The organism is Ascidiaceihabitans donghaensis (genome assembly GCF_900302465.1).
Taxonomy (GTDB): domain Bacteria; phylum Pseudomonadota; class Alphaproteobacteria; order Rhodobacterales; family Rhodobacteraceae; genus Ascidiaceihabitans; species Ascidiaceihabitans donghaensis.
This window is the reverse complement of sequence record NZ_OMOR01000001.1, coordinates 400,038-515,380: the sequence shown is the minus strand read 5'-3', so window position 1 is coordinate 515,380 and position 115,343 is coordinate 400,038. Positions and strand designations below refer to the sequence as shown.

Genomic DNA, 115,343 nt, shown 5'->3' with positions numbered 1-115,343 from the left:
ATGACCTACTCTCCCACGCCTTAAGACGCAGTACCATCGGCGCTACAGTGCTTAACTGCCGGGTTCGGGATGGGACCGGGTGTTTCACTTGCGCTATGATCACCAAACCAAAAAAGAACCATTCAAGTTGCTGCTTTGAACAGCAACGATACAAAATATAGTGTTGTCCAAGTCAGCGTACGCTGAACTTAACTTATGTGCTCCGTGCTGTGCACATAAGGTGATGTGTATGCTTTTGATTTACCGTTCATCGCTAAACTTCCTAAGAAGTCTTGCTTTTACTGGATCAAATCAAGCCTATCGAGCAATTAGTACCAGTCAACTGAATGCGTTACCGCACTTACATCTCTGGCCTATCGACGAGGTGGTCTACCTCGGCTCTCAGGGATATCTTGTTTTGAGGGGGGCTTCCCGCTTAGATGCCTTCAGCGGTTATCCTGTCCGATCATAGCTACCCTGCACTGCTGCTGGCGCAACAACAGGTCCACCAGTGGATCGTTCACCCCGGTCCTCTCGTACTAGGGGCAACTCCTCTCAAATATCCTACACCCACGGAAGATAGGGACCGAACTGTCTCACGACGTTCTAAACCCAGCTCACGTACCTCTTTAAACGGCGAACAGCCGTACCCTTGGGACCTGCTCCAGCCCCAGGATGAGATGAGCCGACATCGAGGTGCCAAACACTGCCGTCGATATGGACTCTTGGGCAGTATCAGCCTGTTATCCCCGGCGTACCTTTTATCCGTTGAGCGATGGCCCTCCCACTTGGGACCACCGGATCACTATGGCCGTCTTTCGACTCTGCTCGACTTGTCAGTCTCGCAGTCAGGCTGGCTTCTGCCATTGCACTCAACGAGCGATTTCCGACCGCTCTGAGCCAACCTTCGCGCGCCTCCGTTACGCTTTAGGAGGCGACCGCCCCAGTCAAACTACCCGCCACACAGGGTCCCGGATCCGGATAACGGACCGCGGTTAGACATCAAGCGAGCGAAGGGTGGTATCTCAAAGATGACTCCACAGAAACTGGCGTTCCTGCTTCAAAGTCTACCACCTATTCTGCACATCGCTAGCCTAATGCCAGTGTGAAGCTGTAGTAAAGGTGCACGGGGTCTTTCCGTCTAACCGCGGGAAACCTGCATCTTGACAGGTAATTCAATTTCGCTGAGTCTATGTTGGAGACAGCGGGGAAGTCGTTACGCCATTCGTGCAGGTCGGAACTTACCCGACAAGGAATTTCGCTACCTTAGGACCGTTATAGTTACGGCCGCCGTTTACCTGGGCTTCAATTCAGAGCTCTCACCCCTCCTTTTAACCTTCAGGCACCGGGCAGGCGTCAGACCCTATACGTCGTCTTGCGACTTCGCAGAGCCCTGTGTTTTTAATAAACAGTCGCCACCCCCTGGTTTGTGCCCCCAGCCCCTAGTTGCCTAGGAACCGGGCCTCCTTCTCGCGAACTTACGGAGGTATTTTGCCGAGTTCCTTCAACATAGTTCTCTCAAGCGCCTTGGTATTCTCTACCAGTCCACCTGTGTCGGTTTAGGGTACGATCTTATAGGAGGGCTATTTCCAGGAACCTCTAAGCAGCCCATTCAATCCGATAAGGATGAACTACCTTCGAGATCCGTCACCACTCCATGGCCCAGGAATATTAACCTGGTTCCCATCGACTACGCCTTTCGGCCTCGCCTTAGGGGTCGGCTTACCCTGCTCAGATTAGCTTTAAGCAGGAACCCTTGGACTTTCGGCGAGAGTGTCTCTCACACTCTTTGTCGCTACTCATGTCATCATTCTCACTAGTGATCTCTCCACCGGATCGCTCACGCGCCGGCTTCACAGAAAGCTCCTTGTGTCCAATTCCACCCGAAGGAGGATAAGGACACATGGAACTATGTCACACTACGCTCTGCTACCATGCAATAAATTGCATCCTAAGCTTCGGCTCATGGCTTGAGCCCCGTTACATCTTCGCCGCAGGACAACTTAATTAGACCAGTGAGCTGTTACGCTATCTTTAAAGGATGGCTGCTTCTAAGCCAACCTCCTGGTTGTTTTGGTCGTCCCACCTGCTTTCCCACTTAGCCATGAATTGGGGGCCTTAGCTGTAGGTCAGGGTTGTTTCCCTCTCCACAACGGACGTTAGCATTCGCTGTGTGTCTGCCGACTAGTACTCCCGGGTATTCGGAGTTTGGTTAGGATCAGTAAGCCTGTGGGGCCCCATTACCCATCCAGTGCTCTACCCCCCGGGGTATTCGGTCGACGCTCTACCTAAATAGATTTCGCAGAGAACCAGCTATCTCCGAGTTTGATTGGCCTTTCACCCCTAGGCACAGCTCATCCCGATCTTTTTCAACAGATGTGGGTTCGGTCCTCCAGTAAGTGTTACCTTACCTTCAACCTGGCCATGCCTAGATCACTCGGTTTCGGGTCTGATCCACCTAACTCATTCGCCCTATTAAGACTCGCTTTCGCTGCGCCTACACCTAACGGCTTAAGCTTGCTAGATAGACCAAGTCGATGACCCATTATACAAAAGGTACGCTGTCAGGCCGCAAGGGCCCTCCAACTGTTTGTAGGCGTTCGGTTTCAGGTACTGTTTCACTCCCCTCGTCGGGGTGCTTTTCACCTTTCCCTCACGGTACTGGTTCACTATCGGTCAGTAAGGAGTACTTAGCCTTCGAAGGTGGTCCTCCGATCTTCGAACAGGATTTCACGTGTCCCGCCCTACTTAATACGTCTGATCATGCTTCGCATACGGGACTGTCACCCACTATGGTCAACCTTTCCAGGTTGTTCTGCTCGCAATTACAGCTCGGCTGGTCCCCGTTCGCTCGCCGCTACTAGGGGAGTATCAATTGATTTCCTTTCCTCCGGGTACTTAGATGTTTCAGTTCCCCGGGTTTGCTCTTATAAACCTATGTATTCAGTCTATAAGTACCTGTTTCAGCCCGTTATTAATTACCAAGGTAATAATAACAAACTGTCAGGTGGGTTGCCCCATTCAGAAATTCATGGATCAAAGCTTATTCTCAGCTCCCCATGACTTATCGCAGAGTATCACGTCTTTCATCGCCTCTTACTGCCAAGGCATTCACCAAACGCCCTTCTCGCGCTTGATTTGATCCAGAAAAAGAAAGACTTGCGTCTAACGCGGAGCGAGAAGCTGGTAAGAAACTCACTCCATTCTTCTGGTCAAAAGTATACTTTTCCCGCCAGCATGTTTGTATCATGCTGACTAGTTGAATGCTTCGTGCGAAGCATTCGTGGTTAGTGTACTTGACTTGGACAACTCTGTTCGTTTCAGATGGCAGACGCTTGAGAGGCCGAGGAAACAGCCTATGTCAAACGCTCGCGTCGGGCCGAAGCCGTCAGCACCAAACTGAGATCATCCACTTACTTATGGCGATCAAACAGTGTTGATATTTTGTATCTCTATAAACGATGTCAAAGTCTGTAGAACAGACTGTCAAACCTTTCCGTAGAAAGGCTTGATGATGTGTTCTATCTTTCAAAATGGTGGGTCGAGGAGGACTTGAACCTCCGACCTCACGCTTATCAGGCGTGCGCTCTAACCACCTGAGCTACCGACCCATTTTGATTGGGTCCGTTTCAGGACCGCGCATCCTGGCAAATGCCGGAATGTTTGGTGGAGCCTAGCGGGGTCGAACCGCTGACCTCCTGAATGCAAATCAGGCGCTCTACCAACTGAGCTAAGGCCCCAGCTGATCTTGCGGATGCAAAATCGGCGTTCGTTGGTGCATGTCGCACCTTCTTCCCTTCTCGGGATATTGGCTACGCCAATACCCTGACAGGGCTACGCGCCTTGCTGCGCAAGACGCTTGCTGAAGAGATATGAGGACGGCTCGGTCCGAAGGTCATCTTGCGATGCCTTTGATGTTGAACAGCTTTGTTTGCTGTTCTTGCTAAGTGTTCCACGAGTATGAACAAGTTCATGCTGCTAGGAACATCCTTAGAAAGGAGGTGATCCAGCCGCAGGTTCCCCTACGGCTACCTTGTTACGACTTCACCCCAGTCGCTGATCCTACCGTGGTCCGCTGCCTCCTAAAAGGTTAGCGCACGGCCGTCGGGTAGAACCAACTCCCATGGTGTGACGGGCGGTGTGTACAAGGCCCGGGAACGTATTCACCGCGTCATGCTGTTACGCGATTACTAGCGATTCCGACTTCATGGGGTCGAGTTGCAGACCCCAATCCGAACTGAGACAGCTTTTTGGGATTAACCCATTGTCACTGCCATTGTAGCACGTGTGTAGCCCAACCCGTAAGGGCCATGAGGACTTGACGTCATCCACACCTTCCTCCCGCTTATCACGGGCAGTTTCTTTAGAGTGCCCAGCCGAACTGCTGGCAACTAAAGATGTGGGTTGCGCTCGTTGCCGGACTTAACCGAACATCTCACGACACGAGCTGACGACAGCCATGCAGCACCTGTATCTCGTCCAGCCTAGCTGAAAGCTCCATCTCTGGAGCGACGACGAGTATGTCAAGGGTTGGTAAGGTTCTGCGCGTTGCTTCGAATTAAACCACATGCTCCACCGCTTGTGCGGGCCCCCGTCAATTCCTTTGAGTTTTAATCTTGCGACCGTACTCCCCAGGCGGAATGCTTAATCCGTTAGGTGTGACACCGAACAGTATACTGCCCGACGTCTGGCATTCATCGTTTACGGTGTGGACTACCAGGGTATCTAATCCTGTTTGCTCCCCACACTTTCGCACCTCAGCGTCAGTATCGAGCCAGTGAGCCGCCTTCGCCACTGGTGTTCCTCCAAATATCTACGAATTTCACCTCTACACTTGGAATTCCACTCACCTCTCTCGAACTCAAGACCAGGAGTTTAAGAGGCAGTTCCAGGGTTGAGCCCTGGGATTTCACCCCTTACTTTCTGATCCGCCTACGTGCGCTTTACGCCCAGTAATTCCGAACAACGCTAACCCCCTCCGTATTACCGCGGCTGCTGGCACGGAGTTAGCCGGGGTTTCTTTACCAGGTACTGTCATTATCATCCCTGGCGAAAGAGCTTTACGACCCTAAGGCCTTCATCACTCACGCGGCATGGCTAGATCAGGCTTGCGCCCATTGTCTAAGATTCCCCACTGCTGCCTCCCGTAGGAGTCTGGGCCGTGTCTCAGTCCCAGTGTTGCTGATCATCCTCTAAAACCAGCTATAGATCGTAGACTTGGCAGGCCATTACCCCACCAACTATCTAATCTAACGCGGGCTGATCCTTCTCCGATAAATCTTTCCCCCGAAGGGCGTATATGGTATTACTCATCGTTTCCAATGGCTATTCCATAGAGAAGGGTACATTCCCACGCGTTACTAACCCGTCCGCCGCTCCACCCGAAGGTAGCGCTCGACTTGCATGTGTTAGGCCTGCCGCCAGCGTTCGTTCTGAGCCAGGATCAAACTCTCAAGTTGAAAAGCTGTTACCAGCTTATCCTTGACGTTCGAACCTCTGCACATCGTTAGCCTTACTAAATGCATCCTGTGACAGACACAAAGTTCAGACCAACATCTCTGTTTGTCTGTGCTTCAGTTACCAAAGTAACCGAAGAACCGTACAAACAGTGAAGCTGACACCGGTCATCGATCAACACATAAATGCGTCTCTCTACCGGCGTTGATATACAGAAGGTTGATCCATCGAATGAACCAAACCGCCCACATATCTCTTCAGATATTCAATTTTCAAACAACGTGGAAGCTGTGCTTCCGAATTCTCTTGCGTCTCGTTTCCGTCCGTCTGCGTCTCCGCTTCAGTGTGGCCCGTCTGGCGCCCCGTTGTGCATCTCTGCGTCTCCGGTGAGGTGGGTTCTACGGTTAGTGCCCCAGACCCGCAACCCCTTTTTTACAAAAACATCATCTTTTTTGAAGAAACCTGATTTTTCTATAAAAATCAGCGCCCTACGTAAGATAATTGCTATGACTTACCCTAGCTTTTGCCTAAAATTGCGCGACACTGTTACCGCTAATTTTAGGCGTGTCTCAACATATAGACTTATCCACAGACATATCCCCAAGACTGGCCATTTTGGGCGCCAAATCGCTTCGGAATCAGCCCGTTTGATTCAGTGAATCGCGCCCAATGCCATTTCCATTGATGTGAATCACGGCAATGCGCAGGAATCGACGGGTCTTGTGTGTAAAAAGCCCCGTCATGTGGCTGGCCTCTTTCGCGGTTTGTAGAAACGCAGCCCGATCAAAGCCAGAATCGTGGCCATATACAGCAACGGCTCAAGTTGAATGCCCCGTGACACCATCAGGAAGTGGGCCCCGCCCAAAACTGCTGCAAGATAAGTCGCTTTGTGAAGCGTGCGCCACTTTGGCCCCAATGTGCGGACAGACCGGTTGTTGGATGTCACGGCCAACGGCACCATCACTAAGAATCCGAACATACCGATAGTAATGTAGGGACGCTTTAGGATGTCCTGCCAGATCTGGCTTAGGATTTGCACGTCCAGCACCAGCCAGACCAACAAATGTAGCGCGACATAGGTGAAGGCCAGCAACCCGATGGCGCGACGGAACTTCAGAAGGTTCAATCCGATGAAGCGGCGCATCGGTGTAATACACAGTCCAATAATCAAAAGCTGCAACGCGATTTCGCCCAACTCGTGTTCCAACGCCTTGATCGGTTCACGACCCAAACCACCCGTCATACCCATATACAAAAGAACAGGCACAGGGATCAGGTACAACACCCACACCAACCAAACCGGAATTTTGCGGAAGATGGTATTGAGTGTGTCGATCATGGGAATGCGTCCAGCTTTCAGGCAAGGCACATCGCGACTGGGAGGGCGATGGCGCATCGGATGGTAAAGGCGCCCCTACAAACGCCTCTACTATATAGAACAAATGTCATGTCATCGGGCGAAGCAAGTCATGACGCCCGGGTCGGTCAAAAGTTCTTGGAAAGATCCATGCCTTCGTACAGGCTGGCAACGTCGTTTTCATACCCGTTGAACATCAACGTGGGCACACGTTTGGAAAACAGACCGCCCCCCACAACACGTTCACTGGCTTGGGACCAACGGGGGTGGGACACGTCGGGGTTCACATTACTATAGAACCCGTATTCCCGCGCGTTGGCTTTGTTCCAGGACGTGGGCGGCTCTTTGTCGGTCAAGGTGATCTTCACGATAGATTTGATGGATTTGAATCCGTACTTCCAAGGCACCACCAAACGCATCGGTGCGCCGTTCTGGTTTGGAATGGGTTTGCCGTAGATGCCCGTGGCCATCATTGTCAGGGGATGCATCGCTTCGTCCAGACGCAGACCTTCTACATATGGCCAATCCAAAGACCGGAACCGTTGCCCCTGCATTTCCTCGGGACGGTAGAGCGTTTCAAAGGCCACATATTTCGCGCCCTCTTGCACACCTGCCAAATTCAACAAATCCGCCAACTCAAAACCGTTCCAGGGGATGACCATGGACCACGCTTCAACACAGCGAAAACGGTAGATGCGTTCTTCGATGGTCATTGCGTCCATGATGTCCTGCATGGCGTAGTCGCCCGGATTGTCGACAAGGCCGCCGATCTCAACGGTCCAAGGGTCCGTGGTCAGGGCTTTGGCATACAAAGCGGGGTCAGTCTTGCCGGTGCCAAATTCATAAAAGTTGTTGTATTGGGTGATGTCTTCCCAAGAATTTGGCACCAACTCTTCCGTGGCCGCCGCAGATGCGCCTGCGACACCGGCCAAACCAAAGCCAGCCGCAGCGCCCGCAATCAATTGGCGGCGATTCATAAATGCCGCCTCGGGGGTGACGTCTGCGTGGGTCAAAGTGTTTGTCCAGCGATATGCCATTGGGGTCGTGCTCCTTATCCGTTTGGAACGTTATGGAGCAAACTTGGGGTCAATTCATGAAAAACCCATGCACATCACACGAAGTTTGGATGTTGTAACAATCGACACAAGGTTTCGATGTGCAGAAAACCGCCACTGCAAACTAGGTGTGCAAATTTTACACATCCAAAATCCAACAGGCTGCGTATCCTTTTTGACTGCACCACTGATGGGGCAGAAATTATGACAACGAGAGGAAAAACCTATGCTTCGCAAGACACTTCTGACAGCCGTTGCCGCCGTCGCCATCGCAGGCTCTGCCATGGCCGGATCGAAAAAAGACATCGTCGACACCGCAGCAGGTGCAGGCACATTTGAAACATTGTTGGCCGCAGCCACGGCCGCAGGTCTTGTTGATACTCTAAAAGGCGACGGGCCGCTGACAGTCTTCGCACCCACAGACGCCGCGTTCGCAGCCCTGCCGGAAGGCACCGTGGAAACACTGCTGCTGCCTGAAAACAAAGACCAGCTGACGGCGATCCTGACATACCACGTTGTCGCCGGTAAAGTGATGTCGACAGACCTGGTGGACGACATGAAAGCGGCCACAGTAAACGGGGCTGACCTGACAATCGATCTGGACAACGGCGTGATGATCAACGACGCGACAGTGACGACCGCAGATATTGAAACGTCAAACGGCGTGATCCACGTAATCGACAAAGTGATTTTGCCTGCATCCTAAATCCGGGCGAAAGCAAAAACAAAGGCGGCTCCAAGCGGGGCCGCCTTTTTGCATGGCAATCACCCACACACCGACGCTTGTTTTCTTTTCGCCAAAAATATCCCGGGGGAGTCCGCAAGGACGGGGGCAGAGCCCCCCTGACTACTCCGCAGCTGGCAGCACACTTGGGTAAATCTGGTTCATTGGGACAGACACCCCACTGTCTTGCATAATGCGCACATGGCGTCGGCGCATCAGACGGGGCTCTGCCACGCCAACCGAATGGGCAATCGTTTCGACCTCTTTTATGATCTCTTTGGCGTACAACGCGACACGCTTGTATTTGTCCTGCACAACAAGACCTTTCTGAAAGCGCGGATCATGGGTGGTGATGCCCGTGGGGCAAGTGTTCTTGTTGCACTTCAAGGCCTGAATACAGCCCAGCGAAAACATGAAACCGCGCGCCGAAGTTACAAAATCAGCACCTGCAGCCAACGCCCAGGCAATATCACCGGGATTGACCAGTTTGCCCGAGGCAACCAAGCGCACACGTTCTTTCAGACCTGCGGCATCGCGCATGTTGGCCAACAAAGGCAGCGCCTCGCGGACAGACATCCCCACCAGATCAATCAAGGGCATCGGGGCAGCACCTGTACCACCTTCGCCGCCGTCGATTGTGATAAAGTCTGGGGCGGTGTCGGCACCGCGGCGCACGATCGTGTCAAAAAACCCTTGCATGCCATCCTCTGATCCCATGACCGTTTTGATGCCGACAGGCTTGCCCGTGACCTCGCGGATATGACCAATCAAATCCAGCAGATCATCCCAATCATCGACCTCGGCATGGCGGTTTGGTGATATGCCATCCTGTCCGACGTTCAATCCGCGGATGGCAGCGATTTCAGCACTTACCTTTTCGCCGGGCAAAATGCCCCCCTTGCCGGGTTTTGCACCCTGCGCCAACTTCAATTCGAACATGCGCACAGTGTCATGCGCCGCAACCTCGCGCAGCTTGTCGTCTGACAATGCGCCATCCGTGTCACGGACCCCGAATTTGGCAGTTCCGATTTGGAAGACCACATCACAGCCCCCTTCCAGATGAAACGGACTTAGCCCGCCCTCGCCCGTGTTCAGCCAGACACCGGCATCTTTAGCGCCACGACTAAGCGCCTGGACCGCTGGTTTGGAAATGGCGCCGTAACTCATGCCCGAGATATTGAAAAATGACGGCGCCATAAATGGCGTACGCACCCCCGCCCCGATGACCATGGGTTCGGTACACGCAAACTGGTTGTCTAAAGGCGGAAAGGGATCATTGGCAAAGATAGGCGTCCCAACAACGCTTAAATTGCGCGTCGATCCAAAGGCAACCGTGTTTCCATGCCCCTCACCTGCCCGTTTCACCCATTCCCGTTGTGCGCGATTGAACGGCAGCTCTTCGCGGTCCATTGCAAAGAAATATTGACGGAAAAATTCCCCCAAGGTCGAAAACAGATGCCGAAAGCGGCCAATGACGGGATAGTTTCGCCGAATAGCGTCCCCGGTCTGGAAACGGTCCACCACGAAAAACACAAGGGCGACCGCAACGGCCAACCCGACCACTCCAACAAACAAAAAGGCCATCGCCTCTAGCACATTCATGGCAAAGCCCATCGACCTACTCCCGTTCCACTGCGTTGAAGGCACTGTGTTGCCGCCACGACCAAGACGCAAGAGACAGATGTTCACGCCTGCAAGAGGACACTGAAACACAAGGCCATTTGCAAAATTGATTCTATCGCTGCGGCGCGCCTTCGCGCCAATCATGGTGCAAACGCAGGACTGTCACCAAGTATCGCACAATTCTTCGCGCCATACGGGAGACGTGCCTATATTTTGCCACAAAGTGAACATTTTGCAGACGCAATCGGCGAAGTGCGTGTTAACATTCATGAATTCGACCATCGGCCACTTTTCGGCCAACCGGGGCCGCCACCCCGATGCATACTGGGGACAACATAAATGCCTACAACTTACACCGAAGCACAATTAACCTTTGGGCCCATTGGCGACGAAGACTTTGGACCAACTGCACCTTATACTTTGGCCGCAGGTGATCAGATCATGGGTGCTCTGGGTCAGGACATCGACGATCCTGCAGATGGCACGGACGGGTTCACATTCAGTGGCATCGCCGGACTGGTCTATACCTTTCATGTGGCCGCAACCCCCAGCGATCCGAACCCTGCGTTTTTGGGCATTGCCTTCGGCAGCCAGTCTGCAGGCGGTTTGATCGGTGACGGGGCTTACACCTTGAGCTTCCTTGTGACCGAAAGCGGCCCCACCACGCTCGTGATGTTTGGTGACACCGACTATACTGTTACCTTCCAAGGCACTGTTGGCGATCCGCTTGACGCAACGCCAACGGAAGGGGCTGACGACCTGATGGGAAGCGCCACATCCGACACAATCAACTTGCTGGGCGGCGACGATACACTGGCTGCCGACGGCGGGTCGGACAAAGTGATTGCAGGCGCTGGCAACGACAACGTTGATGGCGGCAGCGGTCACGACAACATCTCGGGCGACGACGGCAACGACACCCTGATCGGCGGTAACGGGCGTGATACACTTGATGGCGGTGCAGATGACGACACGTTGGATGGCGGCAATAACGACGACACCTTAACGGGTGGCGCGGGCAACGATCTGTTGTTGGGTGGCGCAAAAGAAGACCTGCTGGACGGCGGCGCAGGCGAAGACACGCTAAACGGCGGCAAACACAATGACACGCTGACGGGTGGCTCAGACGCGGACGTCTTCGTTTTCTCAACAAACGCAGGTCAGGACCTGATCACAGATTTCACCGCAGGTGAGGACAAGATCGATCTAAGCGGTCTTGGGATCTGGACCCTGACACAAGCCAATCCGACACAAATGGGTGCGAACGTGCGGCTGACGCTGGGCGACGGCACATGGGTTGAACTTGAAAACACACTGGTGGAAGACCTTGATGCGGGCGACTTCATCTTGGCACCGGAACCGGACAATTCCCCGACCTCGGGCGGAGACCGCTTTAACGGTACAGACGCAGCAGACGAATATGCGGCAGGCGACGGCAGCGACATTCTGCGTGGCGGCTTGGGCGACGACACGCTGAGCGGCGGGTCCGGGAAAGACAAGATCAATGGCGGGAAAGACAACGATGTCATTTCTGGTGGCTCTGGCGCAGACAAGCTGATCGGCGCGGGTGGCAACGACTTCATCACAGGGGACGCCGACAACGATCTGATCATTGCAGGATTTGGCGCAGACACCGTGGACGGTGGCAACAAGAACGACCGCATCTATGGTGACGGCGGCGAAGACCTATTGATGGGCGGCAACGGCAACGACAAGATTTGGGGTGGGCTTGGCAGCGACATCATTCTGGGTGGCGCGGGCAAAGACACCATTGAGGGCGAAAACGGATCAGACACAATCGACGGCGGTCAAGGGGACGACCTGATGACCGGCGGCTTTGGACGTGACGTGTTTGTATTTGATGACCGGTCGCGGGCGGACACGATCACGGACTTCCAAAACGGTATCGACCGCCTGGACTTTACATCCTTTGGGCCGGGTTTCGACATGAGCGATATGACAATAACGCAAATCGGGACCGATTTGGAAATCCGCACAAGTGTGCGCGATGCCGTCACTTTGGAAAACTTCGATCTGGCAGATTTGGACAACAGTGACTTCATCTTCGACACGATATTTGTTGTGGGTTAACGTCGAATTTCATTGTTTCGGAAGGGGTCGCTGCAAGGCGGCCCCTTTTTTGTTTGTGCTTTCGAAAGTCGATTGTTTCTTTGTTGCCGATCAAAAAACAATGCGTTTCCTGAAATTGCCTTATTCGCGTCTGATTGCTGCCAAAGATTTTAATCAAATCCTACTCATCACCCACCGGGCCACCCCGGCATATTTAAACGAGCAAAGAACGAGACTATTCAAATGGCAACAATTATTGAAACATCCGATACATCCATCAACGCACACGCCTCTGGCAGCCTCCCCATTTCCGTAGGTGACAGTTTTTCCGGCACCATGAGTCCCTCAGACACGTCTGACGGGATCAACCTGACCGGTATGACAATCGGTGAAACATACACTGTATCCGTCGATTTGGGCGATCTGTCAGGAACGTCCTTTGTGACTGTCATCAACCATGCTGATTTCCATTCGATCAACTACTATGTCACCGACGGCGTTTTGATCGGTGTGGATGAGTGGACACGATCATTTCTGACATCAGCCAACGCCCGCGTCGAAGGCACGTCAATTGTGTTTGATTTCACACCGCTTACTTCAACCAGCTTTGCCCTTCAGATCAACGGCAACGGTACAAACCTTGCGTATGATGTGACGTTTGAAGTCGCCGCGGACCCCATCAACGAAATCACAGGCACCGCAGACAAAGACACTTTGACAGGCACCGATGGCGCGGACCTTGCCAATCTGGATGACGGCGACGACCGCTTTTTGGCGGGTGAAGGCAATGACATTGTCAACGGCGGTGACGGCAAAGACCGTCTGGCGGGCAACGCAGGCGACGACACCATGCACGGTGGTGCAGGCGACGACCAGATGCATGGCGGGTCTGGCGCAGATGAATTGATTGGTGGCGCAGGTCGCGACAAACTGATCGGCGGCGGCGGCAATGACGTCATCACCGGCGGCGCTGGCAATGACCACCTGCGCGGCAACTCGGGCGAGGACACCATGGACGGCGGCAACAACAACGATCGGTTGTTTGGTGGCGACGGCAACGACGTCATGACGGCGGGCCAAGGCAACGACAAAATGTGGGGCGAGGACGGCAACGACAATATGTCGGGCGGTGTCGGCCACGACGTCGTGAAAGGCGGGGCTGGCAATGACACAATCGACGGTGGGGCTGGTCGCGACAAGCTGGAAGGTGGCGCAGACGCAGATGTGTTTGTGTTCGGGCCCGGTGCCGGCCGCGACATCATTGTGGATTTCGAAGATGGCGTGGATCAGATTGATCTGTCTGCCTACGGCTTCACCGATATCACCGACCTGACGTTCGTGAGCATGGGAGATGCGGTGCGCGTTTACACAGACGGCGCAGACAGTTTCTTGATGCGCGACACAGACGTGGCCGATCTGGGCAACGACGACTTTATCTGGGCCTGAACAGTCAACGGTTTCTAATCAAAACAACGCCCGCACCCGAAATGTGCGGGCGTTGTAAAGACAGCGGAAGCGGCGGGAAACTGTGTTCAAATTCGCAACACACTATTTCCCCAAATGGCCCAAATCACGCCCAGAGAATGACGAATACAGCAGTTAAAACAGTACTATAGGCGACCTGCGCCAAAAGGATGGGACCATAAGGTCAACACATGCGCAGGTTATCAAAGCAGAAACGAGGACAACATGGCTACGATTTTTGAGACAGGCGATTCAGACGTTTTGGACTTTCCCGGTCAAACAATGACCGTCGGAGACACCTTTGAAGGCATTTCTACCATCAACGACACAAACGACGCAGTTTTTGTAAGTTTGGTAGAAGGACAAAGCTATACGGTGACATTGGCAGGCCTGCCTGCAAACAGCACTGCATTTTCGCTGTTCTATAGCAACTTCACGACCCACGCCGGTGATGTCAGCGAAGAAGGCAAAGGTCAGGATACAGGTGAACTTATTAAGGACCTGGTCATTTCCGAAGACGGTTACAGTTTTTCCTTCACAGCACCCAACACAGGCAACTTCGCTTTCGGACAAGAGCGCGACAATTGGGACGATGGCGATGTCACGTACCAGCTGACTGTTGAAGATTTCACACCCACGGCCACGACAGACGGCGACGATCGCCTTTGGGGATCAGACATCGCAGAAGATCTGGACCTTGGGCTTGGCCACGACTGGTTCGCGGGCGGCGACGGCAACGATGTGATCGTCGGCAACACCGGGAACGACCGGATTTATGGCAATCAGGGCAATGACACGTTGCGCGGCGGCGGTGACAATGATCACCTCAACGGCGGTGACGGCGATGATATTCTAAACGGCGGCAGCGGCCGCGACAAATTGCGCGGCGGCGACGGCGAAGACCGTTTGCGCGGGCACACAGGCAACGACCACATGCAAGGCGGCAACGGAAACGATTCCCTTGATGGCGGCGACAACAATGACCGCGTACACGGCGGCAATGGCAACGACACAGTCAACGGCGACAATGGAAACGACAAGCTCTATGGCAACCAAGGCGACGATCTGTTGTCTGGTGGCTTGGGCAAGGACGTCATGATGGGCGGCGACGGTGCCGATACCTTGGATGGCGGAGCAGGTCGCGATGTTCTGACTGGCGGATCAGGCGCTGACGTCTTTGTCTTTGGCACAGACATGCAAAAAGACTTCATCATGGACTTCGAAGACGGCGTCGACATGCTTGATTTTTCGGCCCACGGGTTAACCGACATCACCGATTTGCGGATCGTACAGTCAGGCGACAATGCCCGCCTGTTCATTGACGCGGGCAACTTTGTGACCATCCGTGACACGGATATCGCAGACATCACCGCAGATGACTTGATCTTTGCCTAGAGCTTGGGCCTAGAACTTGGGCCTAAACCCCAAGCAAATCCGGCAAATCTGACATCCGCGCAAAAAGCGCGTCGCAATGCGGCGTTAGCTTTTTGCGCGGTGTGTCTGCGTGAAATCCAAAGCAGCGCATTTTGGCCGCCACAGCGGCGCGCGCACCTGATGCGCTATCCTCGACAACCACACAATCCGTCGGGGCCACACCTGCGTCTTGCGCCGCTTTCAGGTAAACATCCGGTGCGGGTTTTGGTGCTGCCACATCTTCGCGTGAGTAAATCCGCCCTTCAAATCGCGCTTTGATCGCAGTTTTTGTCAGGGTGATGTCCATCTTGGCATGTGGCCCATTTGACCCGATTGCATAGGGTATCCCCGCCGCGTCCAACCGGTCCAGAACAGTGTCCACCCCCGCAACAAGCTCCACATCGCGGCTTAGGGCTGCAAACATCTCGCCGTAAATCTCATCCAACCAGGTCTCTGGCAATTTCGCCCCCATGTCGCGCGCCAGTTCCATGACGCCTTGCATGGTGCCACCCACGAACAAATCCATGATCTGCGTGATGCTTAGGGTCAGACCATATCCCGCTAGATTGTCGCGCATCACCGCATTGGTGACTTTTTCACTGTCCACGATGACACCGTCACAATCGAAAATAACCAGTTTGGGTCGCATGGAAACCTCATAAGAAAAGGCCGGGATTGCCCCGGCCTTTTCCGTTTCTCATATCTTAGGCATGTGCGCACATGACAACATGTTGCGCATCGTTTCAGTGGTCAGTGCACCGTAGCTTCGTCCGGCTTGGCGCGATTTGACGACCCGATGCGATCACCAATGACCAACCCTTCAACGCCCGCACTGACGGCAAGCGTATCGCCATCCTTCAAATCCCCCGCCAACAGCATTTCAGCCAACGGATTTTGCAAGGCATTCTGAATGACCCGCTTCAAAGGACGGGCCCCGAACACCGGATCATAGCCTTCGTCCGCAAGCCATGTACGTGCGCCATCATCCAGATCCAGCGTGATTTTACGCGCCGCCAACCGGCGCAGCAAGCGCGCCATCTGAATGTCCACGATCCCGTCCATGTCCTTGCGGTTCAGACGGTCAAAGATGATGGTTTCATCAAGACGGTTCAGGAACTCTGGACGGAAATGCGCCCGCACCGCGTCCATCACATCGCGCTTCGCATCGCTGGCATCCGCCCCGTCCGGCAACTGGCTTAACGCCTGCGCCCCAAGGTTGGATGTCAGAATGATCAGCGTTTGCTTGAAATCCACCGTGCGCCCCTGACCATCAGTCAGAACCCCATCGTCCAGCACCTGCAAAAGCACGTTGAACACATCGGGGTGCGCCTTTTCGACCTCGTCAAACAGCACAACCTGATACGGTCTGCGCCGCACGGCTTCAGTCAAAACACCGCCTTCGTCGTACCCAACATAACCCGGAGGCGCACCGATCAGACGTGACACCGCGTGTTTTTCCATGAACTCCGACATGTCGATGCGCACCATTGCGCTGTCATCATCAAACAAAAACTCTGCTACGGCTTTGGTCAGCTCGGTTTTCCCGACACCCGTAGGCCCAAGGAACAGAAATGATCCCAGCGGTCTGTCTTCATCATTCAAACCCGCACGCGAACGACGCACGGCGTTGGACAAAGCCTGAACTGCCTTGTGTTGACCGATGACACGGGAATGCAATTGATCTTCCATGCGCAACAGCTTTTCACGGTCACCCTCAAGCATCTTGGCCGTTGGAATACCCGTCCAGCGTTCGACAACCGACGCGATCTGTTCGGGGCGCACGGCCTCGGCCACCATGGCTTCGGTTTCGGCCCCTTCCGCTTCACCCAGCTTGCGTTCCAGTTCAGGGATCACGCCATACGAAAGCTCCCCTGCTTTTCCAAGGTTGCCTTCACGTTTGGCGATGTCCAGCTCTGCGCGGGCACGGTCGATCTGTTCCTTCAGATCACGTGCGCCCGCCATCTTGTCGCGCTCGGACTGCCATTTCGCTGTCATTTCGGCACTGCGATCCTGCAAATCGGCAAGGTCTTTTTCCAATGTCTCCAGACGGTCCACCGATGCGGCGTCATCTTCCAACCGCAGGGCTTCCGCTTCGATCTGCTTTTGCAGGATTTCTCGGTCCAGCGCGTCCAGCTCTTCGGGTTTGCTGTCGACTTCCATACGCAAGCGGCTTGCCGCCTCATCCACCAAATCAATGGCTTTGTCCGGCAAGAAACGGTCCGTGATATAACGGTGGCTCAACGTGGCCGCCGTCACCAAAGCACTGTCGGAAATGCGCACCCCGTGGTGCAATTCGTATTTTTCCTTGATGCCACGCAAGATGGACACCGTGTCCTCGACCGTCGGCTCTGCAATCACAACCGGCTGGAAACGTCGTGCCAACGCCGCATCTTTTTCGACGTATTTGCGGTATTCATCCAAGGTGGTCGCCCCGATGCAGTGCAATTCGCCCCGCGCCAAGGCAGGCTTGATCAGGTTGGCCGCATCCATTGCGCCATCTGCTTTGCCTGCGCCCACAAGCGTGTGCATTTCGTCGATGAACAAGACGATTTCGCCTGCAGCTTCGGTGACTTCGGTCAAGACCGCCTTAAGGCGTTCTTCAAATTCGCCACGGTATTTCGCACCCGCAATCAACGCCCCCATGTCCAACGACAACAGGCGTTTGTTGCGCAACGATTCCGGCACATCGCCGTTTACGATGCGCAAGGCCATGCCTTCGGCGATCGCTGTCTTACCAACGCCCGGCTCACCGATCAACACAGGGTTGTTTTTGGTGCGGCGCGACAAGACCTGCATTGCGCGGCGGATTTCCTCGTCGCGGCCGATGATCGGGTCAATCTTGCCTTCCTCGGCGCGAGACGTCAGGTCCTGAGCGTATTTTTTCAACGCATCATACCCGTCTTCGGCACTGGCGCTGTCCGCGGTGCGGCCCTTGCGAATGTCATTGATGGCCGCGTTCAAAGCCTGCGCGTTTACTTTGCCAGCTTCCAAAGCAGTTTTTGCGCCTGACTTCACCATGCAAAGCGCCATCAAAATACGCTCAACAGGAACGAAACTGTCGCCTGCTTTCTTGGCGATGGCCTCGGCTTCGGCCAAAACCTTGTTGGTGGCTTGATCCAGATAGACTTGCGCTGCGTCACCCGACACCTTGGGCAATTTGTTCAAACCGACGTCAACAGCCGTTAAAACAGCTTTGGGATCACCACCGGCGCTGGCAATCAAATTGCTTGCCAGACCTTGGTCATCGTCCATCAGTGCTTTTAGTATGTGATCAGGCACCAGACGTTGGTGGCTGTCGCGTGTGGCGATCGTTTGGGCGGCTTGAATGAAACCGCGCGACCGCTCCGTGAACTTGCTTAAGTCCATGGCTATTCTCCTTTTTAAAGCGCCCGTTGTCATGTTTCACGCCCGCCAGGCAGCACGTGAATTGTTGGGCCTCGTGCTTGATTTGGGCAAAAAGCTGCGCAATTCAAGGGGCTGAAAATGGTTAAAATTCCCTTAATAATATGGAATCACACGGCGATTCACAAAAAGTTCACTAAATTCCCCCTACACAGACGGAACAAAATCCCCACATCTATTGTTAGTTAACGAAGAGCAAACAAGATACAGGTGTAAAAGATGATCACGGCAAAAGTTGAACTGAGCAACGTTTTCTACAACGCAGCCAACCAAAGCTTCGAGGCATTGGCTACAGTTTCCGACGGCACAGCATCGCGCAAAATCGCATGCGCCATCGACGCCCCCATCGACATGAGCTTTGAAGACGCCGCCGCTGGCCTGACCACACACGCGCTGCGCAGATATGCGGGCAAACCCGGCCTGGCATCCCACCGCATTGCGGGCCCAATCGCACCACAACGCGCAGGACGCACCGTGCCAAAGCCGGCCTTTGACGCAATCGCAATGCTGCGCCAACTTGCGGCCTAACCCGAATTCTCGTCCGCAGGCCCCTGCCAACGCGCGATCTGTCCTCGCGCATCAACGGGCCTGCCTCCAGAGACAAGCTGCCTGCCTGCAACGTCTCTGATACCTGCCCGGTCACCTTTGGTGTACCGGGCCTTTTTATGCGCGAACCACGGCCAGACATGGACTTGGCCCCGCCCATCCGGTAGCACCCGCCAAAGCATAAATTGAAGGGACACGCATATGGCAGATGATAGACTAATCGTGGCACTTGATGTGCCCAATGCCCATGCAGGCTTGGAACTGGCGGCAAAAATCGGTGATGCCGTCAGCTTTTACAAGATCGGTCTTGGCATGCTGACAGGCGGCGGGCTGGCCTTGGCCCATGAGTTGAAACAAGAACACGGCAAGCGCATCTTCTTGGACATGAAACTGTTCGATATCTCGGCCACAGTCGAAACCGCCGTGCGTGGACTTGCACAGTTCGATCTGGATTTTCTGACAGTGCACGGAGACCCCCATGTGGTCAAAGCCGCCAAAGAAGGGGCCGCCGGTTCAGATATGAAAATCCTGGGCGTCACAATTCTGACGTCGCTCGATCGCAATGATCTGGATGCCTGTATGATCCAACCCGGAGACATCCCCGATCTGGTGACAACCCGCGCAGCGCGCGCCCTTGAGGCAGGGGCAGACGGTGTTATTGCGTCCCCACAGGAAGCGGCTTTGATCCGCGCGTTGCCCGAGGCAAAGGGCAAGCTGATCGTGACCCCTGGCGTCCGTCCGGCGGGTGCCGCCCTTGGGGATCAAAAACGTGTCGCAACACCCGAGCAAGCCATAAAAGACGGTGCAAACCACATCGTTGTGGGGCGACCCGTTTGGCAGGCGGACAACCCGGCCACCGCGGCACGGGCCATCATCGACAGCTTGAAGTAATACTATAGTCTGTGTGATTTGCACCACACGCCACCGTATCTTGTTTGGGTCAGGATATCCTGACTAGGTGATTTCGCCCTTTGGTGGTAGCTTTGTGTCAGGTGATACTCCCCGACGAACCGCATCTTCCTGAGGTTCGTCAACTCCCCCCGCCAATCAGCGGGGGGGTTTTTCGTAGAAATCCCCCGCGACACCAGACAGATAAAGCCGCAGGCGTGCCGCAAAGTTTGGCACGGCTTTGGGATGTGCCACAAAGACATCCGGCGCCATCAACGCCCAACGCTGGCCTTCGTCACCAAACACGACGCCATCCGCCAAACCAGCAGGCAAATGCGCCACAAACAACCAAACCTCGCCCTGACCACCGTCAAATCGTTTGCCCCAAGACACGTCTTCGGGCGCGATCGTCAGCCCCAACTCTTCATAGGTTTCGCGCAAAGCACATCCCAACGGCACCTCGTTCCCTTCCCGTCCGCCACCGGGCAGATCCCAATGGTCCGGAAACGGGATATGATCAAAATCATCGCGCAACAACACAGCCAGATCATCACCCAGAAACAACGCCAGCTTTGCGCCGTGAAACGGCATGTTCATCTGTGTATCCCTTCGTTAAACTGGCGCCATCACAGCCAAAGACCTATCCAAATGCCAGCCCTTTGTCGCGATTGCCTGCACGAATTTGACACCGGACGGCGCTGCCCGGCCTGTTCCAGTCCGCGCACGGTACATCACGACGAACTCACAACGCTGTCCATTGCCCATATGGATTGTGACGCCTTTTATGCGTCGGTGGAAAAGCGCGACGATCCAAGCCTGACCGACAAACCGGTGATCATCGGCGGTGGGCGTCGCGGTGTCGTGTCCACGGCCTGCTACGTGGCGCGTATTCGCGGTGTGCGCTCTGCAATGCCCATGTTTCAGGCTCTGAAACTGTGCCCCGACGCCGTCATTATCAAACCCCGCATGCAAGCCTATGTCGATGCCTCCAAGGCAATCCGCGCCATGATGGAAGAATTGACCCCTGATATCGAACCATTGTCGCTGGACGAGGCTTTCATGGACCTATCGGGGACCGCTCGGCTGCATGGCGCCCCGCCTGCCGTTATGCTGGCGCGTTTGATCAAACGAATGCGGACCGAATTGGGCCTGACAGGATCTATTGGCCTCAGTCACAACAAATTCCTCGCAAAGGTCGCTTCGGATCTGAACAAACCGCACGGGTTCTCGGTGATCGGAAAGGCCGAAACCGATGACTTTTTGCGGGACAAACCCGTCAGCATGATCTGGGGGGTCGGGGCCGTCACACGCGCATCGTTGGACAAGGCAGGTATTCGCACCTTTTCAGACCTTTTGCGCTGGGACCGCAGCGACCTGATTGCACGATTTGGCGGGATGGGCGACAGGCTTTGGCATCTGGCGCGGGGGGAAGACAAACGACGGGTTTCGGCGCATGAGCCTGTGAAATCCATCTCCAAGGAAACTACCTTCAACGAAGACACCGCCAGCACCGACATCCTTGATGGGCACATCTGGCGGCTGGCTGAACAAGTATCAGATCGGGCCAAAGCCAAAGGCATAGCTGGCAAAGTGGTCACGCTGAAACTGAAACGGGCCAACCACAGTTCGCTCACGCGCAGGCTTACCCTGAATGGGGCCAGCAACATGGCGGACACAATCTACCGCACGGCGCGGGCCTTGTTCGATCAGGTGGGCGACGAAGGCCCCTACCGGCTGATCGGTTGCGGCATCTCGCACCTTGTCGATGCCGGCACAGCAGACCTTTCAGGCGACCTCCTCGACCCCCAAGCCGGAAAACGCAACGCGGCCGAACAAGCCACCGACAAAATCAGAAAGAAGTTCGGGCAAGACGCAATCCTCAAAGGACGGGCACTTAGATAACCCTGTCTTTTTCCCAAAAAATCCCGGGAGAGTCCGCAAAGACGGGGGCTAAGCCCCCTAAAGCGGCCCTGTCTGGAACAAGTTCACACGTAAACCGCCGTGGGCCACTGGTGCGCCTGGCTTGGCGAAGGGCAAACCGGACGCACGAGCCAACCCCGGCTCTGATGTGACCATTCCGACACGCCACCCTTTGAAACGCGTCTTCAATGCATCACCAAGGCCCGCATAGACAGAATACAGCACTTTTTTGTTTCCGATGCGTGCTCCGTAAGGTGGATTGACCATGACCAAACCCGTTGGACCATCCAAAGGTGACGCTTCCGCAAACGGCATCATGGAAAAGGATGCACACCCGGCGACGCCAGCCCGTTCTGCATTGGCGCTTGCCATACGCACGGCACCTGCGTCACGATCAGATCCGGCGAACTGGACCTGAACGTCATTAAGTTGGGTGTGATGTGCCTTGATCTCAGTCCAAGCTGCCGCATCAAACGACGCCAACTGTTCAAACCCGAACGATCGCGCACGACCCGCAGCAAGCCCCATCGCCATTTCGGCGGCTTCGATGACAAACGTCCCCGACCCGCACATCGGATCATAGACCGGCACGGTGCCGTCAAACCCCATCTGGCGCAAAAACAGGCTGGCCAGTGTTTCGCGCATCGGCGCCTTGCCAACAGCTTCTTTGTGGCCACGTTTGTGTAAAAGTTCACCCGATGTGTCCAAGCTGATTGTACACAGATCGTCTTCGATACGCACCATAACCCGCAGTTCCGCGTCCTTGGACACGGTGGCCCCCAGTTCTTCAACCAAAGCCTTTTCAATGCGTTGGGTCGCGGCACCCGCGTGATAAACACGTGACTTTTTGCAAACGACATCAACTTTTACCGGCACATCCGGGCGCAGAACGTCGGCCCATGGAAACTTGCGTGCACGTTTGTCCAACTGCGCCAAATGCATGACGCGAAAAGACCCCAGACGCACCAACACACGGTTTGCCCCGCGCAACAGCAAATTGGCACGCCAGACGTCATGCCAACTGCCACGAATGTTCACGCCGCCGGGCACGGCCTCTGACACGGCAAACCCCAAGCTTTCTGCTTCGGCCTGCAAAACTGGTTCCAAGCCCGGCGCTGTGGCCAGAAAAATTTCAAATTCGGTATCCATGCACGCCTTTACCGCGACACAGCGCACAAAGCGAGACTACTCTGCCGCCAAAGGCACACGGTCCTGACCAATCGACGCGACCTCTGCTACGACGGTCCGCAAAGCCTTGCGCACGTCATCGAAGGACCCGTTGGGCCGAATAAGCTGTTCGTTCATGTAAATGGAACGGTCGATCTCGACCTGCACAGCATGTTGCGCACGTGACGGGCGCCCGTAGGCTTGGGTGATATAGGCCCCGGCAAACGGCGCATTTCGCGTCACAATAAAGCCCGCCGATGCAAAAGCCGCTTCGATACGGTCGACAATTTCGCCTCCTGCTGCCGCTCCAAAACGGTCACCCAACACGACATCCGGCCTGCGCATACCACCACGTGCAACACCGTCCATGGCTTCATGCGGCATGGAATGGCAATCAATCAAAACTGTTTGCCCGTGCCGTTGATGCGCCGCATCCAGCATCTTTTGCAGCTGCGTGTGATAAGGGCGCCAATATCGGTCGATGCGTTGATGCGCTTCGGCCAAGGGAATTTTGCCCCGGTAGATAGACCGCCCGTTGGCCACCACACGCGGCACAACCCCAAGCCCAGACGCGATGCGCGGGTTGTGCCCAGATTTACGCACCCCTTCAATCAAGGCCGGATCAAGCTCATCAGCGCTGCGATTCAAATCGATGAACGCGCGCGGCGCACCGGCTTTCAGGAAAGACGCCCCGTACTTGGGGGCGCAGTCAAACAGTTGATCTACAAAGGCATCTTCGGAAGACCGGATGGTGTGTTCGTCCAACACTGTCTTGCGCAAAAAGCTCCACGGATAATCGCGCCCGGAATGGGGCGATGCAAAAACCACACAGGACGTATGGTGGTCGGGATGCAGAACTTCATAAGCAAACTTGGGCATTTTGGCTCCTGATCTCGACTTTAACATAGACTGAAAGATACATTGTCCAAAAGCCCTTGATCCTGCTTGCGACTCCTTTTATACGCCCCCGTACCGGCGCGTGAATTCGCGCCCCATTTTATTTGGGGCATGGCTTTCGCAAGGGTAAAAGTGGGCGATTAGCTCAGCGGTAGAGCACTTCGTTGACATCGAAGGGGTCACAAGTTCGATCCTTGTATCGCCCACCATTCTTTCTTGTCAGGCTTCGGTCTGACATCCGACACACCGCCAGACCGCAGGGTTTGGCATAAAAATTAACCCGGCGCTGGTTCTCGCGCCCAGACAGACAGGAAGGATTCGTACCATGAAGGTTCGCAACTCGCTCCGCTCGCTCAAGAACCGGCACCGTGATTGCCGCGTTGTGCGTCGCAAAGGCCGTGTTTATGTGATCAACAAAACACAGCGCCGGTTCAAAGCGCGCCAAGGTTAAGCCCTTAGCGCTGAACACCACGCTTCAGTATTTTAGAAAAAACCGTTCCTTTTGGGGCGGTTTTTTCGTTTCCGGCCCCCGTCCGGTCAGTGTCCGGTCTGCGCTTAGTCCAAAGCAAATCCCCGGGCCTTCACAAACTGCGCAAAATCAGCACGTTCCGGCTGGCTGTATTGGCGCACTTTGTCTTGAGACCACCCATAAGTATCGCTGTGGCCGAACGCCCCCACAAATCGCTGTTGCGCATATGGTTGGCGCTGGGTCCTGTCGCGGTCATATATTTCCACTGCTTCCTTCACATCATCTTCACAATAGCGGTCTTTGTGCACCGTAACCGCCATCGGCAGGCGTGGTGAAATCTGACAAGGGACGGACGGAAACCCAATGGCAAGCCCCGCGAAAGGAAACACATGCTGCGGCAAGTCCAACATATCAGACACCCCCTGCGCCTGATTGCGCACAGCACTTATAGGGCAACATCCAAGGCCAAGCGCCTCTGCGGCTGTAACGAAAGCACCAAGCGCGATAGCCGCGTCTGTGGCGGCATTGAAAAACGCATCAAGATGATCATTGGCAAACGGCACATCCTGCCATTCATGCAACAGTCTTTGGCGGCGATTGTTGCCGCAAAAGACTGCAATCAGCGGGGCCTGCGCCACCCACGCCTGCCCCGCCACAAGCTGTGCCAAAGCGGCACGCTTGGTCTGATCCTGAACCAGAACAATGTCGCGCTGTTGCAAGTCGCTTTTGGTGGGTGCCGCCAAAGCTGTCGCACACAGCACCTGCACCATCGCATCTGGCACCGGTGCATCTACAAAGCTGCGACACGAACCGCGCCCTGCGATGCCACGCAAAGCCGGAATATCATATGCCGCATCTACAGCGGGCGCATCACTATACCTGCTTTCCAAAAGCTGCTGCAATGTTGGGGCCGGTCCTGTCGGAGCCTGTGATGATGACATAATCACCTCTTGATGTGCTGTTTTTTGTTAGGGCGACTAACGAAAATAGAAAGAAATTGTCGCGTTTATAAAGCGTAACTTTAGTCTACACTGTGCCACAAAACGAACATCTGTTGAAAGACAAAGCCGCCTATGCCCACCGATCCGCCCTTTGATCATCTAAAAGTCACCATTGACCGCGGGCCAGATGCAAATGGCGCACAGACCGAATTTGAGGTCCCCGCCTACGACAATCAAACCGTGCTGGACGTGGTATCCTGGATCCAGCAAAACGCCGACCCAACCCTAAGCTACCGCTTTGCCTGTCGTGTGGGCATGTGTGGCAGCTGCGCGATGATGGTGGGCGGCGTGCCGCGCTGGACGTGTCGCACCCATATTTCAAAGGTTCTGGATGGCAACGCCGTCACAATCGGCCCTCTGCGCAATCTGCCGGTTATCAAGGATCTGGCTGTGGACATGGACCCGTTTTTCGACAAATGGGTCGCCGCAGAAGGGGTACATCACGGCGCATTGACCCGTGACGACCCCATCGCCCCCATCAATGAAACGGCCCCTGCACGGGTTGAGGCGAACGCAGGTATTGAGTGCATCAACTGCTCAGTGTGTTACGCGGCCTGCGACACGGTGTCGGGCAACCCCGACTACCTTGGCCCTGCCGCTTTGCAGCGCGCGTGGACGCTTTTGAACGACGCAAAAGACGACGGTCGCGTGGCCATTCTGGACGCCATTTCAGGAACGGGCGGCTGCCACAACTGTCATTCAATGGGGTCCTGCACCATCTATTGCCCCAATGATCTGGATCCGATGTCCGCCATCGCGGGGCTGAAACGCGAAACGGCGAAATCCTTTTTCAACACCTCCTTTTTCAAAAAGGACCGTTAGATGCTGACCCTGCGCCTTTACATGCTGCAACGGATCACCGCCCTGTTGATGGCGCCGCTGGTTCTGGGCCATCTGGCTGTAATGATCTACGCCATCCAAGGCGGCGTGTCGGCCGCAGAAATTCTGGGACGCACCCAAGGGTCACTGGCATGGTTCCTGTTCTACGGCACCTTCGTGATCGCCGTGTCCGTGCATGGCGCAATCGGGCTGCGAACTGTGGCGCATGAATGGGGCGGGCTGAAAGGTCCTGTGCTTGAAGGGTTCATGTGGGGCTTTGGTCTTATCCTGTTGATACTGGGCGGACGCGCCGTTTGGGCCGTGACTTTCGCCACAGGTGTCAACGCATGAGCAAACCCAGCATCACATCGCGTGCCCACCCATTGTGGTTGGCTTATGTCTTGCACCGTCTGTCCGGTATCGGGCTGGCGCTGTTTCTGCCCCTGCACTTTCTGCTTCTGGGTCAAGCCCTGCACGGGGCCGCCGCGATGGATGCAGGTTTGCAGTTTTCGGAGATGTTTGTCTTCAAACTGGCAGAATTCGGGCTGGTGTTCCTGCTGGCGGTGCACTTGTTCGGTGGCCTGCGCCTGATGGCGATGGAATGGGTGCCCTGGACCCCACCCCAAAAAACATTGGCCGCTTTGGCAACTGCGACGTCTTTCGCCGTGGCCTGCCTGTTTTTCATGAAAGCGATCTGACCCATGCGCGTCTCTGATATTGAACGGCACGACACCGACATCCTGATCCTTGGCACGGGCGGCGCGGGCCTGTTCGCGGCCCTTCACGCTGGGCAAACGGCACCGGAAGGCACCAAAATCACCATCGCCGTCAAAGGATTGATCGGAAAATGCGGCTGCACGCGGATGGTACAAGGCGGCTACAACGTGGCGCTTGGTGGCGGCGACACTGTTGAACGGCATTTTATGGATACGATCAACGGTGGCAAATGGCTGCCCGACCAAGACATGGCATGGCGGCTGTGCGAACAGGCTGTGGTGCGTATCCGCGAATTGGAAAATGAGGTCGGCTGCTTCTTTGATCGTAACCCAGATGGATCACTGCACCAAAAGGCCTTTGCAGGCCAAACCGCCGATCGAACGGTTCACAAAGGCGATTTGACAGGCATCGAAATCATCAATCGCTTGATGGAAAAGGTGCTGGCCAGCGGGGTCGAAAAGCTACAGGAACACCGCGCGGTGGGTCTGATCCCGACAAAGGATGGTAGCGCCTTAGCAGGTGTTTTGATGATCGACATGCGCACCGGAAAGTTCCGTTTGGTGCGGGCCAAGACCGTGCTGATGGGCACCGGTGGCGGCCCGACCATGTATAAATACCACACCCCCAGCGGCGACAAAACGATGGACGGGCTGGCGATGGCGTTACGCGCAGGGCTGAAACTGCGCGATATGGAAATGGTGCAATTCCACCCCACAGGGCTTTTGGCGGGGGACCACACCCGCATGACTGGCACGGTGCTGGAAGAAGGACTGCGCGGCGCAGGTGGTCAGCTGATTTCCCATGCAGGGCAACGGTTTATGTTCGACTTTGATCCCAAAGGCGAACGCGCCACACGCGATGTCGTCAGCCGCGGCATCTACGCGGAAATGCGCAAAAACAACAATCCCGACCAAGAGGGTGTGTTCATTTCCATGTCGCATCTGGGACCGGATTTTGTGCGTCAGAAGTTCAAAGGCATGGTAAACCGATGTGCAGATTCAGGTTTTGATCTGGCCACAGGCAAGGTCGAGGTCGTGCCGACAGCGCACTATTTCATGGGCGGTGTGGTTGTGGACGTGGACACACGCACGGCCATGGAAGGGCTTTATGTGGCGGGCGAGGACGCAGGCGGCGCGCATGGCTCCAACCGCTTGGGAGGCAATGGTGTGGCCAATTCCACCGTCTATGGCGGCATCGCAGGCGACACCATGGGGCGCGATGTGGTCGGCATGACCCTGCGCGATCCGGACGAAACCGTGCTGGCAGCAGAATTGGAACGCGCCATCTATCCCCTGACGCAAAAGCCCGATCTGGTGCTGCCCCTACGCAAACAGCTGCAAGATTTGATGTGGGAAGAGGTCGGCGTGATGCGCACCGGAGCTGGCATGAAACGCGGGTTGGCAGGCATCGCACAGGTGTCGGTCGCGCTGATGGACGTGGGCGTCGACAACAGCAATCTTGCGTTTAACCTGACGTGGCACGATTGGCTGAACCTGCGTTCTTTGTGTGATATTTCCGAAGTCATCACCAAGGCTGGTATCGCACGCGAAAACTCGCGCGGCGCACATTTCCGCGAAGATTTCCCCGATGCAGGTGCCATGGAAGACAGCGATTTCACGGTGGCGCAAATGAGTGGCGAAAACGTTCAAGTTACCCGCGAACCCGTTCAATTCACAATCGTGCGCCCCGGCGAAACCGTTTTGCCTGAGGATGCGCCGGAGACTTTGGTGGCAGTACCATGAAGTTATTTACTTTTGTTGTCGATCGAGACGGTGAAACGTATATTTCGCAACAGCGCGAAACAACTTACGAACTCGCAGCTTTGGCATTTATTGAAGAGTCAGTGTCATGCGAGTTTCGCAATCTTCAGGACAATGCAAAGCCAGATTTGTTCGAGCAGATGGTTGACTACACGCCTATCACCAACACCGAAAACACGTTTTGCGTGAGCTTTGTAGACAACCGCAAAAAGCTTTGGCTCATAACTATTGTCGAAACAGTCCCGGCACAGGAAAAAGGAAACGGAACGTGATCCCTATCTCCCTCATCCAATCCACCGCCGAAACCCTCATGGACAAGGCCGCGATTGAGATCCCTCAGGACTACCTTGACGGGCTTCAACAGGCAGCCAAGACCGAAGACGGCGACCTGTCGTCCTTTGTCCTCAAAGCCATGCTGGAAAACTACGAGGCCGCCAAGGAAGACCGCCGCGCGATGTGTGGTGACACGGGCGTGCCGCGTTGGTTTGTCAAAATGGGCAATGATGCACAGATCGAGGGCGGTATGATCGCACTCGAAGCCGCCCTGCGCCGCGCCACCGCCAATGCCACCAACGGGGTGCCTTTGCGCCCCAATCGCGTACACCCTTTGTGGCGCACAGATCACAATAACAACGTCGGGATAGGCGCACCCGAAATCGAATACGGGTTTGAACCGGATGGCGCTTGGATCGACCTGATCACCGTTCACAAGGGCGGGCTTTTTGGAAGTGATTACAGGATGTTGTTCCCTAGCGACGGCATTCAGGGCATCAAACGGTTTTACCTTGATAGCCTCATGGCTTTCGGCAAACGTGGCCTTGCCTGCCAACCTGCGATCATCGGCATCGGGCTTGGTGGATCAAAAGACATTTGCATGACTTTGGGAAAACGCGCCTCTACCTTGCGCATCGTCGGCAGCCGCAACAGCGACCCCGAAATCGCCAAGATGGAGGAGGAGTTCAAAGAACTTGGCAACTCTATTGGCATGGGGGCTATGGGCTTTGTCGGCAAAAACATGGTGATCGATTGCAACATCGAGGTGGGCTATTGCCACACGGGCGGGATGCCAATGTCTGTGCATGCGTTCTGCCTGTCATCGCGCCGCGCTGTGGCCCGCATCCACGCAGACGGACGGATCGAACATCGCACTGACCCCGATTGGTTCACGCCTTATCAACGGCGCGAAACCGTCGATTGGGAACCCCTGCAGGAGGCTGCGGAATGAGCTTGCGCGAAGTCGAGTTGTCCACCACCCCCACAGACGCCGCCATCGCGGACCTGCGCCTTGGCGATATCGTGTACCTGACGGGACTGATGTATACTGCGCGCGAAGGGGTCTACATGCGCGCACTTGAGGAAAAAGCCAACATTCCTATGGAATTACCAAGCCAGTCGGCGGCGAACTTTCATTGTTCTCCTGCTGCTCGGATCAACGCGGATGGCAGTTTTGACATGGGGGCGGTCACGGCAACCGCATCTTTCCGTTTTGCCAAATGGTTGCCTGAATGGATGGCCAAAACGGGCGCAAAGCTGATCGTCGGCAAGGGGGGTATGACCTCAAAGGATTACAAGGACTACTTCGTGCCCAATGGTGCTGTTTATCTGTCCACCGTGGGTTACGGTACAGGCGCGTTGTTGGGGCGCGGCGTCGAAAACGTAGAAGCCGTACACTGGAACGAGGAACTGGGCATCGCGCAAGCCATGTGGGTAATAAAATGCAACCGCATGGGGCCGTTTATCGTGGCGTCTGACATGAACGGTGATTGCCTGTTTGAACGCGAAAACGCAAAAATCGCACATAATGTAGAACGGGTCTATGAAGGCACACGCCCTGCAACCCTTAAGCGTTATGGTGAAAGCGACGACCGCACGGATGAGGTGATCTAGGGTCAGGCCCCATTAATTCTGCGCCGTCAGTTTGACAGATTTTTTCGCTGACAAGAAGCATCTGTGCAAGAATAGTGGTTCTATTTCAAACAGATGTGACGCTGTCAGCGGGAAAATCTGTCAAACCCAGAGGGCGACGATTTCACTTCATTTCAGCGTCGTGGAACGCTTGCAAATAGAACTACTATTTGCGGCACGGCCCAAACCACTGAAATCTTGTGAAATTGCCGCTGACGGCGCAGAATCAATGGGGCCTGACCCTAAAGCACTTCGCTGACCATAATGCCTATCCCCATCAACAAGGTCAGACCGATCAAAAGCCGCCGGAACGCGATATCGCTAAGCCTGCGAAACACCATGATGCCCACTTGTGCCGCAATCAGTCCGCAAGGAACAGTGACCATCAACGCTTGAAACGCGACCGCATCGTAGGCCCCTTTGACGGCCAAAAGCGTGACTGTGGTGCACAGCGTGGCCATATTATAGGGCTGCAAAACGGCCCGCATTTCCGACTTTGTCCAAGGACGCAAAGATAACCACATGGACGGGATCGCCCCTGACACGGACGCAGCCCCACCCAACACACCACCAATAAACCCCACAGCTGCATCCAACAGCGGCGTTTTACGTGAGAACGCGGGCAAAGCGGCCCGAAAAGTGAAATATCCACCATACACAATCAGCAAAGTGGCAATCGCGATGCGCAGCAAGCTCGCGTTGATCAGCCCCAACAACAGCAACCCCAACGGCACGCCCACAAGCCCTGGAACAACAAAACGCAACAAGCGGCGCGGCTCATTGAAAATCTGCGCCCGCACGATCCAAAGGCCCTGTATCCCGGCAAGCACAGCCATGAAGGCGACAACAGCAACGGCCGTGATTGGCTCTAGCACAACCAGATAAAAGCCCAGCGCGAACAAGGCCGTGCCTGTGCCTGCTAGACCGTTGATAAACCCGCCAGCGACGGCCCCAAGTACAAGATAAAGCAACAGATCAAAATTCATGATCCCGCCTTTTCGACAACGCGTTGCAGAATGGCGAAAAGTTCGTCCAGAAGGCGGATTTTCAACTGATCCTTGCGATATGCCAGCCCCAATATCCGCGTCGGCGCGTCCTGCCCCAACGGCAATCGCTTCACCGGCACACTTTCCAGCGGTTTAACGGCAAGACTCGGTACGATGGACACCCCAAGGTTGGCCCGCACCATACTTGAGATGGCTTCGGGGCTGTCCAACTCCATAGTTTCCATCACACGTAACCCTTTGGACAAAATCCAATTGTCGATCAGGGTGCCGACCACGGCATTGCGGTTAAATCGAATAAAGGGACGGGTTTTGAGCAAGGCAATTGGATCATCACCTTGTTCCTCCATAGCGGCGATCAGCTCCATCGGTTCTTCTGTCAGATCGCGGAACTGAATGCCGTCTGGCATCAAATGTGGCTTTGTGACGATGGCCGCGTCCAGATCACCGCGTGCGACATCGGCCAACAATGTACCTGTCAAACCCGGACGGATGCGCAATCCGACATCGGGAAAATTGGTTTTCAGAATGGCCATGGCCTGTGGCGTCAACCCGGTCAAAGTGGTGCGCAACACCCCCAATGTCACCAACCCGTTCAAGCCGCCATCCCCCAAAACCGACGGCACCAGATTGTCATAATCCGCAACCAGTTTGCGGGCCTTGGCCACAATCTGATGCGCCACCGGAGTTAATTCAGGGGTGCGTGTGCTGCGATTGAAAAGGGCGACGCCCAGGTCAGCTTCCAAGGTTTGCATTTGTTGGCTGACAGCCGCGTGGGTCACATGCACAACCCCAGCGGCTGCCGTAAACGTGCGTGTATCGGCAATCGCAATCAAGGTGCGCAACAAGCGAATGGTCATTTCAGGCTCCGACACAGCATAAGCTATTCTTTCAGTAGCTGTAAGATATTTTAACTACTTTTAAGCACAGCTTACGCCTACACTTCCCTCAAGCCGGTTTCAACTGGCACAGAACAATAGGGAGGACATCATGACATTTTACAAATTGACATCCGCACTTGCGTTGGGCGCGGCATTGTCCGCGACAGCGGCCGCCGCTGAATACCCCGAACGGGCCATCAAGATGGTGATCCCTTACGGCGCAGGCGGCGCCACAGACATTTCTGCACGCACCATCGCCGAACCTTTGGGCGATGCGGTGGGTCAGCCCCTGATCATGGCCAATGTGACTGGCGCGGGTGGTGCTACCGGATCCGTTACAGTTCAAAATGCCAAAGCCGACGGCTATACGATGTTGTTCGCACGTGTCGGGTCCCATTCGGTGAACCCCGCGATGAAAGCCACACTGCCTTACACGCTAGACGATTTTCGCTTTGTAACGGTCTATGAAATCAACCCTGTCGCATGTGCTGTAACCCCTGCATCAGGCATAAATTCCATGGACGAGCTGATTGCCAAAGTCGCCGAAGGTGGCGTCAGCTACAGTTCTTCCGGTGTCGGGTCGTTGTTGCATTTGGCGGGTGCCATGGTGCTGAAGGAATTTGGCGTGGATGATCCCCTTACGGCCGCAACACATATTCCACAAAAGGGTGGCGGCGCTGCCGCGACAGCTGTTTTGAACGGCACCGCGACGTTTTTATGCACCAACTCTTCCGCTTTGGCGGGCTTTGTGGCCAATGGTCAGCTGAAGCCTTTGATGGTGACAACACCGGAACCCGTTGTGGGTTTTGACGCTCCGACCGCCAATGATCTGGGCAAAGACCGCCTGAACAAGCTGGTTGGTTGGACAGGCATCGCAGGGCCGGATGATTTGCCTGACGATGTCGCCGCGAACTGGGGTGAATGGATGGCCGCAGCCACCCAAGATGCCAAGTTCAACGAAACCATGAGCGCAAGGGGATCAGTCATCGAATTGATGGACCCCGAAGAGGCCAATGCCTTTATTCAAGGCCAATACACAATCTTTCGCGATCTTGTGGACGAATTGGGTATGCGCATCGAAGGCTGACATCTGGTCGTTTTTGCAAAGCACTGCGACCTGACGCGGCCCCCGACACCAGGCGGCCGCGTCCATAACAAGGGACAGCTGACATGTCACCAAAAGTCGTTCAGCTTAGGCTGGGGATCGGCGCGTGTATCGCGGCGCTTTTTTTGGGGTTTCTTGCGATCCCGACATGGGTGTCATCGCCCAGCAACGTGTCGAACATTGTGCTGTCTCCGACATTTTGGCCTTATGTTCTGACGGGGCTTACGGGATTGATCGGTTTGGGATTAATCCTTGTGGGGCGCTTCGCCAGCCCTGACGTCACACAGGATGCCGCAACCGAAACCGTTGGCGCGTCATGGCTGCGTTTGACGGCATTGGCGGTCATCATGGCGTTGACCATGTTGGCGCTGCCCCGCCTTGGCATGGTCTGGACCACCATGCTGGTCTTCTTTGTCACGGCGATCCTGTTTCGCACACGGCACCCGCGCATCGCATTGGCCTGCGCAATTTTGATCCCGTTGGGATTGTACATCTTCTTTGCGCATGTCGCCGGTGTGGCCATCCCGCAAGGCAACTTTGTGAGACTGCCATGAGTTTTGCCGACAGCCTGATGGCAGGGCTTGGCCTTGTCGCATCATTCGAAGCCTTTCTGGCGCTTTTTGCGGGCATCTGCATCGGCGTTGTGGGTGGCGCCATTCCGGGTTTGTCCGCGACGATGGCTGTCGCGTTGACCTTGCCCTTTACGTTTTCCCTTCAACCCATCACCGGCATTTTGTTGCTGTTGGGTGTGTACAAGGGCGGCATTTTCGGGGGATCGATCCCTGCAATCCTGATCAAGACACCGGGCACGCCCGCGTCATCGGCCACAATTCTGGATGGCTATCCCATGGCAGAAAAAGGCGAAGCGGGCCGTGCCTTGGGTATGGCGCTTTGGGCATCCTGCACCGCCGATCTGGTATCAAACCTGGCGTTGATCCTGTTTGCGGGATGGCTGGCATCCTTTGCCCTTAGTTTTGGACCGCCGGAGTTCTTTGCACTCATTCTATTTTCACTGACCATCATCGCGGGTGTATCCGGCGAAAGCCTGTTGCGCGGTGCTTTGTCGGCGATGTTGGGGTTGCTGCTGGCGACTGTGGGCCTTGATCTGGTCTATGGCACGAACCGTTTCACATTTGGCGATCCCAACATGATGGGCGGTTTGAATTTCATCGCCGTGCTGATCGGGTTGTTTGCCATCCCCGAAATCATCGCAATGGCGTGGAACCCTGTCGCGCATTTGGGAAAGGCCCGCGCATTGGGCCAAAGCAAGGTCAGCTTCAAGGACTACCGCCGCAGCTTCAAATCCATAATCCGTGGCAGCATGATCGGGGTATTCCTTGGCTCTATTCCAGGCATCGGCGCCGCCCCGTCCGCGTTTCTGAGCTATTCCGAAGCCCGACGAAAATCATCCAACAAAGACAAGTTTGGCACCGGTGAAATCGAAGGCGTTGCCGCCTCTGAGGCCGGCAACAACGGCGTGGCAGGGGCTACGCTGATCCCGCTGTTGGCGCTTGGCGTGCCCGGTGATGTCATCACGGCCATCATCATCGGCGCCTTTATGGTGCATGGCCTGCAACCCGGGCCCATGATGTTTTTGTTAAACGCGGATATTGTCTATGGGCTGTTCATCGGTTTGATCGTCAGCTCGGCCTTTTTGTTCGTTGTCGGCAGCGTTGCCATCGAAGGGTTTCGCTTTGTGGCAGACCTCCCCAAACGCATCCTCATGCCTGCCGTTTTGGTGCTGTGCATTTACGGCGTGTACGCGGTAAACAACAACATCTTCGATGTGGGGGTGATGTTCGTCATGGGTTGGGTCGGGTATCTGATGATGCGGTACAGCGTCCCTGCAGCGCCTTTCCTGATCGCTTTCATTCTTGGCCCTTTGTTGGAAGACAACTTTCGACAATCCATGTTGATGTCGGGCAGCGATCCCATGATCTTGTTGCGTGGCCCAATCACATGGTTCTTCTGGGGGCTGACCGTACTGACCATCTTTGCGATTGTGCGGGCTTTGGTGAAAAGCAAAAAAGTCTGAAACGGTCGCGGTTAAAAACCTAGGGTCCGGACCCTCTAAGCGCACGGGTGGAAACCGTTTCATCCTTCTGGGTAGCTTCCCAAAGCGCAAGCAACGCCGCCCCCTGCCCCGCGAAATGGTGTTCTGTTTCAACGCATGTAGGCATGCGGTCCATGCGAAAGTGCCGCAAACCACAGCGCAATTCACACCACCCGACAGCCATAGCAGCATCCATGTAATAGACCATTGCGATGGGCCAGATCACACGTTCTGTCAGGTGGTCGTTCACATCACTATAGGTGATGCGCAGCTTGCGTTCATCGCGGATGGCGCGGCGCACCAACCCCAGATCCACCGGCGTCGCTTCGACCCCGTAGGACGACGCCACAAGCTGGCGCGTGCCCGGGGCCACCTGATGCAATTTACGTGCAGCCCGCTCCGCCGCACGCCACAGGCCAGCATCACCGGTCCGTGCGATCATACTGAGGCCCACAGCCACAGCTTCGGCTTCTTCCATATCCAGATTGAGACTTGGCAAATCATACCCTTTGCGCATGACATAGCCTACCCCCGCTTCCCCATAGATCGGGGTCTGGCGGGCCTGCAACGTCGCAATATCACGGTAGATCGTCCGCACCGAAACCTCTAGCGCATCGGCCAATTCCTGCGCCAACACCGGCCGGGAGCTCATCCGCAACATTTGAATGATTTCAAAAAAGCGATTGGTTTTTGACACAGGCTTGTCCCCTTTTTGTGCCCTCATAGACTAACACCACTGACACACAGATGTCAGGAGACATGCATTACTGCTGCGCCAAACAACAGGACAGCACCTATGCCAAATCATCCACAACACCCCCAACGCCGCATCGGCGTTATTCTGGTCATTGTCTCAGCCGTGGTTTTCTCAAGCGCGGGTATCTTCACCAAAGGCGTAGAGACAGCCGCATGGGACATCATCTTCTGGCGCGGGGTCTTTGCAGCAAGTTTCACGTTGCTGTACCTTGGGCTGCGCGGTGCGTTGCGTCGGGAAGCTCGGGCAATGACCCGGCCTGCCTACGGCGCGGCCTTGCTGCTGGCCTCTGGCACAGCGGCCTTCATTCCGGCCTTCAAGCTGAGCACCGTGGCCAATGTCGCCATCATCTACGCCGCTGCCCCTTTTGTCGCCGCCGCATTGGCGTGGGGTCTGATCCGGGAAGCGCCCACAAAAACCGTCATGATCGCAAGTACCGCAGCTTTTGCAGGCGTGTTTGTCATTCTGTCCGGTTCACTTGGATCGTTACACATCGCAGGGGACGCGCTGGCCTTGTGGATGACATGTATGATGGCAGGCAGCATGGTCATCTACCGTCGCTTCCCCGAAACACCAGCCGCGCTGCCTGCGGCTTTGTCTTCCATCATTCTACTGCCCATCGCCGCCATTCTGGGCGCCCCGTTTGACGTCCCTATTTCGGATCTTCCCGTTCTGGCGGCGTTTGGACTGGTGTTTGCAGTTGCATCCGTCACCTTGTCCGAAGGGGCACGACGCCTGCCTTCGGCAGAAACCGCATTGCTTTCGATTTTGGAAATGCCGCTGGCCCCGGTTCTTGCCCTGCTGATCCTAAACGAACACCCCGCCATACAAACGCTTGCAGGCGGGGCGATCATCTTGGTTGCAATTGTCTGGTCGCAACGCAAAGGGGCCGCTTCAACCGAAGGGCAGCCCAATGCCCCCTAGAACCCGATGGCCCAGTCGGCCAAGGCCATGAACATTGGAATGCTTAGGATGGCGACAGGCGTTCCAAGACCGGTAGATGCCCCCACATAGGCGGAAGGATTGGCTTCGGGCAATGCCGCGCGCATCGTCGGCGGCCCCGAAATATCTGAACTGGAGGCCGCCATAATAGCCAAAAGCACCACACCGCCCGCTGAAAAGCCCGTCATGTGATGGGCAATCAATCCGGCACCGAAGCCGATCATGCCATGTACCAAAGGCGCGGTCAGCCCATAGATAACGTAGGCATGGGCCACCTTGCGCAAATCCGCCAGCCGCGACCACGCCTCCATGCCCATGATCAACATCAAAACAGACAGTAGCCCCCGGAAAAGTGGTTCATAAAAGCTGGCGTAGACGCTGTCGGGCCGTGCAAAAAACCCAAGGGCCAGGCCCAGCAAAAGCGCGGAGATCGCACTGCTTTTCAAGGTATCGGTTAGAATGCCTTTGATTAGGCCATCTTCGATTTCAGCATCTTCTTTGGCGTTGCGATTTATGGGCGTATCGCCCCCCATTGTCATAACGCCGCCCTGCACAGAAGACGCTGATTTCCGTGCCGCAGCCATTTTGGCAAGCACGATGGCCGTGACCAATGCGGCAACATCCATGAATGGGTAGAGGGCGGCAATGAACCCTTCATAGTAGATGCTTTCGCCGTCCAAAATAGACATGCCCGCAGCCAGAGTGGAGGCCGAAACGGCACCAAACAAGCCCGCCGTCGCCATGCCATCGGTGTTGGACACACCCTTGAACCCCGCCAAAGTGCGACTGCCCAACAAAACGATCGTCACCCCGACGGCCACCGCCAACAGGCCGGGCACCAAAAGCTCGACAAAATCCGCTTCCCGCACCGAAATACCCGCACCCATCCCAACCTTGAGAAGCAGCAGTAATACAATGAATTTATAAACGGGTTCGGGCACTTCTAGCTTGCTGCCCAAGGCGGCCAGCATCATCCCCCCAATCAAGAAAGCCAGCGTGGGCTTTTGCATCTGAGCGATGATCGTGGCGGCAACGTCTGCAAGCATATCCATGGCGCGTTCCTTTGTGTGCGTTGGAACATGATGTAGCCCTGGTCAGATCATTATAAAAATATAACTTTTTGACTCTTTTGTTCACTTTATTAAACCAATGACGCGACGGATGTCATCACTTCTGCGTGCCACCCTCCTTGCGCCGCGCACCACATGACATAGGTTAAGCCGACAGAATTTACCCGAAAGGCACGTCACATGAGCGACCCAACATACACCCCCCCCGCAGTCTGGACATGGGACACGTCTTCAGGCGGGAAATTCGCCAATATCAACCGCCCCATCGCAGGGCCCACCCATGACAAGGAACTGCCGATCGGCAAGCACCCCTTGCAGCTGCATTCACTGGCGACGCCAAACGGCGTTAAAGTGACCGTACTTTTGGAAGAGCTTTTGGAAGCGGGCCACAAGGGCGCGGAATATGACGCCTATCTGGTGAACATCGGTGAAGGGGATCAATTCGGGTCCGGTTTTGTCGAAATCAATCCGAATTCCAAAATCCCCGCCATGATGGACCGGTCGGGCGACACACCTGTGCGCTTGTTCGAAAGCGCGTCGATTATGCTATATCTGGCGGAAAAATTTGACGCCTTCGTCCCGACAGATCCAGCAGCCAAAGCCGAAGTCATGAATTGGGTGTTCTGGCAAATGGGCAGCGCCCCGTATTTGGGTGGCGGCTTCGGGCATTTTTATGCCTATGCACCAGAAAAGTATGAATATCCCATCAATCGCTTCACAATGGAAACCAAGCGCCAGCTGGATGTGTTGGACCGGCAACTGGCGGAAACGTCTTATATCGCAGGCGAAGACTATACGATCGCGGATATGGCGATTTGGGCCTGGTACGGCCAGTTGGTGCTGGGACGTCTTTATGAGGCCGCTGAATTCCTGGACGTGAAAAGCTACAAACACGTCATGGCTTGGGCCGAAAAAATCGATGCACGACCTGCCGTGACGCGCGGACGTATGGTGAACCGTCCGTTTGGAGAGCCGTCCATGCAATTGCATGAACGTCACGACGCGTCAGATTTTGAAACCAAGACCCAAGACAAAATTGGCGACGAATAGAACGGAATGCTGGGGGCTCTGCCCCCGGCGTTTCACGCCTCCCCCGGGATATTTTCGGCCTTATGTATCAAACGCACCAACACTTGTGAATCCCAAACGGCTATTCTTGGCCCATGTTGGACAAGTCGATAGATAACGCGCTACTGGCGCTGCGAAAGCAGATCACAAGAGGCGATGGTGACGGGCTGGGGCATGTTGAGGCGTTGCTGGTGTTGCGTGGGGTTCACATGCCCACCGTGTTACCTGCTAGGCGGTCATGCGCTGCGGGGAGGGGCCACACCCGCGCTATGGTAATGAACGCGCTCAGAGACGGGCCAAAACTGCGCAGAGATATTGTGCGGCATGTTTCAGCACAGCGACCAGAGATACCGCCCGAAGTGGCCTATCGTCGCGTAGACCAGTGCTTGTGGAAAATGAAAAAGGCAGGGATAGTGGTGCAGGACTTCGGGCCAGATGGGTGTTTGTGGAGGCTGGCCCCGTAGGGCCAGCCAGTAGGAGTTAGAGATTATGGTTAGTGATGAACCTATGAACCTTCTTTGGGATGGGCTTCGACGTGAACTTGATGCCCTTGCTTCGCCCGAAAGACTGCCGCATAGATTTTTGCATACTGTGCTTTGCGGCTTCTGTGAGGAAGGCTTTGACCTCAGCGAGGACGTTTTCACGTGTGTCGCTAATCCCGCAAATAGGGCAGGAAAAGAGGTCTTGATCCTGACTGTCAGTGGGACCTTCAAGAGGTACGCGACAAGAGCCGCAAAGGATGCTTTGGGTGTCGTTAGTCATTAATTGTCCTTTCAAGAACAAAATGACCGGCTTGACTTTATGATTCACTTGACGCATCTGTGTCAGTGTGAATTCACAAAATTTCCACCGGCCAAACGGTGGGTTTCTTAGAGCGCATAGGTCTGAACACCTATGCGCTTTTTCTTTACCCGATTCTCATGTGTGAGTCTATTGCGCCTTACTATATTTTGTGTGTTGTCAATTTGCTGTAACAAAATAAGTTGAAAATTGATCAAGCCGCACGCTGCCAATAGCCTTTCCAGTTCCGCGACACGGGCGCGTCCATCGCGTTAGACACAACGATGTGCGCCATGGTGCCGTTGTCGGTGCGGCGGTTGTCTTCCAACCATGCGGAGTGGTTGGCATACTGGTGCAGGTACTTGGGGGACACGCCGTGGTGCTGGCCTTGGATCATGTTGCGCAGACGGGAGAAGAACGACTCAACCATGTTTGTGTGCTTGCCGTGGTCGCTGTAAATCTCGCTATGGTTCACGCGGTCTACGTCATAGCCCATGTGCAAAGCATCCCAGTGGCTTGCTTCGTCTGCTGACATGGTTGCCATGCGCGACACGTTCTCTTGTGCCAGTGCTACGCCTTCGCCCTCGGTCATTGCCACGAAGGGCAGTGTGCGGCCTGTACGCTCACGCAGGGCCACCACAACGCGGCGCATACCTGTCTGGTGCTTCTTGAGGCGACGATCAACGCGCTTGGCTTTCTCGTTGTGGGGGCGGATGTGACCGCCAAAATACGCACCATCAATCTCGACATGGCCTTCCAGCACTTCACCCGTCTGGACCTCACGTGCAATCGCCTCACGCAGTTTGTGGGCCAGCACAAAAGCTGTCTTGTATTGGCAATCAATGTCGCGGGAAAGCTGCACCATGCTCATACCTTTGGAGGCGTTCACGATCAGGCAGATCGCGGCCAAAAGGTCTACGAAGCCCATCTTACGGGATGCAAAGATTGTACCGCTGGTGACACTAAACTGGTGGTGGCAGTTCTTGCACTTGAACTTGCGGCGCGTGGTGATCTTGTACGCCTCCTGGTTGGAGCAAACGGGGCAAACCGCCTCACCGTCTGTCTCAGGCCAGCGCATCTTGCAGAACGTCTCATGCGCCGCCGCTTCGCCAGCTTTGTAGATGCTGCGAAGGCTAAGGGTGCGTGATGCCGCTGAAAGAAGAAAGTGCTGTGCCATTGTCATTACCTATGATTACCTATATCACATATATAGTACATACAGGTATGGTTTACAATGACAAATATCACATATACGATGCCTTTATCATATATGGAGATGCATCATGCCAGATCAGAGCGACTGGGAAGCCAAGGCGGCTAACATTTTGAAGGCTGAATTGAAGCGGCAGGGCGTAACCTACGCCCAGCTTGCCGAGTTGATTGGGGATAAAGAGCCAAACGTGCGCAACAAACTATCACGCGGCAAGTTCAGCGCAGCCTACATGATACAGTGCATGTCCGTAATAGGGGTTTCCGAAATTCGTATCTAACTCTCGTCGGTTAGGTCGATTACTTGATGTAAATGAGTGACTGCATACGCAACGGGTCGCGGCCCGGAGAAGATTAAATTTAGATCAACGATAAATCCACGCTTATAAATGTTTTCATCCGCGTTCTGGATTTCGTCTTTTATCTGCGCTTCCGCTAAGTCTGAACCATAAACGAGCGCTCTAGACTTTTCAGAAATTTCTTCGACTACGACCCGTTCACCAGATTTTTTCCCTACCACAGCGTTGCCAACGTCAGAACGGGTAAACGTCATAAGAACACGCTGATGATCCGAGGCGCTTACCTTGTCCAGTTCGGTCTTCTGCTCATTAATTGTTACTAAAGCATCTCTTGCTTCGCGTTCAGTAAAAACAGCCTCAAATTCAGTTTCATATTCACTTTCTTTAAGGCGTAAACCCTTCAAGCTCATGGTGCCGTTCTTGTCGTTAGCTAGGGCCTGCACAGTTTTTGCAACGTCTGATAGTTGAGACTTCTTTGCACCGCCTAGATGTTTTCCCTGCACAAAATCTCTAATTCGTCTATTGAAGAGCGCCCCAAAGCCAAGCGCTATGAGTGCGGCGTCTGCTATTCCGACTAAGTCAGGAATGTCCGCAAACATTGCCGCTATCACTGAACCCTTGCGAACCTCGCTAACATACATCTTAGCAGTTCCAGCAGACTCTGGATGGCTTTCTACAAGGTATCTTTCAAACTCAGCACCAAAGCCCGCGAACAACGCCGCAAAGTCACCAATCTCTACAGGATCAGTAAGGTCTAGTTTGATTTCTAAGTATGCTTCGGCGTTCCTCATAAAATCGGAATAGGTCACAAAATCTTTCATATGTCACCCTCTAGTTGAAAAGGGTTGAAAGTTTGCCAATCGGCTTGGTGCGTTTGATACATAAGGCCGGATATTTTTAGCGAAAAGAGGCACAGGTATCTTACCTTTGCCGTCCGACCTGTCGGCAAATCAGAATGACAGGCAACAGCCCCATCGCCACAATCACCAAGCTGGGCACCGCGGCCCCATCCAACCGTTCATCCGACGCAAGCCGGTATGCTTGTACGGCCAATGTGTCATAGTTGAAGGGCCGCATAATCAAAGTCGCAGGCAGTTCTTTCATCACATCCACAAATACAATCAGCAGTGCTGTCAGCAAACTGGGTGTCAGGATCGGCAGATGAACCCGTCGTAGCGTCCCGATTGGCGTTTGCCCCAATGACCGACTGGCTGCATCCATATTTGCGTGCACCAGCGCCTGCCCCCCTTCATATGCCCCCAGCGCCGCCGCGGAAAAGCGCACCAGATAAGCGCCAATCAACAACCAGATAGATCCTGTAATCAGCAACCCTGTCGGCACATCAAACGTAGCACGCATCCAGCCGTCCAGCGCGTTATCAAAGGCCGCAAATGGCACCAGAAGCCCCACGGCAATCACGCCGCCCGGCACAGCATATCCCAACCGCGCTGCATAAGCCGCACCCGCTGATATACGCCCCGGCTGCAAACGTTGGTAGAACCCAACGACAATCGCAGCGAACACCGTGACCACGGCTGCAGTTCCCGCCAATGTCAGCGAATTTTGCAAGAAGCCCACATAGCGGGCGCTTAGCAAATTCTGCTCTGATCCCAGCCCCATCCAAAACAAGACCGCAGCTGGAAGCAAAGCACCCAAAACCACGGGCAACAAGCACGCAGCACACGCGACCCAACCGGCCCAACCCTTTAGTAAAATGAGCGTTTTGTCCTGAGACCGTCGCGCAGGATCGTAGTATTTTGAACGGCCGCGTTGCATGCGTTCCAACACGGCCAACAACAAGGCGAAGCTTAGCAAGCACAAAGCCAATTGCGCAGCCCCCGCCCGGTCCGCCAATGAAAACCAGCTTGTGTAGATCCCTGTGGCGAAGGTCTGCACGCCAAAATAGGCAACGGTTCCGAAATCCGCGATGGTTTCCATAACCGCCAGCAACACCCCCGCTGCGATTGCAGGTCGTGCCAACGGCAAGCTGACACGAAAGAAAGCTGACCACGCAGAGCTTCCCAAGGCACGCGCCGCCAGAAAGGTGGTGCCGCTTTGCTGCAAAAACGATGCCCGTGCCAAAAGGTAAACGTAGGGGTAAAGCACCAAAACCAACATCAATGCAGCCCCCCCCAAAGATCGGATTTCCGGGAACCAATAGTCGCGTGGACCGTAGCCCATAACATCACGCAATGCCGTTTGAACAACGCCGGGATGATCCAGAATATGGGTGTAGGCATAGGCCAGAACATAGGCTGGAAACGCCAACGGCAGCACCAGAACCACCTCGATCCAGCGCACGCCTGGAAAGCGGGTCATCGTCACCAGCCAAGCCGCACCCACGCCGATCGCAAAGGTGCCAAACGACACAATCAAAGCCAACAGCAACGTGTTGCCCGCATACCGCGGCAACACAGTGCTTACCAAATGCGCAACCGTATCTGTGCCCCCGCTGAAGGCCGCCACGACAACGGCAAGCATCGGCAGCAAACACACCACCGCCACGCCAAGCGCTACAACGCTAAGCCCGCGCGGGGCAAAGCGCGCACGGCGATGTGGCCGGACACGCGGTGTGTCGGGAAGGGTTTGATCAGTCATACCGCTATTTCGACTATTTTAGTCAGAATATCCAGTGCAAGAAACCGCGCCTCAAAACAAGGCCCTCAGTCGTAGCTGCGTTGGTCTTCAATAACCAACCCGTCTTTTGGCAAACTACCGGGTGCACAAATCTCTACGCGGCCTTTCATTTTCAAGGTCTCAATGACGCTGGATGCATAGGTGTCCACTGTGCCGCCGCTACTTTCCACATGGACCGTAAGCACATCCATTTCACCCTCGCGAGAGGCCACAACGCGCGCTTTACCCACTTCAGCGTGGCGAGCCACAAGGGCCGCGACCTGCTCGGGACGCACAAACATCCCCTTGATCTTGGTGGTTTGATCGGCCCGCCCCATCCAGCCTTTGATCCGCATGTTGGTGCGACCACACGGGCTTGTCCCCTCCATCACGGCGCTCATGTCGCCGGTCGCAAATCGGATCAGCGGATAATTGGGGTTCAAAGACGTGACGACAATTTCACCCACCTCGCCCGGCGCCACAGGATCACCTGTGCCGGGGGTGACGATTTCCACGATCACGCCTTCGTCGACGATCATGCCACCTGTCGCGTCGCTTTCATAAGCGATGTTGCCCAGATCGGCAGTCGCATAGCATTGCAAACACGCGATGCCGCGGTCCGCATACCAGCTGCGCAACGATGGAAACAACGCACCGCCACCGACGGCGGCTTTGGAAATGCCCAAGGACACACCCATTTCGTCGGCTTTTTCCAGAATGATCTTCAGATAGTCAGGCGTGCCCGCATAGGCCGTCGCACCCACATCCCGACCAGCAATGACCTGCAATTCTGTTTGGCCGGTGCCCGCAGGCAAAACGGTAGCGGATACGGCACGCGCACCGCTTTCAAACATGTGGCCTGCAGGGGTCAGGTGATACCCAAAACAGTTTTGCACAACGTCGCCTTGTCCGATGCCAGCGGCATGCAAAAAGCGTCCCATGCGCCACCAGTCAGCACCTGTGTGGCCGGGTTCATAGATTGGCCCCGGTGATTGAAACACATGGGAAAACCCGTCTGCAGGCGCAGCAGCAAACCCCCCAAACGGGGCGGCAACGCCCTGCGCGGCACCCAATTCCGATTTGCGCAGCACAGGCAACGCCGCCAATGCTGCAGCATCCGTGACGGACGCGGCATCAACACCAGAAAGACTGTGTGCGTACCCCGCCAACGCCTGTGCGCGTGCGATTTGTTGTGGCAAAGCCACCGCCATATCAGCAGCCCGCGCATCAGCGCTGCGGCTTTCTAAATCATCAAAATACGCAGCCATTGGCGTCACTTTCTTTGAAACGGTCAGGTCAGGGAAAAGCGGATTAGCTCAGCCAACGCTTGCGACGACGATAAGACCGTACATCGCGGAAGGACTTTCGGCCTTCGTCCGACATGCCCAGATAGAATTCTTTCACGTCGGGGTTTTCGCGCAATTCGGCGGCAGGACCGTCCATAACCACGCGACCCGATTCCAGAATGTAGCCGTAATGCGCAAAGCGCAGCGCCACATTTGTGTTTTGCTCAGCCAGCAAGAATGTCTTGCCTTCGCCTTCATTGATCGACTTCACGATCTCAAAAATCTGTTCCACCAGTTGCGGCGCCAACCCCATTGACGGTTCATCCAGCAGGATCGTTTCCGGTCGCGACATCAACGCACGGCCAATGGCACACATTTGTTGTTCGCCACCTGACGTGTAACCCGCCTGCGACTTACGACGCTCACGCAAACGCGGAAAATAGTCATAGACCATCTCAAGATCTTGCGCGATGGCCGCGTTGCCATCCTTGCGGGTGTAGGCACCTGTCAGAAGGTTTTCTTCTACCGTCAGGTGTTCGAAACAATGACGGCCTTCCATAACTTGCACGACACCGCTTTTCACGGTCTCAGCGGGATCTTGATGTTGGATGATGCCACCACGGTACTTGATGGACCCCTTGGTGACTTCGCCACGCTCAGAGGCCAAAAGACCAGAGATCGCTTTCAGAGTGGTCGTCTTGCCCGCGCCATTGCCGCCCAACAAAGCGGTGATACCGCCTTTGGGTACCTTCAGGCTCACGCCTTTCAACACAAGGATCACGTGATTGTAGATCACTTCAATGTTGTTGACCTCCAACAAGGCCTCGTCTGTATGTGCGCCGTCCAGCATGTTCATCTCATCCCAAATACTCAAAGAGCCCCGGCGGCAACGACAGGCCGCCGCCGGGTGTAGTACAGCTTAGTTACAGCTTGCTTCGATGTTGTTCTCGGCTGCATAGGCGGCTGAGTCTTCGTCGATCAGTGGCTGAATGACATCCATGTCGGATGGTGCGAAGTTGTTGATCAAAGACCAGGTTTTCGCAGATGCATCCCATTGCGTCATACCAACAAGGCCGGGGCCACCGTGGTTTTCGCAAGACACGTTGAACTCAGGACCAAAGCCCGGCAAACCAAGGGCCGCCATCTTTTCTTCGGTGATGACCAGTGCTTCCATACCGTCGCGCATCATCGCAGGTGTGATGTCTGCCACGCCATGGATTTCTTGCGCCGTTTTAGCAGCTTCAGCAGCCAGCATCGCGGCATACAGACCACGGTTGTACAAGACAGTACCGATCTGGTCACCGTTGCCTGCGGCATTGCCCGCATCCACAACGTGCTTCTGGATGTCCGCAAAGACAGGGAAGTCATTGCCAACACCATGGAATGTCAGTGCTTTGTAACCGTTGGCTTTTTCGCCGGCGGGCAACACGTCGTTCTCAGACCCCGACCACCAGATGCCGATGAAGTTTTCCATGTCGTAACGGATGTTCGCAGCTTCTTGAACCGCAACTTGGTTCATGACGCCCCAGCCATACATGATGACATTGTCTGGCTTTTCACGACGGATTTGCAGCCACTGGGATTTCTGTTCCTGACCTGGGTGGTCAACAGGCAGCAAAACCAATTCAAAACCATGCTTCTTGGACAGTTCTTCCAAGGTCCGGATCGGCTCTTTGCCGTAAGCAGAGTTGTGATAAACCAGCGCGATTTTCTTGCCAGAGATGTCGCCTTGTTCCATCAAATAGTTGATGGCACCGGATGCACCGTTCCAGTAGTTCGCAGGGTAGTTAAAGACGTTCGAGAACACTTTGCCGTTTGCGGCAGAGGTACGACCATAACCCATGGAGTGGATCGGAATACCGTCCGCTGTGGCTTTCGGGATCAACTGGTACGTGATGCCTGTGGACAGCGGTTGATACACCAACGCGCCTTCGCCTTTGGTGCTCTCATAGCATTCAACGCCTTTTTCGGTGTTGTAGCCGGTTTCACATTCCAGAACGTTGGCCATAACGCCACCGATGCCGCCATCGCGGGCATTCAGCATGTTGAAATAGTCAGCGTAGCCATCTGCAAACGGGATACCACCCGCGGCATATGGGCCAGTCCGGTAGCTTAGCGATGGAAAGACAAGGTCCGCCATCACAGGGCTTGCGGCCATCACTGCCGCAACTGCGGCTGTTCCTAGTTTCATTTTCATCGGTATTCCTCCCTTGGTGTTCCGATTTTTCGTAAGGTGGGGTTCACCCCACCCATTCTTGGTGGACGCGCCCTTAGTGCGGGAACGGCCACAATCTCAGTTTCTCTTTGGCGACGCGCCACAACTGGGCGATGCCGTGCGGCTCTGCGATCAAAAAGATGATGATCAATGCGCCAACAATAACAAGCTGCAAATGCGCGACGATGTCCGTGGGCCAGCCCATACCGCCAATTGTGATGGTGTAGGCGATGAAGGCCGCGATCATGGCAAAGATCCAACCCACCATGCCGTTGTCGGGCACGCCGCGTTTGAAAATGGCGGCCCGCAGCATCATAACGAAGCTAACCAACAAAGCGGCCAGAAACACATAGCCAAAGGCATATTGCAGGGTAGAGATATCTCCATCCGAATCCGCCAGCATGATTTTCAACAACACCGGCAGCACCACCAAAAAGGCGGCACCGGCAAAGGCGCCAAAGATTGATCCAAGGCCACCGATGATGATCATGAACAACACAATAAAGGATTTCTGGATGCCAAAAGCTTCACCAACTTCAACAGCGCCCAGATACACCGAGAAAAACAGCGCACCGGATATGCCGATGAAGAAAGAGCTGACAGCAAAGGCGCTCAACTTAGAGGCCAAGGGGTTCACACCGATGATCTCGGCGGCAATGTCCATATCACGGATGGCCATCCATTTGCGTCCAAATGACCCGCGTGTCAGGTTGCGGGCAATGACCGCACTCAGAACCACAAAGAACAGACAAAACATGTACTCTGCCCAAGCGGATGAATTGGGACCTGTGATGATGACACCAAAGACCTCACGCTCGGGCGCGTTGATCTGACCTGAAGCCGAGTAGTTGTAGAACCAGGATACACGGTTGAACAACCAAACCAAAAAGAACTGCGCGGCCAGGGTCGCAACGGCCAGATAAAAGCCTTTGATGCGCAACGACGGCAAACCGAACAACACGCCAACGCCTGCAGTAATCAGCCCGGCGATCAAGACATGGATCAACATGCTGACATCGGGAAAGGCGGTCATCAGTTTGTAACACGCATACGCGCCCACAGCCATGAAACCACCGGTGCCCAAAGACACCTGCCCGCAATAGCCTGTCAGGATGTTCAGCCCGATGGCAGCGATCGCATAGATCAGGAAGGGCAGAAAAATGGCGCTGACCCAATAGTCGTTTGCCAGCAACGGAATGACAACGGCTGCAACAAACAGCACAAAATAATACCGGTACCGGTCGAACTTGATCGGAAACGTCTGACTGTCTTCAGGATATGTGGTGCTGAAATCACCTGCTTCACGGTAAAACATTAACCCATTCCTCCGCAGATCACATTGGATCCATCTTCATCTCGCAAATTAAACCTCGGGGTTTGGGGCAGGGCCCCAAGTCCGCAGCGCACCGCATTAACCAACAGTTCAGGTTTCCGCGTTTTGCCACATTCTGCCCCATTTCCTTTGGCACCTTGGCCACGGGAAAAGTGAGTGGATGCCATGACGGCAATTTTAAAAGAACTGCGGCTGCTGGAAGCCGAACACGCGCGTGGCCGGATCACAGACGCGGATCTTGCACGGCGCAAGGCAGAATTGATGAAAGACATCCCCGATGCATTCGAGGTGGCCAACACAGATGTTGAACCCACACCTGCATCGGACAACAATTCGTGGGACATGCTTGCGCTCTTGCTCATCGCCGCGGCCCTCTGCGGATCAGCCGTTTTGCTGATCGTCGGTGACATCTTCATGGCAATGACCTTCGGCATCACCGTGCTGGCCGCGCTCACCATCAAGCTGTTCCTATCCATCGAGGATTGATCACACGCGTTCAATGATCTTCTCCCCAAACAGGCCCTGCGGACGGAACACCAAGAAGATCAGCGCCAGAACGTAAGCAAACCAGTTTTCGGTCGCACCACCCAACATCGGACCAAGTGCAAATTCAAACAGCTTCTCGCCCACACCGATGATCAAGCCACCCACGATGGCGCCCGGAATGGACGTAAAGCCACCCAGCATCAAAACTGGCAAAGCCTTCAAAGCGATCAGGGACAGCGAAAACTGCACGCCCGATTTTGCGCCCCACATGATGCCAGCAACCAGGGCGACAAAACCTGCCACAGACCAGACCAAAATCCAGATGTAGTTCAGCGAAACCCCGACAGACAATGCCGCTTGGTGATCATCGGCAACCGCACGCATGGCACGGCCTTGTTTTGTATACTGGGAAAATAGCACCAAAACCGTGACCAGAAGGATTGCAATGACGGTCGCAACAATATCCAGATTGTCGATGAAGAAGCCGTAATCAAAGATATTATACGTTGCCTCGTCGATCCACAGGTTAATGCCTTGCGGCAAACCTACATCCATCTTCTTGATCTCGGATCCCCACATCAGATCGCCGACGCCCTCAAGGAAATAGGCAAGGCCAATGGTGGCCATGAACAGGATGATTGGCTCCTGGCCCACCAAATGACGGAAAATCAAACGCTGCACCAGAATGGCAAACCCAACCATAACAGCCATGGTAAGCAGGATCGCGACCAAGGCCGGAACTTCCCAACCAAAGTGGTGGATTTTTGTGCCAAAAGTCGCATTGATCAGATGGGAAAACGGCACTTGCCCTTCCATGATCCCCACAAGGGTCAGGGCCGCGAAAAGCGCCATAACCCCTTGGGCATAGTTGAAGATCCCCGAAGCTTTAAAGATCAAAACGAACCCCAAAGCGACAAGCGCATATAGCACCCCGGCCATCAGACCGTTGAGGAACACTTCCATCGCAAAGATTAACTGCTCAGGCATAGGCCCACTCTCCCATTAACTCTCTAGGTCCGTTTCAAGAACGTAGTATTGCGTAATTTCGTTAGACCGATGGATTCGGACGGCAATCCTAGGCTCAATCCATTCATTGCTCGCAAACCAATCGTCGTTGTCCATTGTCATCGGCACATACCGCCCACTTTTGAGACTGGCTTCTACCCAGGCTCCCGCTTCGTCCGGACTATTTTCGCGACCAATCACAGCGCAAAATCGTGTTCCTGCAATTTCGCCTGTCGACATGCTGATAAACGGCTCATCGAACCCGTCAAATGCCGCAACGGTCCCATCTTGCAATCCCAAAACAAGACCATCCACATCCGCCGACGCCTGTTTCTCAAACGGCATCAAACACCGAGCCTCAAATTCACCCCACGCACCGGCCTGCGCCGTTGCGCCGAACATCGTTGCCGTGCACGCAGCGGGAATACACATGCCATACGCGACGCATACGCCCCGCATACGCTGTATTCCGGCCCGAATATCAGTCATGCGATACGCCCAAATAGGCATCAATCACGTCCTGATTGTTACGCACCTCATCCGGTGTGCCGTCGCCAATCTTTTTGCCGTAATCCATCACCACAACACGGTCCGACAGGTCCATAACGACCCCCATATCGTGTTCGATCAGCGCAATTGTGGTGCCAAATTCATCATTCATCGACAGGATAAAGCGGCTCATGTCCTCTTTTTCCTCGACGTTCATCCCCGCCATCGGCTCATCCAAAAGCAACAGGTTCGGTTCCGCCGCCAAGGCGCGGGCCAATTCTACACGCTTCTTCAAACCGTAAGGCAGACGCGCTACGGGCGTCTTGCGAATGGCCTGAATTTCTAGGAAATCGATAATCTTTTCAGCAACTTCCCGGTTTTCAGTCTCTTCCGCCTCAGCACGCCCTTTCCAAAGCGCCTGTGAAAACATACCCGTCTTCATATGGGTCAAACGCCCGGTCATAACGTTATCAAGAACGCTCATACCCTCAAACAAAGCAATGTTCTGGAAGGTCCGCGCAATGCCTTGCCGCGCAACTTCGAACGGTTTCATCGCGGGCCGCGGTGCGCCCTTGTACAAAACTTGCCCCTCTTGCGGGACATAGAAACCGGAAATCACGTTCAACATGGATGATTTGCCAGCTCCATTAGGGCCAATAATTGCGCGAACCTCACCCTCACGAATATCAAAAGAGATATCCTTGATCGCTTCGACACCGCCGAACCGCAGGGTAATATTTTGCATTTCCATGACAACAGGCCCAATCTGGCGCCCATCCGCGGTCACATATCCGTCCGCCTGATCAAGCATGAAACCGATCCCTCTTCATCTCGCTAAATAAACCTCCGCCGGAGGCTCCAACGTCAAAATCCATCATTCCGCAGCCATTTTTTGCGCCACGGGTTGCACCGCCGCACTGCGAATATCCAACGTCGCGGAAATCGCACCTTTGCGACCGTCCTCATACGTCACTTCCGTGGTGGTCGAAACGTCAGTGGACCCATTGTACAGGGCATCAATAATATCCGAGAACTTGTCCTCGATTATCCGGCGACGGACTTTTTGCGTCCGGGTCAGTTCGCCGTCGTCCGCGTCCAACTGCTTGTGCAACACAACAAAACGATGGATCTGGCAGTCGGACAGCATCTCGTCTTGCGCAACAGAGACGTTGACCTCTTCGACATGGGACTGGATCGTAGCAACGACCTCCGGGTGTCCGGCCAGTTCCTGATAAGACGCATACGCAATGTTGTTGCGTTCCGCCCAGTTGCCGACTGCATTCAAGTCGATATTGATAAAGGCCGTGCATTCATCGCGCTCGTTTCCGAACACAACTGCTTCCAGAATATTGGGGAAAAACTTTAGTTTGTTCTCAACATACTTAGGCGCAAACATCGATCCAGATGCCATTTTCCCCACATCTTTTGCACGGTCGATGATGCGCAAGTGACCCGAGCTTTCCTCGATGAAACCCGCGTCTCCCGTCGCAACCCAACCTTCGGCGTCTTTCGTGTCGGCTGTGCTGTCTGCGTTTTTGTAGTATTCAACAAAAACGCCGGGGCTGCGGTAAAACACCTCGCCATTGTCAGCGATACGCAATTCAACACCGGGGCACTGAACACCGACTGTATCGGACCGCACTTGGCCATCTGGTTGCGCTGTGATGAACACGGTGGCTTCGGTCTGACCGTAAAGCTGTTTCAGATTGATACCCAAAGACCGGTAAAAATCAAAGATTTCGGGCCCGATGGCCTCACCTGCAGTATAGCCGACGCGGACACGCGAAAATCCCAGGGTATTCTTCAAAGGCCCGTACACCATCAACTCGCCGATATTGTACAAAAGACGGTCAGATGCGCTGACGCTTTCGCCGTCCAAAATCGCTGGCCCAACGCGACGTGCCACGCCCATAAAATAGTCAAACAGGCGTTTTTTGAAAGGTGACGCGTCTTCCATGCGGATCATCACATTGGTCAACTGGGTCTCGAAAACGCGGGGCGGTGCGAAATAATAGGTTGGTCCGATTTCACGCAAATCGGTGTGCATTGTTTCGGCGCTTTCAGGGCAGTTTGTACAAAACCCTGTCCACAACGCCTGCCCCACAGAAAAGATAAAGTCACCGACCCAAGCCATCGGCAAATAGGCCAATATGCTATCAGACTGCCGCAAGCCGTCGAATTCGGATGATGATTTGGACGTCTCAATCACATTGCGATTGGACAAGACGACACCCTTGGGCTTGCCGGTTGTGCCGGATGTATAAAGCATCACGCAAGTGCTGTCGTAGTCCAGCTTGGCGATGCGAGACTTCATCTCTGGCTCAAGGGCGCTCCGCTTTTCACGGCCCGCAGCCTGCACTGCACTATACTGAGTCAGGGCGGAATGATCGTATTTGCGCAGACCGCGTGGGTCCAGATAAATCATAGCCTCGAAATCAGACAAGTCTGCCTGAACTTCCATAACCTTATCGACCTGTTCCTGATCGCCCGCGATGACAAAACGGGCACCACAGTGGGATAAGGTATATGCCATCTCCTCCGCGGCGGCGTCCTGATATAAGGGAACCGGAATAGCGCCGACCATTTGCGCGGCCATCATGGACCAATACAAATACGGGCGGTTGCGCCCGATTACGGCGATAAAATCACCTTCTGCAACGCCCAGATCCAACAAACCAAGCGCCAAAGCCTCAACCTCTTCGCAGGTTTGCGACCATGTCCAGCTTTGCCAAATCCCGAACTCTTTTTCACGATACGCAGGCGCGTTACCGAATTCAGATGCGTTGCGATACAAAAGCGCCGGTACGGACACCAGCCCGTTTGCGCCATTAGACGTTTTAGACAATTCTACTTCCTCCCAAACCAACCACTCCCACGGTCGGCCCCGATCGCTCAGGCGATTCTTTGATCCCCCAAGGATGATGAGAACAGACTGGGCGTCAACTTTTTCCTGAAGTTTTCCCAAACCTTTCGAATTGTAACAGGGCAAAATCGACGCTTGATCTTAAGCGGAACAGCCCCCCACAGTACCAGCACCCGGCTGCGCCCAAAGGGCAAAGACGGGGATTTGTCATGCGCGTCAGCGCCCCTCTTCTTCAAACCGCCACATCAAAGCGTGTGCATCACCAAGAGTCCAAGCAGTGCCCCAAACCCGTTCAGACACACAGACGTTGACTGCCGCAGGCCTCAATCTGATCGGGCAGGCTTTGACCATTTACGACCACGACCTGAAACTTGCGGTATGCAACGCACCGTTCCAGCAAATGTTCAATTTACCCGACAAGCTTGTGACACCCGGGGCCACGTTTGAAGAGACAATTCACCACCTTGCGACACTGGGCGAATACGGGCCTGTCGACGACGTCGACGACTTTGTGCGTGAACGCGCCGAAGTGGCCCGCGCCTTTCACCCCCACTACATGGAACGCACCCGCGCGAACGGGCGCACGATTTCTGTCGAAGGATCGCCCCTGCCAAACGGCGGATGGGTGACAGTTTACACCGACATAACCCCCAGCAAACAACAAGAAGCGCTTTTGCGCGCACGTTCCGAAGAACTTTCGGATCAGGTATTGGCACATGCAGAAGAACTGGCCTCGACCAACCGTGCGCTTGCTGCAACTGTAAGTGCGCTTGAAGAAACAAAGCGCCACCTGACCGATCTCGAAGCGCGGACCCGCCTGACAACCGAAATGATGCCCGCGCATATCGCGCATGTCAGCAAAAGCGGGCACTATACATTCTCTAATAACCGTCTGTCCGGCATCGTGCCGGGCCGCCCCAGCGATATTCTGGGACACCATATCGCAGACATTCTTGGGCCGTTCATTTATGCCCGCATCGAAGACCAACTTGCCTTGGCCTATGCGGGGCAGGACGCTTTGACCGAATTCACAGACATAGACAGCGCCCGCAGGATCAGGGTGGCCTTTGCGCCGGATGCAAACGGCGGGGCCTATATCCTATCGACAGACGTGACAGAAGAAACCCAAGCCCGTGTCGCACTGCAACAATCCCGCAGGCGCGCATTAGCGGCGCAGCTAACATCGGGATTGGCACATGATTTTTCCAATCTTTTGACTATTATCCTTGGGCTACAATCCAAGCTCGCCCGTATGGGTACCCTGCCCGACGACGCCCATCCTTTGGTTGAAGGCACAATGGCAGCCGCAAAACGCGGCGGGCAACTGCTTGGAAGTATTGCCGACATGACGGGACAGCGCATTCCACGCCCGCGTGCCACACATCTGGAAGGCTTGTTGCAAGACTTGCAAACCCTCACAGAGCCTACGCTGCCACAAGGTGTGACACTGTCGATTCACAACGCAGGGCCGCAATCGCCTGTGCTCGTCGATCCAGGTGCCGTTCAAGACAGCCTCGTCAATTTGATCCTGAACGCCCGCGATGCTTGTGGGGCAGCAGGAGAAATCACTTTGAACGTTGAAACAGTACAAGACACATGGATTGATTTTACAGTCAGCGACACCGGTTCCGGATTTTCCGACGCGGCACTGGAGCAGGCATTTGACCCGTTTTTCAGCACCAAAGGCAGCGAGGGATCCGGGCTGGGATTGCCCATGGTCTATGACATCACCAAACTGGCGGGTGGTGATGTGCGTGTGCGCAATACCGCAAAAGGCGGGGCAGCGGTGCATATGCGTTTGCCGCTCAGATATAGCCCCTCCACCCAAGGTGGGTTGGCCTTGCTGGTCGAAGACAACAGCGCGTTGCGGGATCTTTACCGCGAAATGTTGATGAACCTGCGCTTCTCGGTCATTGAGGCGACCAGTGTCGACGAAGCTGTAGCGCTTGTCGCAGACTTGCCTGATATCGCATTGGTGCTGTCGGACATTCGTTTGGAAGGACAAGCGACAGGTTTGGATTTAGCCGACAGATTAAAAGCCGCGCAAATTCCGGTAATATTGATGACTTCGCTTCCAATGTCGGACCCTTTGCACCAAGCCGCACAAAAGCGCGCTCCGGTCTTGTGCAAACCTTTTGACGAAGCCGCCCTGAAAATCCTGTTGACCCCGAAAGCTGCGACATGACCAAACCACTGGTAACTATTCTGGACGACGAACCTGCCATCCGGACAATGCTGGCCGATGCATTGGAAGACGCAGGGTTTCGAACGATCGGGTTCGGGCGGGCGCGTGAATTTGAAGCCGCCCTAAAGCACCAGACACCGGATGTGTGCCTTGTGGATCTGTCGCTGCCCGACACAGATGGGCTGACGGTGGTGCATAAGTTGGCACTGGAAAAAGGGGCCATCGTCATCATCATATCGGGGCGCGCCAAGGTGCAGGACAAAGTGACCGGACTGGAACTGGGGGCGGATGATTACATCATCAAACCTTTCGATCCGGCCGAAGTCGTGGCCCGCATCAGGGCGCGTCTGCGATCTAGCAAAGCAGAACCACAAAGCAGCAACTCAGCCATCTTCAACGGATGGGTGGCCCATTTCGACAGCTATCTCTTGGTTGATGCGCAAGGGGTTGAGACACCGTTTTCACATGCAGAAGGCGAAGTGCTACGCCTGTTTCTCAATAGCCCGAAGCGTCTGATCAGCCGCAGCCAAATGCAGCAAAGCCTTGGGGGGGCCGCTGGCGAAAGCTTTGACCGTGCCATGGATGTACGAATTTCAAGATTACGGACAAAATTGCGCGAAGATCCCAAAAACCCACAATTGATAAAGACGATCTATGGGGCAGGATACATCTTCCTCGGCGACGTTAGTTGGACATAAGGGCCAGGACGCACTTTCTTTTCGCCGAAAATATCCCGGGGGAGTCCGCAGGACGGGGGCAGAGCCCCCTTCACATCGCCAAAATCGCTGCTAGAATCACGACAATGCTCGACGTTGTCCTATATCGCCTTGGCCGCGCCGCCAGACCGCATTTCTACCGGGTGGAAATCGCAATGAACCTGTTTTCAGAAGTTTCGGTGTTGCGCGAATGGGGCATGCAAGGCGGTGCCCCTCGCGAGGTCATCACCTGTTATGGCAATCTGCGCGATGCGTCCGTCGCTGCGGATACGTTCCGCAAAAAAGCTTTGAAACGCGGATATGAACGCGGTTAAAGCGCTGAAACCGCATCTGCCAGAACAGACAGTCCCGCGACCAGATCCTTGCGCTCGGTGTCTTCCGCAAAATCGTGGCTGATCCCGTCAATCGATGGCACAAACACCATTGCCACAGGCATAAGACGCGCCACATTTGTAGCATCGTGCAATGCCCCTGACGGCATCGTTTGCCAGGCATTTGGCGCGGCACGTTGCGCCGCCAGCTCCAGCGCGCCGCGCAAACGTGCATCCATCGCCACTGGCTCAAGCCCAAGCATGTCGCCGAACTCAACCGTAAATCCACCAGCCTCAGCCACTTCAATGGCGGTGTCGCGCACAATCTTTTCCATCTGCGTCAAACGCGGCACATCCGCGTCACGCCATTGCATCGAAAACGTCGCACGGCCCGGTACAATTGACGACGCGTTGGGGTGCAATGTGACATGCCCGATGGTCCAAACCGTTTGTGGCGTTACCACATTGCGAAACCGGTCATTCAGCACTGCATTGAATTGTGACACAGCCTGAAAAGCGTCGCGGCGCAGCGCCATGGGTGTAGTCCCTGCGTGGTTTTGCTGCCCTCCAAAAGTGATCTTCATATCGCGAATACCCACGATGTCTGTCACTACACCAATCTGTAATCCACCTTGGTCCAGCGCCGGACCCTGTTCGATGTGCATTTCAATGAACCCGGTAAATCGGGACGGATCAACATGCGCACCCGCAACCGAAGCCATGGCTTTTCGCGCGTCCCCCAAAGCCACACCCGAATGATCGGTCAACTGATCCGCCACATCCAAAGACAACTGGCCAGACCAAACCGCACTTCCTGTTGTCACGCCAAACCGGCCCTCTTCATCCTGAAAGGAAACCACAGACACAGCAGGGCCGCCTTGTTCACGAGACGCCCGCGCAATTTCAAGTGCGGCAACAACACCCAAGGCGCCGTCCAGCCAACCGCCTTCGGGCTGGCTGTCGCTGTGTGACCCCAGCAAAAGGGATGGACCATCAACCAAACCGAACAGATTGCCCATCGCATCGAACGCCGGCGTCAATCCTGCGTCCTCCATCCGCGTCGCCAACCAGTGACGCGCCGCGATGTCTGCGTCCGAATACGCAGGGCGCACAACCCCGGTGCCTTGCGCCCCAAAGCTGCGCAGGTGGTCCAGATCTTGCAAAAAACGGTCTGCATCAACGATCATTTGGCGCAATTCCTTTGGATTGGTTGACCCAGTGAGACGGGCAGTAAATAACGAAGGCACACTAACCGCGCATGCAAAGGCCTGTCTATGGAACATCCACCCATCGGGATTGATCTGGGAACAACAAATTCGCTGATTGCGGTCTTTGAGGACGGGGCGCCGCGGCTGCTATCCAATGTTTTGGGCCATCCACTGACCCCGTCCGTGGTGTCCATGGATGGCAAGGACGTGTTGGTCGGTGAAGCGGGCCGCGACCGTTTGGCCACGCATCCACGCGACACGGCGGCGGCCTTCAAGCGATCCATGGGGACCGACAAAGTGTTTTCGTTGGGTGGCAAACGCCTGCGCGCAGAGGAATTGTCTGCGTTGGTTCTGCGCAAGCTGAAAGAAGACGCGGAACAAGCCCTGGGGATGCCCATCCGCGATGTGGTTGTGTCGGTGCCCGCTTATTTCAACCAATCCCAACGCCAAGCGACAATGGCGGCTTGCGCCATGTGCGAATTGAACCCTGTACGGTTGGTGAATGAACCGACAGCTGCGGCATTGGCGTATGGCCTGCAAGATCGGGACGGCGAAAGCCAGTTTCTGGTGTTTGATCTTGGCGGCGGTACATTTGATGTCACGGTATTGGAACATTTTGATGGTGTGATGGAAGTAAAAGCGTCATCTGGCGATGCCTTTTTGGGCGGAGAAGATTTTTCCGAAGCGTTGGCCAAAGGGCTGGCCGACAAGATCAACAGCCCTTGGGCCAAACTTGGCAGCGATGACCAGAACCATTTGCGCTTTGTGGCCGATGGGCTGAAACGGCGTCTGGGAACAGCGGACAGCCACGACATCACCCTGAAACTTGGCGACGAAAACCACGATCTGACAATCACCCGCACCTTCTTTGAAACGGCGTGCTCTGGCCTGTTGAAACGGCTGCTGCGCCCCATTGAACGTTGTTTTTATGACAGCAATGAAAGCATGGAGACGCTGGACCGTGTCGTTTTTGTTGGCGGTGCCACCCGTATGCCGATGATCCGCCAACTGGTGGCACGACAATTCAAAAAACTGCCTGATATGTCCATTGACCCGGATCACGCGGTGGCACTTGGGGCCGCCATCCAAGCCGGGCTTGTGGCTGAAGATCGCGCATTGGACGATGTGGTCATGACAGATGTTAGCCCTTTTTCTGTCGGTATCGAAACCGCAACCCAATTGCGCGACGGATCTTCCATGGAAGGGTTCTTCACCCCAATTATTGAACGTAACACAGCCCTGCCCGCCAGCCGCGAGCGGTCATTTTCCACTATGGCGGACAACCAGACGGTACTTGGGGTTGATGTTTATCAGGGCGAAGCCCCAATGGTGTCTGACAACGTCCATCTGGGGCGTTTCGACCTGACGGTGCCCCGCGCCAAGGCCGGCATGGAAAGCATGATGGTGCGGATCACCTACGATCCGTCCGGTCTGATCGACGTGGAAGCCGTATCCACATCAACCGGCAAAAAAGCAGGTGTTGTGATCCGTGACAACGTCGTGGGCCTTAGCGACGCTGACATAAAATACAAGCTAAAAGCGATGCAAAAACTAAAGCTGCACCCGCGTGAAGATGAAGAAAACACAGCCCTTCTGGCGCGGATCAAACGCCTTTATGAAATGGCGTCCGGCGATGATCGCACCATGGTGCAAAACCTGCTGGTTGAATTCGAAACCGCATTGACCAAACAAGACCCTGACCTGATTGAAACGACCCGCGGCGAAATTTCCGAGATCCTGAACCGCATCGACGACTACTATGTCAGCTGAATGGCCGTGGTCCGAATTGGATCTGGACGGGCGAACCGATGTGCGATCGGTTAAACGCGCCTACGCCCAAAAATTGAAAACCATCGACCGCAACGACGCTAATGTCTTTCAAAGCCTGCGCACGGCCTTCGATGAGGCCAAGTTTCTAGCCAGCGCCACCCCAAGTCCCAAAAAACCCAGTATGCGGCAAGCAGCAAACGGGGTGGAAAACGTGCCTGGCGTTGTGTCTTACACCTTCGATTTCGACGATCTTCCGGCAGCGTCGCAGCCCGAACCAGACCCCAACCCGCAATCCGAAGTACCTGACCTTTCCGACGCACCGCTGGACTTGGATGCAGAAGACACAATCGCCCCCCTTCAAACCGCGATGTCGACCACATCCAACCCTTGGTTCAAACCGGAAGCAGAACCTCAAAGCGACGCAGACAAAGAAGCCGATTTTTTCCGGGATCTCGCAGCAACTTATGACACAGGCGTGTGGAAGCTGGCCCCGCTTCAAAACATACTTGAACGCGACATCGCCATGGATCGTGGTGTTCGGGATCACGCAGAATATCTATTGTTTGAACGTCTGCGCGAAGCTGTTGTGGAAGAGGAACGTTCCATTTCGCAAGGTGTCGCCAAGCTGATGGAACAGAACTTTGGATGGGCCAGCGACGGCGTTCGGTTCAACAAGAAATTTGGCTGGCATGAAGGCTCGGAGCTGGTGGCCTATGACGTGGCGCGGGCCGTGCAAACGCAAAACGTCAAGGCCCCTCCGCGTCCCCAAAAGACACCGCTACATGCCAAGCGTGCCCGCATTTTCATGTGTTTGATTATGTATATGGGGGGCGTCTTTGTTCTTTATCCAGATGGGCTTACGGCGGAAATCTTTCTGTTCGGAACCTTCGTTGCAGCCATCAGTTTCGCCATCGTTTGGTGTTTTGTTTTGTTCCTCTATTACTGGAGCAACGCCCTGATCGGCGTGCTCCGTCGAATTGGTATGATCGACCGATACATCACGCGGGTTTGGCAAGCGTCAGTGGAACGCGCCGCATGGTTCGACCGCATTGACACGGTCCTTCACTTGCCCGGTCCAAGGTCTACACTGTTGTTTAGCGTCTCCTGCGCAATAACGCTTTTGGTGCTGATCTCTTGGGGGCTGTCGCGAATTTAGCGGCTTGATGTTATGCCAAAAACAAAAAAGGCGCAGAGTGTCCCCTGCGCCATTTTTTTGCAAATTTTCGCGTGTAGGATCACTCAGCCGCAATCGCACCTTCCGCTTTCTCGACCTTCACAGCAGAGAATTTGAATTCGGGAATTTTGCCGTAGGGATCAATCGCAGGGTTCGTTAGGATATTCGCCGCCGCTTCTACAAATGCGAAAGGCAAAAACACCATGTCAGGGGCCACCGCACGGTCCATCCGCGCCATGATCTCGATAGAACCGCGCTTGGTCGTCAGGCGCACATGGCCACCCGGCTCCACACCCAGCTTGCGCAAGGTAGAAGGATGCAAGGAACAGTTTGCTTCAGGCTCTAACCCATCCAGCACGCTTGCACGGCGGGTCATGGACCCCGTGTGCCAATGCTCAAGCTGACGACCTGTGGTGAGGATCATCGGATAATCCGCATCCGGCGTATCATCCGGCGCAATCACGTTTGCAGGGGTGAACCGTGCGCGCCCTTCAGGACGCGGGAAGCCATCCCCAAACACAACGGCTTGGCCCGGATCTGTTGGGGTCAATGACGGGTAGGTCACGGCCTCAGTCGCCAAACGGTCCCAGGTGATGTTGTCCAAGCTGCGCATGTTCACCTTCATCTCAGCGAACACCTCAGAAGGGTCTGTGTAGGTCCAAGGCAAACCGCAGCGCTTGGCCAGTTCGACTTCGATCCACCAGTCTTCACGCGCGTCGCCAGGGGGCGTGACCGCAGGGCGCACGCGTTGCACCTGACGGTTGGTGTTGGATACTGTGCCCGACTTTTCATAGAGCGCCGAGGCTGGCAAAATCACATCCGCATAGTTGGCGGTTTCGGTGATGAAAATATCCTGCACCACCAGATGATCCAGCTTCGCCAAAGCGTCCCGCGCATGTTCCACATCAGGGTCCGACATGGCCGGGTTTTCGCCCAAGACATACATCGCCTTGATGTTGCCCGCATGAACATCATCCATGATCTCGGTGACGGTCAGGCCCTTCTCGGCTGAGAAGTCGTCCGACCCCCAAACTTCGGTAAAGGCAGATCGCACACCATCATCCATGACCGACTGATAATCCGGCAAGAACATTGGCACGAGGCCCGCATCAGACGCACCTTGCACGTTGTTCTGACCGCGCAATGGGTGCAATCCAGACCCCGGACGGCCCACTTGGCCCGTCATCAGAGCCAGGGAAATCAAACAACGCGAATTGTCCGTGCCGTGAATGTGCTGGCTGACCCCCATACCCCAGAAAATCATACCCGCTTTGGCACCGGCAAAATCACGGGCCACAGCGCGCAAGGTTTCTGCATCAATGCCGCAAATCTCGGACATCTTTTCGGGTGTGAAGTTCTTCAGATGCTCTTTTTCAGCATCCCAGTTTTCGGTGTAGGCGTCGATGTACTGCTGGTCGTACAGACCCTCTTCGACGATCACATGCATGATTGCGTTCAACATGGACACATCCGCGCCCGGACGGAACTGCAGCATATGCGTCGCAAAACGCTTCAGCGCCTGACCACGCGGGTCCATCACGATCAATTTGCCACCGCGTTTGGTGAACTGCTTGAAATAGGTCGCCGCAACGGGATGGTTTTCAATCGGGTTCGCGCCAATAACGATGGCAACGTCCGCGTTTTCAATCTCGTTGAAGGTCGCAGTCACGGCGCCAGAGCCTACGTTCTCGATCAAGGCGGAAACGGAAGACGCATGACAAAGCCGCGTACAGTGATCGACGTTGTTGTGCTTGAAACCCTCGCGGATGAATTTCTGAAACAGATACGCTTCTTCATTGGTGCACTTGGCGGACCCAAAGCCCGCTACTTCACGACCGCGGCCCTTCAGCCCATTGGCGGCGGCATCCAGCGCCTCGTCCCAAGTTGCTTCACGGAAATGCGTCTGCCAGTTGCCGGGATCCACGTTCAGCCCCTTCGCAGGCGCATCATCGCGGCGGATCAAAGGCTTGGTCAGGCGGTGGTTGTGGTGGATGTAGTCATAGCCAAAGCGGCCTTTCACACACAGACGACCTTCGTTCGCAGGGCCATTGATGCCCTCAACGTATTTCACCTTGCCATCTTTGACCTTGATCGAAATCTGGCACCCAACACCACAAAACGCACAAACGCTTTCGGTCTCGGAATCAAAATCCTTGCTGTCGCCAACCCCTGCGCCTTCCGTCACGGCGGCGGGCATCAAGGCACCCGTTGGGCAGGCCTGCACACATTCGCCACAAGCCACACAAGTCGATGCACCCATCGGGTCCGCCATATCAAATGTGGGATAGCTGTCGTGACCACGGCCCGACATGCCGATCACATCGTTGACCTGAACCTCGCGGCACGCACGGACACACAAGCCACAAGAAATACAAGCGTCCAGGTTCACAGACATCGCGACGTGTGAATCATCCAACAAGGGAATGCGGCCTTCCTCAAGCTTAGGAAAGCGGCTCTCAGACACGCCATTCAAGTCCGCCATGTCCCACATGTGCGCGGATTTGTCATGGGCCACATCGCGGTCGGGAAGATCAGAAACCAACATCTCGACAACCATCTTGCGGGCACTTTCGGCACGCGCAGAATTGGTCGTCACAACCATGCCTTCGGATGGTTCACGGATGCAGGATGCGGCCAAAGTGCGTTCGCCCTCGATCTCGACCATGCACGCGCGGCAATTGCCATCGGGGCGATACCCCGGCGCCGGCTTGTGACACAAATGCGGGATCACCAAGCCACGGCCATTAGCCACTTCCCAGATGCTTAGACCTGCGTCCGCTTCAACTTCCACACCATCCAGAGTGAATTTTACCGTGCCAGACATGCCGCGCTCCTTATGCCGTCGCGTCCTCATAGCAAATTTCGCAAAGCGTAAGGACTCCCAATCCCGACACAGAGGGCCGAATTTGCGCCACGCCTGTTTCCGATATGGCACATTCCTCCCTGCTTCATCTCGCAAAATAAACCTTCCCCGGAGGGTCCAGCACCTTCCGCACGCGGCAACACTGGCCTATCAAGGAAAAAACAGGAGCCCCAATGTCGCACATAACTTTGATCCGCCACGGACAAGCCAATTCGGAAGCGAAGGATGAAGCCAGCTACGACCAACTCAGCACATTGGGTGCACAGCAATCCAAATGGCTTGGGCAACATCTAAAACAGACCAAAAGCCATCATATGCGGCTTTTCACAGGGACACTTCAACGGCACATAGAAACCGCAAACAACATGGATACAGGGTTAGAGCCGATACGCGACAAGCGGCTGAATGAACTGGAATATTTCACTTTGGCGCAAGCCTTGGAAAAAGAACACGGCGTTCCCATGCCAGCCGCACAGCCAGATTTCGCGCACCACCTGCCCAAGGTTTTTGCGGCGTGGAAGGACGGTATTCTAAACGGTGCGCCCGAAACTTTTGAGGCGTTTGAAACCCGCGTAAACGGCGCAATCAATGACATTGCTCAGGGCGATGGCCCTGCATTGGTGGTCACATCTGGCGGGCTGATTTCAATGGTGATGCGCCAGCATCTGAAACTGGACATATCGTCCATGGCAAATGTGGCTTTGGCGATTATGAACACTTCTATACACCGGTTGTATCCGGTGGGTGGTACGTGGTCCCCTGTGATGTTCAACGCCGTGCCTCACCTTGAAGATCCAACGCGGCACCACGCCCAAACACACGTCTGAAGGATGCATCCGATGAAGTTATATTTCGCACCAAATACAATCGCAGTCGCTGTGGCAGTGACACTTGAAGAAGCAGGGCAAAGCTACGACCTGGTTCCGGTGGATTTTGCCAATGGTGCACAAAGCAGCCCCGCATATCTCGGGGTCAACTCCAAGGGGCGTGTCCCGGCGTTGGTTGTTGGCGATACTGTGTTAACCGAAACAGGGGCTTTGCTGGACTATATCGCCGCACTGAATCCAAAGGCCAACCTGGTGCCAAGCGATCCGATGGACGCGGCAAAAATGCGATCCGTTATGTATTATCTGGCCTCTACGGCACACATCAACCACGCCCATAAAATGCGCGGTCATCGCTGGGCCGACACCGAAGCCAGCTTTGCAGACATGAAGGCGAAAGTTCCAGAAACGATGACAGCAACAGCGCAGTATCTTGAAACCGAATGTCTGACCGGGCCGTTTGTTTTGGGTGCGCATATCTCGATCGCTGACTTTTACCTTTATACAGTGTCCCGATGGCTGGAAGGAGACGGCGTAAATATGGCTGATTTCCCAAGACTCACAGCATTCCTGTCGATGATGGAACGCCGCGACAGTATCCAGTCCGTGCGCGCAGCAGGAGTCATTGCATGACACATGTTTGGGTGCGCAACGAACAACGCGACTTTGAAACCCGCGTCGGCCTGACCCCCGAAGGCGCCGCCAAATTGATCGCATCGGGCATCAAAATCACAGTTGAGCACAGCGCAAACCGGTGCATTCCCCTGCAAGGTTACATTGATGCAGGCTGCAACGTGGCCGAAGAAAACAGTTGGCCGGATGCCCCCAAGGATGCGATTATCTTTGGTCTGAAGGAACTGCCCGACGATGGAACACCCCTGCATCATCGCCATATTATGTTCGGTCATGCCTATAAGGGCCAGCCATCCGGAATCCGGCTGCTACAGCGTTTCAAAGACGGCGGTGGCACACTCTATGATCTGGAATATCTGGTAGACGCAGACAACAGACGCGTTGCGGCTTTCGGCTATTGGGCGGGATACGCGGGCGCCGCGGTGGCGCTAAAGTGCTGGGCCGCACAACAACGGGGCCAAGTGGCAGGGGCGGTCAGCAGTTACGATGGATCCACACGACTGTTGCTGGACTTACAGTCAGAATTGGTGGCACTTGGCACACAACGTCCCGTCGCATTGATCATCGGCGCGTTGGGGCGCGTGGGCGCCGGGGCTGCAGACCTGTGCACGGCCATGGGGGTTGCGACCACGAAATGGGATATGGCAGAGACCGCGAGCGGCGGACCCTTCCCCGAAGTCTTAACCCACGATATCTTCTTCAATTGTGTATTGGCACGGCCGGGCACTCCGGTTTTCGTACCTGAATCAGCCTTATCCGCTCCCCGCCAACTTTGCGTTGTCAGCGACATTGCTTGTGATCCGGACAGCGATTTTTCCCCCATCAAAGTATACGACAAGGCGACCACTTGGGATGCTCCGGCGCTTCGGGTGCATAAGGCGCCGGTTCTGGATGTCACCGCAATCGACAATCTTCCGTCGATGCTGCCTGTTGAAAGCTCAGAGGATTTCGCAGATCAACTGCTGCCTTCCCTTGCAGGGCTTGGCCAGCTTGACGAAGGTGTGTGGGGGCGTGCCGCTGAAACCTTTCGAACACATTCGTCACGGATTTGACGTTTATGCCAGCCTAGAACGGCTCGGCTTTACGCCAAATCAGAATAGAACGCGTCCCCGAGCAGGGGACGCACCGCTGAATCAGGTTACTTCATACGGAATTCTGCGGAATCGCCATTGCCCTTATCCGACGTGAACTTAACAAGGCCTTCGCGTACAGTGACTTCCTGACAATTGTACCCCAGCGGGTCCCCACCCCAGAACAAGTCACGGCAGAAATAACCGTCTCGCCATGCCCATTTTCCCGTTACGTCCCAACGCGCACCCCGCCCTGAAATAGTGCCATCCTTGGATACTTCCAGTTTCACGAAAGGACGCGTTAGCGTCTTGCCGGCAACCAGATCGACGAATTGGCGCTCGTCTTGCACCTTAGCGACATCTGCGGCAGCGGTGTGGGCAGATGCACAGGCAGCGACAGCAATCGTAGCGAATAATTTTTGCACAGGACACACCCTTCCAATAGATCTATCAATGACTACGCAGCACACTGCGGTATGGATCAAAATCTAGAGCAAAAGTGTGACCGCACCCTCAACGTCAGCACCTGTTTTGGGCGGTTTTTAGCCAAATTAGCTTAATCCAAGCACATCCAACATGTCATAATGACCCGGAGATTGATCCAGCCCCCAAAGGGCCGCCTTCAATGCGCCGCGGGCAAAGATACCCCGATCCGTCGCCATATGGCGCAAAACGATACGTTCGCCGGGGGCCGCAAACAAAACGTCATGTTCACCGACAATATCGCCGCCACGGATGGCCGAAAATCCGATGTCGCCGCGCCTACGTGCACCTGTGATCCCGTCTCGCCCGCTGTCGCTGACATCTTTCAACGCAACGCCGCGCCCTTCGGCGGCGGCTTCCCCCAACATCAAAGCCGTACCTGATGGCGCATCGACTTTATGGTGATGGTGCGCTTCGATCACTTCAATATCAAAGTCTTCATCCAGCGCCGCAGCCACCTTTTTTGTAAGCTGCGTCAAAAGATTGACCCCAAGGCTCATGTTTCCGGCACGCACAATCACCGCATGACGCGACGCAGGTTCCAGATTGGCGATGTCATCGTCCGTCATGCCTGTTGTTCCGATCACATGCACAGCGCGGGCTTGGGCGCACAGGGCCGCAAAGGCCAATGTCGCAGCAGGGGCGGTGAAATCAATCACCACTTGCGCTTTTGAGATCGCTTCAAGGGCATCGTCAGTGACGATTACCCCGTTGGCTGTGCCGCCCATCGCCTCGCCCACATCGCGCCCGACCCAGTCATGGCCTTGACGCTCGATCGCCCCTGCAAGATGCGCACGATCACTGTCCAGTACCGTTTTGATAAGCATTTGCCCCATGCGCCCGGAGGCCCCTGTGATTACAATTCCTGGTCCGTTGCTCATGTCATGCTTCCTTCCGCGCAAATCTGCCTTCATCTGTTACCCCGCAAGGCTGCGCTTGGCAAAGCCTGCGCGGGGCCTTACATGCACATTTATGGCAAAGAACAAATTTCATGACGGCTCTGGCCCGTCACAAAGACAATTGCGTGTCGGTGAAACCATCCGCCGCGCTCTTTCCGATGTGCTGTCGCGGGGCGATGTGCATGACAGTGACCTGAACCGCATGTCGATCACGGTGGGTGAGGTGCGCGTATCTTCCGACCTCAAGATCGCGACAGCCTACGTGTTGCCGTTGGGGGGGGAAGGAAAGGAAGACTGCCTGAAGCTGCTGGCCCGTAACAAAGGCGAATTGCGCCGTTTCATGGGCAAGAGGTTGGCGTTGAAATTCACCCCTGACCTGAGGTTCCAGTTGGACACCACGTTTGATCGCATGGACGAAACCCGCCGTATGCTCGATCAGGCGGACGTGCGCCGGGACACCCAAGAATGATCTTCCGCTTCGCCCTGATGTGGTTGCTCAGTGCCGGGGTGGTTCAGGCCGCTTCTTGCAAAGACGTGACCTATGAGGGCGCCGGATATTCCGTGTGTCATGTCGATATGGCATCCGAAAAGCTACAACTGTTCCTGTATGATGCAGAAGGTGTGCCGTACGGCCAATTCGATACGATCAACCGCGCCCTTAAAGCTGACGGCAAAACGCTTGGCTTTGCCATGAACGCGGGAATGTATCATGACGACCGTGCACCTGTCGGTCACTACGTCGAGGACGGCAAAGAACTGATGCGCGTTATTCCCAATGCAGGTCCCGGCAACTTTGGCCTCTTGCCGAACGGCGTCTTATGCATCCGCGAAGGCCGCGCCGATGTGATAGAAACGCTGCGATTTGTGGACGAGGCCCCAAACTGCACCCACGCCACGCAATCCGGTCCCATGCTGGTCATCGATGGCGCCCTGCACCCCCGCTTTCTTAAAGACGGCACATCGCGCTATCTGCGCAATGGTGTGGGCACATCTGCAAATGGCAAAACCGCTGTTTTTGTCATTTCCAAAGGGTTTGTGAATTTTCACACTTTTGGATCTTTCTTCCGCGACCATTTGAAACTGCCACAGGCTCTGTTCTTTGACGGCAACGTCAGCCGGTTGTATGCGCCGGACCTGAACCGCAATGACTTTGGCCGCCGACTTGGTCCAATCATCGGCACCGTCATTGATACGGGCGCTCCTGCGAATTGACAGCATGTGCGGTGCAAGTTAGGCCGCACGCTCTGAAACCTCCACAAAGGCAATCCCATGGCACGTAAACGCAAAGGTCGCGATATTTCCGGTTGGCTTGTGGTCGACAAACCTGCGGGTCTGACATCCACCGCTGTGGTCAATAAAGTGCGTTGGGCGATGGATGCCAAGAAAGCAGGCCACGCAGGCACTTTAGATCCGGACGCAACCGGTGTTCTGGCCGTCGCCCTTGGTGAAGCCACCAAGACCGTTCCGTTCATCACCGACGCCTTGAAAGCCTACACATTCACGGTGCGTTTGGGTCAAGCCACCAACACAGACGACGCCGAAGGCGAAGTGATCGCGTCAAGTGAGCTCCGCCCCGAAGACGCCACGATCAAGGACGCGCTAGGCGCATTCGTGGGTGACATCATGCAAGTACCGCCCAAATTCTCTGCTGTGAAGATTGATGGCCAACGGGCCTACAAATTGGCGCGTGACGGTGAAGACGTCGAAATCGCGGCACGCCCCTTATGGGTCGAAGAATTGGTCATGACCGACCGTCCCGATGCAGATCACGTCACGTTGGAAATGACATGTGGCAAGGGGGGCTATGTGCGCTCTATCGCGCGGGATTTGGGCAAAGCACTTGGATGTCACGGTCACGTCCGCGAATTGCGCCGTATCTGGTCAGGGCCCTTCGATGCCAGTGATGGCGTCACCCTTGAACAGGTAGACGCTTTGGCAAAAACACCTGACCTTGATGCGTTTCTGCGCCCCTTGGAAGAAGGGCTGCAAGAGCTACCCGAGGTCCGCGCCACAGAAGAAGGCGCTGCCAAGATGCGCAACGGCAACCCCGGCATGGTCTTTGCTTCAGACGTCGAATATGGCGACGAATGCTGGGCTTCGTTGGATGGAAAAGCCGTGGCCGTCGGGCGTTTCAAGTCTGGTGAATTACATCCAAGCCGCGTGTTCAACACCTGAACCAACGGCCTTTTGTTACAACCCACGCATTTACGTTACAGATGGAAACACCGCTCACAGCTCTGTGAGCGCTGCGCCATGTTTGTGTCAAAAACTACATCAAATTTTATCGAACTCATCAGGGAAGCGTGATCGAAGTTGTTTCTTACTGCATTTGGAACCAATTGTTCTAAAAAAAATACAATAGACACGAACTTCAAAAAGGACAGACACATGACACAGCTTCGCACCATCACCACCGTATTGACTGCAGGCGCTTTTGCCACCCTTGCATTTGACACGTTCGGACAGGCCATCAGCCCGTTGTTGGGCTACTCAAAACTTGCGCCCGTGGGCCTTGCTGGCGCGACCTTAAAGACTGTCTTCGGCGCCAACCCATCCGGTGCCGCACATCTGCTGCACGTCATGACAGGTCTTGTGTTTTACGCCGTAGGGTACTTTGCAATCGCACGCCCCGTTCAACGCGCCGTCTTACCCCGTTTGCATTGGTCCGTGACAGCCGCCGTTTACGGTGTCGCCCTATGGGTTCTGGCCCTTTATGTGGTCGCTCATTTGGTGGCGGGCAACAAGCCTTTCCTTGGCTTCACCGGCATCACTTGGGTCGCGCTTTGGGGGCATGTACTTTACGCTTTCGTTGCGGCCTACATCATGGAAGCCAAAGGGGCACTATTGGATTTGCCAGGCCGTATGAAGCCAGCAACCATCTGAAAACCTGTACTAAACCAAAGGCTGCACCATTGTAGTGCAGCCTATTTACTGGCACCAAGGGTTATGATCACACGTTCTCACACCAAAGGCGACGCACCATCGGTCGCTGTTTATTCAGATTGCGAATGCTACCGGTACAGCCTGACCCGAAACTGGGACACCTCGGGCCGCAAAGTGTTGTTTGTGATGCTTAACCCTTCGACTGCCACAGAAGTGCAAAACGACCCTACCGTGGAACGCTGTGAAAGACGCGCACGGACGCTGGGGTTCGGGGCGTTTCAAGTCACCAATATCTTCGCTTGGCGCGACACTGATCCGAAGGGAATGAAGGCCGCAGCCGACCCCGTTGGCCCGCACAATGACGCCGCCATTCTTGATGGGGCTGCCTGGGCCGATGACGTGATTGCGGCATGGGGCACCCACGGCGCGCATTTGGCACGCGGAGCCGCTGTGGAAACCCTTCTTCGATCAACAAATCGCCCCCTGTTCCACCTTGGTTTGTCCAAGGCAGGCCATCCCAAACACCCCTTGTATCTACCCTACGTCCAGCAACCCGAGACGTGGCTTTAATCCGTTTTTCCAGCCTTCATCATCCGTTAACCAACCATCAGTTCGGGCTTTGGGTCGAATCGTAATGCGTGTTAAGCAGGCGGTGGGAAATTCCGGTATGTGGGAACTGTTTTATGCTTTGGTTGGCAGGTTTGATGGGTTTGATGGCAGTTGGTGCCGTAACGTTCGTTGAAATGGACGAGACCGAAGAAGAAGAAACGCAAAACCCTACTGTGCGCCTTGAAAACGAAGAACAAGACACATTGGATGCCGCCACCTCCGAAAATGTGGCGGAAGATACAGACGCCACCGTTGCTGACAGCGAAACAACTTACCCGCAAGACACCGACACCTTAAACGATGACATCCCCTACGACATCGCAAGTGATGACGCCGAAATTCTGGCAGGCACCGATGGTGCCGATGATTTGGACGCTATGGGTGGGAACGACCAAATCGGCGGCCAAGCAGGCGACGACACCCTGCACGGGGGCAACGGCAATGATGTCATGTACGGTGGTGATGACAACGACCTGGTCCATGGCGATGCAGGCGATGACACCCTGCACGGTGAGGACGGCGACGATACATTGCATGGCGGTGACGGGGCCGATGCCCTGTTTGGTCACAATGACAACGACACGCTGAACGGCGGAAATGGCAACGACAGCCTATATGGATCTGCTGGTGACGACCTACTTTCGGGCGACGCAGGGGAGGACGCCCTTCAGGGGGGCGACGGAAATGACATCTTGAAGGGCGGTGCCGGGTCGGACGCCTTGTTTGGCGACGACGGAGACGATGTGCTAAGCGGTGTAGAAAATGACCCCGCCACAGCAGGGCTAAGCGACAGCGACGACAGTGACTTTCTGAATGGTGGCCAAGGCGACGATGAAATCCTGATGGGCGCGCAAGACATCGCCACAGGCGGCGCCGGTGCCGACACCTTCATCGCTGGGAACTGGATCACCGAAGGCAATGCCGCATCGATTACCGATTTTAACGTGATGGACGACAATCTGGTTCTGATCTGGGATGACAGCCTTGGGGAAGAACCCATGGTGGACCTTGAAGTTGATCCCGAAAACGAAGCCGTGATGTTTGTCAAAATGGACGGCGTGGTGGTGGCCACTGTCGATGCGGATACAGGATTTGATTACTCTGACGTATCCCTTATCCCGATGAGTGTGGCTGCAAGCGCAGGCTTTGCAAGTCTTGCGGCCTGATCGGCGCCTTTTATACCCAATTTCTCTTTGCCATTTGGCGCGAAACTTCCTATACGCGCCCATTGCTTGTGGAATCATAAGCGATACCTCCATGGGCCTGCACTGGACGACATCCCGGGCTGCGCCATCACACCAACCTTTTAAAGGAGACCCCGATGTCGATTACGCCAGAAGAAAAAGCACGACTGATGAAAGAGTTCGCCATCAAAGAAGGCGATACAGGTTCCCCAGAAGTGCAAGTTGCTATCCTGTCTTCGCGCATCGCGACACTGACAGAGCACTTCAAAACACACAAAAAAGACAACCACGGCCGTCGTGGTTTGTTGAAAATGGTTGCGACACGTCGGAAGCTGCTGGACTACGCCCGCGCCAAAGACGAAGCACGCTACCAAGACCTGATCAAACGTTTGGGCCTGCGCCGCTAAGCGTTTTCCCAAAAGTAAAATCTATCAAAGCCGCGCAGTTTTCTGCGCGGCTTTTTACTTTGATGGGTTGCGAAAGGCTGCAGCTGGCATAATCGTATCTTTATGTTTGGAATAATCATATTGGCTGGCCTCGCCGCGGCCCTGATCGTTGTCGCTTTGACCCTACTTTTGACCAGCGTTGTGTTTGGAATTGCCTTTGTGGTTTTCAAAACCTCTTTGCCGCCCAAAACCACGCGAGCTGTCATCGGGGTCTTGTGCTTGGCTGGCCTTGTGTTTTTGTTGGTGGCCTATCGGTATCTGTCCGGGGATCATGCCCCGAAAAGCGCCGGTGACGCTGCCATTTTATTCTACTTTGCCGGCATCGCAGCAATGCTGTCGACCTCAGTGGCAGCAATCTTCCTGCGCCTTGCCCTAATTGTCATGCGGAATAAGGTTTCGGACGGCAGAACAAAGGCCGTTTTGGTCGCAGGCGCAGTCGTTCTGGGATATGTCTGCGGTTTCATTGGAATGGTAATCCTAGAGCGCAATTTGGCGCAAAAATTCGCGCCCCCCGCCCCGATCACGCTGTCCTATGGCACTGGCAAAACCCATTGCGTGCTGCCCAATCAGATGACGTTTCATGAAGGACCAAGCACGACCTTCCCGCAGGCATTTACCCTAGGTCGCGGTGACCGGATGCGTTTGCAACCAGCCGCCGATGTTGAAACGCGCGGTTGGGTTGCTTTTGAGATTACCGACAGCGACCAAATCACGGTGGTTTACGGGTTGGGCCGTCACCTCAGGCGACTGCAGCAAGGCCGCTGTCTTGGGGTAGACTAACGCCCCGAGCCATTGCTTTGTCAGTCCCCTAACCCCAAGGCTTTTTTCTGATCCGACGCCCATTTGAGGATGGTCAAATCGAACGTCAAAGCCATCAAGGACACGCAAATCCCAAGCACAAAGTTTTTGCCTAAATCGGTGCCTGCCAATGTGCGTTGAAGCTCTTGCCCCAAGTCTTGCGTGCCGATAAATGCCGCGATGATCACCATGAAAAATGCAAACATGATCGCTTGGTTGAAGCCGACGGCCATGGTCGGCAAAGCCAAAGGCAATTGCACTTTCCATAATTTTTGCATGCGGGTGGCACCTGACATATCAGCAGCTTCGGTCATTTCTTCGGGAACAGATCGCAGCCCTTCGATGGTGTAGCGGGTCAGTGGCACCATCGCAAAAATAAGGATTGAAAAGATCACAGCAATGTCCGTGATCCCGAACAACATGATGGCAGGGATCAAGTAGACAAAGCTTGGGAATGTTTGGGCGGTATCGCACACCAGCAGAATCCGGTTCGACCACCTTTCAGTCCGCGCCGCCCAAATGCCCAAAGGCAATCCGATCAGCATCGCCAAGGCCACGGCGGAAATCACGGAATACAGCGTAATAACGGACCGATCCCACCACCCCGAGAAAGCGACCAAGGAAAAGAAGATTGCAGCCAGCACCGCTTGCCGTTTGCCACCCAACCACAAAGCGAACGCAACAATCAGCAGAATGAAGGCTGGCGTTGGGATGGACAGCATGAAGTTTCTGAACGGAATCAACACCTGCACATTCAGAAATGCCCGCAAAAATCCTGTCGTCGCTTTCACGGCATCAATGTTTAGAAAGCCCTTGATCAGCGTGTCGATTTCTTTGCCTTGGCTAAAGTTTTGCTTACGCCCGATCGTCGATGCCACCTCAATGAATTGTGACACTCCAATGAAAAGCACAAACAAACCCACACCCAGCAACAACATCAAATGGCGCTTCCACCACGGCGTCCCTTTTTCAAAATGCTCTGGCTGTTTGACAACCCACGCCTTGGACATGCGGTCCAAGGTCACGGCAAGCAACACGATCGTGACGCCAATCTCAAAAGATCGACCCAATTTGAAACTGCCCATCATCGCCAGCAATTTTGCGCCAAGGCCCGGCATACCGATGAAAGCGGTCAGAACCACCATAGCCAGACACAGCATGATGACTTGATTGACCCCCACCAAAATCTCGGTCCGGGCGGAGGGCAAATAGACGTGGCGCAGCAATTGCCAACGGGTGCAGCCGCTCATTTCACCGGCTTCCACCATTTCTGGCGAGACTTTTTGCAAACCCAGTGTTGTCATCAAAATCATCGGGGGAATGGCGTAGATCGTGGTCGCCACGGCCCCCGCGGTTGGTCCCACTTTGAAGAAAATGACCGCTGGCAACAGGTAGGTGAAAAACGGCAAGGTTTGTAGCACAGATAAAATCGGCTTAAGCGCCCGGTTCACCCACGGTTTGCGCCACGCCAAAATGCCCAGCGTTAAGCCAATCATAAAAGCCAAAGGCGCTGCCACAACAAGCACCGACATCGTCTCCATGGCAATTTTCCACTGGCCGATCAACGCCGTCCAAATGAATGTACCCCCCGCCAGCGCAGCCATCCGCCAACCACCCAGATAGTAACCGATCACAGCGCCAACAGCAGCAACAGATGTCCAAGGAATGGGCCCAAGGTTTGGCCAACGGCGTTTGCCAAATAACAAGTTCGCAGTGACATCCAGCAGCCACTCCAAGCCTTCTGTCAATGTACGGGTCAGTTTCAGCAGACCCAGGTCGTCTTTTACAAAGTTAAAAATAGCGTCAAGCCATATGGCAAAAGGGGGCACCAAACTTTCGGGCACCCGAAACAATACCTCGGGAAGTAGGCCCAAATAGTGCACAGCCGTCATGAAAACGGCGACTGCCACCAGCACGAGTGCTGTCTTGGAACGATCCATTTCGCGAGAGGCGCCAGCGCCAGCCATCATTCCGCCCCCAAAAGAATGCCCAGCGCATCCTGTCGATGCAAGCCGCCGATCACGACGCCATCACGGGCCACGGGAATGACATCGCGTGTATCCTGAACCAGCAGCTTCGCCATTTCTTTGACGGTCGCGGCGGCATCAACGGGATCGCCGCTGCCATGATCACCGGATTGAACCAAGGTTTCAGCATGAATGACGCGCGCCTTGTCGATTTCTTCTGTGAACTTGCGCACATATTCTGTCGCAGGGTGCAACACGATCTGATCCGGCGTGTCGCATTGTTCTACAGCGCCGTCTTTCATAATGGCGATACGATCTGCAAGGCGCAAAGCTTCGTCAAAATCATGCGTGATGAACACAATTGTTTTGTTCAGCATCTGTTGTAAGCGCAAAAATTCGTCCTGCATTTCCCGGCGGATCAACGGGTCCAACGCAGAAAACGGTTCGTCCAAAAACCAGATGTCAGGTTCAATCGCCAGCGATCTGGCGATGCCGACCCGCTGCTGTTGCCCCCCGGACAACTCGCGGGGGAAGTAATCTTCGCGCCCTTCAAGACCCACCAGTTTGACCACCTCAAGCGCACGGGCACGGCGTTCATGTTTGTCTTGTCCGCGCATTTCCAACGGGAAGGCCACGTTGTCCAGCACCGTGCGGTGCGGCAACAACCCAAAGCTTTGAAAAACCATGCCCATTTTATTGCGGCGCAATTCGATCAATTCTTTTTCGGACAGTTTCATGATGTCCTGACCGTCTACTTCGATCGTGCCGCCCGTGATGTCGTGCAACCGCGAAAAACACCGGACCAGCGTGGATTTACCAGAGCCAGACAGCCCCATGATCACCAACATCTCGCCTTTGTTAACTTCGATAGAGACGTCTTTGACACCCGCAATATAGCCATCCGCGCGAATATCATCAAAACTATGATCCTGCGGCATCTTTTGCAGATACCCTTCTGGATCGGCCCCAAAAATCTTCCAGACGTTCTTGCATGAAATGACGGGTGCGGCGGTCATAGAGTGGCTCTTTTCATCGGTAATCGGATCAGTTTTGTCAAAAACACCCGCCCAAATTAACTTTGGACGGGTGTGTGTCGTGTTATGTCAACAAGCCCTTAGGAGTTGCCCAACCAAGGCTTCCAAACGTCAGGGTTGGCTTCCAGCCAAGCTTCGGCTGCTTCTTCCGGCTCCATTTCATCAATATCGACAAATTTCGCCATTTCAGCGATTTGTGGGTTTGTGAAAGAGATTTTGGTCAACACGCCGTAAGCCGCAGGCCATTTGGCTTCCATGCCGTCCCATGCCGCTTTTTTCAGGTACCCTTTGGCAGGGTTGCCGCAATCATAAAGCGCGTCCTTGTTTGGGCCAACGGCTGGGTCCTTGTCGCAACCGTCTTCCCATGCAGGGAATTCAACAAATTCACCTGGCCATACGGCTTCGGCAAAGTTTGGGGTCCAGTTAAAGACCACAACAGGACGCTTGTCCGCTTCGGCAGCCCCGATTTCAGCCCAAAGCGCCGCAGCAGATCCCGCGTTCACAACAACAAAGTCCATATCCAAGGCCGCAACACGTTCCTGACCATGCTTCAACCAATCGACGGGACCATCCAGATAACGCCCCTTGTCGCCCGTCTCGGCCGTTGCGAAAACGGCTGCGCAATCATTCAAAGCTTCCCAGCTTGGCAAACCCGGGCAGGCTTCTTTGGTCCACATCGGGTACCACCAGTCTTCGCGTGTCACCGCGTTGTGGTCCCCAGCGTCAACAATGCCACCTTTTTCCATGGCCGCGCGGTAGGATGCGCCAAATGCGCCTTCCCAGACTTCCATTTCCAGTGTGACGTCACCAAGCCGCACGGATTCGTACACCGCTTGGCTGTCCGTTGTGACATATTCGACGTTGTTGCCCATCTCTTCAAAGATCTGGCCTACGACGTTCGACATTACGATCTGCGATGACCAGTTGTGAATTGGAATAACAATCGGATCGCTACTGTCTTCGGCCAAAGCCGCCATTGGGGCAAAGGCAAGAACGCCCGATGCCAGAGCTGTTGTAAACTTATTCATGTGTTTCTCCCGGTTGGTGCGGCCTGTTGAAACCGCTTGGCTTATGGAAATGCCGCGTTGTGCGGTCTTGCGTCGGGTGCCGATTCTTGGGCACGGCAAATCTGAATTCCATGGCATACACAGTTGCACATTTTTCCTATCAATCAAGTTTTTTTCTTGTAGGGGCGCAAATTTTCAATATCCGGGTTTGAATGTCCAACCGACAAAATCTGCAGGCAGGTCCGATTTCAATGCACAGATGTCGCGTTTCGGGACGTTATGCGCTTTGTTTTCTGAGATTCTACGGCAAAGGAGACTGATTCCATGGGATATTCCGGTTTCAAAGTCATCAAAGAGGCCTTGTTTGGCCACAAAGGTTGGACACCAGCGTGGCGTGATCCCGAGCCAAAGACCCACTATGATGTCGTCATCATAGGCGGGGGTGGGCACGGATTGGCCACTGCGCATTATCTTGCCAAAGTTTACGGCGTGCGCAACGTCGCGGTCATCGAAAAAGGGTGGATCGGCGGCGGCAACGTCGGGCGCAACACAACCATCATTCGGTCCAATTACCTGTTGGACGGCAACGAACCGTTTTACGAATTTTCGCTCAAGTTGTGGGAAGGCTTGGAACAGGATCTGAATTACAACGCCATGGTCAGCCAGCGTGGCATCATGAACCTGATCCATTCCGACGCCCAACGCGACGCCTTTATCCGACGCGGCAATGCGATGATTTTAAACGGGGCGGACGCAGAGTATCTGGACGAGGCGCAAATTCGTGCTGAATACCCGTTTTTAAATTTTGACGATGCGCGTTTCCCCATTAAGGGCGGTCTGGCCCAACGCCGTGGCGGTACAGTGCGCCATGACGCTGTTGCCTGGGGCTATGCGCGATCCGCAGATCAGCACGGCGTCGACATCATACAAAATTGCGAAGTCACCGGTTTTCGCATCGAAGGTGGCAAATGCCTGGGCGTTGAAACCTCCAAAGGGTTTATCGGCGCAGGCAAAGTCGCGTCATGCGTTGCCGGATCGTCGGGTCGCTTAATGGCCAAAGCCAACATGCGCTTGCCCATCGAAAGCCACGTGTTGCAAGCCTTTGTATCCGAAGGGCTGAAACCGGTGCTGCCCGGCGTCATCACCTTCGGGGCGGGCCACTTCTATGTCAGCCAGTCCAACAAAGGCGGTTTGGTGTTTGGCGGTGATCTGGACGGCTACAACTCATATGCCCAGCGCGGCAATCTGCCGGTGGTCGAAGATGTCTGCGAAGGTGGTATGGCCATCATGCCAATGATCGGGCGGGCGCGTTTGCTGCGTATGTGGGGCGGCATTATGGACATGTCCATGGACGGCTCACCCATCATTGACCGCACCCACATTGACGGGCTGTATTTCAATGGCGGTTGGTGCTACGGCGGCTTCAAGGCCACGCCAGCGTCAGGCTATGTCTACGCCCACTTGCTGGCCAACGATGCCCCCCACCCCACAGCCACAGCGTATCGGTTCAACCGTTTCCAGACAGGTGACATGATCGACGAAAAAGGCATGGGCAACCAACCCAACCTTCACTGACGCGCGTAGTATCCAAAGTTTCCTCTGCCCCAAAAGGCCCCGCTTATGATTATCAATCACCCCCTTCTTGGCCCCCGCGACAGTGCCGAATTCGTCTATCTTGGCGACGCCTCGCTGATCGACCGTCCCGATCCTGAAACGGCCACCCCCGAAGATTGGCACGCCTATGCCTACCTGCGGGACAACGTGGCTGGCGACATGCGCGAACTTTGGTTTCACGAAGGCGGTGATCGGTCGTGGTTGGTGGTCACACGCAACACTCTGACCCATGAAATCAGCAAGGTCGAAATGGCACGCGATGTGGCACGCGCCCAAGGTAGGTCAAAATGACCCAGATAAACCGTGTATCCGGCGGCCAGATTGATCGGTCCGCAACCTTCAAGTTCAAATTTGACGGCAAAAGCTATACAGGCCACCCCGGTGACACGCTGGCGTCTGCGATGTTGGCCAACAATGTCCGACTTATGGGGCGGTCCTTCAAATATCACCGCCCGCGCGGCCCGCTTACGGCAGGGTCCGAAGAACCCAACGCCATCGTAGAGCTTGGCGAAGGAGCGCGCAAAGAACCAAACACCCGCGCCACCACAGCAGAGCTTTTTGACGGGCTGGTTGCCAATTCACAAAATCGCTGGCCATCCTTGGCCTTTGACGCGATGGCCATCAACGACCGCTTTTCCAACTTTTTGACAGCGGGTTTTTATTACAAAACATTCATGTGGCCTGCCGCATTCTGGGAAAAACTGTATGAGCCGATTATTCGCAAGGCTGCAGGACTTGGGTCACTGTCCATGCAAGAAGACCCCGACGTTTACGACAAGGGATTTCGCCACTGTGATTTGCTGATTGTCGGCGCCGGTCCTGCCGGGCTGATGGCAGCCCTAACCGCCGCGCGGTCAGGGCAGCAGATCATCCTTGCAGATGAAGATTTTGCCTATGGCGGACGTCTCACATCCGAGACTTTTTCCGTAGACGACGCGCCCGCCCTTGATTGGGTCAAAGCCACAATCGCCGAACTGTCATCCTGTCCCAATGTACGCCTGATGCCCCGCACAACGGTGATCGGGGCCTTTGATCACGGTATCTATGGCGCTGTTGAGCGGATCACGGACCATCTTCGGAATGCCCCTGCCGGCACGCCGCGCCAAATTCTGTGGCGCATCTATGCCAAGCAAACCCTTCTGACTGCAGGGGCAACCGAACGCCCCATCGCTTTTGACAACAACGACCGCCCCGGAATCATGCTGGCAGGTGCAATGCGTGCTTATGTGAACCGCTTTGGCGCAGCCCCCGCAAAACGCGTGGCGATTTTCACAAATAACGATGATGGACATCGCACCGCAGCGGACTTGCATACAAAAGGTGTAAAAATCGCCAGCGTCATCGACACCCGACCTGACGCACCGAAGTCTTACGACTATGAGGTGCTTTCGGGGGCGCAAGTGGTCGATACCATGGGGCGTCTTGGATTGACCTTTGCAGAGGTAAAACTGGCTGATGGTACAATGCGCACTGTCGAATGTGGTGCTTTGGGCGTGTCCGGCGGCTGGAACCCCAATGTTCATTTGACGTGCCATCAACGTGGTAGACCCACATGGAACTCCGATCTTGCGGCCTTCGTGCCCGGAGGTACTTTGCCCCCCGGCATGCACGTTGCAGGTGCCGCGCAAGGCATTTTCTCGACGCAGGGCGCGATGCAGTCAGGGGCGCAAACCGCAGCAGACATGCTTGGCATAAAAGCAGCACCTTCACCCGCCACCGAAGATGCCCCCGTCAGCCAAACGCCTTTCTGGTATGTCGAAGGATGCAGCCGTGCATGGTTGGATCAGCAAAACGACGTGACCGTCAAAGACGTGAAACTAAGCCACCAGGAAGGCTTCAGGTCTGTTGAACACCTGAAACGCTACACAACGCTTGGGATGGCCACAGACCAGGGCAAGACATCAAACATCGGCGGGCTGGCGATCATGGCGGAATTGGCAGGCAAGGCCATTCCCGAAGTGGGCACAACGATTTTCCGCCCTCCCTATACTCCGACAGCTATTGGGGCTTTGGCTGGCAGAATGCGGGGCAAGGACTTTCATCCGACGCGCCTGACGCCGTCGCACTACTGGGCAAAGGAACAAGGTGCTGTTTTTGTTGAGGTCGGCAACTGGCTTCGGGCGCAATGGTTCCCCCGGCCCGGCGAAACCCATTGGCGTGAAAGCGTCGACCGTGAAGTACGGCAAACGCGGGCGTCCGTGGGCGTGTGTGATTGCACGACTTTGGGAAAAATCGACGTACAAGGCACCGATGCGGCGGCATTTTTGAACAAAATCTATTGCAATGGCTTTGCCAAATTGGCGGTTGGGAAAACCCGTTACGGCTTGATGCTGCGCGAAGACGGCATCGCCATGGATGACGGCACAGCAGGACGTTTGGCTGAAGACCATTTCGTTGTCACAACGACAACCGCCAATGCCGTAAAAGTATACCAGCACATGGAATTTGTGCGCCAGTGCCTGTGCCCCGACATGGATGTGCAGCTGATTTCCACCACCGAAGGCTGGGCACAATACGCGGTTGCCGGTCCCAATTCGCGCAAGTTGTTGCAAAAGATTGTGGACCCCGAATTCGACATCTCGAACGACGGCTTTCCTTTTATGGCCTGTGCCAACATCACTGTGTGCGGCGGATTACGCGCACGGCTGTTCCGGATTTCCTTTAGCGGTGAACTGGCTTTTGAAATCGCAGTGCCATCGCGGTACGGTGATGCGCTGATGCGGCGATTGATGGCCGAGGGCGAAGAGTTCGACGTCACCCCATACGGCACCGAAGCCTTGGGTGTGATGCGCATCGAAAAGGGCCACGCAGCGGGCAATGAGCTGAACGGGACAACCACTGCGTTGAACCTTGGCATGGGCCGCATGGTGTCAAAGGCCAAAGACAGCATCGGATCAAAACTGTCGGAACGCGACGGGTTGAACACGACAGATGCCCTGATGCAGGTCGGGATAATGCCAGTGGACGCCAAAGATAAAATCACTGCGGGTGGTCATTTAATGGCCGCGGATGGTCCGGTGGATGCCGCCCATGATCAGGGCTATGTGACTTCGGCGGCCTTTTCACCGTCTTTGGATAGCATGATTGGCTTGGGCTTTTTGAAGAATGGCGGCACACGCATTGGCGAAAAAATGCGACTTGTATCGCCTGTCACAAATTTAACGGTGGATGTGGAAATCGTGTCCCACCACTTTGTAGACCCAGAGGGGGACCGTGTTCGTGCATGACCTGACACCCATCACCGCATTGGGCGGCGCGACCCCGCAAGTGGAAACCGTAGGCACAGTCACCCTGTCGGAGAACCCCGGCCTTGCGCTGGCGTCAGTCATGGCGCGTGTGGGTTTCGAAACAGACTGCGCCAAGCATTTGGCCGACCTGCTGGACGGCGACGCACCGGGACCCGGCAAATGCCGGTTGCATGATCCGGAAGCGGCGTTCTGGCTAGGTCCGGACCAATGGATGGTTGGCGCCCCGTACGACACACACGAAACATTGGCCAGTGACCTGAAAACACGTTTCGGAAACACCGCATCCATCACAGAGCAATCCGACGCTTGGGTCTGCTATGACCTGCGTGGGGCTGGAATGGAGACCGTGATGGAATTGTGTTGCAATCTGAACATCCGCGCCATGCAAACAGGCGATGCGCAACGCACATCCATCCATCATTTGGGATGTTTTGTGCTGCGTCGTGATCCCGAAGACTGGGTGCGCATTTTGGGGCCTCGGTCGTCCGCAGGTAGCCTGCATCATGCGCTAAAAACAGCGATGGTTTCAGCGGAACTGCTTTGAACCAGCTTTAGAAAATACGCTCCGACATATCAAAAAAGACGACGATTTGTGGCGAAACAGGCCACCGTTAGGATTCGGCAAAATGCCTTGTCCAAATGAGGTACGTTCAAAAAGTCTAGAAAACTAGCAGGTTTTTTCACTCAGGTTCATATTTTTTGCAATTTATGAAAACTTCAGCTACAATAATTCAAGTTGGATTAGGTTTTAAATTGTTGCTTCGGTGACAGCTGCATAAAAGGCATGCACCTTGAACTTTGAAAAGCATAACTCCGATATGGTTGCCCCCCTTTCCCAAGACCCGCATCGCACACGCGACAATGAGCGTGAAAAAGTGCTTGAGGTCGCCATCGGTCGGGAAGTGCGCAACTATCGCCGTCAGCAAGAAACCACCGTGGCGGAACTGTCTGGAATGACAGGCATTTCGATTGGTATGTTGTCAAAAATCGAAAACGGCAACACATCCCCTTCACTTACAACGCTACAAGCCCTCGCCAATGCGCTTTCTGTGCCGTTGACCAGTTTCTTTCGCCGTTTCGAAGAAACACGGCAGGCCGTGCATACCCCTGCGGGCGAAGGCGTGGAAATTGACCGTGATGGCACGCGCGCAAATCACCACTACACGCTTTTGGGCCACATCGGATCAAACGCATCCGGCGTCGTGGTAGAACCGTATCTGATCACTTTGACAGAAGAATCCGACGTCTTTCCAACTTTCCAGCATGGCGGTATCGAAACGATCTACATGCTTGAAGGCAAAGTAGACTATCGGCATGGTGATGCGGTGCACAGCTTGCAGCCCGGCGACACGTTGTTTTTTGATGCCGACGCGCCCCATGGCCCTGAACGCCTGATAGAACTGCCGGCGCGTTACCTATCCATCATCAGCTATCCACAAAGCACATAGATCCAGCTAGGAATTCAATCTTAGCTCGTCTGAAATGGCGCGGGCCCATGTCGCGTTTTGATTTGCGAGGGCTTTCATCTCTGTGGCGACAACGGCAAAACCACGCCCCGCTTCGCCACTGCGCGCTGCCTCAACGCTGGCGTTGATCGACAACATGTTCAATTGGCGCAAAGACCGCGTAATCTGCGATACGACCTGCTGAACACGATCGTTCTTTGTTTGGCTCATATGCAACATGTCGTGCATTTCATCACGAAGATCGACTTCGGCTTGGGCGCCAACAATCAACCCTTCCAAGTACACCAGTTCACCATCTTGAAATACGGCATTGCCACGCTCGCGCACAGGCATCAGATCACCGTTGGGCCGCACAAGCCTATAGGCCACGTCCCAGGTTTTGCCTGCTTCGATTGCCGCATCAACTTCGGCAAAAACCTTTTCTTTGTCTTCTTCAAACGTCAGTCCGACAAATGACACCTGGGCGTTGCCCAAAATCGCATCCGGCGCGTACCCCGTAATCAATTCAACGGCGCCGTGCATTTCCTTCATCGTATAGTCGTCATCGTTCACACAACGATAGGCAAACACTTCAACTGACGAAAAAATGCTATCCAACACATCCTTCATTAGGTCACTCCGATTTCGATGTGGCCACAATGATGCTGTTTTCTGATTTTTCAGTTAATAAATGCCAGATTTCCGGATCACTTTTGCAATGGAGGTTCTGTCTCAAATTCAGGCCAGATACCGTTGGACGTCGGCAGCCCGTCATCGAATTGCGACAGGTAGTCCAACATCATGGGACGGTTGTCGATGAACCCTTTGTATGTCGCGAGTTCTTCAGGCAAATCACGTATCACACGGTGCAAACGCCGCCCCCATTTGGGCGCAGTCATCAAGTCCTGAAAGCTGCACAAGTAGCACCGGATCGGAAACACCAACGCATTGGACCGTGGCAGGCGAAAGAAGGTTTGCAGTTCAACCCGCAAGTGCTGTTTCGCGCCAATGTTGTCAGGGGTCAGGGACGTTTTTTGAATGCCCCATTTGTGATAGTTTTCGGGGCTGGTGTCCAAAAGCGGGTTCACCGTCATGGTCCAGTTCAAACGCCGCGCGGGCGCCCCTTGCTGGATATTCAGCAGAAACTTCAACGCCCGTACAAAAATCCCTTTTTCATGTGCCAACGGCACCGGTGCATGCCATTCAAAAAAGTTCATCCCGATGTCAAAATCCAGCGACCAGTCAGCCTGCGTCGTGATCATGCCTGCGTCCATCCACAGATTGTCATCGCGTTGGTCAAGAACTGCGAAATCACCCTGCGATTGGCGCGTGATGTATTCCATTGGGCCGTAAGGCAGCGTGGTTTCGTCCATGAAGGTGAATGAATCGTCAATGCCAAGCGGCTTGTTGATCCAGCGCCATTGGTCGCCGTCGCGGTGTAGTTCAAACAGATCAGGATAGTCTTCGGATTTGGACACCATGATCAGTTCCAGCAAATCCCAACCTGCGAGTGTCATGTGCGGCAAGGATTGGCAGCGCAGCGGATCATCGGCCAGCACTTTGGCCCGGTCGCGCATTTCCGAGACATAGTGCTCATCCACATCAAAGCGCTTTTCATACACGGAGTCCGCAGGCCCGCCGCGATGCTGTTCCATGTTGACGGCGTACATGTAGCTGTCTTTGTCGAACGGAAACGGAAAGCGCCGGATCGCACGTTCAGAGTTGTGGAAGGAATAGTCGTCGCGGAACGTTTCGTCGTTGAATTGAATGGTCATTGGCGGGCCTCCCTAGCGGTCCAGCACGAGGGTCTTGCCCTCGAATCGTGATACGCAGGGCATGATCTTTTCGCCGCTGCTGTGTTCCTCGTCTTCCAGCCAGTGATCGCGGTGGATGAAGTTACCGGTGTAATCGATCACACGGGTTTCGCACATACCGCAGGCACCGCCACGGCACAGGTAAGGGGCATCAACACCGACCCGTTCCATCGCTTCCAACAGGCTTTCCTGTTCGCCAACCTGCACAACCTTGTTGGACACAGCCAGTTTCACCTCAAAGGGTTTGCCCGGTTGCGGCGCAAGGAATTCTTCGTAATGCACAGCCTCGCGGGGCCATCCAAGATCAGCCGCCTTGCTGCGCACCCAATCGATCATCCCTTTGGGACCACACACATAGATATGCGTGCCCAAAGGCTGTCCATCAAACAGGGTTTCCAGATCAATCGCCTGCCCCTGATCGTCATAGTAGACGTTCACATCATTAGGGTGGGTGGTTGTCAGATAATCGACGTACGATCCCAACGCCTCAGAGCGGCACGCATAATGCAGTTCCCAGTTCCCATGGGCGCGGTCCAGTTGCTTGATCTGCGCGAGGAAAGGCGTGATGCCGATACCACCTGCAATCATCAGGTGCTTTTTCGCCCGCAAATCCAGGCTGAACAAATTGACCGGGTTCGAGATCACCATCTCGTCGCCCACATTCACGTTCTTATGCAGAAACAGCGACCCACCCCGCCCTTCATCATCACGGCGCACCGAAATAGTATAGGCGGATTGGTCAAAAGGGTCCGACATCAACGAATACGGGTTCAACCGCGTGATGGCATCATCCTGCATCTCAACAACCGTGTGGGCGCCACCGGAGAACGTCGGCAACAAGCCGCCATCCACGGGTTCAAAGCGAAAGCGCGTCACAAGATCGTTCAATTCGGTCTTTTCAGTGACACGGACAGTGATTTTCTCGGCACCGCTCATTCGTAAATTCCTTTTGGTGCAGGGACATTGCCGGGGTCTTCGGCGTCGATACACACCCCCTGATAGGCGGCCAAACGGCGCGAATAGTGGTCACGCACAAACAGATTCAACCCGCAATGCGAGCACACAAAAGGGTCCGTTTCCACATCTTCGGTGATGCCCTTGCAGTGTACACATTGCATACGCCGCGCAGTTGATCCGCGATGTTCTGTCTGAATGGCTGTGTGCGGAATGCCGGCTTGCATGGCTTCATTCTGGGCTTGGCCCATCAAGCCTTCAGTACCCGTCAGATACACCTGCAACCCCATATGGGCATCTTGCAAAACGCGGCGAATGCGCTGCACTGAGGCTTGATAGGTCGGCCCCTCATAGAACTGCGCAGGGTTCAAGCCGCGCAGTTTACCGGCAAAATCCGTGCCGCGCGGGATAAAGATGATATGGGTTTTCGCCATCAGATCCGGTGTGGCCACATCCATGATGGCCTCGGCCCCTTCGGCGTCTGCGATCATCAGGTGATGCTTGCCAGGGCGTTCTTCCAAAGTGCCATAGACAGGACGGCTTCGGATGGACGGGGGGAATTCGAATTTCGACATTGTCGTCCTCGGGTCACAGAAAACGGGATGCCACGCACGGCGCGACACCCCTTGATTGGTTTGGTTCAGCCTTTTGCTGTGCGGATTTTTTTGTCCTGATCGTAGAACGGCATTTCCTCGGCGGTTGCTGCCAGCTCTGTGCCATCCAATTGCACAACCGTCAGCTTGGTGCCGGCTTTGGCCGCGCTAGGGTCCAATCGTGCGATGGCCACGGAATAGTTGTTCAGATCAGAGGACAAACCATAAGTGATGACACCCACGTCTTTGCCATCCTGCATGATCCGTGCACCCATATCCATTTGCGCCATGCCGCCATCAGACAGCTGCACACCGTAGATTTTGAAGCGCTCTTTGCCTTCCAAAGCATAGTGGTTTTCCGCGCCGATAAAGCCTGTCTTGCCGGGGGATACCGTGAACTCCAGACCCAATTCCCAAATAGTGTCGCCGCACAGATCGTTGTCGAAGGGGAAGGTTTCGGAATTGTCGCCCGGATAGAACAGCAAATAGCTTTCGATGCGCAACATATCGAGCGTCGAGAACTGCACAGGGCGCACACCCATATCTTTGCCTGCATCCAGAATACTGTCCCACAAATGCGTGGCATCCTTACCCCGGCAGAAGATTTCGTAGCCACGCTCGCCGGTGTATCCCGTGCGACTGATCATGACATCACGACCAAACAGACGCGTTTGCATGATGCCGAAATACGCCAGATCGCGGATGGCGGGGATTTCGGCAGCCAACAAATCCACGGACACCGGACCTTGCAACGACATGTCGTGCAAATCATCGTCAAAAAGAACGGATACGTTTTTACCGGCGGCAACGGTGGTCAATTGCTCCATTCCGATGCCTGTGCCGTGCACAACCAGCCACGTGTTCACTGACAGATGGTAGATGATGCAGTCATCCACAAATTTGCCATCGGCGTTCAGCATGGACGCGTATGTGGATCGGCCAGGCGCGATTTTTTCGACGTTGCGCGTGGTGACACGGTCAATGACATAAGCGGCATCCGGGCCGACCAAATGTACCTTTTTCAAACCCGACACATCCATCAATCCGGCCTTGGTGCGGATTGCTTCATAGTCGGCTTTTGCGCGTTCGGGCGTATCGTCATAGAACCACGCAGTGCCCATCCCGTTCCAGTCTTCCAACTCTCCGCCGATTTCGGCGTGACGGTGCGCAAGCGCAGAATGCCTCCAAAGAATGGCCATGATGTTCTCCCTGTTCTATTCGAGTCTTTTGTTGCCAACATTGAGCCTCAGCTTGCTTTGAAAAGCAACATTCTCGTGCAATTTATTTTCCTGTCAGGCAAATTAAAACACAAAAGGCCGCCCAGATGGGCGGCCTTCCGTTTCAGTATGCGTCCGACTTACTTGTCGAATTTTTTGGCTTTCGCCGTTTCAGACCTTTGTCCGATCACCAGAACAGCGACACATATCACCGCCGCAACGAAGGTTGTGATCCCGGGCAAGGCACCGCCCCACCCCATAAACATCGCGCCGTCTACGACACTCCAGGACGCTTCTTCATATGGAAACATGGTATTTTCCTTTCAATTGAGTGTTGAGATTATTCAGCAGGTGTCACAGGTGCGTCTGTGCCCCACTCGGGATACCCAGCCGCCGGAACCTTCACGAGGTCCATACCCGCAAGTTCCGCCCCTTCACGGATACGCAGCATGCCGAACATCTTGAGGATGTAAGACACAACGTAGCCCGGCACGAACCCAAGCAGGAAGAAGACAACCGCACCAATGATCTGGCCCATCAGGTTGATGGTTGGCACTTCACCTGCAGCACCTTGAAGCGCCGGATAGCCGGAGCCCCAAATGCCCAGCATCACAACACCGTACAAGCCGATTGTGCCGTGGACTGTTACCGCACCCACCGCATCGTCGATGCCGCGGCGTTCCAGCCAGTCCGCACAGGGCTTCAGGATGATCCCGGCAGAGAATGCGACAACAAAGGCCAGCGCAGGGAAGTAGATGTCGAGACCAGAGGCCGTGGAAATGATCCCGGCCAAAGCGCCCGACATCATCCAGAACGGATCACGCGTGAACAACCAGCTGCCAATCACACCACCGGCAACTGCCATCAGGATGTTGAAGGCCAAAGCAGACAACGTAATCGGTGTGCCGTAAATGGTCGCGAATTTGTCAGGGAACCAGGACCACGCTTCACCCGGAGGAACCACGCAGGCCATCAAGAAGCCGAAAAAGCCAACGATAATCAACATCAGCCCCACAACCGTCAGCGGCATGTTGTGCCCTGGGATATGGTTGGCTGACCCATCGGCATTAAACTTGCCGATGCGTGGCCCAAGATTGATCAAGACACCCAGTGCAAAGAAACCGGCAACAGCATGTACCAGACCGGCAGCCCCAAAATCATGAACGCCGAACTTGGTCACCAGCCAACCATCCGCGTGCCAACCCCAAGCGGCCGCAACAACCCAGGCAAAGGACCCTAGAACAACTGCAAGGATGATGAAACCAACCGTTTGAATACGTTCGATCACGGCACCCGACATAATGGATGCCGTCGTCGCTGCGAACAGTGCAAACGCGCCAAAAAATACACCCGAGATGTTATCGCCAATATTCGGCCCCATGTATTGGGCCGCATCGCCCCAACCCAAAGCAATCGAATTGGCATATTCTACGCCAGAAATGCCCATTGGTCCTGCGTCGCCCGGAATCCCTGTTGGGAACCCGAAATAGACCCACCAGCCAAAGAAGTAGAAGGTCGGGATCATGAAGGCGAAGGCCAGAATGTTCTTCACGCCCGAGCTTAGCACGTTCTTAAGACGTGACGCGCCCATCTCATAGGCGAGAAAGCCTGCATGGATGATGATCATCAACGGGATCGTTAAATAGTAAAACGTTTCGGCAAACATACGGTTGGTCGTACTGCCGCTCCCTTGTAGCGCCGCAATTTGGGCGGCTAATTCTGCAATCTGTTCTTCCACGTTTCGTCCCCTGTCGTTGTCATAGCTTTTGTTCACCGTCGTATACCGGACGCGGTGTTAACCAAAAATGAAACACGAGACGGAAATCAAAGCGACTCTTTTTTTCACGTAGGTGAAAAAAAGTTTCCTAAGTGTTGAGCGCCAGATTTTTTGATGCTAGCGTTTGAGTCGATGAATTCACCGACCCGAGGGGGAACTTTGCAATGTGCGGTATCGTAGGACTATTTCTAAAAGACGCCTCTTTGGAGCCGCAGCTTGGTGACATGTTAACAAACATGCTGATCACCATGACAGATCGCGGACCGGACAGTGCCGGAATTGCCATTTATGGTGAAGAAACAAATGGTAAGGCGAAGCTGACGGTCCAGTCAGACAACCCTGAAGACGACTTTAAAGGCCTTGATTCAGCCTTGCGCAAAAAGATCAAAGGCAATGTGTCGATGCAGGTGCAAGACACCCATGCAGTGCTCGAAATGCAAGCCGACCAGATCCCTGTTGCACGCGCGGCACTTCTGGAAATCAACCCAAGCGTTCGGGTGATGTCGCACGGTGAAACACTGCAAATTTACAAAGAAGTCGGGTTGCCTAAAAATGTGGCAGAACGCTTTGATATTCGTAAAATGAGCGGAACACACGGCATCGGCCACACCCGTATGGCCACCGAATCTGCGGTCACAACCATGGGCGCGCACCCGTTCAACACCGGTGTGGATCAGTGTCTTGTTCACAACGGATCGCTGTCCAACCACAACTCTTTGCGCCGCAAGTTGCGTCGTTTGGGTGTCCACATCGAAACCGAGAACGACACCGAAGTGGGCGCAGCTTACCTCACGTGGAAAATGCAAACGGGGTCAACTTTGGGCGAAGCCTTGCAAAGCTCGCTTGATGATCTGGACGGGTTCTTTACCTTCGTGGTCGGCACCAAAGACGGCTTTGGCGTTGTTCGTGATCCAATTGCTTGCAAACCCGCCGTCATGGCCGAGACCGATCAATACGTGGCCTTCGGTTCCGAATACCGCGCGCTGGTCGATCTGCCGGGCATCGAAACCGCCCGCGTTTGGGAACCCGAACCCGCAACCGTCTATTTCTGGAGCCACAACGCGGCCCCGACCTCTACCGAAAAGGCCGCTTGAACATGCAAACAATTGATCTGTCAGACGTAGGTCTGCGCGAAACCAACAAAACGCTGCACGCTCAGTCCGCTGACACCAATCAAACGGCCTGGGAAATCATAAACCCGCGCGGTGCGCATGCCATTGCCTGCGGTCTGGATGCCCCAATCGAAGTGACGGTCAAAGGATCCACCGGCTACTATTGCGGCGGCATGAACCAACAAGCCACTGTCAAGATTGACGGATCTGCCGGTCCGGGCACAGGTGAAAACATCATGTCCGGCAAAATCGTCATCGAAGGGGACGCCAGCCAATATCTAGGCGCCACAGGCCATGGCGGTCTGATTGTGGTCAAAGGCAATGCGTCGTCGCGCTGTGGCATTTCCATGAAAGGCGTGAACATCGTCGTTCAGGGCAACATTGGACACATGTCCGCATTCATGGGCCAGTCGGGCAACCTTGTGGTGTGCGGCGATGCAGGCGACGCATTGGGCGACAGCTGCTATGAAGCCCGCTTCTTTGTGCGCGGCACCGTAAAGTCACTGGGTGCGGATTGCGAAAAGAAAGAGATGCGTGAAGAGCATCTGACGCTGCTGCAAGGCCTTTTGGACGAAGCAGGCATAGATGCCGACCCAAAGGATTTCACGCGCTATGGGTCCGCCCGTACATTGTACAATTTCGACGTCGATAACGCCGGCGCATATTAAGGACACCCGACAATGAACAAACATGACCCCAAGGGTATCCCCCACACAACGCCGCGCCAGTCCGCGACGTTTACCCAAGACATAAACAGCGACATCCGCCGTGCAGCTGCAACCGGCATCTACGACATCCGTGGTGGCGGTGCGAAACGCAAAGTGCCATCATTTGATGATCTGCTGTTCATGGGCGCCTCCATCTCTCGCTATCCTTTGGAAGGCTACCGCGAGAAATGCGAAACCAATGTCACCATCGGCGGTTTGCACGCATCCAACCCGATTGAGCTGGATATTCCGATCACGATCGCGGGCATGTCCTTTGGTGCGCTGTCCGGCCCCGCCAAAGAGGCATTGGGCCGTGGGGCATCCATGGCTGGCACATCCACCACCACAGGCGACGGCGGCATGACACCTGAAGAACGCGGTCATTCCAGCAAGCTTGTCTATCAGTACCTACCCAGTCGCTATGGCATGAACCCCGACGATCTGCGCAAGGCAGACGCCATCGAGATTGTTGTGGGCCAAGGTGCGAAACCCGGCGGCGGCGGCATGTTGCTGGGGCAAAAGATCAGCGACCGCGTTGCCGAAATGCGCAATCTTCCCAAGGGGATCGACCAACGCTCGGCCTGCCGTCACCCTGACTGGACCGGCCCGGACGATCTGGAAATCAAAATTCTGGAACTGCGTGAAATCACCGGTTGGAAAGTGCCAATCTATGTGAAGGTTGCGGGGGCGCGCCCCTACTATGACACGACACTTGCCATCAAAGCAGGCGCAGACGCGGTTGTTCTGGACGGGATGCAAGGCGGCACAGCGGCCACGCAGGACGTCTTCATCGAACATGTGGGTCAGCCAACATTGGCCATCGTGCGCCCTGCCGTTCAGGCGTTGCAAGACCTTGGCATGCATCGCAAAGTGCAGCTGATCCTGTCCGGTGGTATCCGGTCCGGCGCAGACGTGGCCAAAGCCATGGCACTTGGCGCAGATGCAGTGGCCATCGGCACGGCAGCCCTGATCGCTTTGGGCGACAACGACCCCAAGTGGGAAGCAGAATACAACGCATTGGGCACAACCGCCGGCGCCTATGATGACTGGCACGAAGGTCAGGATCCTGCAGGCATCACCACGCAAGACCCGGAACTGATGAAACGCTTTGACCCGATCGAAGGGGGGCGTCGCCTGAAGAACTATCTGAAGGTCATGACGCTTGAGGCCCAAACAATCGCGCGGGCTTGCGGTAAAAACCACCTGCACAACCTTGAACCCGAGGATCTGGTGGCGCTGACAATGGAAGCCGCCGCCATGGCAAAAGTGCCTCTGGCAGGCACCGATTGGTATCCGGGCAAACCCGGCACCTCTTACTAAATCACACCACAACGAAGGGCGCGGCAGCGATGCACGCGCCCTCATTTTTTCAGAACGACAGGGAATTCAAAATGGCCACCGACCTTGCAAAATTCGCCGAAGACAATGGCGTAAAATACTTCATGATTTCGTTTACGGACCTCTTTGGCGGGCAACGCGCCAAGTTGGTGCCTGCGCGTGCTATCGCAGACATGCAAGAAGACGGCGCCGGGTTTGCGGGCTTTGCGACATGGCTTGATCTGACACCTGCCCACCCCGACATGTTGGCTGTGCCAGACCCAGAGGCCGTGATCATCCTGCCTTGGAACCGAGAAATCGCTTGGGTGCCCGGAAACTGTGTCATGGAAGGCGAAGACGTGGCCCAAGCGCCCCGCAACGTCTTGCGCAAACTTATCGCGGAAGCCGCCGAAGAAGGCATGCATGTCAAAACGGGCATCGAAGCCGAATTCTTCCTGCTGACCCCCCAAGGCGAAGAAATCAGCGACAGCTTCGATACTGCTGCCAAGCCTTGTTATGACCAACAGGCCTTTATGCGTCGCTTGGATGTGATCCGCGAAATCAGCGATCACATGTTGGAAATGGGTTGGAACCCCTACCAGAACGACCACGAAGACGCCAACGGCCAATGGGAAATGAACTGGGACTTCGATGATGCGTTAAAGACCGCAGACCGCCACTCGTTCTTCAAGTTTATGACCAAATGCGTCGCGGAAAAACACGGCTACCGCGCAACGTTCATGCCCAAGCCCATCGAAGGGCTAACAGGCAACGGATGCCATGCGCATATCTCGGTTTGGGATGCACCGGGGGCAGATGCCAAAACAAACGTCTTTGCGGGCGAAGGCGAAGGCCAGACGGGCGAATTGGGCCTGTCCGAGCGCGGCAAGCATTTCCTTGGCGGCATCATGAAACACGCCAGCGCCTTGGCCGCTATTACCAACCCCACCGTCAACAGCTACAAGCGCATCAACGCGCCACGCACAATGTCAGGCGCCACATGGGCCCCCAACACCGTCACATGGACCGGCAACAACCGCACCCATATGGTGCGCGTCCCCGGCCCCGGCCGCTTTGAATTGCGCCTGCCTGATGGCGCGGTGAACCCGTATCTGTTGCAAGCCGTCATCATTGCCGCGGGCCTGTCTGGCATCCGATCCAAAGCGGACCCGGGTAAGCGCCACGACATCGACATGTACGCAGAAGGCCACAAGGTGCGTGGTGCGCCCAAGCTGCCGTTGAACATGTTGGACGCCTTGCGCGAATACGACAAAGACAAAGGATTGAAGACGATGATGGGTGAAGAATTCTCCGCCGCTTATCTGAAAATGAAGATGCAGGAATGGAACGACTTCACTTCCTTCTTCAGCCAGTGGGAACGCGACAACACCCTCGACATCTAACGTTGATTTTTTGAAACACGGAGACACCCATGACTAAAAGAATAGCCATTATCGGCGCGGGCCCTTCCGGTCTTGCGCAATTGCGCGCCTTTCAATCGGCCAAAGATGCAGGCGCAGACATCCCGGAAATTGTTTGCTTTGAAAAGCAATCCAATTGGGGCGGCTTGTGGAACTACACATGGCGCACAGGCGTCGATCAATACGGCGAACCCGTACATGGTTCGATGTACCGCTACTTGTGGTCCAATGGCCCCAAAGAGGGTTTGGAATTTGCCGACTATTCCTTTGAGGAGCACTTCGGCAAACAAATCGCAAGCTACCCGCCCCGCGCCGTGCTGTTTGACTACATCGAAGGTCGCGTCAAAAAGGCTGGTGTGCGCGACTTGATCCGCTTTGAAACGGTGGTCCGCCGCGTTGATTTTGAAGATGGCAAGTTCACCGTCACGGTCAAGAATCTGCCGGCTGACGAAGAGTACTCAGAAGAATTCGACCACGTCATATGCGCACCCGGTCACTTTTCGACACCGAACGTGCCGGAATTCAAAGGCTTCGAAAGCTTCAAGGGGCGCGTTTTGCATGCGCATGACTTCCGCGATGCGCTTGAGTTCAAGGATCAGGACATTCTGATCGTCGGCACCTCTTATTCCGCCGAAGACATCGGATCGCAGTGCTGGAAATATGGCGCCAAATCCATCACCGTGTCCCACCGCACCGCCCCTATGGGCCACGACTGGCCCGACAACTGGGCCGAGGTGCCGCTGTTGACCCATGTCGATGGCAACACAGCCCATTTCAAAGACGGCACAAGCCGCCATGTTGACGCCGTACTGCTGTGCACGGGCTACCAGCACCATTTCCCTTTCATGTCCGAATATCTGCGCCTGAAAACCGCCAACCGACTGGCCACTGCCGATCTGTACAAAGGTGTGGTTTGGATAGACAATCCGGCGCTGTTCTATCTGGGAATGCAGGACCAATGGTTCACGTTCAACATGTTCGATGCGCAGGCTTGGTGGGTGCGCGATGTGATTATGGACCGCATCACCCTGCCCGATCGCGCCACAATGGAAGCGGATGTAACGGACCGGGTCGCACGCGAAGATGCGGGCGAGGATGACTATGATGCCATCTGGTATCAAGGCGACTACATCAAGGAACTGATCGCGGAAACCGACTATCCGTCCTTCGATGTGGAAGGTGCTTGTCAGGCGTTCAAAGCATGGAAAGGCCATAAGAAGGCCGGCATCATGACTTTCCGCGACAATGGCTACAAATCTGTCATCACAGGCACCATGGCCCCCAAACACCACACGCCATGGAAAGACGCGCTGGATGACAGCCTTGAGGTCTATCTACAAAACTAAAACCTATGGCGGGGCGCAAGCCCCGCCTTACGAGGCCGCGTCAAACCGCAAGAAAATATAGGTTTGATTTAGGTTGCCCTTGTCCTTCAACGACAATGAAACACTGCCGTTGTAGGCCTGAAACGTCTTTTGATCGTAGCTATCGGGGTGGTTTACGCCGTTTTTACCAGTCCGTTCGGTGACCTCAGGGCCGACACAGTGCGTCATCAGCTGGGCTAGATCATCAAAGACTTTTTGCGCAACATCCGCACGGTATTCAAACGGGTAGGCGCAATGGCTGGAACGCGCACCTGATATCAGCAGCGACATGCCACATTGCGCGGGGCCGGTTGTGCCCTCCAATTGCTGACCTGCCGGTTGAATGTGTTCCGTATCAATGGGCGGTTGCATCCAGTTCCAGATGTTCGTGCACGCGCTGGTATGCCCTGCCGATGCGGTCATCCCAACCATCATTAGCCCTGTCGCCATGCCCCGCAACGCTCTAAATGCAAACCTGGGAAACCGGACGCTCACTGTGCCACCAACTGTTGACCTTGGATCACCCGAAACGGTGTGGGCGGTGTCTTTTTGCTGACCCAATAAAAGGCACCTGCGTATTCCATCACATACCAGCCTTCCCAGTCTGTATCGCGCGGCCAGATGCTTTGGTATTCGGCGCGGTCTTCATCAACGCGCCATTTTCCAAGTGTCGATCGTACACCCTCTTGCGCATAGATGGTGGAGCCGTCTGCATCAAAATACTGCCGGTACTTTGCGCCCTCCCATTTGCCCACAGCGGTATTACCGGACAGCAAGGCGTCAATTTCGTGAGCCTGAAGTTTCACCGACTGCGCCATGGCGCCCGTGGCCAATGTCATAAACGCAGCGGCCGCACATGCAGATTTCAACAGTTTCTTGAGTTTCATGCGCCTGCGACCTCTCCGTTGTTGACCAGCATCAAAGCGACACGGCGCAGCGTGGTTCTAAGCCGTGTGGTGGCCGGTGTCATGTGCCCCAGATCACGCAGCGTATTGTCCATCACTGTCAGCCACAGTTCTGCATCTTCTTGAAAAATCGGCACATGCGCGTGAATTTCACGCACGTGCATGTGACGGTGTTTTTCCAGATAATACTGACGCCCACCCATGAAACCCGACATAAAATTGAACTGTTCTTCACGGGTGTGGGCAAGACCGTGGCCGTCCATGTGCAATTCCAGCAAACGGGCAGCCGCAGGGTCGCTTTCGACAAGATCATAAAAATGTCCGACCAATTCGCGCAGGCCGTCTTCGCCACCGATTTGATCGATCATTGCGGTCATGAGCGCGGGCGTTCCTTGCCGGGGTCAAAGGCCGCCACCGCAGGTGCGATCACGGCAGGCAAACGCTTTTGGTGACCATCCAGTTTGCCGATTTCCAATTCTGTCCCAACCGCTGCATGGGCCACGTCAACGCGGGCCAACGCAATGTTTTTGCCCAATATCGGCGACCGCATCGCAGAGGTCACTTCCCCGACTTGCGCACGTCCCACATGCACGCAATCACCGTGGCCCACATCAATGGCGCTGTCGATCTCAAGTCCCACCAGCTTGCGCATCGGGTGTTCTTTGCGCCGTATCAACGCATCACGTCCGATAAAGTCATCCGTTTTGGATTTCAAAGGTACGGTGAAACCGATCCCTGCTTCGAACGGGTCCGTTTGGTCTGTAAAATCATATCCCGCAAAGATAAGCCCCGCCTCAATGCGGACCATATCCAGCGCCTCAAGACCCATGGGTTTTATGCCGTGATCCTGACCTGCTTCCCAAATTGCGTCAAAAATCTCGGGGGCGTCTTTGGGGTGGCACATCACTTCGTAGCCCAATTCACCTGTGTACCCCGTGCGCGACAAAACAAAGGGTGTGCCGGTTTCGTTGTGCAGCCGCGCGGGCGTAAAACGGAACCAGCCCAACTGGTCCATTTCGGGATTATGCGGGGCAGTCCAAACGATCTTGCGCAGTAAATCGCGGCTTTGTGGGCCTTGTACTGCCACATTATGCATCTGGTCGGTTGAGGCACGCACCAAGACTTTCAAACCCAGTTTTTCGGCTTGCTCGCGCATCCATTCGCCGCCGTAGTCATTACCCCCGATCCAGCGAAAGTTGTCGCGGCCCAAACGGAACACGGTGCCATCGTCGATCATGCCGCCGTGTTCATAACACATGGCGGTATAGACCACGCCGCCCACGGCCAACGTCTTCATGTTGCGGGTGAAAATATACTGGCACAGCGCTTCTGCGTCAGGCCCCATAATTTCGAATTTGCGCAACGGGCTCAGGTCCAGAATGACGCATTTTTCGCGGCAGGCGTGGTATTCTTCAATGGGGCCTGCGTCGGCATAGCAGTTGGCCAACCAATAGCCGTTGTATGCGATAAAGTTGCGCGTGTGTTGGGCGAACTTGTCGTGGAAACCGGTTTGTTTGGTCATTTTAGGCTCTGATTCTGGTGTTGGACGATACGCAACGGACCGTTGGAAGGTTTCTTTGCCGGAATAGGTACGCACATGGATGTCGGTTGGGTTCCAGCCATTGGCCGGGCTGGTGTCATCGGGGCAAGCCGAGGACACACACACAATATCCGTAAGCGCACGCAACAGCACATAATCACCGGGCCGCGACCACGGTTCGTCGGAATACATCACCCCGTGATCATCAAGGAATGTGTTGAAAAAGAAATTGATCGCCATCCACCCGGGACGACCCGCAACATTGAACTTGGACAAGGCGCTGTTGAAGTTGTCAGAACAATTCACATGCCCCGGATAGCCGATGTCGTCGTAATATTTGGCGGAACACGCCAGCGCAAATGCGTCGTGGCGCCCGCAGGTGTCTTGCACAACTTCAACCAGAGGCAACATTTCCTGATCGTAGTATTTCGCATGTAAACCGGGCATCGGATAGGCATGCCCCATCAAAGTGCGTGTGGTTGTGACGTCCAGCGCGTGCTCAATGCCTTTGTCAAGCTTTCGTGCCGAGAAGCATTCAAAATCAGTGCATTGCCGACCATCGACGTCCAAGATCTGGATGTAATCGCCTGCTTTGACAAAATACGCTTCGGCAGTTTGTGTATGGACACGAATATCGTCAAGCGGATCGGCAAGCGGGTCCGGCAGTTCAAAACCGACATGTTGTTTTAACACTGCCCGCTTCACCATAACCGTCAAAGGGGTCGTGGTGTTTTGCAGTTCAATGTCCATGGGTACGCCAGGGGCCGCGACTATAATGATGCCATCGCGCGTGACGCGCACGGTCTCTTGGGTTTTGGCCTTAGTCTGCGCATCAAACAGGCGCAAAGCTGGTGCCTCGTGCAGGTTGATACCGCGTGCGTCCAACCCCATACGCAGCCCGCGCAGCGACTGGTCACTGCTGGTCAAAAGCCTACGCAATCCGTCGGCTTGACTGTTGGATGGGGCATTCAGGATGCTTAAATCAACTTTACCGTTTTTCCCGGCTGCGACGATCTCACATATTTGCGCCCCTTCGTCGTTGATGATTGTGATCTGGTCCCCTGCAGACACAGGGATAAGCGCCGCGCCCATTCCTTCGATGGTGTAGCGTTCTGTACCGGGGGGCAGCGTGAACTGGCTTGGCACAAACATTTTGCTTGGGCGTGGGGCGCCGGGCCGCACTTTGGCATAGGGTTCGTCAAGCATGATGCGCTCCGTCAAAGGCGTGTTGCACGGGTGGAATATTTATTTACCGTGAAGAATATAGTCTGCCCTGCGTATTGCAAGAAAAACTGGTCCGCTTACCTAAGCCGCTTCAAACCGCAACAATTGCACCGATTTGCGGGCCCGCATTTTGGATGGGGTCAGGCCATATTCATCTTTGATCGCCTTGGACAAGGTGTTGTTGGACCCAAAGCCCGTAGCCACCGCGATCTCGACCAAAGGCAGCAGTGTTTCTTCGATCATAACCCGCGCCCGTTTCGCCCGCAGTCGCTTATAAAATTTGGCAGGCGTTTCATTCAACGAAGCTTTGAAGGACCGCTCCAACTGACGGGTGGAAATGCCAATCTCATCGGCAAGGGCAGACATCGGCAAAGGATCCGCAACACTGTCTTCCATTTTGCGCAATACCTGAGTGATCTGTGCATCAAACAGGCTTGTGTTGTGCGCGATGTGTTTGGGTTGCTCCGCGTCACTTTGGCGAATGGCACCCAAAAGCAAACGGTTGCCAAGTTCAGCCACCTGTTCGGAGGTCAAAAACGGCGCGATCAACCCGATGATCAGTTCCGATGTCGACGCCCCACCACCGGCGGCGGTGATAACACCGTTGCTTTTTTCAGAGAATCTGGTGCTTAGGGCGGGGTAACACCCTGTTTCTTCCAGCTTGGCCGCCTCACGCCAGTGCGTCGTGACTTTGCCCGATGGGTTGGTTTGCCGAATGTAGTTGGTCGCAGCCTCCGACAACAAAACGACAGTTAGCATTTTGCGCTGCATTAACCGCATTTTGCGGGGCCAGACGTGGTTCTGCTCCACTTCGCCGCCGACCACGATCATAGTCTCGGCGGAAACCGCGTCGTCTATACAAGGGTTCGCGTCAACGATCATGCCGCCCCTGCTTCTCACATAACCTGGCGTGTCGGACACACATGTCCACGAGAACAATGGCTGCGCCAGAACACTGTTGGCCGTCCGCAATGTTGTTATGACCGAAGACACCTCGGCTTCGGCAAATCCAGGGGTGACAAAAATTTCAAAAGCGCACTTGCGTGTGCTGCCTCCGAAAACTGGCTTCATCTGAGCAACACTGTCAAAGTTGGTTTCCGGGCGCCCCATCTTATGTATCCCTCTGTGCAGTTCGACCGCCTGATGCCGCAAAACGCTTGCCACCAAGGCACCGGCCTAAAGTTTGATCGTCAGGTGTAGTTTTCATTTCAAACTCACATTCGCTTGTGCAAAGAGTGATTCACGACTTTCCTCATGATAAAAATTTATTCCCACGTGTCAAACCAAATGCAGCGACCTGTCCGGACAATGTCGACAATTTGAAACGTTTTTGAATGCATTCCGGCACACAACTTCAAATTCAACCGCAATTCCCGACACACTCAAAATCACAGCACCTAAGCAAAAGCAGCCTTTGGCCTGTAGGTTTGGAAGACACCGAAAGCTGTTGTTTGGGTCTTGCCGATATCGTTAGGAAACCCCTTAACCAGCGCCAGTCCCACCATGATGAATGCTGTACATATGCAGTTCACATCAGAGACCCTAATACGATTGGTTCAGAAAAAGTCGACCATCTTGGCGACCCCGGCAGGATTCGAACCTGCAACCTGCCCCTTAGGAGGGGGCTGCTCTATCCAGTTGAGCCACGGGGCCGTATTACGCGTTTAATGCACATCTGCGCCCGTGTCATCATTGCTTGCGTTCACTTGTCTTTGGCATGAAGTTTGCGCTACCGTTGTCCAAAGTAAACAGGACATATCCCTTTGAATGACACCACAAAACGCCCGCTGACTCTTCGTGATGTTTCTGAAGCCTCTGGTGTTTCGGAAATGACGGTCAGTCGCGTTTTGCGCAATCGGGGGGATGTGTCCGATGCAACGCGCAAACGGGTTCTCGCCGCGGCAAAAGAATTGGGCTACGTGCCGAACCAGATTGCGGGGTCTTTGGCCAGCCAGCGGGTCAATCTTGTCGCTGTCATTATTCCGTCTCTCGGCAACATGGTGTTCCCCGAAGTTTTGAACGGCATCAATCAGGTCTTTGACGCCACGCCGCTACAACCCGTTGTGGGGGTCACGGATTATCTTCCCGAAAAAGAAGAACGCGTCTTGTACGAGATGCTGTCGTGGCGACCATCCGGTGTCATCATGGCAGGGCTAGAACATTCCGATGCGGCACGTGCCATGATGAAAAATGCAGGTATTCCTGTTGTGGAAATCATGGACACGGACGGCCGCGCGGTAGATTCCATGGTCGGCATCTCACACCGCCGCGCAGGCATGGAAATGGCAAAAGCCATCCTGAAACAAGGCTATGAACACATCGGTTTTTTAGGCACCAAAATGCCTTTGGATCACCGTGCCCGCAAACGGTTTGAAGGCTTGACCGAAGGGCTTGGAAAAGCCGGCGTCGAGATCGAAGCACGTGACTTCTACGAAGGCGGATCGGCGCTGGCCAAGGGGCGCGAGATGACGCAAACCATGCTTGAAAAGAACCCCGATCTGGACTTTTTGTACTTTTCCAATGACATGATCGGCGCTGGCGGTTTGTTGTATCTTTTGGATCAAGGCATTGATGTTCCTGGCCAAATCGGATTGGCGGGATTCAATGGCGTGGAGCTATTGCAAGGTCTGCCGCGTCAATTGGCGACGATGGACGCTTGTCGTCTCGACATAGGTCGCCAAGCGGCACAGATCATCATTGACCGCAATGTCGACGGCGCAGATCAAGCGCCCGTACACACCACCTTGACCCCGACCATCAGCTTCGGCGACACGTTGCGTCGCGACCGACGCGTGTGACCGGGTACGTCCTGAACAACCGCGCGGCGCGGCGCGTCTTTTTACACCGCCATTTGCTAAGCGATACACCGCAAGGCGATGCGACCGGTGACGCCTTGCTGGATGTCATCACGCAGTTGGGTTTTGTGCAGTTGGACAGCATCAATACAGTCGCCCGCGCCCACGATTTGATCTTGTTTTCGCGCAAGGCCCGGTATCGTCCCAAGGCCCTAAAAACTCTGTATGAAACAGACCGCAGCCTGTTTGAACACTGGACACATGACGCCGCCGTCATTCCAATGGAGTTCTACCGGCATTGGTCTATGCGTCGGGAACGGGATGCCGAAAAATTACGCAAGCAATACAAAAACTGGCGGCGAGAAGGCTACGAAGCCCTGTTTCAGACTGTTCTGGATCAAATCAAAGCAGAAGGCCCTTTATCGTCATCAGATGTTGGCAAGGATGAGAAAAAAGGCAGCGGTGGCTGGTGGGACTGGCACCCGTCCAAAACGGCATTGGAATACCTGTGGCGCAGCGGGGCTTTGGCGGTCACAGGCCGAGAAGGATTTCAAAAACGCTACGATTTGACGGAACGGGTGGTGGCCCCCGATTTATGTGACCCAGCAAACGCTCCGACAGAGGCTGAAACAATTGATTGGTGCTGCAACACAGCGCTGGACCGATTGGGCTTTGCGAGCCACACAGAAATCGCAGCGTTCTGGGCGCATGTTACTGTGGCCGAAGCGCGCAAATGGTGTGAAACAGCACTGGCCCGCGGTCAGATCATGCGGTGTCTGGTTGAGGGGGTGAACGGCGATCTCAAGCCGCAGTTTGCACGACCCAACCTGCCAGAAGATCCCGCCCTTGAGATTTCGCCCACAAAACGTCTGCGGGTTTTAAGCCCTTTTGATCCTGCGTTGCGCGACCGTAAGCGGGCCGAACGCTTGTTCGGGTTCAATTACCGCATCGAGGTATTTGTACCGGAACCCAAACGCACCTACGGGTACTATGTGTTTCCGATCCTTGAAGGTGACAGACTGGTGGGCCGCGTCGATATGAAAGCGTTCCGCGACCGCGATGTGTTACATGTCAAAGCGCTTTGGCCTGAAAACGGGGTCCGCTGGACAACGGCACGGGCCAACGCATTTGAAGCCGAATTGCAGCGCCTGACAAAACTTGCAGGCGTCTCTCAAGTGTCATTTGAGAACGAGTGGCTTCGGCTTGGCGGCCCCTAAGGCATCCACAAACCAGTCACCGTAGGTGTCACGCATCACATTTTTTTGCACTTTGCCCATGGTATTGCGGGGCAATTCATCGACCACAATATAATCACGCGGATGTTTGAACCGCGCCACATCCACCCCCATCATCGCACGAATTGCGTCCAGATCGGGGCCTGCGCCACTGCGCACCAAAACCGCTAAAGCAGCTTCGCCCATGTCAGCGTGTGGCACCGCAATGACAGCGCTTTCCAACACACCCGGCTGATCATCAAGGATCATTTCCAGTTCCTTGGGATAAATGTTGAAGCCGCCTGAGATAATCAAATCCTTACCGCGCCCCACAATGGTGACATACCCGTCAGCATCCATTTGCGCCAAATCCCCCGTGATGAAAAAACCGTCATCGCGCAGTTCTTCCGCTGTCTTTTCAGGCATATTCCAATAGCCTTTGAACACATTGGGACCGCGCACTTCGATCACTCCGATTTCGCCCTGCGGCACCTCGACACCTGTGTCGGGATCACAAATTTTCACCTCGACACCGCGCAAAGGCAGCCCGACCGTTCCGGCACGTCGCTGTCCATGCAGCGGGTTGGATGTGTTCATGTTGGTTTCCGTCATTCCGTACCGTTCCAACACTTTATGACCGGTGCGGGCTTCAAACTGGTCATGCGTATCTTTCAACATCGGCGCGGAACCGGAGATGAACAAACGCATATGACCTGTCAAATCGCGGTCAAAAGCGGGATTGTCCAAAAGCCGTGTGTAAAACGTCGGCACCCCCATCATAGAAGTGCATCGCGTCATCAAAGCGATCATCTGATCGGCGTCAAATTTGGGCAGAAACATCATCGCGCCACCCGCTTGAAGCGTGATATTCGTGGCCACAAACAGGCCGTGGGTGTGAAAAATCGGCAACGCATGCAACAGCACATCACTGTGCGTGAACTCCCACGCATCTGTCAGCGTATGTGCATTGGACAAAAGGTTGTCTTGCGTCAGCATTGCCCCCTTGGACCGCCCCGTTGTGCCGGATGTATACAGGAATGCGGCCAAATCATCACCGCTGCGATCCGTGGCACTTAACTGCGGGGCGCGATCCCTGGCCTGCTCTGCAAATGTGCCATCTGCATCCACACCCAGTGTCGCCAATTGCGCACCTGCTGCCTCAGCAACAGGCCATAGCGCATCTTCCTTGGAGGGGTCACAAACAATCAGTTTCGCGCCGCTGTCTTGCAAAAAATAGGACACTTCAGCCGGGGCGTATGCAGTGTTCAACGGCAAGAAAATCACCCCCGAAATGACACAAGCAGCATAAATGGCCAAAGCATCCGGCGACTTTTCAATCTGAACGGCCAAACGATCGCCCGGTGCAAGCTCTGCCGCTCGCAAGACGGCCGCAAACCGCCCTGCCCGTGTTAGGAAATCCCCATAACTCAGTCGCCCGCCGCCGGGCAAAAACAAAAACGGGGCCGCAGACCCGATATGAGGCTGAAACAATTGATCAAATAGAGGGTTGGCCATGGGAAACTCTTATGTTCGAAACGGTCTTCACAACACAGCATAGCCCCATTGCACGCACTTGGAAAACGGCTAGGGTGACGCATATGACCAAAGCCGCCGACACTGCCACATTGCCGTTGATCCGTACCGTCGGTTTAGCCGGAATTTTGGTGACGTTCGGCAATGCCATGTCTGACCCAGCCAATCGTGGCGCCATCGCATTTCGCGCCCATGTCGACGCTTTGAAATGGCCTGAAGTTTCCGAAAGCATGAGCTCGCTTGTGTCCGCATTCTTTCGCATCGATCTGGTGAAACACGACCCTGCCCCGCTGATCCGGCGGCTGAAACAGACTTTGGACGGCACAGACTGGTTGCAAGCCCCCCTGCCCCAAGGCCGAAAGCGATGGGCAGTGCCCGCCGTTTTTGGCGGCGACCGCGCCCCGCAATTACAAGAGGCCGCAGATGTTGCGGGTATGTCTGTGGAAGATGCTGTGCACGGTCTGACACAAACAACCGTGCGCGTTTTGACGGTCGGCTTTGCGCCCGGGCAACCCTATCTTGGGACGCTGCCTGAAAATTGGAACATCCCGCGCCTGACAGGCGTCACCCCCAATGTCCCCGCCTGTTCTTTGGTCGCGGCCATTCGCCAATTGTGCCTGTTTCCCTACGCGACACCTACGGGCTGGCGACATGTGGGCCAAACTGCATTTCACCCCTTCCAGCTTAATCGTGACACACCTTTTGCGCTGACGCCGGGGGACGAAATGCGATTTATCGCAATCTCGGACACAGAATTACGCGATATTGAGGCCTTCAATGAAAACGGTCTGGGCGGCGCGACATGGGATGCAATTCCATGACGCGGTCTCTTTTGGTACGCAATGTGGGCCCAGGCGTCGCAGTTCAGGATTTGGGTCGCCCCGGATTTCTCGCCTATGGGCTGACCAAAGGCGGGGCCGCCGATCCGCTCGCCCTTTACGAAGGGGCTGCTTTGCTGGGGCAGGACCCGGATTGCGCAGCCCTTGAAATGGTCGGGCTAGGCGGGTCTTTTGAAGCAACTGCCGACATGCGCATCGCCTTGACCGGCGCCGAAATGAAGGCTGATATCGACGGCGCCACCATCGTGTGGAATGCCTGTCACGCCTTACCCAAAGGGGCCATTTTAACCATCGGTGGCACGCGCAAAGGCGTATTCGGGTATTTGAACGTGGGCGGCGGGTTTGACACACCTCGCTACATGGGCACACGCGGCAGCCACCTGTCGGCAGGGCTTGGAAGTTTGGTCGCGGCAGGTAACGAATTGCCTATCGCACCCGACAAAGGCGGCGAAACGGGGCTTATCTTACCACACGACAATCGCTTTGATGGCGGTGCCTTGCGCGTGGTGCCCAGCATGCAAACACACGCGTTTTCGAACGACATGCGCCAGCGCTTTACGCAAACGACGTTCAAACGCGACCCGCGCGCCAACAGACAAGGCGTCAGGATGGACTGCGAAGGGCGCGGGTTTCATGCCGAAAACCAGCTTGGGATTGTGTCTGAGGTGATTGTGCCCGGCGACATCCAGATCCCCGGCGACGGACGGCCCTTTGTGCTGATGAGCGAAAGCCAAACCACAGGGGGCTATCCGCGCATGGGCACGGTTCTGGCAACAGATCTGCCCCGCGTGGCCCAAGCACAAACAGGTGCAGACATACGATTTGAATTTGTGACACTGGACGACGCACGCGCCATAGAAGCCCGCGAAACCATACGCCGTTTGGGCCTGCGTCGCACCGCACAGCCCTTGCTGCGCGATCCTGCCAAAATAGCTGACTTACTTGGCTACCAACTGATTTCCGGCGCCACTGCGGGCCACGACTAAAAAGGGACACCTCATGTTAACTGTCGATTTGAACGCCGATATGGGCGAAAGCTTTGGGCCTTGGACAATGGGCGACGACGCGGCGCTTTTGACGACCGTGACCTCTGCCAACATCGCGTGCGGAGCACATGCAGGCGACCCCGATGTGATGCACGCCACCATGGGGTTGGCACATGCAAACGGCGTCGGCATCGGATCTCATCCCGGATTTGCAGATCTTCAAGGTTTTGGGCGCCGCCGGATGCATGTTCCCATCGCAAGCTTGCAAAACTCCATCCGTGTACAAGTTGGCGCCTCTCTTGGGATGGCAAAGGCTTTGGGGGCAAAAGTGCGGCATTTGAAGCTTCACGGGGCTATGTCAAACATGACCTGCGAAGACGAAGCGATGGCACGTGCTTTATACGAAGCTGCACTTTCCGTTGATCCGGATCTGATCATCATGACGTTGGCAGCCACTGCGCAAGTCAAAGCGGTGCAATCGCTTGGGTGCAGTTATGCCTGCGAGATCTTCGCAGACCGCGCCTACAACGACGATGCCACACTTGTGGATCGCAGCCGTCCTGGGGCCGTCATTCATGACGCGGAGGTGGCAGGCAAACGCATGGTGGACATGGTAAAGGCACAGGCCATCATCACCGACAGCGGAAAACACATCCCCACACCGATTGACACAATTTGCCTGCATGGCGACACCAGCACCGCAGTGGACATTGCCAAATCCGTGCGCCTCAAGTTGGAAAACGCCGACATAAAAGTCGCACAATTTGCAGGGCGCAAGGGCTAGAGGCAGGCCCTAAAGCCCGCGACGCCATGCCAAACTGTCTTCGGTCTTGCCGCGCGGGTCATATTCAGCACTGATCCAGCCTTCATATCCCGACGCTTCGATGGCCTGAAACAAAGCGTCAAATTCAACAACACCGGTGCTCGGGGCAGTACGATCTGGCGCGTCCCCGATCTGGATATGGCGCACAAAAGGGGCAACCGCATTGTAGCAGACAACAGCATCGCCCGTTATGGCTTGTGCGTGATAGCTGTCGAATTGCAAAGACAAATTGGGTGCGTCGACAGCTGCAATGACATCGACCGCCAAATCAAAACTGTTCAAAAAATATCCAGGCTGCGCAACAGGATTCAAAGGTTCAATGGTCAACATCAAACCGGCCGGGGCAGCATCAGCAGCATACTTCAAGTTTTCAACAAAGACCGCGCGGGCGTCAGGCCCTTCAGCGACACCCGCCATGACGTGGACAATATTAACGCCCAGCGCTTCGGCGTAACGAAAGGCGCGGCGCATATCGTAGCGAAACCGATCCTCAAGACCGCACACAGCCGCAAAACCACGCGGACCACCCGTGTAGTTGGGGGGCGGCGCATTGATCAGAACCATGCCCAACCCATTGCGGGTCAATGCGGACAGTGTTTCTTGGGCGGCGACCTCATAGGGAAACAAAACTTCAACGGCTTTGAAACCAGATTCGGCTGCTGCATCGAAGCGATCCAGATATGGCAGTTCCGCAAAAAGATGGGTCAGATTTGCAGCAAACCTCAGCATGCGCACGCCCCCTTCTTTTCGCCAGAAAATATCCTGGGGGAGTCCGCAGGACGGGGGCTAGCCCCCTGACACCGCCAAGTCATTCCAATTCGTCCGAAGGGATAATGCCAAAAAACTGCCCCGACGACCAAACACCGAACCACCCATCGTGATGCACGCCCAGATCAACCAACCGGTAAAAGCTTTTGCGATCGATCAACGCCTCAAGGTCGGAGCGCACAAGAACATACGGTGAGGGCTCACCCGTTTGGGGATCGCGTTCCACACGAATAGGGGCGTCGGGGCCTGCAACAACGCGGTCATCAACTTGCGTCAAAAACCGAAGCTTTTGATCCTGCCCTTCCCCAACCGCGTCAAAATCAATCGCCACAAACGGGGCGTCATCCACCGTGATTCCCACCTTTTCGACGGGAGTGACAAGAAAATATTTCCCGTCTTCACGCTTCAGAATCGATGAAAACATCTTGACCAAACCGGGCCGACCAATGGGCGTGCCTTCATAAAACCACGTCCCGTCGCGTGCGATACGCATATCCAGATCACCACAAAACGGTGGGTTCCACAGGTGCACAGGCGGCAAACCGCGTGTTTTTGTAGCATTTATCGAGGCAACAAGGCCTTCCGCATCTGGTGTCACGGTTTTTTGTCCGCTCATATGCTCATTTATCCTCTGGTATCTTTTGCCATTCCAACCTGACGCGATAGGTTACACAGTAAGGGATATAATCTGGCAGGGACATTTTCCATGACGAATGACACAAACTTGGTGGCCGAAATCGAAGCCTTGGGCCAAAAGCTGGCAGAGGCCAAAGCGTCGATCACCAAACGCTTCATCGGTCAAGAACGTGTCGTCGACCTGACGTTGACGGCGCTTTTGTGTGGCGGGCATGGCTTGTTGATCGGTTTGCCCGGTCTTGGGAAAACCCGCCTTGTGGAAACGCTCAGCACCGTGATGGGCATGCATGGCAACCGCATCCAGTTTACGCCTGACCTGATGCCTGCCGATATTTTGGGGTCCGAAGTGCTGGACACCGACGATGCAGGCAACCGCGCGTTCCGCTTTGTGCCCGGTCCTGTGTTTTGCCAGTTGCTTATGGCTGATGAAATCAACCGCGCCAGCCCGCGCACCCAATCAGCTTTGCTGCAAGCGATGCAGGAAAAAACAGTGACCGTCGCAGGCGAAGACCGCGCCCTTGGCGATCCGTTCCACGTTTTGGCCACACAAAACCCGATTGAACAAGAAGGCACCTATCCGCTGCCAGAAGCCCAGCTTGACCGCTTTTTGGTGCAAATTGATGTGCAATATCCTGATCGTCAAACGGAACGCGATATTCTGATGGCCACCACGGGCGATACCGAAGAAGCCTCAACCGAGGTTTTCAACCCCGGTGAATTGAAAGCCGCACAAACCTTGTTACGCCGCATGCCTGTCGGTGACAGCGTTGTGGAGATGATCCTTGATCTGGTGCGCGCATTCCGGCCCGATGAAGCGGATGCCAGCGATCTGATCCGTGAAACCGTCGCTTGGGGGCCTGGCCCGCGTGCGTCGCAGGCCTTGATGCTGGCGGTACGCGCCCGCGCCCTTTTGGACGGGCGGCTTGCTCCATCCGCAGAAGACGTACTGGATATGGCACGTCCTGTTTTGACCCACCGCATGGCGTTGAATTTCGCAGCCCGTGCGCGGGGTGACAGCTTGACCCAGTTGATCGACGATACCGCCGCGTCATTGACACAAGGGCAGGCCGCCGCGTGAATTCCCCCGCAGCCCTTCGTGCACGATCCGAAACGGAAGCCGCACGGTTTCCGCCATTGCTGGCCCGCGCCGAGCAATTGGCAGGGGCCGTGCTGTTGGGCGATCATGGCCGCCGTCGCGCAGGCATGGGGGACGACTTTTGGCAGTACAGGCCCGCACAACCCGGAGACAGCCGCCGATTGATCGACCACCGCCGCAGCGCAAAAGGTGATCAGCAGTTTGTGCGTGAACGCGAATGGCAAATCGCACAATCAGTGATGTTGTGGTGTGATCAAGGCGCATCCATGCGGTTTTCCAGCGACGACAAGCTGCCCACCAAAGCCGACCGCGCCCGTCTGTTAACACTGTCCATGGCCATCCTTCTAAGCCGCGCGGGCGAACGCGTGGGACTGACAGGCACCCGATTGCCACCCCGACGCGGCAACGCGCAGATCTTGCAGCTGGCCGAATACCTGACCCAAGACGAAGACGCAGACTATAGCCCCCCCGAACACCGCGCCATGATCCCCAGTGCCTCGGCAATTTTCATTTCCGATTTCATGGGCGATATTACACAAGTCCAGCTTGCTTTGACCAAGGCTGCCGACCGTGGCGTACGCGGGGTATTGTGCCAAGTGCTTGATCCGTCCGAAGAAGCATTTCCTTTTCGGGGTCGCACCATCTTTGAAAGCATGGGCGGCACGATGCGCCACGAGACACTCAAAGCCAACGACTTGCGTGACCGTTATCTCGAACGGTTGGCGGAACGCAAAGACAACCTGCGCCAGCTGTGTGCGTTGACCGGCTGGCACTACGGCGTTCATCACACGGGCACGTCCGCGCAAACCGGCTTGCTTTGGCTGTATCAATCCATGGCGGGAGGGGCTGCGCGATGACCATACTTGGTGGCATCGGATTTGGCGCACCCTGGTTGCTTGTGGCACTTGCCGCCTTGCCCATCCTATGGCTGATCTTGCGCGCCGTACCCCCTGCCCCCATTCGGCGACGGTTTCCCGGTGTCGCGCTTTTGCTTGGTCTTACAGATGCGGAAAGCGTCAGCGATCGCACCCCGTGGTGGTTGCTTTTGTTGCGCATGTTGGCGGTGGCTGCGGTGATCATCGGTTTGTCACAGCCCATTTTGAACCCCAAGCAAACCGGAGCCAGCACGGATGGGCCTTTGCTGATTGTTCTGGACGCCTCATGGGCCGGAGCCACGGGGCACAGCCAACGCATGCAAACACTTGAAGCGGAGCTGACACGCGCCACACAAACCGGTCGCCCGGTAGCCATCATGCAAGTCACCGATCCGGACTTGCCGCCTTTCCAGCCCGCTGGTGTCTGGCAAAACCGTCTGGCCGGTCTGGACCCGCACCCATGGCAGCCCACCCAAGCACAGATTGCGACGACGATTGCCAATATCAGTTCTGCACAGGCGGCCAGCACACTATGGTTCAGCGACGGCTTAGACTATCCGGGGCGCAAAGCGATCCTTGACGCATTGGAGGCCCAAGGCCCCGTTGAGGTCTTTCAATCTGCCCGCACGATCTATGCCTTGATGCCCCCCAAATATGTCGATGGGGCAATCGAGTTGACCGCAATACGCAGCGCCACAGGACAAGAACAAGACGTCACGCTTTTGGCGCAGGGCCGCGATCCTGCGGGCAATGCAGCCACTTTGTCTGCGGTGACAACAACATTCGCAGCGGGTGAAACCACCACAACCACAGCTCTGGCTTTGCCATCGGAATTGCGGGCACGTATCACGCGCTTCGAAGTTCAGTCATCACGGTCTGCGGGAACAACCACCTTGATGGACGACAGCCTGCGCCGCCGCGAAGTGGCCCTGATCGCAGGCCGTGAAAACCGCGAGGGCCTGGAGCTGTTGACGCCTTTGCACTACCTGCGTCAGGCGTTGGAACCTACGGCGGATCTGCTCAGCGGCAGCTTGTCGGACGTCCTGCCCGCGAACCCCGATGTGATCGTTTTGGCGGACGTCGCCACTCTGTCCGAAGGCGAAAACGATGCTTTGCAGGACTGGGTTCTAAAAGGCGGTCTGTTGTTAAGGTTTGCAGGTCCGCGGATTGCAGCCAGCGACATCAGCCGATCTGCCGAAGACCCGTTGATGCCTGTGCGTTTGCGATCCGGCGGGCGCAGCGTCGGCGGCGCAATGAGCTGGGGAGAACCCAAAGCCATAGCACCTTTTGGCAACACATCCCCGTTCTTTGGCCTTACCATTCCAGACGATGTCGTGGTGCGCAGTCAGGTCATGGCGCAACCCGATCCAACACTGGCCACCCGCGTGATCGCCGAATTGAACGACGGCACGCCGCTGGTGACCCGCAAAGCATTGGAACAGGGCCAGATTGTCTTGTTTCACGTCACCGCCAATGCCGAATGGTCCACGTTGCCATTGTCGGGTTTGTTTGTTGAGATGCTGAAACGCTTGGCTGTATCCTCTGCCAATGCCCAACCGGATGCAGGCGATCTGGAAGGCACCACATGGGTGCCGGAACTTGTGATGGACGGGTTCGGCACATTAATGGACGCAGGCACACGCCCCGGCGTGGACGGTGCCGATTTGATCAACGCGGCCACAGGGCCGGACATGCCGCCGGGGCTTTATGTGTCTGAAGATCGCGCACTGGCGCGCAACGTAACCCGTGAGGACGATGTTTTGACCCCAGCCACATGGCCTGCCCGAATCCCTGTTACAGGCTTGAATCAAGATCCGCCCCGACCTTTGGGCGGGTTCCTTTTGTCTGGGGCATTGATGCTTTTGCTGGCAGATATCGTGGCATCGCTTGCTCTTTCAGGGCGTCTGTTGGGGGGATCGTCGTCCCGCAATGTCGCGGGTGCCCTTTTGGCCGCCGCCCTGTTTGTGCCGCAAGCTGCCGACGCACAATCGACGTCGCAATCAGATCAGTTGCGCGCTGATGTGTTTGCATCAGAACTGGTTCTGGCACACATCATCACCGGAAACCCCCGCGTCGACGAAATCGCCAAGGCGGGGATGCGCGGCCTTTCCGATACGCTGTTTTTCCGAACATCAGTTGAACCTGCAAACCCTGCCAGCGTCGATTTGGAAACCGATGATCTTGCGTTTTTCCCGATACTGTATTGGCCCATTACACCTGACCAACCGCGCCCTTCTGCTGAAGCCTATGGCAAGTTGAACAACTACCTTCGTGCAGGCGGGTTGATCTTGTTTGACACACGCGATGCGGATGTGGCGCGATTTGGAGCCTCCAGCCCGAACGGCCGTAAATTGCAGGACTTGGCGGCGCCTTTGGATATTCCTGCGTTAGAGCCTGTGCCGCAGGACCATGTCATTACGCGCACATTCTACTTGTTGCAGGACTTTCCCGGACGCCATGCCAGCCGCGACATCTGGGTTGAATCCGCGCCGGCAGACGCGGAACAAATCGATGGAATGCCATTTCGCAATCTCAATGACGGGGTAACGCCCGTGGTGATCGGCGGCAACGACTGGGCCGCAGCCTGGGCCGTGTCGGAAAATGGCGCCCCCATGGTTCCAATCGGGCGCGGTTTTTCTGGCGAACGTCAACGCGAACTTGCCAATCGGTTCGGGGTCAATCTGGTGATGCATGTGCTAACGGGCAACTACAAAAGCGATCAAGTCCATGTGCCCGCACTTCTTGAAAGGTTAGGCAATTGACCGGATCGTTGATCTTTGATCCGCTGGTGCCTTGGATGGTGCTGGCGGTGCTGGGGGCCATTGTCTTGGCCGGCACAATATTGGCAGTTGCGCGTGGTTTGCGTGGTTGGGCGCTGCGTGGGTTGGCGGGGCTTTTGGTCCTTTTGGCCTTATCCAGCCCATCTTACCAAGAAGAGGACCGCGCCCCTCTGACAGACATCGTCATATTGGCCGAAGATGCCAGCGCCAGCCAAAAGCTAAGCGACCGCGCCGCCCAAACCACAGACAGCGCGGACAGTCTTGCTGCACAAATCGCCGCGCGTCCAAACACTGAAATTCGGCGGGTGACAGTGCAAGACGGTGAAGGCGACGCAGGCACCGCATTGATGACCACTATCGCAGAAGCTTTGGCCGAAGAACCGCGCGCACGTGTGGCCGGCATCATAGCCCTAAGCGATGGGCAGGTGCATGACGCAGACCGCCCAGTCACCCTGCCTGCCCCCCTGCACATCCTGCTTTCGGGACGCGGTACCGACTGGGACCGCCGCCTGACAGTCAGCAACGCGCCGGCCTTTGCAATCATCGGCGAACCCGTCACGCTGACACTGCGCGTTGACGATATGGGGACCG

At 55.2% G+C, this 115,343-nt stretch carries 102 protein-coding genes, 4 tRNA genes, 3 rRNA genes and 2 pseudogenes (2 of these 111 cut by a window edge); 58 read left to right on the top strand and 53 right to left on the bottom strand.

Annotation, left to right across the window (positions count from 1 at the left end; all coding sequences use genetic code 11):
- The 7 genes from rrf to msrP form a co-directional block, all read right to left on the bottom strand.
- Nucleotides 1-107: ribosomal RNA gene (gene rrf, locus ASD8599_RS02545) — 5S ribosomal RNA — on the bottom strand (it extends 8 nt beyond the left edge of the window).
- Between the two features lie 180 nt (nt 108-287).
- Nucleotides 288-3,118 (bottom strand): 23S ribosomal RNA (locus ASD8599_RS02540).
- A gap of 395 nt (nt 3,119-3,513) precedes the next feature.
- Nucleotides 3,514-3,590 (bottom strand) — tRNA-Ile (locus ASD8599_RS02535).
- Nucleotides 3,591-3,643: 53 nt separating this feature from the next.
- Nucleotides 3,644-3,719 (bottom strand) — tRNA-Ala (locus tag ASD8599_RS02530).
- Nucleotides 3,720-3,973: 254 nt separating this feature from the next.
- A 16S ribosomal RNA gene (locus tag ASD8599_RS02525) occupies nt 3,974-5,438 on the bottom strand.
- The 16S, 23S and 5S rRNA genes sit together here with 2 tRNA genes alongside, the layout of an rRNA operon.
- 737 nt (nt 5,439-6,175) lie before the next feature.
- A complete protein-coding gene (gene msrQ, locus ASD8599_RS02520; RefSeq protein WP_108827080.1) occupies nt 6,176-6,775 on the bottom strand; it encodes a protein-methionine-sulfoxide reductase heme-binding subunit MsrQ in 600 nt (199 codons plus the stop codon).
- 146 nt (nt 6,776-6,921) lie between these two features.
- Nucleotides 6,922-7,830 (bottom strand): protein-methionine-sulfoxide reductase catalytic subunit MsrP, encoded by a 909-nt coding sequence (gene msrP, locus ASD8599_RS02515; RefSeq protein ID WP_108827079.1) that lies wholly within the window; start codon nt 7,828-7,830, stop codon nt 6,922-6,924.
- Nucleotides 7,831-8,074: 244 nt separating this feature from the next.
- Between msrP and ASD8599_RS02510 the strand changes: the two genes are divergently transcribed.
- Nucleotides 8,075-8,554: a fasciclin domain-containing protein gene (locus ASD8599_RS02510; RefSeq protein WP_108827078.1), complete on the top strand. Its 480-nt coding sequence runs from the start codon at nt 8,075-8,077 to the stop codon at nt 8,552-8,554.
- A 141-nt stretch (nt 8,555-8,695) separates the two neighbouring features.
- On the opposite strand, the gene ASD8599_RS02505 is transcribed toward ASD8599_RS02510, so the two are convergent.
- Nucleotides 8,696-10,186: an FMN-binding glutamate synthase family protein gene (locus ASD8599_RS02505; protein ID WP_108827077.1), complete on the bottom strand. Its 1,491-nt coding sequence runs from the start codon at nt 10,184-10,186 to the stop codon at nt 8,696-8,698.
- A gap of 348 nt (nt 10,187-10,534) precedes the next feature.
- Between ASD8599_RS02505 and ASD8599_RS02500 the strand changes: the two genes are divergently transcribed.
- From ASD8599_RS02500 to ASD8599_RS02490, 3 genes are all read left to right on the top strand, one after another.
- Nucleotides 10,535-12,286 carry a calcium-binding protein gene (locus ASD8599_RS02500; protein ID WP_108827076.1) on the top strand — a complete coding sequence of 584 codons (1,752 nt, stop codon included), beginning with the start codon at nt 10,535-10,537 and terminating at the stop codon, nt 12,284-12,286.
- A 222-nt stretch (nt 12,287-12,508) separates the two neighbouring features.
- Nucleotides 12,509-13,711 (top strand): calcium-binding protein, encoded by a 1,203-nt coding sequence (locus tag ASD8599_RS02495; protein WP_108827075.1) that lies wholly within the window; start codon nt 12,509-12,511, stop codon nt 13,709-13,711.
- Between the two features lie 243 nt (nt 13,712-13,954).
- Complete coding sequence (locus ASD8599_RS02490; protein WP_108827074.1) at nt 13,955-15,124, top strand: calcium-binding protein; 1,170 nt, start codon at nt 13,955-13,957, stop codon at nt 15,122-15,124.
- 22 nt (nt 15,125-15,146) lie between these two features.
- On the opposite strand, the gene ASD8599_RS02485 is transcribed toward ASD8599_RS02490, so the two are convergent.
- Together ASD8599_RS02485 and clpB are read right to left on the bottom strand one after the other, a co-directional pair.
- Nucleotides 15,147-15,791: an HAD family hydrolase gene (locus tag ASD8599_RS02485; protein ID WP_108827073.1), complete on the bottom strand. Its 645-nt coding sequence runs from the start codon at nt 15,789-15,791 to the stop codon at nt 15,147-15,149.
- Between the two features lie 101 nt (nt 15,792-15,892).
- Nucleotides 15,893-18,508: an ATP-dependent chaperone ClpB gene (gene clpB, locus ASD8599_RS02480; RefSeq protein ID WP_108827072.1), complete on the bottom strand. Its 2,616-nt coding sequence runs from the start codon at nt 18,506-18,508 to the stop codon at nt 15,893-15,895.
- 255 nt (nt 18,509-18,763) lie between these two features.
- Between clpB and ASD8599_RS02475 the strand changes: the two genes are divergently transcribed.
- Nucleotides 18,764-19,072, top strand: a complete 309-nt coding sequence (locus ASD8599_RS02475) for an orotidine 5-phosphate decarboxylase (protein ID WP_108827071.1) — start codon at nt 18,764-18,766, stop codon at nt 19,070-19,072.
- 219 nt (nt 19,073-19,291) lie between these two features.
- On the top strand, nt 19,292-19,981 hold the full coding sequence (gene pyrF, locus ASD8599_RS02470; RefSeq protein WP_108827070.1) for an orotidine-5'-phosphate decarboxylase: 690 nt from the start codon (nt 19,292-19,294) through the stop codon (nt 19,979-19,981).
- A 156-nt stretch (nt 19,982-20,137) separates the two neighbouring features.
- On the opposite strand, the gene ASD8599_RS02465 is transcribed toward pyrF, so the two are convergent.
- Nucleotides 20,138-20,575: an NUDIX hydrolase gene (locus ASD8599_RS02465; protein ID WP_306418861.1), complete on the bottom strand. Its 438-nt coding sequence runs from the start codon at nt 20,573-20,575 to the stop codon at nt 20,138-20,140.
- Between the two features lie 51 nt (nt 20,576-20,626).
- On the opposite strand from ASD8599_RS02465, the gene ASD8599_RS02460 reads away from it, so the two are divergent.
- Entirely contained in the window at nt 20,627-21,880 is a 1,254-nt protein-coding gene (locus ASD8599_RS02460; protein WP_108827069.1) for a DNA polymerase IV, read from the top strand.
- A gap of 57 nt (nt 21,881-21,937) precedes the next feature.
- On the opposite strand, the gene ASD8599_RS02455 is transcribed toward ASD8599_RS02460, so the two are convergent.
- Together ASD8599_RS02455 and ASD8599_RS02450 are read right to left on the bottom strand one after the other, a co-directional pair.
- A complete protein-coding gene (locus ASD8599_RS02455) occupies nt 21,938-23,047 on the bottom strand; it encodes a THUMP domain-containing class I SAM-dependent RNA methyltransferase (protein ID WP_108827068.1) in 1,110 nt (369 codons plus the stop codon).
- Between the two features lie 36 nt (nt 23,048-23,083).
- The gene (locus ASD8599_RS02450) at nt 23,084-23,944 is read right to left on the bottom strand and encodes an N-formylglutamate amidohydrolase (protein ID WP_108827067.1); all 861 of its coding nucleotides are present in this window, start codon (nt 23,942-23,944) and stop codon (nt 23,084-23,086) included.
- A 152-nt stretch (nt 23,945-24,096) separates the two neighbouring features.
- Here ASD8599_RS02450 and ASD8599_RS02445 point away from each other — a divergent pair.
- Both ASD8599_RS02445 and ykgO read left to right on the top strand, forming a co-directional pair.
- Nucleotides 24,097-24,171, top strand: a tRNA-Val gene (locus tag ASD8599_RS02445).
- Nucleotides 24,172-24,287: 116 nt separating this feature from the next.
- Entirely contained in the window at nt 24,288-24,413 is a 126-nt protein-coding gene (ykgO, locus tag ASD8599_RS02440; protein ID WP_005850168.1) for a type B 50S ribosomal protein L36, read from the top strand.
- A gap of 104 nt (nt 24,414-24,517) precedes the next feature.
- Here ykgO and ASD8599_RS02435 read toward each other — a convergent pair whose 3' ends face one another.
- Nucleotides 24,518-25,372: a nitroreductase family protein gene (locus tag ASD8599_RS02435; RefSeq protein WP_108827066.1), complete on the bottom strand. Its 855-nt coding sequence runs from the start codon at nt 25,370-25,372 to the stop codon at nt 24,518-24,520.
- Between the two features lie 132 nt (nt 25,373-25,504).
- Here ASD8599_RS02435 and ASD8599_RS02430 point away from each other — a divergent pair, with 132 nt between their 5' ends.
- The 7 genes from ASD8599_RS02430 to ASD8599_RS02400 are packed head-to-tail and all read left to right on the top strand — an operon-like array spanning nt 25,505 to nt 30,615.
- Nucleotides 25,505-26,254, top strand: coding sequence for a succinate dehydrogenase/fumarate reductase iron-sulfur subunit (locus ASD8599_RS02430; RefSeq protein WP_108827065.1), 750 nt, complete (start codon nt 25,505-25,507; stop codon nt 26,252-26,254).
- Entirely contained in the window at nt 26,255-26,602 is a 348-nt protein-coding gene (locus ASD8599_RS02425; RefSeq protein WP_108827064.1) for a succinate dehydrogenase/fumarate reductase transmembrane subunit, read from the top strand.
- Nucleotides 26,599-26,949: a succinate dehydrogenase/fumarate reductase transmembrane subunit gene (locus tag ASD8599_RS02420; RefSeq protein WP_108827063.1), complete on the top strand. Its 351-nt coding sequence runs from the start codon at nt 26,599-26,601 to the stop codon at nt 26,947-26,949. The genes ASD8599_RS02425 and ASD8599_RS02420 overlap by 4 nt, the downstream gene beginning before the upstream one ends.
- Nucleotides 26,950-26,952: 3 nt before the next feature.
- Nucleotides 26,953-28,710 carry an L-aspartate oxidase gene (locus ASD8599_RS02415; protein ID WP_108827062.1) on the top strand — a complete coding sequence of 586 codons (1,758 nt, stop codon included), beginning with the start codon at nt 26,953-26,955 and terminating at the stop codon, nt 28,708-28,710.
- Complete coding sequence (locus ASD8599_RS02410) at nt 28,707-29,000, top strand: hypothetical protein (protein ID WP_108827061.1); 294 nt, start codon at nt 28,707-28,709, stop codon at nt 28,998-29,000. Before ASD8599_RS02415 ends, ASD8599_RS02410 begins: the two co-directional genes overlap by 4 nt.
- Complete coding sequence (locus tag ASD8599_RS02405) at nt 28,997-29,953, top strand: fumarate hydratase (protein WP_108827060.1); 957 nt, start codon at nt 28,997-28,999, stop codon at nt 29,951-29,953. Before ASD8599_RS02410 ends, ASD8599_RS02405 begins: the two co-directional genes overlap by 4 nt.
- Nucleotides 29,950-30,615 carry a fumarate hydratase C-terminal domain-containing protein gene (locus ASD8599_RS02400; protein WP_108827059.1) on the top strand — a complete coding sequence of 222 codons (666 nt, stop codon included), beginning with the start codon at nt 29,950-29,952 and terminating at the stop codon, nt 30,613-30,615. The genes ASD8599_RS02405 and ASD8599_RS02400 overlap by 4 nt, the downstream gene beginning before the upstream one ends.
- Before the next feature lie 260 nt (nt 30,616-30,875).
- On the opposite strand, the gene ASD8599_RS02395 is transcribed toward ASD8599_RS02400, so the two are convergent.
- Both ASD8599_RS02395 and ASD8599_RS02390 read right to left on the bottom strand, forming a co-directional pair.
- The gene (locus ASD8599_RS02395; protein ID WP_108827058.1) at nt 30,876-31,619 is read right to left on the bottom strand and encodes a sulfite exporter TauE/SafE family protein; all 744 of its coding nucleotides are present in this window, start codon (nt 31,617-31,619) and stop codon (nt 30,876-30,878) included.
- Nucleotides 31,616-32,497 (bottom strand): LysR family transcriptional regulator, encoded by an 882-nt coding sequence (locus tag ASD8599_RS02390; RefSeq protein ID WP_108827057.1) that lies wholly within the window; start codon nt 32,495-32,497, stop codon nt 31,616-31,618. The genes ASD8599_RS02395 and ASD8599_RS02390 overlap by 4 nt, the downstream gene beginning before the upstream one ends.
- A 130-nt stretch (nt 32,498-32,627) precedes the next feature.
- Here ASD8599_RS02390 and ASD8599_RS02385 point away from each other — a divergent pair, with 130 nt between their 5' ends.
- The 3 genes from ASD8599_RS02385 to ASD8599_RS02375 all read left to right on the top strand — a co-directional run bounded on the left by ASD8599_RS02385 (nt 32,628) and on the right by ASD8599_RS02375 (nt 35,658).
- On the top strand, nt 32,628-33,605 hold the full coding sequence (locus ASD8599_RS02385) for a Bug family tripartite tricarboxylate transporter substrate binding protein (protein WP_108827056.1): 978 nt from the start codon (nt 32,628-32,630) through the stop codon (nt 33,603-33,605).
- 83 nt (nt 33,606-33,688) lie between these two features.
- Nucleotides 33,689-34,177 carry a tripartite tricarboxylate transporter TctB family protein gene (locus ASD8599_RS02380; RefSeq protein ID WP_108827055.1) on the top strand — a complete coding sequence of 163 codons (489 nt, stop codon included), beginning with the start codon at nt 33,689-33,691 and terminating at the stop codon, nt 34,175-34,177.
- Nucleotides 34,174-35,658: a tripartite tricarboxylate transporter permease gene (locus tag ASD8599_RS02375; protein WP_108827054.1), complete on the top strand. Its 1,485-nt coding sequence runs from the start codon at nt 34,174-34,176 to the stop codon at nt 35,656-35,658. Before ASD8599_RS02380 ends, ASD8599_RS02375 begins: the two co-directional genes overlap by 4 nt.
- 19 nt (nt 35,659-35,677) lie before the next feature.
- Here the strand turns inward: ASD8599_RS02375 and ASD8599_RS02370 are convergent, their stop codons facing one another.
- On the bottom strand, nt 35,678-36,373 hold the full coding sequence (locus ASD8599_RS02370) for a helix-turn-helix transcriptional regulator (protein WP_108827053.1): 696 nt from the start codon (nt 36,371-36,373) through the stop codon (nt 35,678-35,680).
- A gap of 99 nt (nt 36,374-36,472) precedes the next feature.
- On the opposite strand from ASD8599_RS02370, the gene ASD8599_RS02365 reads away from it, so the two are divergent.
- Nucleotides 36,473-37,354 carry a DMT family transporter gene (locus ASD8599_RS02365; RefSeq protein ID WP_108827052.1) on the top strand — a complete coding sequence of 294 codons (882 nt, stop codon included), beginning with the start codon at nt 36,473-36,475 and terminating at the stop codon, nt 37,352-37,354.
- On the opposite strand, the gene ASD8599_RS02360 is transcribed toward ASD8599_RS02365, so the two are convergent.
- Nucleotides 37,351-38,424 (bottom strand): sodium-dependent bicarbonate transport family permease, encoded by a 1,074-nt coding sequence (locus tag ASD8599_RS02360; protein WP_108827051.1) that lies wholly within the window; start codon nt 38,422-38,424, stop codon nt 37,351-37,353. The genes ASD8599_RS02365 and ASD8599_RS02360 overlap by 4 nt on opposite strands.
- A 198-nt stretch (nt 38,425-38,622) precedes the next feature.
- Here ASD8599_RS02360 and yghU point away from each other — a divergent pair, with 198 nt between their 5' ends.
- Nucleotides 38,623-39,492 carry a glutathione-dependent disulfide-bond oxidoreductase gene (yghU, locus tag ASD8599_RS02355; protein WP_108827050.1) on the top strand — a complete coding sequence of 290 codons (870 nt, stop codon included), beginning with the start codon at nt 38,623-38,625 and terminating at the stop codon, nt 39,490-39,492.
- A 1,012-nt stretch (nt 39,493-40,504) separates the two neighbouring features.
- Here the strand turns inward: yghU and ASD8599_RS02340 are convergent.
- Complete coding sequence (locus tag ASD8599_RS02340) at nt 40,505-41,467, bottom strand: IS1595 family transposase (protein ID WP_108827047.1); 963 nt, start codon at nt 41,465-41,467, stop codon at nt 40,505-40,507.
- Between the two features lie 106 nt (nt 41,468-41,573).
- Between ASD8599_RS02340 and ASD8599_RS02335 the strand changes: the two genes are divergently transcribed.
- On the top strand, nt 41,574-41,780 hold the full coding sequence (locus ASD8599_RS02335) for a DUF6471 domain-containing protein (protein WP_108827046.1): 207 nt from the start codon (nt 41,574-41,576) through the stop codon (nt 41,778-41,780).
- Here ASD8599_RS02335 and ASD8599_RS02330 read toward each other — a convergent pair.
- The 7 genes and pseudogenes from ASD8599_RS02330 to ASD8599_RS02305 all read right to left on the bottom strand — a co-directional run.
- A complete protein-coding gene (locus ASD8599_RS02330) occupies nt 41,777-42,619 on the bottom strand; it encodes a hypothetical protein (protein ID WP_108827045.1) in 843 nt (280 codons plus the stop codon). The genes ASD8599_RS02335 and ASD8599_RS02330 overlap by 4 nt on opposite strands.
- A 100-nt stretch (nt 42,620-42,719) precedes the next feature.
- The gene (locus ASD8599_RS02325; protein ID WP_108827044.1) at nt 42,720-44,396 is read right to left on the bottom strand and encodes an ABC transporter permease; all 1,677 of its coding nucleotides are present in this window, start codon (nt 44,394-44,396) and stop codon (nt 42,720-42,722) included.
- Between the two features lie 65 nt (nt 44,397-44,461).
- Entirely contained in the window at nt 44,462-45,682 is a 1,221-nt protein-coding gene (locus ASD8599_RS02320; protein ID WP_108827043.1) for a phenylacetate--CoA ligase family protein, read from the bottom strand.
- A 43-nt stretch (nt 45,683-45,725) separates the two neighbouring features.
- Nucleotides 45,726-46,550 carry an ABC transporter ATP-binding protein gene (locus tag ASD8599_RS02315; RefSeq protein WP_108829962.1) on the bottom strand — a complete coding sequence of 275 codons (825 nt, stop codon included), beginning with the start codon at nt 46,548-46,550 and terminating at the stop codon, nt 45,726-45,728.
- A gap of 69 nt (nt 46,551-46,619) precedes the next feature.
- Complete coding sequence (locus ASD8599_RS02310; RefSeq protein WP_108827042.1) at nt 46,620-47,897, bottom strand: ABC transporter substrate-binding protein; 1,278 nt, start codon at nt 47,895-47,897, stop codon at nt 46,620-46,622.
- Between the two features lie 73 nt (nt 47,898-47,970).
- Nucleotides 47,971-48,120 (bottom strand): annotated as a pseudogene (locus ASD8599_RS20540) (branched-chain amino acid ABC transporter permease); the annotation flags it as partial.
- Nucleotides 48,121-48,297: 177 nt separating this feature from the next.
- A pseudogene (locus ASD8599_RS02305) lies at nt 48,298-49,230 on the bottom strand (branched-chain amino acid ABC transporter permease); the annotation flags it as partial.
- Nucleotides 49,231-49,413: 183 nt separating this feature from the next.
- Between ASD8599_RS02305 and ASD8599_RS02300 the strand changes: the two are divergent.
- On the top strand, nt 49,414-49,734 hold the full coding sequence (locus ASD8599_RS02300; protein WP_146188177.1) for a hypothetical protein: 321 nt from the start codon (nt 49,414-49,416) through the stop codon (nt 49,732-49,734).
- Here ASD8599_RS02300 and ASD8599_RS02295 read toward each other — a convergent pair whose 3' ends face one another.
- The 4 genes from ASD8599_RS02295 to ASD8599_RS02280 form a co-directional block, all read right to left on the bottom strand.
- A complete protein-coding gene (locus tag ASD8599_RS02295) occupies nt 49,735-50,721 on the bottom strand; it encodes a branched-chain amino acid ABC transporter permease (RefSeq protein WP_108827040.1) in 987 nt (328 codons plus the stop codon).
- Between the two features lie 15 nt (nt 50,722-50,736).
- Nucleotides 50,737-51,228, bottom strand: coding sequence for a hypothetical protein (locus ASD8599_RS02290; RefSeq protein ID WP_146188176.1), 492 nt, complete (start codon nt 51,226-51,228; stop codon nt 50,737-50,739).
- Nucleotides 51,221-52,039, bottom strand: coding sequence for an ABC transporter ATP-binding protein (locus ASD8599_RS02285; protein WP_108827038.1), 819 nt, complete (start codon nt 52,037-52,039; stop codon nt 51,221-51,223). Before ASD8599_RS02285 ends, ASD8599_RS02290 begins: the two co-directional genes overlap by 8 nt.
- A gap of 63 nt (nt 52,040-52,102) precedes the next feature.
- Nucleotides 52,103-54,073, bottom strand: coding sequence for an AMP-binding protein (locus tag ASD8599_RS02280; protein WP_108827037.1), 1,971 nt, complete (start codon nt 54,071-54,073; stop codon nt 52,103-52,105).
- A 295-nt stretch (nt 54,074-54,368) separates the two neighbouring features.
- Here ASD8599_RS02280 and ASD8599_RS02275 point away from each other — a divergent pair, with 295 nt between their 5' ends.
- The 3 genes from ASD8599_RS02275 to ASD8599_RS02265 all read left to right on the top strand — a co-directional run bounded on the left by ASD8599_RS02275 (nt 54,369) and on the right by ASD8599_RS02265 (nt 57,306).
- On the top strand, nt 54,369-56,276 hold the full coding sequence (locus ASD8599_RS02275; protein ID WP_108827036.1) for a PAS-domain containing protein: 1,908 nt from the start codon (nt 54,369-54,371) through the stop codon (nt 56,274-56,276).
- Nucleotides 56,273-56,974, top strand: coding sequence for a response regulator transcription factor (locus ASD8599_RS02270; RefSeq protein WP_108827035.1), 702 nt, complete (start codon nt 56,273-56,275; stop codon nt 56,972-56,974). The genes ASD8599_RS02275 and ASD8599_RS02270 overlap by 4 nt, the downstream gene beginning before the upstream one ends.
- Before the next feature lie 104 nt (nt 56,975-57,078).
- A complete protein-coding gene (locus ASD8599_RS02265; RefSeq protein WP_108827034.1) occupies nt 57,079-57,306 on the top strand; it encodes a WGR domain-containing protein in 228 nt (75 codons plus the stop codon).
- Here ASD8599_RS02265 and ASD8599_RS02260 read toward each other — a convergent pair.
- On the bottom strand, nt 57,303-58,490 hold the full coding sequence (locus ASD8599_RS02260) for a Zn-dependent hydrolase (RefSeq protein ID WP_108827033.1): 1,188 nt from the start codon (nt 58,488-58,490) through the stop codon (nt 57,303-57,305). The genes ASD8599_RS02265 and ASD8599_RS02260 overlap by 4 nt on opposite strands.
- 87 nt (nt 58,491-58,577) lie before the next feature.
- Here ASD8599_RS02260 and ASD8599_RS02255 point away from each other — a divergent pair, with 87 nt between their 5' ends.
- Entirely contained in the window at nt 58,578-60,281 is a 1,704-nt protein-coding gene (locus ASD8599_RS02255; RefSeq protein ID WP_108827032.1) for an Hsp70 family protein, read from the top strand.
- The gene (locus tag ASD8599_RS02250) at nt 60,271-61,437 is read left to right on the top strand and encodes a hypothetical protein (protein WP_108827031.1); all 1,167 of its coding nucleotides are present in this window, start codon (nt 60,271-60,273) and stop codon (nt 61,435-61,437) included. Before ASD8599_RS02255 ends, ASD8599_RS02250 begins: the two co-directional genes overlap by 11 nt.
- A gap of 79 nt (nt 61,438-61,516) precedes the next feature.
- Here the strand turns inward: ASD8599_RS02250 and fdhF are convergent, their stop codons facing one another.
- Nucleotides 61,517-64,279, bottom strand: coding sequence for a formate dehydrogenase subunit alpha (gene fdhF, locus ASD8599_RS02245; RefSeq protein WP_108827030.1), 2,763 nt, complete (start codon nt 64,277-64,279; stop codon nt 61,517-61,519).
- 212 nt (nt 64,280-64,491) lie between these two features.
- Between fdhF and ASD8599_RS02240 the strand changes: the two genes are divergently transcribed.
- Genes ASD8599_RS02240 through ASD8599_RS02230 form a run of 3 tightly spaced genes read left to right on the top strand, consistent with a single transcriptional unit; the run spans nt 64,492 to nt 66,827 of the window.
- Entirely contained in the window at nt 64,492-65,145 is a 654-nt protein-coding gene (locus ASD8599_RS02240; RefSeq protein ID WP_108827029.1) for a histidine phosphatase family protein, read from the top strand.
- Nucleotides 65,146-65,157: 12 nt separating this feature from the next.
- Nucleotides 65,158-65,775: a glutathione S-transferase family protein gene (locus tag ASD8599_RS02235; RefSeq protein WP_108827028.1), complete on the top strand. Its 618-nt coding sequence runs from the start codon at nt 65,158-65,160 to the stop codon at nt 65,773-65,775.
- Complete coding sequence (locus ASD8599_RS02230) at nt 65,772-66,827, top strand: saccharopine dehydrogenase (RefSeq protein ID WP_108827027.1); 1,056 nt, start codon at nt 65,772-65,774, stop codon at nt 66,825-66,827. Before ASD8599_RS02235 ends, ASD8599_RS02230 begins: the two co-directional genes overlap by 4 nt.
- Before the next feature lie 86 nt (nt 66,828-66,913).
- Here ASD8599_RS02230 and ASD8599_RS02225 read toward each other — a convergent pair whose 3' ends face one another.
- Both ASD8599_RS02225 and dapB read right to left on the bottom strand, forming a co-directional pair.
- Nucleotides 66,914-67,270, bottom strand: coding sequence for a dihydrodipicolinate reductase (locus ASD8599_RS02225; RefSeq protein ID WP_108827026.1), 357 nt, complete (start codon nt 67,268-67,270; stop codon nt 66,914-66,916).
- Between the two features lie 126 nt (nt 67,271-67,396).
- Nucleotides 67,397-68,209, bottom strand: a complete 813-nt coding sequence (gene dapB / locus ASD8599_RS02220) for a 4-hydroxy-tetrahydrodipicolinate reductase (protein ID WP_108827025.1) — start codon at nt 68,207-68,209, stop codon at nt 67,397-67,399.
- Nucleotides 68,210-68,300: 91 nt separating this feature from the next.
- On the opposite strand from dapB, the gene rbfA reads away from it, so the two are divergent.
- The 8 genes from rbfA to ASD8599_RS02180 all read left to right on the top strand — a co-directional run bounded on the left by rbfA (nt 68,301) and on the right by ASD8599_RS02180 (nt 74,129).
- Nucleotides 68,301-68,696, top strand: coding sequence for a 30S ribosome-binding factor RbfA (gene rbfA, locus ASD8599_RS02215; RefSeq protein ID WP_108827024.1), 396 nt, complete (start codon nt 68,301-68,303; stop codon nt 68,694-68,696).
- The gene (locus tag ASD8599_RS02210; protein ID WP_181364390.1) at nt 68,693-69,439 is read left to right on the top strand and encodes a phosphodiester glycosidase family protein; all 747 of its coding nucleotides are present in this window, start codon (nt 68,693-68,695) and stop codon (nt 69,437-69,439) included. The genes rbfA and ASD8599_RS02210 overlap by 4 nt, the downstream gene beginning before the upstream one ends.
- Nucleotides 69,440-69,496: 57 nt before the next feature.
- On the top strand, nt 69,497-70,402 hold the full coding sequence (truB, locus tag ASD8599_RS02205; protein WP_108827023.1) for a tRNA pseudouridine(55) synthase TruB: 906 nt from the start codon (nt 69,497-69,499) through the stop codon (nt 70,400-70,402).
- Between the two features lie 213 nt (nt 70,403-70,615).
- Entirely contained in the window at nt 70,616-71,110 is a 495-nt protein-coding gene (locus ASD8599_RS02200; RefSeq protein ID WP_108827022.1) for a hypothetical protein, read from the top strand.
- A 63-nt stretch (nt 71,111-71,173) separates the two neighbouring features.
- Nucleotides 71,174-71,680, top strand: a complete 507-nt coding sequence (locus ASD8599_RS02195; protein ID WP_108827021.1) for a DUF1643 domain-containing protein — start codon at nt 71,174-71,176, stop codon at nt 71,678-71,680.
- A gap of 113 nt (nt 71,681-71,793) precedes the next feature.
- Entirely contained in the window at nt 71,794-72,885 is a 1,092-nt protein-coding gene (locus tag ASD8599_RS02190) for a calcium-binding protein (RefSeq protein WP_108827020.1), read from the top strand.
- 155 nt (nt 72,886-73,040) lie between these two features.
- On the top strand, nt 73,041-73,310 hold the full coding sequence (gene rpsO / locus ASD8599_RS02185) for a 30S ribosomal protein S15 (RefSeq protein ID WP_108827019.1): 270 nt from the start codon (nt 73,041-73,043) through the stop codon (nt 73,308-73,310).
- A 120-nt stretch (nt 73,311-73,430) separates the two neighbouring features.
- A complete protein-coding gene (locus ASD8599_RS02180; RefSeq protein WP_146188175.1) occupies nt 73,431-74,129 on the top strand; it encodes a hypothetical protein in 699 nt (232 codons plus the stop codon).
- Nucleotides 74,130-74,149: 20 nt separating this feature from the next.
- Here the strand turns inward: ASD8599_RS02180 and ASD8599_RS02175 are convergent, their stop codons facing one another.
- The 3 genes from ASD8599_RS02175 to ASD8599_RS02165 all read right to left on the bottom strand — a co-directional run bounded on the left by ASD8599_RS02175 (nt 74,150) and on the right by ASD8599_RS02165 (nt 78,176).
- Nucleotides 74,150-76,117 carry an ABC transporter permease gene (locus tag ASD8599_RS02175; RefSeq protein ID WP_108827017.1) on the bottom strand — a complete coding sequence of 656 codons (1,968 nt, stop codon included), beginning with the start codon at nt 76,115-76,117 and terminating at the stop codon, nt 74,150-74,152.
- Complete coding sequence (locus ASD8599_RS02170; RefSeq protein ID WP_108827016.1) at nt 76,114-77,130, bottom strand: quaternary amine ABC transporter ATP-binding protein; 1,017 nt, start codon at nt 77,128-77,130, stop codon at nt 76,114-76,116. The genes ASD8599_RS02175 and ASD8599_RS02170 overlap by 4 nt, the downstream gene beginning before the upstream one ends.
- A gap of 98 nt (nt 77,131-77,228) precedes the next feature.
- Nucleotides 77,229-78,176 (bottom strand): ABC transporter substrate-binding protein, encoded by a 948-nt coding sequence (locus tag ASD8599_RS02165; protein WP_108829960.1) that lies wholly within the window; start codon nt 78,174-78,176, stop codon nt 77,229-77,231.
- Between the two features lie 303 nt (nt 78,177-78,479).
- On the opposite strand from ASD8599_RS02165, the gene ASD8599_RS02160 reads away from it, so the two are divergent.
- The 5 genes from ASD8599_RS02160 (at nt 78,480) to ASD8599_RS02140 (ending at nt 84,465) form a co-directional block, all read left to right on the top strand.
- Nucleotides 78,480-79,730 (top strand): sarcosine oxidase subunit beta family protein, encoded by a 1,251-nt coding sequence (locus ASD8599_RS02160; RefSeq protein WP_108827015.1) that lies wholly within the window; start codon nt 78,480-78,482, stop codon nt 79,728-79,730.
- 45 nt (nt 79,731-79,775) lie between these two features.
- Nucleotides 79,776-80,060, top strand: a complete 285-nt coding sequence (locus ASD8599_RS02155; protein ID WP_108827014.1) for a sarcosine oxidase subunit delta — start codon at nt 79,776-79,778, stop codon at nt 80,058-80,060.
- On the top strand, nt 80,057-82,996 hold the full coding sequence (locus ASD8599_RS02150) for a sarcosine oxidase subunit alpha family protein (RefSeq protein WP_108827013.1): 2,940 nt from the start codon (nt 80,057-80,059) through the stop codon (nt 82,994-82,996). Before ASD8599_RS02155 ends, ASD8599_RS02150 begins: the two co-directional genes overlap by 4 nt.
- Complete coding sequence (locus ASD8599_RS02145; RefSeq protein WP_181364389.1) at nt 82,989-83,561, top strand: sarcosine oxidase subunit gamma; 573 nt, start codon at nt 82,989-82,991, stop codon at nt 83,559-83,561. Before ASD8599_RS02150 ends, ASD8599_RS02145 begins: the two co-directional genes overlap by 8 nt.
- Before the next feature lie 274 nt (nt 83,562-83,835).
- Nucleotides 83,836-84,465 (top strand): helix-turn-helix domain-containing protein, encoded by a 630-nt coding sequence (locus tag ASD8599_RS02140; protein ID WP_108827012.1) that lies wholly within the window; start codon nt 83,836-83,838, stop codon nt 84,463-84,465.
- Between the two features lie 6 nt (nt 84,466-84,471).
- On the opposite strand, the gene ASD8599_RS20480 is transcribed toward ASD8599_RS02140, so the two are convergent.
- From ASD8599_RS20480 to ASD8599_RS02110, 7 genes are all read right to left on the bottom strand, one after another.
- Nucleotides 84,472-85,092, bottom strand: coding sequence for a methyl-accepting chemotaxis protein (locus tag ASD8599_RS20480; protein ID WP_108827011.1), 621 nt, complete (start codon nt 85,090-85,092; stop codon nt 84,472-84,474).
- 77 nt (nt 85,093-85,169) lie between these two features.
- A complete protein-coding gene (locus tag ASD8599_RS02130) occupies nt 85,170-86,237 on the bottom strand; it encodes a heme-dependent oxidative N-demethylase family protein (RefSeq protein WP_108827010.1) in 1,068 nt (355 codons plus the stop codon).
- Nucleotides 86,238-86,249: 12 nt separating this feature from the next.
- A complete protein-coding gene (locus tag ASD8599_RS02125) occupies nt 86,250-87,212 on the bottom strand; it encodes a PDR/VanB family oxidoreductase (protein WP_108827009.1) in 963 nt (320 codons plus the stop codon).
- Nucleotides 87,209-87,805: a dimethylamine monooxygenase subunit DmmA gene (gene dmmA / locus ASD8599_RS02120; RefSeq protein WP_108827008.1), complete on the bottom strand. Its 597-nt coding sequence runs from the start codon at nt 87,803-87,805 to the stop codon at nt 87,209-87,211. The genes ASD8599_RS02125 and dmmA overlap by 4 nt, the downstream gene beginning before the upstream one ends.
- A 65-nt stretch (nt 87,806-87,870) precedes the next feature.
- Complete coding sequence (locus ASD8599_RS02115) at nt 87,871-89,022, bottom strand: aminomethyl transferase family protein (RefSeq protein WP_108827007.1); 1,152 nt, start codon at nt 89,020-89,022, stop codon at nt 87,871-87,873.
- A 158-nt stretch (nt 89,023-89,180) separates the two neighbouring features.
- On the bottom strand, nt 89,181-89,351 hold the full coding sequence (locus tag ASD8599_RS20215; protein ID WP_181364388.1) for a hypothetical protein: 171 nt from the start codon (nt 89,349-89,351) through the stop codon (nt 89,181-89,183).
- Between the two features lie 29 nt (nt 89,352-89,380).
- Entirely contained in the window at nt 89,381-90,778 is a 1,398-nt protein-coding gene (locus ASD8599_RS02110; protein ID WP_108827006.1) for an ammonium transporter, read from the bottom strand.
- Between the two features lie 203 nt (nt 90,779-90,981).
- Between ASD8599_RS02110 and ASD8599_RS02105 the strand changes: the two genes are divergently transcribed.
- The 5 genes from ASD8599_RS02105 (at nt 90,982) to ASD8599_RS02085 (ending at nt 96,720) form a co-directional block, all read left to right on the top strand.
- Nucleotides 90,982-91,911 (top strand): class II glutamine amidotransferase, encoded by a 930-nt coding sequence (locus tag ASD8599_RS02105; RefSeq protein WP_108827005.1) that lies wholly within the window; start codon nt 90,982-90,984, stop codon nt 91,909-91,911.
- A gap of 2 nt (nt 91,912-91,913) precedes the next feature.
- Nucleotides 91,914-92,597, top strand: coding sequence for a GltB/FmdC/FwdC-like GXGXG domain-containing protein (locus ASD8599_RS02100; protein ID WP_108827004.1), 684 nt, complete (start codon nt 91,914-91,916; stop codon nt 92,595-92,597).
- A gap of 12 nt (nt 92,598-92,609) precedes the next feature.
- Nucleotides 92,610-93,956: an FMN-binding glutamate synthase family protein gene (locus tag ASD8599_RS02095; protein ID WP_108827003.1), complete on the top strand. Its 1,347-nt coding sequence runs from the start codon at nt 92,610-92,612 to the stop codon at nt 93,954-93,956.
- Between the two features lie 71 nt (nt 93,957-94,027).
- Entirely contained in the window at nt 94,028-95,356 is a 1,329-nt protein-coding gene (gene glnT, locus ASD8599_RS02090; RefSeq protein WP_108829958.1) for a type III glutamate--ammonia ligase, read from the top strand.
- 29 nt (nt 95,357-95,385) lie between these two features.
- The gene (locus ASD8599_RS02085) at nt 95,386-96,720 is read left to right on the top strand and encodes an NAD(P)-binding domain-containing protein (protein WP_108827002.1); all 1,335 of its coding nucleotides are present in this window, start codon (nt 95,386-95,388) and stop codon (nt 96,718-96,720) included.
- A 27-nt stretch (nt 96,721-96,747) separates the two neighbouring features.
- Here the strand turns inward: ASD8599_RS02085 and ASD8599_RS02080 are convergent, their stop codons facing one another.
- The 6 genes from ASD8599_RS02080 to ASD8599_RS02055 form a co-directional block, all read right to left on the bottom strand.
- Complete coding sequence (locus tag ASD8599_RS02080) at nt 96,748-97,161, bottom strand: hypothetical protein (protein WP_146188174.1); 414 nt, start codon at nt 97,159-97,161, stop codon at nt 96,748-96,750.
- A gap of 68 nt (nt 97,162-97,229) precedes the next feature.
- The gene (locus ASD8599_RS02075; protein ID WP_245925908.1) at nt 97,230-97,625 is read right to left on the bottom strand and encodes a hypothetical protein; all 396 of its coding nucleotides are present in this window, start codon (nt 97,623-97,625) and stop codon (nt 97,230-97,232) included.
- Nucleotides 97,622-98,020 (bottom strand): globin domain-containing protein, encoded by a 399-nt coding sequence (locus tag ASD8599_RS02070; RefSeq protein ID WP_108827000.1) that lies wholly within the window; start codon nt 98,018-98,020, stop codon nt 97,622-97,624. The genes ASD8599_RS02075 and ASD8599_RS02070 overlap by 4 nt, the downstream gene beginning before the upstream one ends.
- Nucleotides 98,017-100,389, bottom strand: a complete 2,373-nt coding sequence (locus tag ASD8599_RS02065) for a trimethylamine N-oxide demethylase (RefSeq protein WP_108826999.1) — start codon at nt 100,387-100,389, stop codon at nt 98,017-98,019. The genes ASD8599_RS02070 and ASD8599_RS02065 overlap by 4 nt, the downstream gene beginning before the upstream one ends.
- 99 nt (nt 100,390-100,488) lie before the next feature.
- Nucleotides 100,489-101,289 carry a helix-turn-helix domain-containing protein gene (locus tag ASD8599_RS02060; protein WP_181364387.1) on the bottom strand — a complete coding sequence of 267 codons (801 nt, stop codon included), beginning with the start codon at nt 101,287-101,289 and terminating at the stop codon, nt 100,489-100,491.
- Nucleotides 101,290-101,983: 694 nt separating this feature from the next.
- Nucleotides 101,984-102,060 (bottom strand) — tRNA-Arg (locus ASD8599_RS02055).
- Between the two features lie 110 nt (nt 102,061-102,170).
- On the opposite strand from ASD8599_RS02055, the gene ASD8599_RS02050 reads away from it, so the two are divergent.
- Together ASD8599_RS02050 and ASD8599_RS02045 are read left to right on the top strand one after the other, a co-directional pair.
- Nucleotides 102,171-103,205 (top strand): LacI family DNA-binding transcriptional regulator, encoded by a 1,035-nt coding sequence (locus ASD8599_RS02050; protein WP_108826997.1) that lies wholly within the window; start codon nt 102,171-102,173, stop codon nt 103,203-103,205.
- Entirely contained in the window at nt 103,202-104,419 is a 1,218-nt protein-coding gene (locus ASD8599_RS02045) for a winged helix-turn-helix domain-containing protein (protein WP_108826996.1), read from the top strand. The genes ASD8599_RS02050 and ASD8599_RS02045 overlap by 4 nt, the downstream gene beginning before the upstream one ends.
- Here the strand turns inward: ASD8599_RS02045 and ASD8599_RS02040 are convergent.
- A complete protein-coding gene (locus ASD8599_RS02040; protein WP_108826995.1) occupies nt 104,381-105,931 on the bottom strand; it encodes a malonate--CoA ligase in 1,551 nt (516 codons plus the stop codon). The two genes, ASD8599_RS02045 and ASD8599_RS02040, sit on opposite strands and share 39 nt — an antisense overlap.
- An 83-nt stretch (nt 105,932-106,014) precedes the next feature.
- Between ASD8599_RS02040 and ASD8599_RS02035 the strand changes: the two genes are divergently transcribed.
- The 3 genes from ASD8599_RS02035 to ASD8599_RS02025 are packed head-to-tail and all read left to right on the top strand — an operon-like array spanning nt 106,015 to nt 108,558.
- Nucleotides 106,015-106,770: a 5-oxoprolinase subunit B family protein gene (locus ASD8599_RS02035; RefSeq protein WP_108826994.1), complete on the top strand. Its 756-nt coding sequence runs from the start codon at nt 106,015-106,017 to the stop codon at nt 106,768-106,770.
- Nucleotides 106,767-107,774, top strand: a complete 1,008-nt coding sequence (locus ASD8599_RS02030; RefSeq protein WP_108826993.1) for a 5-oxoprolinase subunit C family protein — start codon at nt 106,767-106,769, stop codon at nt 107,772-107,774. Before ASD8599_RS02035 ends, ASD8599_RS02030 begins: the two co-directional genes overlap by 4 nt.
- A gap of 13 nt (nt 107,775-107,787) precedes the next feature.
- Nucleotides 107,788-108,558 carry a LamB/YcsF family protein gene (locus ASD8599_RS02025; protein WP_108826992.1) on the top strand — a complete coding sequence of 257 codons (771 nt, stop codon included), beginning with the start codon at nt 107,788-107,790 and terminating at the stop codon, nt 108,556-108,558.
- 9 nt (nt 108,559-108,567) lie between these two features.
- Here the strand turns inward: ASD8599_RS02025 and ASD8599_RS02020 are convergent, their stop codons facing one another.
- Together ASD8599_RS02020 and ASD8599_RS02015 are read right to left on the bottom strand one after the other, a co-directional pair.
- Nucleotides 108,568-109,326 (bottom strand): hydroxypyruvate isomerase family protein, encoded by a 759-nt coding sequence (locus tag ASD8599_RS02020; protein WP_108826991.1) that lies wholly within the window; start codon nt 109,324-109,326, stop codon nt 108,568-108,570.
- Between the two features lie 79 nt (nt 109,327-109,405).
- Complete coding sequence (locus ASD8599_RS02015; RefSeq protein WP_108826990.1) at nt 109,406-109,981, bottom strand: DUF1285 domain-containing protein; 576 nt, start codon at nt 109,979-109,981, stop codon at nt 109,406-109,408.
- A gap of 90 nt (nt 109,982-110,071) precedes the next feature.
- On the opposite strand from ASD8599_RS02015, the gene ASD8599_RS02010 reads away from it, so the two are divergent.
- The 4 genes in view from ASD8599_RS02010 to ASD8599_RS01995 are tightly spaced (each overlapping or abutting the next) and all read left to right on the top strand, a layout consistent with a single transcriptional unit that may run on beyond the window.
- Nucleotides 110,072-111,079, top strand: a complete 1,008-nt coding sequence (locus ASD8599_RS02010) for an AAA family ATPase (RefSeq protein ID WP_108826989.1) — start codon at nt 110,072-110,074, stop codon at nt 111,077-111,079.
- Nucleotides 111,076-111,954 (top strand): DUF58 domain-containing protein, encoded by an 879-nt coding sequence (locus ASD8599_RS02005; RefSeq protein WP_108826988.1) that lies wholly within the window; start codon nt 111,076-111,078, stop codon nt 111,952-111,954. The genes ASD8599_RS02010 and ASD8599_RS02005 overlap by 4 nt, the downstream gene beginning before the upstream one ends.
- Nucleotides 111,951-114,734, top strand: a complete 2,784-nt coding sequence (locus tag ASD8599_RS02000) for a DUF4159 domain-containing protein (RefSeq protein WP_108826987.1) — start codon at nt 111,951-111,953, stop codon at nt 114,732-114,734. The genes ASD8599_RS02005 and ASD8599_RS02000 overlap by 4 nt, the downstream gene beginning before the upstream one ends.
- On the top strand, nt 114,731-115,343 hold the beginning of the coding sequence (locus ASD8599_RS01995) for a hypothetical protein (protein WP_108826986.1). It continues 1,430 nt past the right edge of the window; only the first 613 of its 2,043 coding nucleotides appear in the window; it begins with the start codon at nt 114,731-114,733; its stop codon lies beyond the right edge, outside the window. Before ASD8599_RS02000 ends, ASD8599_RS01995 begins: the two co-directional genes overlap by 4 nt.

Bases quoted from the DNA above. Each gene is read 5' to 3' on its own strand.
- msrQ (WP_108827080.1), bottom strand. From the start codon at position 6,775: ATGATCGACACACTCAATACCATCTTCCGCAAAATTCCGGTTTGGTTG.
- msrP (WP_108827079.1), bottom strand. From the start codon at position 7,830: ATGGCATATCGCTGGACAAACACTTTGACCCACGCAGACGTCACCCCC.
- ASD8599_RS02510 (WP_108827078.1), top strand. From the start codon at position 8,075: ATGCTTCGCAAGACACTTCTGACAGCCGTTGCCGCCGTCGCCATCGCA.
- ASD8599_RS02505 (WP_108827077.1), bottom strand. From the start codon at position 10,186: ATGGGCTTTGCCATGAATGTGCTAGAGGCGATGGCCTTTTTGTTTGTT.
- ASD8599_RS02500 (WP_108827076.1), top strand. From the start codon at position 10,535: ATGCCTACAACTTACACCGAAGCACAATTAACCTTTGGGCCCATTGGC.
- ASD8599_RS02495 (WP_108827075.1), top strand. From the start codon at position 12,509: ATGGCAACAATTATTGAAACATCCGATACATCCATCAACGCACACGCC.
- ASD8599_RS02490 (WP_108827074.1), top strand. From the start codon at position 13,955: ATGGCTACGATTTTTGAGACAGGCGATTCAGACGTTTTGGACTTTCCC.
- ASD8599_RS02485 (WP_108827073.1), bottom strand. From the start codon at position 15,791: ATGCGACCCAAACTGGTTATTTTCGATTGTGACGGTGTCATCGTGGAC.
- clpB (WP_108827072.1), bottom strand. From the start codon at position 18,508: ATGGACTTAAGCAAGTTCACGGAGCGGTCGCGCGGTTTCATTCAAGCC.
- ASD8599_RS02475 (WP_108827071.1), top strand. From the start codon at position 18,764: ATGATCACGGCAAAAGTTGAACTGAGCAACGTTTTCTACAACGCAGCC.
- pyrF (WP_108827070.1), top strand. From the start codon at position 19,292: ATGGCAGATGATAGACTAATCGTGGCACTTGATGTGCCCAATGCCCAT.
- ASD8599_RS02465 (WP_306418861.1), bottom strand. From the start codon at position 20,575: ATGAACATGCCGTTTCACGGCGCAAAGCTGGCGTTGTTTCTGGGTGAT.
- ASD8599_RS02460 (WP_108827069.1), top strand. From the start codon at position 20,627: ATGCCAGCCCTTTGTCGCGATTGCCTGCACGAATTTGACACCGGACGG.
- ASD8599_RS02455 (WP_108827068.1), bottom strand. From the start codon at position 23,047: ATGGATACCGAATTTGAAATTTTTCTGGCCACAGCGCCGGGCTTGGAA.
- ASD8599_RS02450 (WP_108827067.1), bottom strand. From the start codon at position 23,944: ATGCCCAAGTTTGCTTATGAAGTTCTGCATCCCGACCACCATACGTCC.
- ykgO (WP_005850168.1), top strand. From the start codon at position 24,288: ATGAAGGTTCGCAACTCGCTCCGCTCGCTCAAGAACCGGCACCGTGAT.
- ASD8599_RS02435 (WP_108827066.1), bottom strand. From the start codon at position 25,372: ATGTCATCATCACAGGCTCCGACAGGACCGGCCCCAACATTGCAGCAG.
- ASD8599_RS02430 (WP_108827065.1), top strand. From the start codon at position 25,505: ATGCCCACCGATCCGCCCTTTGATCATCTAAAAGTCACCATTGACCGC.
- ASD8599_RS02425 (WP_108827064.1), top strand. From the start codon at position 26,255: ATGCTGACCCTGCGCCTTTACATGCTGCAACGGATCACCGCCCTGTTG.
- ASD8599_RS02420 (WP_108827063.1), top strand. From the start codon at position 26,599: ATGAGCAAACCCAGCATCACATCGCGTGCCCACCCATTGTGGTTGGCT.
- ASD8599_RS02415 (WP_108827062.1), top strand. From the start codon at position 26,953: ATGCGCGTCTCTGATATTGAACGGCACGACACCGACATCCTGATCCTT.
- ASD8599_RS02410 (WP_108827061.1), top strand. From the start codon at position 28,707: ATGAAGTTATTTACTTTTGTTGTCGATCGAGACGGTGAAACGTATATT.
- ASD8599_RS02400 (WP_108827059.1), top strand. From the start codon at position 29,950: ATGAGCTTGCGCGAAGTCGAGTTGTCCACCACCCCCACAGACGCCGCC.
- ASD8599_RS02395 (WP_108827058.1), bottom strand. From the start codon at position 31,619: ATGAATTTTGATCTGTTGCTTTATCTTGTACTTGGGGCCGTCGCTGGC.
- ASD8599_RS02390 (WP_108827057.1), bottom strand. From the start codon at position 32,497: ATGACCATTCGCTTGTTGCGCACCTTGATTGCGATTGCCGATACACGC.
- ASD8599_RS02385 (WP_108827056.1), top strand. From the start codon at position 32,628: ATGACATTTTACAAATTGACATCCGCACTTGCGTTGGGCGCGGCATTG.
- ASD8599_RS02380 (WP_108827055.1), top strand. From the start codon at position 33,689: ATGTCACCAAAAGTCGTTCAGCTTAGGCTGGGGATCGGCGCGTGTATC.
- ASD8599_RS02375 (WP_108827054.1), top strand. From the start codon at position 34,174: ATGAGTTTTGCCGACAGCCTGATGGCAGGGCTTGGCCTTGTCGCATCA.
- ASD8599_RS02365 (WP_108827052.1), top strand. From the start codon at position 36,473: ATGCCAAATCATCCACAACACCCCCAACGCCGCATCGGCGTTATTCTG.
- ASD8599_RS02360 (WP_108827051.1), bottom strand. From the start codon at position 38,424: ATGGATATGCTTGCAGACGTTGCCGCCACGATCATCGCTCAGATGCAA.
- yghU (WP_108827050.1), top strand. From the start codon at position 38,623: ATGAGCGACCCAACATACACCCCCCCCGCAGTCTGGACATGGGACACG.
- ASD8599_RS02340 (WP_108827047.1), bottom strand. From the start codon at position 41,467: ATGGCACAGCACTTTCTTCTTTCAGCGGCATCACGCACCCTTAGCCTT.
- ASD8599_RS02335 (WP_108827046.1), top strand. From the start codon at position 41,574: ATGCCAGATCAGAGCGACTGGGAAGCCAAGGCGGCTAACATTTTGAAG.
- ASD8599_RS02330 (WP_108827045.1), bottom strand. From the start codon at position 42,619: ATGAAAGATTTTGTGACCTATTCCGATTTTATGAGGAACGCCGAAGCA.
- ASD8599_RS02325 (WP_108827044.1), bottom strand. From the start codon at position 44,396: ATGACTGATCAAACCCTTCCCGACACACCGCGTGTCCGGCCACATCGC.
- ASD8599_RS02320 (WP_108827043.1), bottom strand. From the start codon at position 45,682: ATGGCTGCGTATTTTGATGATTTAGAAAGCCGCAGCGCTGATGCGCGG.
- ASD8599_RS02315 (WP_108829962.1), bottom strand. From the start codon at position 46,550: ATGCTGGACGGCGCACATACAGACGAGGCCTTGTTGGAGGTCAACAAC.
- ASD8599_RS02310 (WP_108827042.1), bottom strand. From the start codon at position 47,897: ATGAAAATGAAACTAGGAACAGCCGCAGTTGCGGCAGTGATGGCCGCA.
- ASD8599_RS02300 (WP_146188177.1), top strand. From the start codon at position 49,414: ATGACGGCAATTTTAAAAGAACTGCGGCTGCTGGAAGCCGAACACGCG.
- ASD8599_RS02295 (WP_108827040.1), bottom strand. From the start codon at position 50,721: ATGCCTGAGCAGTTAATCTTTGCGATGGAAGTGTTCCTCAACGGTCTG.
- ASD8599_RS02290 (WP_146188176.1), bottom strand. From the start codon at position 51,228: ATGACTGATATTCGGGCCGGAATACAGCGTATGCGGGGCGTATGCGTC.
- ASD8599_RS02285 (WP_108827038.1), bottom strand. From the start codon at position 52,039: ATGCTTGATCAGGCGGACGGATATGTGACCGCGGATGGGCGCCAGATT.
- ASD8599_RS02270 (WP_108827035.1), top strand. From the start codon at position 56,273: ATGACCAAACCACTGGTAACTATTCTGGACGACGAACCTGCCATCCGG.
- ASD8599_RS02265 (WP_108827034.1), top strand. From the start codon at position 57,079: ATGCTCGACGTTGTCCTATATCGCCTTGGCCGCGCCGCCAGACCGCAT.
- ASD8599_RS02260 (WP_108827033.1), bottom strand. From the start codon at position 58,490: ATGATCGTTGATGCAGACCGTTTTTTGCAAGATCTGGACCACCTGCGC.
- ASD8599_RS02255 (WP_108827032.1), top strand. From the start codon at position 58,578: ATGGAACATCCACCCATCGGGATTGATCTGGGAACAACAAATTCGCTG.
- ASD8599_RS02250 (WP_108827031.1), top strand. From the start codon at position 60,271: ATGTCAGCTGAATGGCCGTGGTCCGAATTGGATCTGGACGGGCGAACC.
- fdhF (WP_108827030.1), bottom strand. From the start codon at position 64,279: ATGTCTGGCACGGTAAAATTCACTCTGGATGGTGTGGAAGTTGAAGCG.
- ASD8599_RS02240 (WP_108827029.1), top strand. From the start codon at position 64,492: ATGTCGCACATAACTTTGATCCGCCACGGACAAGCCAATTCGGAAGCG.
- ASD8599_RS02235 (WP_108827028.1), top strand. From the start codon at position 65,158: ATGAAGTTATATTTCGCACCAAATACAATCGCAGTCGCTGTGGCAGTG.
- ASD8599_RS02230 (WP_108827027.1), top strand. From the start codon at position 65,772: ATGACACATGTTTGGGTGCGCAACGAACAACGCGACTTTGAAACCCGC.
- dapB (WP_108827025.1), bottom strand. From the start codon at position 68,209: ATGAGCAACGGACCAGGAATTGTAATCACAGGGGCCTCCGGGCGCATG.
- rbfA (WP_108827024.1), top strand. From the start codon at position 68,301: ATGGCAAAGAACAAATTTCATGACGGCTCTGGCCCGTCACAAAGACAA.
- ASD8599_RS02210 (WP_181364390.1), top strand. From the start codon at position 68,693: ATGATCTTCCGCTTCGCCCTGATGTGGTTGCTCAGTGCCGGGGTGGTT.
- truB (WP_108827023.1), top strand. From the start codon at position 69,497: ATGGCACGTAAACGCAAAGGTCGCGATATTTCCGGTTGGCTTGTGGTC.
- ASD8599_RS02200 (WP_108827022.1), top strand. From the start codon at position 70,616: ATGACACAGCTTCGCACCATCACCACCGTATTGACTGCAGGCGCTTTT.
- ASD8599_RS02195 (WP_108827021.1), top strand. From the start codon at position 71,174: ATGATCACACGTTCTCACACCAAAGGCGACGCACCATCGGTCGCTGTT.
- ASD8599_RS02190 (WP_108827020.1), top strand. From the start codon at position 71,794: ATGCTTTGGTTGGCAGGTTTGATGGGTTTGATGGCAGTTGGTGCCGTA.
- rpsO (WP_108827019.1), top strand. From the start codon at position 73,041: ATGTCGATTACGCCAGAAGAAAAAGCACGACTGATGAAAGAGTTCGCC.
- ASD8599_RS02175 (WP_108827017.1), bottom strand. From the start codon at position 76,117: ATGATGGCTGGCGCTGGCGCCTCTCGCGAAATGGATCGTTCCAAGACA.
- ASD8599_RS02170 (WP_108827016.1), bottom strand. From the start codon at position 77,130: ATGACCGCCGCACCCGTCATTTCATGCAAGAACGTCTGGAAGATTTTT.
- ASD8599_RS02165 (WP_108829960.1), bottom strand. From the start codon at position 78,176: ATGAATAAGTTTACAACAGCTCTGGCATCGGGCGTTCTTGCCTTTGCC.
- ASD8599_RS02160 (WP_108827015.1), top strand. From the start codon at position 78,480: ATGGGATATTCCGGTTTCAAAGTCATCAAAGAGGCCTTGTTTGGCCAC.
- ASD8599_RS02155 (WP_108827014.1), top strand. From the start codon at position 79,776: ATGATTATCAATCACCCCCTTCTTGGCCCCCGCGACAGTGCCGAATTC.
- ASD8599_RS02150 (WP_108827013.1), top strand. From the start codon at position 80,057: ATGACCCAGATAAACCGTGTATCCGGCGGCCAGATTGATCGGTCCGCA.
- ASD8599_RS02140 (WP_108827012.1), top strand. From the start codon at position 83,836: ATGGTTGCCCCCCTTTCCCAAGACCCGCATCGCACACGCGACAATGAG.
- ASD8599_RS20480 (WP_108827011.1), bottom strand. From the start codon at position 85,092: ATGAAGGATGTGTTGGATAGCATTTTTTCGTCAGTTGAAGTGTTTGCC.
- ASD8599_RS02130 (WP_108827010.1), bottom strand. From the start codon at position 86,237: ATGACCATTCAATTCAACGACGAAACGTTCCGCGACGACTATTCCTTC.
- ASD8599_RS02125 (WP_108827009.1), bottom strand. From the start codon at position 87,212: ATGAGCGGTGCCGAGAAAATCACTGTCCGTGTCACTGAAAAGACCGAA.
- dmmA (WP_108827008.1), bottom strand. From the start codon at position 87,805: ATGTCGAAATTCGAATTCCCCCCGTCCATCCGAAGCCGTCCTGTCTAT.
- ASD8599_RS02115 (WP_108827007.1), bottom strand. From the start codon at position 89,022: ATGGCCATTCTTTGGAGGCATTCTGCGCTTGCGCACCGTCACGCCGAA.
- ASD8599_RS20215 (WP_181364388.1), bottom strand. From the start codon at position 89,351: ATGTTTCCATATGAAGAAGCGTCCTGGAGTGTCGTAGACGGCGCGATG.
- ASD8599_RS02105 (WP_108827005.1), top strand. From the start codon at position 90,982: ATGTGCGGTATCGTAGGACTATTTCTAAAAGACGCCTCTTTGGAGCCG.
- ASD8599_RS02100 (WP_108827004.1), top strand. From the start codon at position 91,914: ATGCAAACAATTGATCTGTCAGACGTAGGTCTGCGCGAAACCAACAAA.
- ASD8599_RS02095 (WP_108827003.1), top strand. From the start codon at position 92,610: ATGAACAAACATGACCCCAAGGGTATCCCCCACACAACGCCGCGCCAG.
- glnT (WP_108829958.1), top strand. From the start codon at position 94,028: ATGGCCACCGACCTTGCAAAATTCGCCGAAGACAATGGCGTAAAATAC.
- ASD8599_RS02085 (WP_108827002.1), top strand. From the start codon at position 95,386: ATGACTAAAAGAATAGCCATTATCGGCGCGGGCCCTTCCGGTCTTGCG.
- ASD8599_RS02080 (WP_146188174.1), bottom strand. From the start codon at position 97,161: ATGACCGCATCGGCAGGGCATACCAGCGCGTGCACGAACATCTGGAAC.
- ASD8599_RS02075 (WP_245925908.1), bottom strand. From the start codon at position 97,625: ATGAAACTCAAGAAACTGTTGAAATCTGCATGTGCGGCCGCTGCGTTT.
- ASD8599_RS02070 (WP_108827000.1), bottom strand. From the start codon at position 98,020: ATGACCGCAATGATCGATCAAATCGGTGGCGAAGACGGCCTGCGCGAA.
- ASD8599_RS02065 (WP_108826999.1), bottom strand. From the start codon at position 100,389: ATGCTTGACGAACCCTATGCCAAAGTGCGGCCCGGCGCCCCACGCCCA.
- ASD8599_RS02060 (WP_181364387.1), bottom strand. From the start codon at position 101,289: ATGATCGTTGACGCGAACCCTTGTATAGACGACGCGGTTTCCGCCGAG.
- ASD8599_RS02040 (WP_108826995.1), bottom strand. From the start codon at position 105,931: ATGGCCAACCCTCTATTTGATCAATTGTTTCAGCCTCATATCGGGTCT.
- ASD8599_RS02035 (WP_108826994.1), top strand. From the start codon at position 106,015: ATGACCAAAGCCGCCGACACTGCCACATTGCCGTTGATCCGTACCGTC.
- ASD8599_RS02030 (WP_108826993.1), top strand. From the start codon at position 106,767: ATGACGCGGTCTCTTTTGGTACGCAATGTGGGCCCAGGCGTCGCAGTT.
- ASD8599_RS02025 (WP_108826992.1), top strand. From the start codon at position 107,788: ATGTTAACTGTCGATTTGAACGCCGATATGGGCGAAAGCTTTGGGCCT.
- ASD8599_RS02020 (WP_108826991.1), bottom strand. From the start codon at position 109,326: ATGCTGAGGTTTGCTGCAAATCTGACCCATCTTTTTGCGGAACTGCCA.
- ASD8599_RS02015 (WP_108826990.1), bottom strand. From the start codon at position 109,981: ATGAGCGGACAAAAAACCGTGACACCAGATGCGGAAGGCCTTGTTGCC.
- ASD8599_RS02010 (WP_108826989.1), top strand. From the start codon at position 110,072: ATGACGAATGACACAAACTTGGTGGCCGAAATCGAAGCCTTGGGCCAA.
- ASD8599_RS02000 (WP_108826987.1), top strand. From the start codon at position 111,951: ATGACCATACTTGGTGGCATCGGATTTGGCGCACCCTGGTTGCTTGTG.